The organism is Streptomyces inhibens (assembly GCF_022221585.1).
Taxonomy (GTDB): Bacteria; Actinomycetota; Actinomycetes; order Streptomycetales; family Streptomycetaceae; genus Streptomyces; species Streptomyces inhibens.
This window is the reverse complement of record NZ_CP084681.1, coordinates 9,292,161-9,405,622: the sequence shown is the minus strand read 5'-3', so window position 1 is coordinate 9,405,622 and position 113,462 is coordinate 9,292,161. Positions and strand designations below refer to the sequence as shown.

Sequence of the window (113,462 nt, the reverse complement as noted above, 5' to 3'; positions counted from 1 at the left end):
ATTCCGGGGCACGGCGGCGACTCCGCTCGCTCGCCCGGAGTCCCGGAGCGTCACGCGCGGGCATGGAGGCGCCGAGAGGAGGTGCAGAACCATGCGAGCACAGCACATGAGGCGCTCGCTCGCGGCAGCGGCGGCCGGTGCCCTTCTGGCCGGCGGGGCCGCCGTCGGAACGGCAGGCGCGGCGGCGGCAGCAGCCCCTTCCGCGTCGCCCACGGCCGCCGTGAGCCAGCAGATCCAGGCCAAGTGCACCTGGCACCCCGGCCACTGGACCAAGCAGTGGCACAAGGGGCACTGGGAGCACAAGTGGCACGCGGGGTGGCACGACAGCCACCACCGTTGGCACAAGGGGCACTGGACCAAGCACTGGCACCCTGGCCACTGGGAAAAGGTGTGGCACAAGGGGCACTACAGCTGTAAGCGGTGAGCCGGGCCTCGGCGGCCGCTGCCCGGGCGGGCCCGTTCATCGCGGTCCGGGCCCGCCTCGGCTGACCTGAGTGCGGACACTCACCGTCCGGGTACGTCGGCCGCACTCCGTGCCAGGGGCCGGCAGAGAAGGGCGTCGGGGCGGCCCCGGTGCCCGAGGCTGCTGGTGGACGCGATGCCTGCCGCGTATGCGTCGGACGGGCACTGGCCTTTGAAATGGCCGTGGGCGAAGTCGCCGCCCGGGTCGCCGGGCGGGCGGCTGTCGCCCCGATCGAACCATACGGTCCGGCCCGCGGTGCCGAGCGGCGTGCGGGCGGGGGCGCACAGCGCGGCGGAGACCGTCGTGCCGCGCAGGCTGTATCCGGTGAGGAAATAGCCTTCGGGGCACTGGAGTTTGCGGTATCCGGGCGCCCAGTCGCCGCCCGCGGGGACATGGCGCTCGTCGCGTACGACCTCGGGGCGGCTGCCCGGGCTGCGCAGATCGCCGGCGGTGGGGGCGTCGGTGCACAGACCGCGGCCCTGGGTGTGGCTGATGCCGATCAGCCGTTCGCCGTCGGGACAGGCCGCTTTGCGGGCGCCCTCGTCCCAGTCGCCGAGGGCCCGTGCGCTCAGGGACTGGACGAAGTCGCGGTGGTCGAGGGTGAGCATGTGCCAGGTCGGGGTGGGTGGCACGGGGCCCGTCCGCTGCGGGGCCGTCGTCAGCTTGTGCCAGGCCGTCGTGCGCCAGTCCCCGCCGTCCAGCACTCCGGTGCGGTGTCCCGAGTTGTCGTACCTCAGCAATGCCCAGCTGTCCCCTGCCGGGCGGCCCTGGGCGTCGGTGCTCCAGCCGACGAGCGGCCAGTAGGCGAAGTCCGTGTCGGTGGCGGCGAGATGGTCCGTCAGGTTGGCGAACCAGGCACGGCCGGCCGCGCCCGACTCGTCGGAACCGACGCCGAACTCGCTGATCCACAGGGGTGCGGTGAAGTGCTGTCCGGTCTCGGCGGAGACGAAGAAGGCCTGGTCGTACAGGGCGACGCGCAGTTGGTCGGCCGACAGGTCCTGGTAGCGGGGGTCGCTGGTCTCCCCGATCCCGGTGGCGCCGCTGTGGTGCGGCCCGGTGTAGCCGTAGAAGTGGGCCGAGTAGACGAGCTTCCCGGAGACGACGAGGGTGTGCGAGAGCGTACGGACCGGGGTGAGGGTGGGGCGGCCGTGCGGCAGGCCGTCCACCGGCACACCGGTCCAGTTGATGCCCTCGATGATGACGAGGAGACGGGGGTTGGCCTCGGTCAGGATGCGATCCGCGGCCTCCTGGGCGGCGGCCTGCCAGTCATGCCCGTCACCCAGGCCCCAGTTGGGGTCGTCCAGGATGTCGCGGCGTACTTCGTTGTAGAGGTCCGCTCCCACCACTCGACCGTTGTCCTTGTAGCGGCGGGCCATGAAGACCCAGTCGTCGGCCCACTGCCGGGTGGTCTGGGCGCTGTTCCAGCGCTCGTTGCCGTCGATGCCGCAGCACCATCGGGTGGTGTTCGTGTGGTTGTTGAGGATGACGGCGAAGCCGCCCGCCGTGAGCTCCGCCACCACGGCGTCGAAGATCTGCAGCGGTGTCATGCCGCGCAGCCGGGGGTTGGCGGCGACCGCGGCATCGGGCACCGGGGCCGTGGCGTGGATCATCTCGTTGGAGAACGGCAGCCGGATGCTGTTGAGGCCCAGGGCACGGAAGTCGGCCAGCAGCGTGGCGATCCCGACCCGGTCGAGGCCGATCGGGATGCCGTGGGAGTTCTGGCCGGCGTGATGACCGGCCGGGTCATTGATGTCGCCCGAGCCGTTCCAGGAGCCCTGAGCGCCGTCCCAGTTGCCGGACTTCAGCCGGAAGCGTCTGCCGTCGGCGTCGACGATATAGCGGCCCCTGGTGGACAGCGGAGCGGTCCATGCCGCTGTCGGGTGCACCCCGGCCACCGCAGGGTGCGCGGCCGGGGCCGCGGCGGCTCCGGGGACGAAGAGGCCGGCCATCACGAGGCACAGGGCCAGCGCACGGCACACCGCGCGCAATAAGGTCTTCACGTCATCCGCCTGCCGCATCGGGAGTGCTCGCCGGCTTTGTCCGGCGGACAGCCGCTCGGCAGGGTCACCGCCGAGCGGACAGAGCCAAGTTACCGGCGGTAAGGCGGATGGGCCATACCCGCGCCGGATGCGTGGGCCCGACACCCTCCGACCACATCGTGTGAAGAGCGCATCATGAATTTGTCTACGATGCAGCCATGTTGGCCTATGCCCCCGCGATCCTCTTCTCCGTCCTCTTCTGCCTCGGCGTGCTGCGCGACCGCCGCAGGTTCGGCAATGCCATCCATCTGGGGCTAGCCGTCGCCTTCGCGTTGCTCGCACTGATCAGCAAACTCGGCCGGTCACACGCCCTGTTGGGGGAGATCGCGGCCGTGGCGCTCCTGGCGCTGCCGACGCTGGGAACCGTCGTACTCGCCTGTTTCCTGATCGCCAACGGCGTGAAAATGGTGCGCAAGGAAGGCAGGCGCCCCGCCAACCTGCTGTCGCTGCTGGCCGGACTCGGCATTTTCGCGGTCATCGCGCTGCTGATCGCGGCCGTGGCCCTGCGCTCGCGCACCTTGCTGGTGATCGGGGCGACCGCCGTCGGGCTGGTCGGCTATGTCTCGTTCCTCTTTCTGTGCTTCGTTGGATACGCCTTCCTCTACGGGCGGTTGCCGGTCCGCCGGGACGCCGACTACGTGGTCGTGCTCGGCTCCGGGCTGATCGGCGGGTCCAAGGTGCCGCCACTGCTGGCCAGTCGACTGGAACGCGGACGCGCGGTGTACGAGCGGCTGGCCGCCCGCGGCACCGCGCCCGTGCTGCTGACCTCCGGCGGGCAGGGGCCGGACGAGCAGCTCCCGGAGTCCCATGCGATGGCGGACTACCTCATCGAGCGCGGGTTCCCCGCGGACCGGATCGTCCGGGAGGACCGCTCGCGCACCACCGAGGAGAATCTGCGCTTCAGCCGGGCGCTCATGGAAGCGGAGAAGCCGGAGTACCGGTGCGTCGTGGTCACCAACAACTACCACGCCTTCCGCGCCGCCTTGATGGCCCGGAAGACCGGCGTCAACGGTCAGGTCGTGGGCTCCCCCACTGCCGCGTACTTCTGGCCCAGCGCGACGATCCGCGAATTCGCCGCGGTGTTCCTGGAGCACAAGGTGGTCAACCTCGGTGTCTGCCTGCTGCTCATCCTCGGCGGTGTGCTCATCTGGTGGAACCGCTGAGCGGCCGGTCCCGAGGGAGCGGGCACCGGCGGCCAAAGGCGCCATCGCACGGCCCGCCGGTGCCCCCCTCGTGATGCTCCAGCGCTGACCGGCTCTCGAACGTCAGCATCAGGATGGCTTGGCCCGTCCCGGCCCCCGGGTGACCGATACGTCGAAGCGCGGGGGCATCTCGTGGTGCCACCACTCCCGCCCAGGACACATCTCCCATAGCCGAGCACGCTATCCCGCGCGGGGCACGTCCGGGGGCGGTGCGGGGCACCGAGTGCCGGCAGCGCGTTCACCTCACACGACTGGATTCGCCGGCAAGGAAGCTACGACGACGGGGTTCACCGTCAAACGCCTCGATTGGATGACGGCGGGCGCCCATGTCCCGTCGCAGATGGCCTGGTTCACGGTTGGCGCCGTGACCTGCGGCGACCAGAAACGGTGAGACGCCAGAGGCGGCGGTTTTCTCAATCGATCTGGTCCCGCAGGTAGGGATGCCGGCTGTCGTCTCAGTTGTTCTGGCCTGACTTTGGCGTGGCGGACGCCTGGGCGGCCAGCCGCGCCCAGGTCACGTTCCGGCCTCGGCTGTAACCGATGACGAGTCACTCCTGGAACCCGGCTCGCGGCTTCGATCCGGCGCTCGACCGCGCGGCGCTGCTGGTGGATCCGCCATTCAGCTGCCCCGTATTCAACGACAGCACCAAGCAAACAGCATGTTCACAATGATTCGTTGACAACAACCAGTGTGTCGGCCCATCCTGGCTGCATGACATCGACTCCCGATCAATCCGCCAGCCCCTTCACGCCCCCGCATCCGGACCAGGCGCGGGCGCACCGCGTATACGCGTCCCTGCTCCGCATCTCCGAGCGCCACGCGGCCACCGACGAGCAACGCCGACGACAGGTTCATCCCTCCGTCATCGGGCCGCATGAAGCCATCAGGCTTGTGTCGTTCCTGCTCAGCGGAGCCGCACAGCTCGATGACGGCGAGCCAGAGGTGGACCACACCGATATCACCGCTGCGTTGAGCCTCGTGCCACTGGCTCGCGGGGACATGGACGAACTGGAAGCCGGACTCCTCCAGATGGCGCGGGGCCGTGGCATGACCTGGCCGGAGATCGCCTTCAGTCTCGGACTCGGCACTCCTCAAGCCGCCAGACAGCGCTATGAACGACTGCTCGCCCGTACCACCACCGACGGGGAGCAAGGCCCGGAGTAGAAACAGGGCTGCCTCGCCTCGATGAACGAGCCGAGAGTGAGAGCGTCGATGGGCGACGGTCCGCCGCCTGGTCCACGACACGGGGCTGGAGACCACTGACCGTCCGCGGGACTGCTGTTGTTGCTGTACGCGCAGCCTGCCGCGCGCATCAGCCGACTCACCGCCGAGCACACCCTGACTGTTTCCCGGCGCTTACGCTGGACGGCCGCTGGAACCGCACAGTCTGGGCCGTCGCTGAAAGCACTCGGCATTCGGCCGCGCGTGGCCCGCAACGCCTCGCTGATGGACATCGCCTCCGAGCTGCCGGCCTACGCATTCGGTCGACTGCCGGGCTTCAGCCAGTCCACGGCCGGCAACTGGGACACCGAAGCCGGCGGCTTCAGCCCCGCCTACGGAGCCGAGATCACCCGACGCTGAGCGGCCCACGTGCCCAGATCACAGCACGATCGCCAAGCCGACGGCCCGGTGATCAGCTGATCGCCCACTCGGCACGCATCCGGGCGTCTGACACGCGGTGGTGATGTGCCACCCCGCGTCGCGCTGCCAGCTCCAGGCGGTGGACAGGCATGACGACACTCCGTCCTGGGGCGCTGGGCGCGCCGGGGCCACGTGAAACGGTCCGGCCGCCGCTGGGTGGCACAGCTCAGCGGGGGGACGTGCGGTGAGCGTCCTGGCCGCTGATCATCCCGAGCGCGTCGATCGCCGCGGGGGACAGTTCCGCTGTGGGCAGGCCGGTCAGTGGCCTCCATGCGGCGGTCCGCGTGCTCCCGCCCGTCTCGGTGACCACGAGCGGGCCGGGCCCCAGTTCGACCGCGTAGAAGAGTGCCACCAGGTGCCAGTTCACGCCGTTCCGGTGGGCCGCGTACGTGCGGGCGTCAACCAGACGGGCGTCCAGGAGGTCAAGGCCTGTCTCCTCGTACAGCTCACGCGCCAACGCCTGTACCGGCTGCTCGCCGGGATCGATCCCCCCTCCGGGAACGTGCCACAGCCCAGGGAGGAAAACCGGGGATGAGTCCGACAGTTGGGTCAGCAGCAACTGATCGTGCGCAGTGGCTATCGCATATGCCGAGACGCGCTTACGCGTATTCGTTTCCAAAGTGGTCCCTCCAGGCATCGGATTCCCGGCAATTCTTTGATCACGGACGACGGTTCGTGCGAACCGCGGGGCGCGGGTGCCGCTTGACCGGTCGACGGGTTTCCGGTCCGGGTGGAGCGGGCGAAGCCGGTCTATGGGGCGCGAGGGACCAGACCGGCCTCGTGCGCGGCGATGGCGGCCTCCACCCGGTTGCGCGCCCCCAGTTTGCCGAGGAGCGCGCTGACGTGTGCCTTCACGGTGCCTTCGACCAGATGCAGTCCGGTGGCGATCTCCGCGTTGGACAGCCCTGCCCCGAGCGCGGCCAGAACTTCGAGTTCCCGTCCGGTCAGGTGCTCAAGTGGGCGGTGGGGCCGTGCCGCCCGGTGTGCGCGCAGACCGGCGATGACTCGGGCGGCAACCCTCGGCGAGAGATAGGCCCCGCCGGCTCCCACCGCCTGTACTCCGTTCAGCAGTTCCCGGGGGTCGTCCGCTTTGAGTAGGAAGCCGCTGGCCCCGTCCTCGAGGGCGCGTGTGATGAAGCTGTCTTCCCCGAAGGTGGTCAGCATGATCACGCCGGCCGTCGGCAGCGTCTGGTGGATCCGCGCCGCTGCCGCCAGGCCGTCCAGTCCGGGCATCTGGATGTCCAGGAGGACCACGTCGGGGCGGTGACGGCGCGTCAGTGAGACGGCCTCATGGCCGTCGGCCGCCTCGGCGACCACTTCTGTGCGCGAGTCCCTGGCCAGGATGGCTCGTACCCCGGCCCGGACCATCGCCTCGTCGTCCGCCACGAGGACGCGGACCGGCCGACAGCCTGGTGATGTCTGTTCCACGAGCCGAGCGTACGGCCCCCGGCCGACCGTGGGGCCGGCGGCTGCGAGAAGTGCGACCAGCGGTGGAGCTGCACCCCTGACGAAAGGAATGAAGGTGCTGACGAACGACCCATGTGCCGCCTCGTCCAGCCCTTCTAGCGTCGCTGCCGTACGAGAGAGAAGTCCGGCAGACGCCTAAGGAACCGATGTGATCACCCTCAGAGGGCTTACCAAGCGATACGGCGAGACCGTCGCCGTGAACGACCTGACGCTGGACATCAAGGAAGGGAAGGTGACCGGCTTCCTCGGCCCCAACGGGGCAGGCAAATCAACCACGATGCGGATGATCCTGGGCCTGGACCACCCCTCGCAGGGCAGGGCACTCATTGACGGCAGGCCCTACTCCGCCCTGCGCCACCCGGTCCGCGAAGTGGGCGCGCTGCTGGACGCGAAGGCGCTGCACCCGGCGCGCTCGGCACGCAGCCACCTCATCGCGCAGGCACGCAGCAACGGCATCCCGGTGTGCCGCGTGGACGAAGTACTGGAGACGGTGGGCCTGGCCAAGGCGGCGCGACGCCCTGCCGGGGCGTATTCGCTGGGCATGGGCCAGCGTCTTGGTGTGGCCGGCGCGCTGCTCGGTGATCCGCCGACGCTGATCCTCGACGAACCGGTCAACGGCCTGGACCCCGACGGTGTGCGCTGGATGCGACGGCTCGTGCGTGACCAGGCCGCCCAGGGCCGTACGGTCTTCCTCTCCAGCCATCTGATGAGCGAGATGCAGCTCACGGCCGATCACCTCGTGATCATCGGCAAGGGCCGGCTGCTGGCCGACACATCCATGGCGGACTTCCTGGCCGGCAGCTCCCTGGCATCCGTGCGTGCCCGGGTGCCTGACCCCGAGGAGCTGTCGGTGCTGGTGAGTCGTCTTGTGGCAGACAGCGGCGTGAACGTCGAGGCATCGGACAAGGGCGAGATCGTCGTCGAAGGCCGGACCGCTGCCGAGGTCGGCGACCTCGCGCACGACTGCGGCGTCAGGCTGCATCAGCTGAGCGACGTACAGGTTTCCTTGGAGCAGGCCTATATGGAACTGACGGCGCGAAGTGTCGAGTACGCGACGGGCAAGGAGTGCCATGGGGGCCACGGGACCGGCCCCGAGCGCCACGCCGGACACCTGCGCGGTGCCGGACCACGACCACGGCACGACACGGGACTTGAAGCTGACATGGCAAGGGGGGTCGGAAGGTGGACACGATGACGGCTGACGTGTGCACGGATACGCCCGGACGCGGCACCCGGACACGATCGGCCAGCGGGTTCGTCGGCGCGGTCGCTGCCGAGTGGACCAAACTGTGGTCGGTTCGTGCGCCGTACCTGTGCCTCCTGGTGGGTCTGCCGGCGACGGGGGTGTTCTCCTTCTATTACGGCTCGATCGCCCGCATCAACGAGCATGCCGTCCAGCCGGTCGGCAACGCCGCGGTGTCCTCCACCGCCCTCGTCCAGTTCGCCGTGGTCGTCCTGGCCACGGTCACGGTCACGAGTGAGTACACGACCACCAGCATGAGTTCGTCGCTGCTGTGGGTGCCGGTCCGGCACCGGGTTCAACTGGCCAAGGCGCTGGTGGCCGCCGTGGTCGCCTTCGCCGCCGGCGCCCTGTTTGCCGCAGCGGGTATGGCGGTGGCTTGGGGGCCGTTCTCCGGCCATGCCTCCTTCGGCGCTGCCGCCGCGGTCGGCCAGGTCCTGGCCGTCGGGCTCTACTACGCCCTCGTCGCGGTACTGACCGTAGGAGTGTCCTTCGCCACGCGGCACGCGGCCGGAGCACTGACGGTGCTCTTCACGCTGCTGTGGGCGCTGCCGAGCATGCTTGTCGGGCTGGGCGGCCCGGTCCTGCTCGCCATCAACGACTGGCTGCCACACAGCGCGGGCGACCACTTCATGCGCAGCAGCGCCGCCACCCCCTACCCGCCGGCCGCAGCAGTCCTGATCCTGCTGGCATGGACACTGACCGCCCATCTGACCGGCCTGTACGTGCTGCGCCGGCGCGACACCTGACCAGCCTCGCCGTCTTACCCGCGGGCCGAGCCCTCACCCGGCCTACCCCTCATGCCACCGGACCGTGACGTAGCGTCGGGCGGATGACAGCACACACCGCAACCACAGGAGAGGAATCCCGACGGCCCATGTGGCGAGTTCGCACACCGCTGAGATCGGCGCTCGGCGACGCCGCCCTGTGGGCCGTCTTCTGTGCCGCAGGCGTCCTCTGGTTCAGGAACGCCTCGGCAACCTCGTTCACGCGGGACCTGTTGCTCCCCCTGATCGTGCTGGCGGTGGCGGTCCCTCTCGCTCGGCACCGGCCGGGGACGGCGGTCCTCCTGGTAAACGCCCTGTGCGCCCTGGGACTGGCCAATCCTGTGAGCCCCGCGAACGCCTACGTCATGGCTCTGGCCGGGCTGAGCTGCCTGCTGGGCGCACATACCGCCACGGCCCACACCCCGCTGCTGGTGCTCGCCGGCTGCCTGGTGATCGATCTCGCGCTGTGCGCCCTCCTGCAGGTGCCAGCGGTGTGGTGGTTCTACGCGCTGACGGTACTGCCCTCCGCGCTCCTCCTGCCGTGGCTCGCCGGCCGCTACTGGCGCGGCCGGAGGGAACTGGTACGGGGAGGGTGGCAGTTGGCCCACAGCCTCGAGGAGCAGCAGCATCTCGTCGCCGAGCGGGCCAGGCTCACCGAACGCGCTGACATCGCCGCCGACATGCACGACTCGCTGGGCCACTCACTGACCCTGGTCGCGCTGCGCGCCGGGGCACTGGAACTCTCCCCCACACTCATCCCTCAGGACCGCGACGACGTCGCCGAGCTGCGCAGGACGATATCCGACGCCGTCGAACAGCTGCGGGAGACCGTCGCCGTGCTGCGCGACGAGCCCCTGGCAAGGGCGAGTCCGGCCGCAACTGACACCGTCGAGGAACTCCTGGGCCGCGTGCTCGCCTCCGGGGTCCCGGTGCAGTGGCAGCGCAACGGCCCCCTCCCCGCACTGTCACCAGTGATCGAACGCGGCGTGTACCGGGTGGTGCAGGAAGCCCTCACCAACGCCACCAAACACGCCCCGGGCAGCACCGTGCGGGTGAGCATCACCCACGACAGCGAGCGCACCCACGTCCGGATCGTCAACTCTCCCCCGCCCGCAGGCCCGTTGCCCGGCACGGTGGCGGGCAACCGCGGCCTGGCAGGACTGCGGGAGCGGGTAACGGTCCTCGGCGGCACGCTGCAGACCGGGCCGTACGAGGGCGGCTTCCAGGTCAGCGCCATCCTGCCGCACCATGCGACGGAGAATCCGACGCCACGGGCCTTGCCCAAGGACATCACCCGCCCCCTCCCCACAGGCGGCACGCAGGACACCGGCCCCGAGGACACCGCCACCTGCGCCGTACCCGAATCGGCACGCCGACTGGCTCACCTACGGCGCGGGATCCGATGGCGTTTCGCCACCGTCTTCGCGGCTCCCGCCGTGGCAGCAGTGTTCTTCCTGCCCACCGCCGCGTATCTGGCCTACCAACTGGCCACCAGTGTGCTGCCGCCGTCGCGCTACGAGGAGCTGCGCAGCGGCCAGTCACGCACCGAAATCGCACACCTCCTTCCGCCACGCCCCTTCCCGTATCCCCCCGACCATGTGCGCTTCGCGCCCCGGCCGCCTGGAACCATCTGCGAGTTCTACCGCTCGAACGGCAACCTCCTGGACCAGGTCGATCTCTACCGCCTGTGCTACTCCGGCTCCAGGCTGGTCACCAAAGACACGCTCAAGGCGGGGGCGGAGTAGTCCCCTGCGGGTGTACAGGGCATGGATGGGAACGGATTCCGGGACGGTGCTGTCACTACGGGCCGAAGCTCTCACCTGCGATGAGCAGGCGGTACCCGTAGTCCACGCTTTCCTTGTCGAGCAGGTCGGCATGACGGCGCCGCCAGGCACCGGAGTCGAGGGCGGCGCGCAGTTTCGCCATCGCCGGTTCCACGACAGAGGGCGGAAGCTGCGCAAAGGCGGAGCAGGCCTGCCGGACGACCGGGTCGAGGTAGAACTCGGGCCTGCGCCAGTAGGCGATCCAAAAGCCGTCGCTGAAGTCATACGGGATGGGGAAGGGCAGCACGGTGTGCGCGTCGAGCGCGTCGACGACTTCGGACAGCGGTGTGAAGCGGGCGTACTCCAGCTCACGGATCTCCGGCAGGTACTGACCGCCATGGCCGCATCGAAGGAGCCGCCCGGGAACGCCAGGCACGCCGCGCCGGCCATCACCTTCCTGACCCCCGGGTGCTGGTCGAACATGACTTCCGAGGGGTCGACCGCAGTGACGTCGGCGCCCTCGGGCTCGTACGAACCGGCGCCGGCCCCGACGTTGACGACGGTACGCGCGCCTTCCAGCGCCTGGCCGATCGAGGAGTGCAGACGGGGATCGGGGCGGCGAATGAGACGGTAGCCGGTCCCGATACGGTCGTGGGCCATGCCCACCGGCGACGAGATCCGCCGCGTCCGGCGCCTGATCGACCGCGTCACCGCCGACCTCGACGGCCTCAACGCGACGCCACCCCGCTCACTGCCTCGTCCATCGCCCGCGCGGCCGGCGTCGACCGGACCTTCCTCTACCGCCGCGGCGATCTCCTCGACGCCCTCCACACCGCCGCACACGAAACCACCCCGGACCCGGCGAGCGGGCCCGCGGTCACCCAGGCCTCCCTCCGGCCGACCTCGCCAACGCCACCGCCCGCAGCGCCCGCCCGGCCGCCCTCGTCCGCCAACTCGAAGAACGCCTGTCGAAGGCCCTCAACCAGCGGGCTTGACCTCGCAATTCGGTGTCTTTGCCAAGTGGCGGCCCAGTGCACGGGGCAGGGGCCCTGCTGGCACGCAGAGGACCCCGGCCACCTGACAGCCGGGGTCCTCTGCGTAAGCCGGTGTCGGGTCAGCCGCAGCAATCGCAGCCAGGGTGGCATCCGCACGCGTCCGCTTCAGTGTCGGCGGACGGCACCGCCGCAGCCGCGGGGGCCGCGCAGCAGCCCTTGCCCTGCCAGGCGTCGCGGCCTTCCTTGACGGCGATGGCGGCAATGACCAGGGCTGCGATGGGGTCCGCCCAGGACCAGCCCAGGGTGGCGTTGAGCACCAGGCCGGCGAGGAGGACGGCGGACAGGTACGTGCACAGGAGCGTCTGCTTGGAGTCGGCGACGGCCGAGGCGGAACCGAGTTCGCGTCCGGCCTTGCGCTGGGCGGCGGACAGGAACGGCATCACCGCGAGCGAGAGGGCGGCGATGACGATGCCCGCAATGGAGCGGTCGGCCTCGCCGGTGCCAGCCAGCGCCCGGATGGCGTCGATGGTGACGTACGTGGCGAGGGCGAAGAAGGAGACGGCGATGATGCGGAGGGTGGTCTTCTCCCGTGCCTCACGTACCGCGTGGTCGTGGGCGGCGAACTGCCAGGCGACCGCTGCGGCGGAGGAGACCTCGATGACCGAGTCGAGGCCGAAGCCGATCAGCGCGGTGGAGGAGGCGATGGTTCCGGCAGTGATCGCGACGATCGCCTCAATGACGTTGTAGGTGATGGTGGCCGCGACCAGCCACCGTATGCGGCGGGCGAGCGCATCCCGGCGGGCCGGGGCGGGGCCTATGCCGATGGGTATCTCGGCGGTCATCAGCAGCACCCCTTCGCCTCGGCGTCCGGGCAGGTCTTGTCGGCCTCGACCGCGAGCACGGCGGTGCGCAGGTCGTCCAGCGCGTGACCGAGGCGTGCGTCGGCGAGTTCGTAGCGGCTGCGGCGGCCCTCGGGCACGGCCACGACCAGGCCGCAATCGCGCAGGCACGCCAGTTGGTTGGACAGCCGGGTCCGCGAGATCCCGAGTGCCTCGGCGAGGTCGGAGGGGTAGGCGGGGGCCTCGCGCAGCGCGAGCAGCAGACGGCAGCGGATCGGATCGGCCAGCGCCCGTCCGAACCGGGTGAGGGCGTCGAGGTCGGTGGCGAGGGTCAGCATGGACAAGACGATACACGGATACTTGAATCCACGGACCATGAACTATCGGCGGCCTGCTGTGCCTCGCCGTGCCGTCATGCCCGAACCGGTGCGTTCTGCGTTCATCGCCGAGATGGCCATCGCGTGTGCGCCGGGCCCAGCGTCGTAGCGGTGGCGGGCCGCCGAACGCGCCCACATCCTGTCCCAGCCCTGGCCGATGCCGCATACCCGCACCCACGCGGTGATGCTCCGCCTCGCGCGCGACCGTGACCTGCGCGAACTCCTCGCTCAGCTGCTGCGCCTGGTCGTGGGATCAGGAGGAGGTGTACCTGCGCTCAGCCCTTGGGCCGGTCCTGCTGGTCGGCGGGGTGCCACGGCGCATCGGGCCGGGTGGCCAGGGCCGCGGTCGTCAGCCGCAGCGCGTAGACGTCCCGGCCGGGGTCGGGCACGGGTCCGAGGTAGGTGTGGCCCGTCATGTGGCACCAGGCGGGCAGATCGAGCGGCGCGGCCGGGTCCGTGGCGATCACGTGGACGACCGTGCCCGGTGGCGCGTCGGCGATGCGGGCCCGCAGCTTCAGCAGCAGGGTCACGCACAGCAGTCCGGTGCCGTCGACGGTGAGGTCGGCGGCCGGTATCGGGGCGGCGCTCACCGGGGCAGGCTCTGGGTGACGCGCCACAGGCGGCGGGGCAGGTCACCCTCCTCGAAGGCGTGCACCTCGTTCAGCGCCCAGCCGTCCGCGAGGGCGTCGACCAGGCCACGGTCGAAGAAGTGGACGGCGAAGCCGCCGTGCTCGTAGATGTCGTCGCCGTGCGCGGTGCCGCCGCCGTAGTGGGCGTCGCCGGTGTGCCGGACGGTGTAGACGAACACGCCGCCCGGCCGCAGGACACGGCGGACATCGCCGACCAGTGCGTGGATCTCCTTGGTCGACAAGGCCATGCACAGCAGCATGTGCGCGAAGACCGCGTCGACCGAGGCATCAAGAAGCTCAAGCGGCTCGCGTACGTCGTGCACCGCGGTGGTCACCCGTGCGTCCACGCCCTGGGATCGGGCTGCTTCACACAGCTGCTCCAGGCCGGTGGAAGAGAAGTCGGTGGCCTTCACCGTAAAGCCCTGGCGGGCGAAGTACAGGGCGTCGCGGCCGTGCCCGGCGCCCAGCTCCAGCACGTCCCGGGCCCCGGCAGTACGGAACACGGCAGCGGCGTGGACGGCCGGGCCGGAGGGCTCCTCGCCGTACATGCCCGGGTGGGCGCTGTAGGTGCTCTGCCAGTGCCGGCGCTGTGCGTCCGCCAGGTCCTTCTCGTTGCCCGCCACGCTGTTTCCGTTTCCCTCGCTTCCCGGCCGGTGCCGAGTCACCGCCAGCCTAAACGCGGCATCACCGGCTTCTGTAGCTGGTCAGTGGGAGCGAGGGGCGTACATGAAGACGGCCATCCCGGCCAGGCATACCAGCGCCGATGGGCATCGCTCGATCCAGCGATGACGCCACACCTGTTGCACTCGATACGCTGGGCCGCACCGATGCTGAGCTGCAACGAGCCGTTCAACCACGCCTCACGCAACAGGCCCTACCCCAGAGAACCGCTGTGTGGAACCTGCTGGAGGAGGCCCGGAAGAAGCCGACGACAGGCGTCTGAACGATGTCGCCGTACAGGTGCGGCCCCGCCCTTATGCGTCCCGTCACGGGGGCCGGGGCCTGACCGGGCGCTCCACTCCGGCGCGGGCCGCACGGAGCCTAGCCGTGCTGTCCCGGCACGTTGGTGACAGGCCCGGCAGCGGATCGTTCCGCCCCATAGCAGGCACAACGAGTGGACAACGCGGCAGCCGAATGATCAGCCGGACAGGCCTTGGGCATTGTCGAGTTGGTCGGCCAGGTCGGTCAGGCCGTCGGCGTGTAGGTCGAACCGGTCCGAGGAGGTGGGCGGGTCGCCGACGGGGCGGGCGACGTAGGCGGAGCGCAGGCCGAGGCCCTGCGCTCCGCGCAGGTCCCAGGCGTGGGCGGCGACCATCAGGAGCCGCTCCGGCGGTCGTCCGGTGACGGTGACGGCCAGCTGGTAGACCGCTGGGTCCGGCTTGTAGGTCCGGGCGTCTTCGGCGGACAGGGCCTGGTGCCAGCGCAGTCCGGCGTGGGCGTTGAGTCCCAGCAGCGCCGTCCGGCTCGCGTTGGAGAGTCCGATCAGCGGGAACCGTTCGGCGAGTCGGGCGAGCCCTGCCACGGTGTCGGGCCACGGCGGGAGCCGGCGACCTGACAGGGCCAGCGCCGCTACGGCAGTCGGGTCGTCGACTCCAGCGGCGTCGGCGACGAGTTGGGCGGCTTCCCGATCGAGGACGTCGCTCGTGAGATAGGGCCGGACGCCGTCGAGGATGCGACGCTGCTCGCGCTCGATGTGCTGCTGCCACACCGACAAAAGCTGCTCGATCCTGAGATCGTCGAGCGACGGGTCGAGTTCACGAATGCCGGCGCGGATACCGGCGGGTTCGTCGACGAGCGTGCCGAGCACGTCGAACACCACGGCATCGATCTCTAGCTCTGACATGGGAGAGGTCTCCTGGACGAAGCAGGGGCGTGAAAGTGGCTGTTGGGCGAACGTAGCGGGAAGGCACCGTAATTCCCGACCCGCACACGAGAACCGCACGCTCTGGGCCGCCCCACTGGGCGACAGAGCACCCATCGCCGACGCCCTCTCGATGATCTGCAGCATTGGCAGCTTCGGGGTCGTGCACACCCTCGGCGGGCAGCGATTCCGCCCGTGCGGCGCGCCCACCTGCCGGGGAGTGTTCATCGACACCACCCTGCCCGGTCGCCGCCGCTACTGCATGCCCGGACTGCGCGGCAACCGCATCAACGTCGCCAACCACCGCGCCCGCCAAGCCACAACGCACGAGCGGCGTTCCACCTCCGAGCAGGCCCCTTGAGCGAGCGACCGGCAGCTCAGAGACGCGGCGCGGCTCCGCCCATGATCCGCCGGACAGGCCCCAGCGGCATCAGCCGCAACCCACCGGAACGGAATTCGCGTCCAGGAGGTGGGCAGATATAACCGGCGATCGATCAGTGTCCGGCCGCCGCCGGCCGCATAGGCGAGGAAGACGCCGACCGCAGTTCTCCGTCCGCCCGGCGGTGCCGGAGTGCTGCCGCTGCACCCCTGCCTTCAGGAAGCCGGTGTCGTCCACGGTCCTCAAGCACCGCCCGCTGGGCAACAGTTACCGACTACGGCGGAATCTTCGGTCCAAGCCGCGTCACACACGATCAACGACGAACCTCTGACTCATATCACTGGGGCCTGTCTGGTGAAGAGGCCTACGATGTGGCGTCTGCTTCGGCGAAGTCCACAGTGAGCGTGGTGCGTGGCACGCTGATCACCGCGTCGTACGCATCCAGAGCCGGCACGGGCAGGAAGCCGTTGTCCATGCGGATCCGGGCTGGCTCCGGCAGGCCATGTCGCCGGGCGTGCGTGCGCAGCGCGCGGGTGTCCACCAGCGCCGGCGCTTCGAGCACGCCTGCGAACAGCGACTCCACACTGTCGGGTGTCGCTTCGGGGGCGTCGGCCGCAGATTGGCGCATCCCGGCAGGGTGCGTCGGATCGGGGACGTTCGCCACGGTCCGGCCGCCACCGCTGGTCAGCGCCACGGACACATAGTCCGTCCCGAGCTCCTGGGCGAGGGGGTGTCCCATGGGCGTACGGGCGAGCGGGCCGCCCTCGGGGTTGGCGGTGCGCTGGATGTGGGCGTTGTGCGCGGAGACGACAATGCGGGTACCGGGTGTGGATCGGTCGAGCAGGTGCAGCAGGCTGTCTGCCAGGTAGCGGTCTCGGGCGCCAAGGTCGGCGGCGTCCGGTGCGCCGCCGAGCAGTTCGGACATCGCGCGCTGCATCTGGTCGGTGCGCCAGGCCGCCCAGACGTCCGAGAGGGCATTCTCGTATGCCTGGCGGCCGCCGTTCTCGACATAGACCTCACGCATGACGGTGACACGGTTGAGCAGCCGGCCGAGCGTGGCCGAGAGCCGGTCCTGGACTGCGGGGTCGAGGCGGAGGCGGGCGTGGGCGGGGACCAGACCCGAGCCGCCCGCAAGCGGCTCCGACAGCTCCAGAGCGGTACGCGCATAGTGCACCGCGCCCGAGTCGACATCGGCCAGATACCTGGCGACCGGCTCCAGTACGGGCGCCAGCGAGCCGCCGGCCGCCGGTACGTCGAGCCCGGCGAAGCGGACCGGATGCGGCGCGGTGGCATTGTGGGCGCGCAGCCACCGCAGGGTGTCGCGGCCCTCGGCGGACTGGCCCGGATAGCCGTCGGCGCGGGGCGTGATCAACGCGTCGAGATCGCCGTCATCGCCCCTGACCCAGGCGTCAACGGCCCGGCCGGAGGCGGCCCCGAACTCCACCGCGTAGACGGTGAATCCGCACTCCTGGACCAAAAAGCGCAGTATCCGATCGCGCATCAGCCCGAACTCGCGTATCTGGTGGGAGTTCTCGCCCAGCGCGACCACTCGCGCGTCACCGACGAGTCGGCGCAGCGGCTCCAGGTCGTCGAGCGGGGCGGCCAGGCCGGGAGCGGCAAGACGGAAGGCGTTGCGCATGGTCCACTCGGCAAGAGGGAGCGGGCGTGGCAGGCTCATGATCGTGACACTAACAGCCCCCGGGTATGCGGCTTGGCGAAGTGGCCCGGCTCCGGGGCGAGTTGGCGGAGTTCGTTGCTGATGTGTTCGGCTCGCTTCCGTGGTGGGATCAGCGCGGGTGGGGCGAGTGTCATCTGCGTGGTCTGATGCTGGAGGGGCGATGCAAGTCGATCCGGCCGATGGCGCCCGGCTGCCGGACGGGAACATGCAGGCCCTGCAGCAGTTCGTGAACCAGTCCAGTGGGATCCCGCCCCGGTGCGGCGGCAGATCGCTGAGCGGGCGAGTGGTTGAGCGCGGCAATCAGGCGGCAGGCGTGGGTGGTTGACGATGTCTGGTTTCCCAAGTGCGGCACCGTCTCGGTCGGGGTTGGTCCGGCAAGTACTGCGGCGCGCTGGGCAAGCAGGCAAAACTGCCAGGTCGCGGTGAGCGTGCACGCGGTCACCGATACCACCGCCTCGTGCCCGCTGGAGTGACGGCTGTTCTGCCGGCGGAGTGGACGCAGGACCGCCTCCGGTGCCGAGCGGCGGGGGTTCCGGATGCGGTCGGTCACGCGGCCAAATGCCATCTGGCACTGGATATCCTCGATGAGACGGCCTCCTGGCAGCTGACCGCCCCGGTAGTGGTGGCCGATGCCGGATACGGCCGTAGCGTCGCCTTCCGCTTCGCGCTGGAGGTACGGGGCCTGGGCCATGTGGTGGCGGTCGATCCGAAAGGGACCGCCCGGCCCGCGGGAGCTGTGCCGCACCTGCCCGCCTATGGCGGGCCGGGCCCCGCCGACCCTGCCGCGCCAGCGCAGCCGGCCCCGCCCGCTGCCCGAACTCCTCCAGGCGGGACTCACAGTTCGCCGAGGTGGCCTGGCGCGAGGGCAGCAAAGCTGCCTTGTCCTCGCGCTTCCCCGCCTTGGAGGTCCGACCGTGGGCAAGCCTGCCGCCCTCGCCTCCCAGGAGGCCGGCGGTGGCCGCAACCACTGGGACGGCGTGCTACCCACCCGCACGCTGCTGGGCGAATGGCCACCGGACACATCCGCACCCACCGGCTACTGGATCTCCAACCTGCCCGCCACCACACCCCTCGCAGACCTGGGGCGGTGGGCGAAGATGCGCTGGCGCATCGAACCTAGGGCGTGTATCGAAAGTGCCTGGTGAGGATGGCGGGGAGCCCATTTTGTGATCCAGAATGATTGGATGGTCACGCTTGAGACTCCCCGTTTGATCCTGCGTCGCTGGCGCGAGGAAGACGTTGCGCCCATGGCTGCCGTCAATGCCGACCCCGAGGTCATGCGGTGGATCCGTGACGGCAGCGTCCGTGACGAACAGCAGACTCGCAGCGGGATCCAGGCATGGGAGAGCGAGTGGGAGTCACAAGGCTTCGGCCTGTTCGCCGTGGAGATCCGGTCCACTGGCGAGCTGGCCGGGTTCACCGGCCTTTCGGTGCCCGACTTCTTGCCGGAGGTACTGCCGGCGGTTGAGGTCGGCTGGCGGCTGGGACGTTCCCACTGGGGGCAGGGCTTGGCCACCGAGGCCGCTGCAGCCGCTGTACGGTTCGGGTTCGAAGAGCGAGGGCTGGAGCGGATCGTCAGCATCGCTCAAATGGGCAACGACGCCTCCGAACGGATCATGACCAAACTGGGGATGCGTCCGGTCCGTGAGACCGTCAATCCCACCGGCGGTCGGCGAGTCCGGGTGTTCGAGTTGTCGTCGGACCAGTACGTCACAACCACTCGTTGATGGCGGCAACGAGGACGGTTGACTCGTAGCGGACCGCGAGTTTGTCGTACCTGGTGGCCACGGCTCGATGTCTCTTGAGGCGATTGATGCCGCACTCGACCGCGTGCCGGGCCTTGTAGTCCTCTGGGTCGAACTTCGGTGGCCGGCCGCTGCTGGACCCGCGCTTCTTGCGGTTGCGGGCCTGGTCGGCCTTGTCCGGAATGGTGCAGCGAATTCCCCGGCGGCGCAGGTGGGCGCGGTTCTTCCGGCAGGCGTACGCCTTGTCAGCCCGCACGCGGTCGGGGCAGACGCGCGGCCGACCGGGCCCTATGCGGGGCACACGGACCTTCTCCAGCACCCGTTCGAACTGCGGCGAGTCCCCCGCTGCCCTGCCGTCACCACGATCGACATGGGCTTCTGACCCTGCTCGACAGCCAAGTGCAGTTTGGTAGTGAACCCGCCGCGCGAACGCCCCAGCCCGTGATCACCGGGCTCGTCGAAGACACCGCCCGGTGGTTCCTTCTGCAGGTCACCCTGCTTGCGGGCCCCGGCCGCATGCTGATGGGCACGGCACACGGTGGAGTCGACGCTCAGGTCCCACACGATCGCGCCCTTCGCATCGGCCAGGGCCTGGAGCCGGCTGAGAACCTGGTGCCAGGTGCCGTCCCGCTGCCACCGGCGAAACAGGGCGTAGATCCGGCCCCACGGCCCGTACTCGACGGGCACGTCCCGCCATGGCACCCCGGTGCGGGCCCGGAACCGTATGCCGTCGATCAACTGCCGCCGGGACCAGACCGGCGGCCGCCCCACCTTCCTCCTCTTCGGCAACAACGGCTCCAGCACCGCCCACTGCTCATCCGTGAGATCTCCCCGCCCCATGAACCGAGATCATCCACGGCTCAAGATCCACTTTCGATACACGACCTAGGCCGCTACTCGTCACACGCCCTGCTCCCGCCTGGAACGGGGGCGTTGAAGGGCAGGAGCTGCGACCAAACTCCTCGGGTGGTTGTGTTTGGCGCATCCGGCTCGTATTTCGTGGGTAGCTGAGGCGTTGAGTATGGCGCGGAGACGAGCACGCTGAACCGAGAGGGTGCGGAGCCGTGGGGGGTACTGGGGCGCAACAGCGAAATGGGCGGCTGGATGGACTGCTGCGTGAGGTGAGGCGGCAGGCGTCACGTGGGGGCGATCCGGACATACGGAAGGTTCTCGACTGGCTGTACCGGCAGACCGGCGCCCACGCGGCGCTGATCGCGGACGGTGCGGGCAGGGTGGAGTCGTCCACGGAGGGCTTTCCCACGGAGGTGTTGCGTCCGCTCGCTCCGCTGCTCGCGCGATTATCCAGTGGGCAACTGGGCGCAGCCGCGACTGATGTTGGGGCGCTGCATGTGCGCTGTGAGGGCCTCGGGGCACACGAGCCGCGTCCGGTGCTGGTGGTGGCCGACTCCTTGGAGCCGACCCCGGAGGCGGTGGCGCTGACCTCGCACGTCGGCAGTGTACTGACACTGTTACGCCATGCCGAGGGCAGCGAGCGGACCTGGCGTGACTATCAGTACAAGGCACGCCAGCTGCGATTCGCCGTGCTACAGGCGCTGCTGGCGGGGGAGCCACTGCTGGCACGGCGAATGACGACCGGTGCCGTCCCACCGCTGCTTGACGCCGGCCGGCTGCGAGTCCATCTGCTGCACTGCCCGCCGCCCGACCGTGACCGGATCGCCCGCGCCCATCAGGATCCCTCCGGCTATCACGGTCCGAATCTGATGGTGCAGTGCCCTGTCTTCAAAGAACACTTGATCTGTCTCGTCGCTGATGACGAGGGCGAAGGGACAGGTGATCCCGGTGGCCAGGCGCACGGGCAGGGAGAGATCCTGCGCCGTCTGGTACGCGACAATCCGCACTACGCGCTGGGAGTCAGCGGCACGCACCCCCTCAGTGCGACGGCCGAAGCGTACAGCCAGGCCGCCCACGCCCTGGCTGCTGCCCGCACCGCTCCCAGCCGCGTTGCCTCCTACCACGGCCAGACCCCGCTGGATGGTGTCCTCCCCCGCCAGCCCGCCCTCGACTGGGCTCGCTCGCTTGTGCGCCCCCTGGACTCCATTCCGAAGACCAGCGTGGACATCACCCGCCTGGCATTGAGCATGCCCCGGTCCGCCGTGGCCAGCCTGCTCGACCTCAGTCGTAACACCGTCACCGCACACCTGCGACGGGCGGGACACGCCCTCGGCCAAGACCTCGCAGATGTCCGCTCCCGCGCCGCGGTCCACCTGGCCCTGGCCCTCAGGAGCTCTTGCGCAGGCCCCGAAGCCGAGGACCATCAACCGCCCCCCACCCTGGACGACTTGCTGCGCACCGAACGCGCCGCCGCCTGGGCCCAGACCATCCTCCGCCCCCTTCACACCCAGCATCGCCGCACCCTTCAGGCATGGATCGACGCCAACACCGACGCCCAGCGAGCCGCCCGCAGCATAGGCATCAGCCGCAACACGGTGCGCGCACACCTGCGCACCACCGAAGCCGTGCTCGGCCTCGACCTATTGACCACCGGTACCGGCATCCACGACGTCGTCCACGCCTTGCACATCAGCAACGCCCGCGCCGGGTGACCGCCGGGCGCTACCCGCATCCGGTAGTGGATCTGTGGTGTTGAGGAACGTGAGCCGTGACGGCTGCTGCCCCGGACCATGAGCGACCCGGGGCAGCAGCAAGAGGCGGCAGCGTCCTACTCGCGCCACCACTTCTTGGCGCTGCAGTCCACCTTGTGGCCGTTGTTGTACCCGCACACCTTGAAGTAGACCTTCTTGCCCTTCTTCACGTTCCCGACGTTCAGCGTCTTCGCTGCGCCGTCGTAGACGTGCTTGGTGTACGTCTTGCCGCCCTTGTAGACGGTCAGCCTGAAGGAGTAACCGTCCCCATTGGAGTCGTCGACGTAGAAGTCGTCCCGGTCCTCGCGAGTGCCGGAGGTCTCATGGTCGATCCAGGTAACGGTCCCGTAGCCCTGGAAGGAGTACTCGGTGCCGTTCGGCGTGCCCTTCGCGAGCGCCCCGCTCTCGGCCTGCGCCGTACCGGCCCGGCCGCCGCCCACACCACCCCCGTCGGCGTGGGCGGCGGCGACGACACCGCCGGTGAGAGCGAGCGCGGCTGCTGACGCGGCGATGAACGTTCGTGTACGCATGTGATGTCTCCCCGTTGTGTGCTGCTTGGTCCGTCGCACTAGACGTTAGAAGGCGCCGCCTCCTTCAACCAATGTGCACGCTGCTCAACGGCGGGCGAGGGTTGTGCACGATGCTCAAACGGTCCGGGAGGCCTGGGCCGGTTCGTTCGGGCATTTGCTCGTTGGCCCGGGTGTGCCGTTGACTGATGTGCAGACGGGCAGGCCGGGGACGCGCCCGCCTGCGAGCAGTCATGACCCGCTTGCGTGTCCCGCGCGCCACCGCGGACGGCTGCGCAGCAGACCGGGCATCGTCCTCGCGGACAAGGAAGCATCGCAGCATCGGCGGCGGGCCAGCAGCACACCGGGCGCGGGGCCGGCCCGTCACCAACCTGCCCGGACAACACGCCTAGCTGCGCCCCCACGTGGCGCATGCGTGGCGGAGCCGTCAGCGAGTCACGCCGATGCGTACCGAGAACGGCACATCCCGGTTTTGGCTGGTGCCTCACACCGGGATGCGCCGCGACAGGACCGGTTAGTCGACGAGGGCGAGCTCCGGCTCGTCCGATGACTTCTCCGCCGACTCGTCCGCCGGCTTGTCGATCTTGCGCCGTCCGAGCACTCCTGACAGTCCGATGAGCAGGCCGATGGCCGAGAGGATGGTGACCGTGAGCAGCGCCGGGGTGAAGCCGGCGAGCAGGGCGTCGGGGCCGGTCTTGCCTTCGCCTCCGGCGGTGAGGACCGCGGTGACGATGGCGAGTCCGATCGCGCCGCCGACCTGCGTCGAGGTGTTCAGCAGGCCGCCGGCCAGGCCCTGCTCATGGTCCGGGATGCCGGCGGTGGCCTGGATGTTGAAGGACGCGAAGGCCAGGGTGAATCCGATACCGAGCAGGATCATGCTGGGCAGCACACCGACGACGTACGGGGCGTCCCGGTCTATGACGAGGAAGAGCACGTAGCCGATGAGGTGTGCGATGACACCGCCCGCGATGGTGCGCGAGGTGCCGAGCCGTGCGATCAAGGGCTCCATCTGCGGCGAGCCGAAGGCGACGATCAGCGCGGCCGGAAGGAAGCCGAGCGCGGTCTGGATCGCCGACCACTGCAGCACCGACTGGAAGTAGAGCATGACCACGAACTGGAAGCCGATGTAGCCGCCGAAGAACACCGATATGCCCAGGTTGGCCCGTGCCAACGAGCCCGAGCGGAGGATGCCGAGACGGACCAGCGGATGCGTACTGCGGCGTTCGATCAGGATGAAGGCGAGCAGCAGCGCGGCGGCGACCGCGAACTGGATCAGCGTGTTCGGCGCGGCCCAGCCGGCCTCCGGCGCCTCCACGACGGTGTAGACGAGCAGCAGCATCGCGCCGACCGAGGTGATCGCGCCGGGGATGTCGTAGCCGCCGGAGGAGCGGGGGCCGTCCTTGGGCAGCAGACGGCCGGCCGCGATCCACGCGATCACCGCGACCGGCACCGGCAGGAAGAACGTCCATCGCCAGCCGACCTGGGTCAGCAGGCCGGAGAGCACCAAGCCGGCCGAGTAGCCACTGGCTCCGAAGACGGAGAAGATGCCCAGTGCCCGGTTGCGCGCGGGCCCTTCGGCGAACGTGGTGGTGACGATGGACAGCGCGGCAGGCGCGGTGAACGCCGCCGCCATGCCCTTGAGTATGCGGGTGGCGACCAGCAGAGCTCCGTCGTCGACCAGGCCGCCGAGCACGGAGGCGGCAGCGAACACGGCTACCGCGGTCAGGAACACCCGGCGGCGTCCGAGCAGGTCGGCGGCGCGTCCACCCAGCAGCAGCAGCCCGCCGTAGCTGAGGACATAGCCGCTGACGATCCACTGCAGCGCGCTGGTGGACAGGCCCAGGTCGGCCTGGATGGAGGGGAGTGCGACGCCCACCATCGAGACGTCGAGCGCGTCGAGGCCGATGACGAGGGAGACCGTGAGCAGAACTCCCCAGAGTTTTGCGTTCCACGTGGATGTGGTGGCGGACAGAGGTGCGGACGAAGTCATGCCGCGACTCTTACATGCACACGCATCGCATGCAAGCGCATTTAATCTCCACGCATCAAATGCTGGCGCATGTTATCCTGGCCCCATGATCGGTGGCACGGAGCAGGAATTGGTCGAGGAGTGGCATGGGCTTCTCGCCCGTCATGCCGCCGTGCACAACGCTCTTGAGCACGATTTGCAGGCACAGCACGACATCAGCGTCAGCGAGTTCGAGGCACTCGAACTCCTCGCCTCCTCCGTCCACGGCAAGTGCCGGGGCCAGGACCTCACCAACGCGGTGCACCTGAGCCAGAGCGCCGCGTCCCGGCTGGTCGCCAGGCTGGAACGAGGCGGCCTCGTCGAGCGCGTCATGTGTGATCTCGACCGCCGCGGCATCTTCGTCGTCCTCACCGACGAAGGCCACAAGCGTTACAGCGACGCGAAACCGACCCACCGCTCCGCACTCGCACGGACACTCCGCGGAGACGGCTGACCAGCCCCGCAGCAAGTCGATGACGGGTGAGAGGTCGTTCCTGCGCAGCCGGGTTTGTGCCGACGAGCAGATCGCCCGCCGAGCGGCCGGGAGCCTCCCGCCGACCCACACCCGTCGACCACATCCCGCACTGGTCACACTGGCGCCGAAAGCGACAACACCAGGCCCGCATCAGTCACTACACACGACGCGGACACAGCCCATAGAACTGCCCAGCCATCAGCACAAACACCGTTGCAGTACTGGACCGCCCCCACGCACACAGGGCACTTCAGTGGGAACACGCGCATGGACCGGGCCGACTGTCGGCCCGGTCCATGGGGCTGTCCAGCTGACAGCAGTCAGTGTCAGTACTGGATGGTGTGGTTGTAGAGGATGTTCCGGGCCGTCGAGCCGCTGTCCAGGCCGTAATCGGGCCTGTCGTTGACGAAGTACTCGCGGAAGCTGGACTGCCAGGTCCGGGACATCATGGTGTTGCTCTTCGTCCAGCCGCCGTCGACCTGGGACCACACGTCGACCAGCGCGGTGGCAACGCGGGCCTCGCAGGCGTCGCCCGCGTCGATGCCGTTCGTGGAGCGGTCATTGGCGAGGTTCATGGAGCTGCCGTTGCCCCAGTAGTACGTGGTGTCGTTGAAGGTGTGGAACGCCACCGCGTTGGCGAAGCCCTCGGTCCAGCCACAGCTGGTGGAGGAGGTGCGGTTGACGTAGTGGGGCGAGCAGTTGCTCACGTTCGGCCACCAGCCCTTGTAGAGCTTGCCCATGAGGGCGTGGCCCGCTTCGTGGACGGTGGTGTGCTCGGAGTCGGGGTCGTTGTCCGCGAGGTGGATCTTGTCCTCGTTGGTGGTCCAGTACGTGCCGTCGGTGGAGCCGGGGTACCACTGGACGGTGATCGGGGTGCACTGGCCGTCCTGCTGGCTGCTTGCCCAGCAGTTGGTCGTGGAACCGCGGTTCCACCACAGCTTGTTGAGGGTGTCGAGGGCGTGCCAGGCACGGCTCTGTCCGTCGTTGGCGTACACGTTGCCCAGGCTGGTGTTGCCCGAGATGTTGTTCAGCGAGTACGTGGCGGTGGAGTAGAGGCGGCCGCTGCCGTCGACCACCGACCACATCCGGCCGGCCTGCGTCTGGAACTCCACCCATGCCTGGGAGATGGCGGAGGCGCTCGGGGTGTAGCAGAGGTTGAACTTGCCGTCGCCGTTGCCGGTCATCCCCGTGGCGAGCTTCTGCGTACCGCTGTTGGCGGTCGGCTTGCCCCACAGGGTGATGTTGACGTTGCTGACCGGCTCGTCCCGGTTGGCCTTGCCGTTCCAACTGCCGCCCTCGGCGGACTGGAAGCGGTTGCGGAAGGTTCCGCTGACGCAGACCTGGGCGTTGGACGTGGCCGCGGCGGTGGCGCGCGGGGAGGCCGGGGCCGAGGCAGCCGAGGCACGGGCAGGGGCAGGGACCTTGGGGCTGACCGGGCGTACCTTGCGGGCGCCGGCCCCGGGACCGTGGACCGGGGCCGCGCCGGCCTTGGTGACCGAGACGCCCTTGTCGGAGGAGCCCTTGGATGTGCCGACGGTGAGTTCCACCGAGTCGTGCCCGGCGCGGCGCGGGTCGGGACGGTCGATGTCGCTGATGTCCGCCTGGATCTGGGCGGGTCCGGCGGCGACTGCCTTGACCTTGAGCTTGACGGTGTGGGTGCCAGGGGTGAGGGCGAGCGTCTGGCTGGTGCGCTGGCCGAAGGTGTCCGTTGTGGGTGCGGCGAGGCCGGATTCCTGGCCGGTCATCCGGAGCGCGGGCGGCAGTTGGACGGACAGTCCGGCGTGCTTGACGTCTGCCTGCGCCTGGACGTCCACGGTGAGGGTGGCCTGCTCGCCGACAGCAGGCAGATGGTCGAGAGAAGCGGTGACGCCGAGACAACTGAGCGGCGCCTCGGAGCTCTTCTCCGCGGGGCGGATCGTGCAGGTGCCGCCGGCCGGGGTGGTCGTGCCCGCGAACGCGGACGGCACGACGACGATTGCCAGACAGGCGCCTACGCCTGCCAGCGCGGTAAGAGCGGCGGGTCTCGTGACCCGTATCTGGGACATGGGCATGCCTTTCTGCGGCGCGCACGACCCCGGTCTGACACGACCGGGTCCGGTGCACGCGGGCAGAGCTGTGAGGGGGGTAGGGCACTGCGCCCCGGGCACTGCAGCTGTTGACCACCGGATCAACCGTTGGCCAGAGCAACACCCTAGGTAACAGTGGCCGAAACCATATACCTATGGCCTGCGCATGTCATCGCTCAATGCAGAAAATGTGGATCAGTTACGAACCAGACGCGGACAAGGCGCAGATTGACGGACACTCACCGGCGCCGAAGTCCAACAGCTACGGCCCAATGCAGCGACACCAACAAGCGAGCTGATCGAGCTGAGCCACCGCCCGCTGCCGGCCTTCCGTACGAACGACGAGGCAGGCCGGCTCGAAGCAACTGCCCGCCCTGACCCGCCCATCGGCAGGTGGCCCACCATCCTCTTGGACTGCGCGGCCGGCCCGGGGCACCAGCTCGCCACCACCGAAGACTTCACCAGACTTCACCACCGGCGGCAGGATCGGTCTCGACATCGACAACTTCGACCGGCTCCCCTACCCCAAACGCCACCACAGCCACCGACGGTCATGTGTCAACCTCAGCCCTGACTCTCGTCACTTCCTCATGGGAAATATCGACGGTCGACAGATCTGGCGCACGCTGCCCGGCGGACTGGCCGTCACGTACGGTCCGCGACATGACGGTTGAGAATTCGAAGGCCCCAGTACCACGGGTGCAGCTGGTCATTGGCATCATCCGCAGAGGCAACGAGATCCTGCTCGTGCGAGAGAGCCTCGGCGCCGGCGGTGAGATTCTCTGGTCCCTTCCCGGTGGCGGGATCGAGGACGGCGAACTCTTGCACGAAGCCCTCCGGCGTGAGCTACAGGAGGAGACGGGACTGCTGGTCGGCGACCCGGTGCGGACCGCGTTCCTCATTCACACCGACTCCGAGCAGTACCCCTCGGCGTTGGCCGCTGCCTTCGAGATCGACGAGTGGTCGGGAGACGTCACGCCGGAGGACGACGACATCAAGCAGGCCGCATTCTTCCCCCTGCCCGACGCCCTGAAGCTGCTGGGCGAGCTGGACAGCGCAACGCAGCGGGAGCCCATCGTCGGTTATCTGACGGGGGATGTCGCGCCGGGGACCACCTGGCTGTACCGCAACCGGGGCAAGGAGGAGACGCTCGTCGCCCGCTGGTGACGCCAGACAGCGGCCACCACGCGAAGAGCACAAACTACGGCTGGAGTACCAAGATCGGGGTTTCAGGCACTATGAGCCTGGGCGGTGACCGGGACAGAACACACACCACAAGAAACCGCAGATCAGCGGGCATTTTTCACTGATTCAAGGATGGTCGACGCACTCCACGTGACACGTCATCGAAAACGAGCCTCGCATCCAACTCGACGTATGCCCCGCCTCGCCGATGCGCTCAAGTCACCGGAAAATGGGCTCTCCTGCCGTATGCGTGGGTCAGGCTGTCGTGAGTTGGCGGCCGGGGAGGGCGGGGCCCGGCGCCGCGCACTGCCGCACCGCCATGAGGGCGCTGACGGAGTTCCGCGTCAGCCCCGGCCGAGGACGCAGAACTCGTTGCCCGCCGGGTCGGCCAGGACGACCCAGGAGACGTCACCCTGACCCACGTCGGCCCGTATCGCGCCGAGGCCTTCGAGCCGGGCGACCTCCCTCGCCTGATCCTCGACGGGGTCGGACATCACGTCGAGATGGACGCGGCTCCATACGACCTCGTCGTCGGGCGTGCGGCGGAACTCCAGGTACGGTCCGACGCCCTTGACGGAGCGCAGCAGGGCGCGGTCGTCGGTCAGCTCGTGGACGGTCCAGTCGATCGCCTCGCCCCAGAACCGGACCATGGCCCGTGGGTCGGCGCAGTCGACGACCACGGCGGCTATCGGCCCGGTGTCCCGGTAGAGCTCCCGGGGCTCCAGGACGCTGAACACGTTGCCTTCCGGGTCGGCCATCACCGTCCACGGCGCGTCGCCCCGGCCCACATCGGCGGGCGTCGCCCCGAGCTCCTTCAGACGTGCGACCAACTCCGCCTGATGGGCGTCGGAGGTGGTGGCGAGCTCGATGTGCACGCGGTACTTCACCGTCTCCGGGTCCGGGACGCGGACGAGATCGATGCAGATGGCGGACGGGTCCGGCCAGTCGAAGCCCACGGGTTCCAGGTTGGTGACGCCGGGCCCTTCGCTGGAAACACTCCAGCCGAGAACCTCCGCCCAGAACTGGCCGAGCGCCGAGTCGTCCCGGGCCTTGAAGTTCACCTGAACAAGTTGCAGCGTCATGCCGCATACCTTAGGTGATCCCCCATCGGGCAGTCGTGCGAATTCAGGCTCTCCTGCTGCATGTATGGCTCAGGCGATTGCGAGTTGGCGGCCGGGGAGGGTGGGTTTGCCTCCGGCGAGGGTGAGCATGACGAGGGCGATGATCGCGTCGGCGGAGCGGAAGCCGAAGCCTCGTCGGATGATCGGGCGGGTCTTGGTGTTCGTCGACTCGACCAGCCCGTTGGACATGCCAGTGGTCAGCGCGGTGCGGATGGCATCGTCGTGCCGCACGATCTTGCGCTGGAGGTCGACGAAGGCGTCGATCCGGCAGCGATGAAGTCGGCATTGGCGTCCAGCAGCGCGGTGATGTTCGGGTAGGACACGAGCTTGGAGTCCGCGACGAGCAGGAAGTCCTTGCGGTCGGCGATCTTGCGCAGGGACTTCATCGCGCCGACGACCTGGGCGACCTCGCCCGCCCCGCCGTCGTAGACGCGGTGGAACAGCGGGACGCCCCCGTCTCGGCCGACGGCCAGCCCGGTCTGGATCTGCTTCAAGTCCACCCGCCGGTCCTTGGGGTGGCCGTACTTGACCTGTGGGAACCCCTCTTCTTGGTTCTCATATGCGCCGAACAGTGACATCGAGGTCAGGTCCCAGTGGATCTGGGTGGTATCGATGCCGAACTCCGTAATCGCCTGCGCGCCGACCGAGCCGGTGATCTCCTCCAGACACGGGCGATCGCGTCCAGCGCCCGGGCGATCCGGTCGTCATTGAGCAGTTCCGGATCAACGCCGAACACCTCCGGCACAGCCCACCTGCGCGCCCAGTTCTCCACCCCGACCATCGAAGTCATCGAAGTCGGCGAGGAGAGCCGGTTAGCGATCAGCACTTCGATGACCTGCCCGTGCGTCAAGTGCGCCACATCCCGGACCGGGCACAGCTCGTCGATGATCCCGGCCACGTCCAGCCGACGCAGAAACTCGGCAGAGGCAGGCAGAGCGCCCGGACGTCTCTCCACCACGGAAGTCAACTCCACCGTCATCCGGGGACGCTGGACCCGTGAGCGACGTGTACGAGATATCGGCACGTCTCATTCAACGAGCGCACCCGGCCGGGTAGCGGGCACATCGCCGGATCATCCGAACCGGTCATGTGCGGAGGATGGGACTAGCTCGGCGGCCGTCCTTGTCACTTCCGAGGGCCCTTCCAGAAAGACGACCCCGAGGGCCTGATGCAGCGCTCCGAGGTCCGGGGTTTGTCCTGACGCTGGCAAGCGGTAAGCCGCCGCTGCCTGCTCCGCAGCCTGCAAAAGCTCGGCTGGATCCGGCGGGTGGGAGCGAGGCCGGTCCGGGGGGTGTCAGCCGGCGTGCCCGCCGGTCTGCACGACGTCCTCGTGGAGGTGGAGGATGCGCCAGCGCCCCGAGGCGCGGGTCAGTACGGCAGTGTTCCGCACCGTTTCCGGCACGAGCGACCGCCCTTGACTGTCGGGGCGGAACGTCACGACCAGCCAGTACCGGACGAGAGCGAGCTCACCGAAGACGTCGATGACCGGGCGGACGGCTTCCACCGACTCCTCCACCGGGCCGTCTCCTGGAGCCGGGCGGGCACGGCGGACCTCGTCCAGTTCCGCCTTCCCTCGGATCAGGTCCGGCCGGGCGGAGTCGAAAATGGTGGCATCGGGATCGAGGAACGTGTCGACGGCCTCAGGTTGTCCTGCCATGTAGGCGTCGTACATGCCGGTGAGGCAGGCCCAGGCCTCGTCGCGCTCGTGCGACGCCGCGGTCATCGGACCACCGCCAGGTCGCGCGGGCTGTGGTTCAGGCGTCGTGCGCCGTCCTCGGTGCAGACGACGATGTCCTCGATCCGTACTCCGAATCGGCCCGGCAGGTAGATCCCGGGTTCGATGGAGAAGCACATTCCCGGCTCCAACGGCTGCTTCTCACCTGCCACGAGGTACGGCGGTTCGTGCGTGGTGACGCCGATGCCGTGCCCGGTGCGGTGGATGAAGTACTGCCCCCAGCCGGCCTCCTCGATGACGGTGCGCGCCGCCCGGTCGACGGCCTCGCACGTCACACCGGGGTTCACCGCCTCGAATGCGGCCTGCTGCGCAGCCAGCACCACGGCGTGCACCTCCTTTTCGAGGGCGCCCGGTTCTCCCACGTGCACGGTGCGGCTGATGTCCGAGCCGTATCCGGCGACGAGCCCGCCGAAGTCGAGCACCACGGTGTCACCGGTCCGTATGAGACGCTCGCCCGCCTCGTGGTGGGGGTTCGCCCCGTTGGGTCCCGAGCCGACGAGGGTGAAGTCGACCTGGCCGTGTCCGTGCCCGGTCAGCAGCCGGGCGAGATCCTCCGCCACGTCCGACTCCCGTCGGCCGGCGAACCGCACCCGGAGGATGTCGGTGTAGGCGGCGTCGGCGGCGGCTCCGGCGGCCGCGAGCCGTCCCGTCTCGTGCTCCTCCTTGACCGCTCGGAGCATGGGAAGGACGTCACCCGTCGCCACGAGCCGGACGCCCGCCGCCGCGCCTTGGAGTCCCAGTACGTGCAGGGCCCAGGCCTCGTCGGACACGGCGTACCGCCCCGGCCTCAGCAGACCGGCTGCGGCCTCGTGGGGGTTCTCGCCGTCCCGCCAGGTCACCATGCGCACCGCGGCCGCCGCCGGGGCGGCCTCCGCGTCGGCCCGTTCCAGGAGGGGGACCAGCAGTCGGGGCGTCTCCCCGGTGCTCAGGGCGAGCATCGTCAGACGCTCGGTCGGCGGCGGGAGGTATCCCGTCAGCCAGGTGAGATCGGGGCCGGGCAGCACGACGAGCCCGGAGAGCCCCGCCGCCTCCGCCGCCGCGGTCGCCCTCGCCATGCGTGCCGCGTACACATCGCTGCCGAAGGCCGGTTCGTTGGGTTTGTTCATGTCTCGAATGATCGGCATGCGCCCGCGGAGCCGGCTGTGCGCCGTGCACTGCCGCACGCTCCGGGAGGGTGCGAGACGCACACGACGCGTCGACGCCGCGTGGCTAGCGTCCCTGCCAGTTCCTGTGAGAAGCCGGGAGGCTCAAATGACTTTTCGGGTGGCCATGGACATCGGTGGCACGTTCACCGATGTCGTCGCCTATGACGAAGACCGCGGCACTTTCCATGCTTCGAAGGCACCGACCACACCAGGTGATCTGGCAGAGGGCGTGTTCTCCGCGCTTTCGCTCGAGGTCGATTCCCCGCAGCACATCTCCTTCTTCGTGCACGGCACGACCCAGGGACTCAATGCGCTCCTTGAGCGCAAGGGTGCGAAGGTGCTGCTCCTGACGACCGCCGGCATGCGCGATGTCTTGCACATCGCCCGCGGCAACCGAAACGACATGTTCGAGTTGCACTACCGCAAGCCCACCCCGCTCGTGGACCGGTCCACGACCGTGGAAGCGGCAGGTCGCCTGGACTGGCGCGGCGCCGAGGTCGAGCCGCTGGACGAGGACGCCGTGCGGCAGGCCGCCCGGAAGGCGCGTGCCGAGGGCTACGACGTCGTCGCGGTCTGCTTCCTGTTCGCCCACGTCAACCCGGAACACGAACTGCGGTCGGGCGCCATCCTGGCCGAGGAGCTCGGAGAGAGCACCATGGTGGTCCTCTCCCACCAGGTCGCCCGGGAATGGCGCGAGTACGAGCGCACGTCCACCACGGTGCTGGAGGCGTACACCGGCCCGGTCGTACGCCGCTACCTGAGCCACATCGAGGAGCGGTTCGCCGAGCGGGGCCTGACCGTCCCCGTCCAGGTCATGCAATCGTCGGGCGGCATCGTCAACGCCGCCTTCGCCCGGCGCAGTCCCCTGCACACGCTGCTGTCGGGACCGGTCGGCGGCACGATGGGCGCGGCCGCCGTGGCCGCGACGCTGGGGCGTCGCAACGCGGTGTGCGTCGACATGGGCGGCACATCGTTCGACGTTTCCCTCGTCCTCGACGGACGCCCGGACATCTCCAGCGAAGGCACGGCCGACGGGTTCCCCGTCCTGATGCCCCTGGTCAACCTGCACACCATCGGCGCGGGCGGCGGCTCCATCGCCTACTCGGAGGCCGGCGGTCTTCGGGTCGGTCCCGAGTCGGCGGGCGCCACGCCCGGCCCGGCCTGCTACGGCCGCGGCGGTACGCAGCCGACCGTGACGGACGCCAACGCCGTCCTGGGGCGGGTCGACCCTGAGTGGTTCGCGGGCGGCCGTATGACGCTCGACGTCGACGCGGCGGGGCGCGCGGTGGGCAAGCTCGCTGACGAGCTGGCCATGAGCGCGACCGAACTCGCCGACGGGATCTGCGACGTCGCCAACGCCAAAATGGCGCAGGCGATCCGTACGCTCACCGTCGAGCACGGTCTCGAACCGCGTGAGTTCACCATGCTCGCCTTCGGTGGTGCCGGGCCCCTGCACGCCGTGGCCATCGCCCGCGAACTGGGGATCGGCGAAGTGGTCATTCCCCGTATGCCTGGTGCCTTCTCCGCCTGGGGGATGCTCGGCACCGACGTACGTCGCGATCTGTCGCGCCAGTTCTTCGTCTCCGACGCGGCGCTCGACGGTGCGGCGATGTCCGGTGCGCTGGCCGAGCTGGCGCGGGAGGCACTGGCGGAGCTCGCCGACCAGGGCGTTCCGGCCGCGGACTGCCGTGTCGAGCACAGCGTCGACATGCGCTACGAGGGCCAGGACTACACGCTGCCCGTGCCTCTGTCCGGATCGGACGAGCCGCTCGGCGAGGGTTTCACCGCCGAGATCGCCGAACGTTTCGCGCAGCTGCACGAGGCCCGCTACGGCCACGCCACTCCGCACGCGCCCGTGGAGTTCGTGACGCTGCGCACCACGGGGCTGGGTGGGCTGTCCCGGATCGAGCCCGGCCCGTACCCGACCGAGGCGGACCCCTCCCGGGACGCCTCAACCCGCCAGGTCGTCTTCGACGGCCAGGTGCATGAGACGGCCATCCTGCGCCGTGAGCACCTTCCCTCCGGCCACCGGCTCGCCGGGCCCGCCATCGTGGTGGAGGACACCTCCACCACGGTCCTGCCCCCCGGCTCCTCCGCGGTGGTGGACGCGAACGGATTCCTCGTCATCACGGTTGGAGCATCGGCATGAGCGCCATCGACCCGGTCACCACGGAAATCATCCGCTGCGCCCTGCTGCAGGCCGCCGAGGACATGAACACCACCCTGATCCGCTCGTCCTACACACCGACGATCTACGAGGCCAAGGACTGCGCGGTCGCCCTGCTCGACCACGAGCACAACGTCCTGGGTCAGTCCTCCGGCCTGCCGATCTTCCTGGGCAATCTGGAGGAGTGCACTCGGGCCACCGAGCGCGTCCACGGCCGCGACGTGTGGCAGCCGGGCGACGTATGGGTCCTCAACGACTCCTACATCGGCGGCACCCACCTCAACGACGTCACCGTGTACGCGCCGATCTTCTCCGAGCCCGCGGAGCCCGACGAGGCACCCGTGCTCATCGGGTTCGCCGCCTCCCGGGCGCACTGGATCGACATGGGCTCCAAGGACCCGGGCGGGTCGATGGACTCCACCTCCATCTACCAGGAGGGCCTGCGGCTGGGACCGATCAAGATCTACGAGGACGGTGAGCCCTGCGATCAGGTGCACTCGCTGATCGCGCGCAATGTGCGGTTCCCCGAACCGACGCTGGGCGACATGCGCGCCCAGGTCGCCTGCGCCCGTACCGGCGCACAGCGACTGACCGAGATCGTCGGACGCTGGGGCCTGGAGACCGTGCTGGCGGCACGGGACGCCGTGTTCGCCCAGACCGAGCAGATGGAGCGGCAACGGATCGCGGCCCTGCCGGACGGTGTCTACGAGGCGAGTGGCTGTCTCGACAACGACGGGATCGACCTGAGCACCCCGCTGCCGGTGACCGTGCGGGTGACCGTCTCCGGTGATCGCATAGCCGTCGACCTGACCGACTGCGCCGAACAGGCCACCGGCCCGGTCAACTGCGGCGCGGCGCAGACCGTGGCGGCCTGCCGCGTCGCGTACAAACTGCTGGTCAGCGGCGATATCCCGCTGAACGGCGGCTCGTTCAAGCCGCTGGAGGTCGTCACCAGGCCGGGAACCATGCTGGCTGCGGTCGAACCCGCTGCCTGCCAGTACTACTACTCCCATCTCGGGCTGATCATCGATCTCGTCGTCAAGGCCCTCGCTGCCGCGCTGCCTGACAAGGCGGCGGCCGCGAGCTACGGCGATTCCATGATCGTTCAGTTCACCGGGACAGACCCGCGAAGCGGCCGCCCGTTCGTCTCCCAGGAGGCCACGGTCGGCGGATGGGGGGCTTGGCGCACCGACGACGGCGAGAGCTGCCTGATCAACAACGTCAACGGATCGCTGCGGGACATGCCCGTCGAGGTCCTGGAGACGCTCTTCCCCGTCCGCGTCACCCACTACGCCATCCGGCCCGACTCCGGGGGCCCGGGCCGCACCCGAGGCGGCAACGGCGTCATCCGCGAATACCGCTTCGAGGCCGATCAGAAGCTCTCGCTGTGGTGGGAACGCTCGACCACCCCGGCCTGGGGTCTGTTCGGCGGCGCCGACGGCGCTCCTCCGCTCGTACGGCTCAACCCCGGAACGCCGCGCCAGCGCACCCTGCTGAAGGCCAACGCGGTCGACGTACGGGCAGGGGACATCCTGCGCTGCGAGAGCGGCGGGGGCGGCGGCTTTGGTCCCGCGGCCGAGCGTCCGCGCGCGGCGGTCGTCGAGGACGTCCGCGAGGGCCTGGTCAGCGACGACTGGGCGCGCACCGCGTACGGCCTCGTCTGACCTCGCCCGCAGGAGGCCGCTCCCCCGCCCCCACGGGGGAGCGGGCCGTGCGCTCAGTGCGGGGGCGTGCCGAGCACGTGGCAGGCCAGATGCAGTGCGAGGCGCTGCTGCGGATCGTCGATGTCGTAGCCCAGCGCGCGGATCCTGTCCATGCGGGCCGCGACCGTGTTGCGGTGCACGCCCAGACGCACCGCCGCGGCGGACGGCGCCGCTCCGGTGTCCAGAACGGCCGTGAGCGTCTGCCGCAGGCTCCCGTCGGGATCGACGGCGAGCAGCCGTGCCATGACCGCCTCGGCGGTGCCGCGCAGTTGCGCGGCCGGTACCGCGGCCAGCATCTGCGCCGGACCCAGCTGATCGGCCCGGACGACCGTGCCCGCGCCTGCCGCCGCCGCGACCTGCGCGGCGGCGTCCGCCGATTCCAGCAACGGCGTCAGCTCGGCGAGATCCCCTCCCGGACCGGCGACAGCCGCGGCCAGCGGCGCGTAGCCGGCCAGCGCCGTCACGACCTTCCGCACGTCGTTGACCGCCTGGCGCAGGCGTGCTTCCTCGTCCGCCCTGGTCTCCTCGTCCTCGGTCCCCTCGTCCCCGGGCTGCCGGGCCGGGGTACGGGGCCCCTGCCACGCCACCCACGTGTCGTCCAGGACAACGAGCGGCCCGTGGCCGCGCGACGGCCACACGGCGCGCAGTGCCGCGTCGATGTCGCTGCGGTCGGTGTCGGATTCACCCGCCTGCCGGATCGCGAAGGCGACGAGCGGACCGGAGACCGGCCACCCCAGGGCGACCGCTTCGGCGCGCACGTCGGGGTGCGGTGCGCCGTCGGCGAGAAAACGGCGCAGCAGTGCTCCGGCGAAGCGGCTGTCGCGGTCCGCCAACAGGCGTCGCTCGGCCGCCCAGGCGGTCAGAGGGGCCACGGCGAGTCTCAGGACGTCCTCGACGGTCCCGGGCCAGCCCGGTGCGTCCCCTCGCACGGTCGCCACCAGGCGTCCCAAGACACGGCGGTCCGGGCCGGGCACCTCGACGGTCACCATGGTTACCGGGGGCGGTGAGGAACGGTCCTTCAAGGCGTCGAGTGCCGCACGGCGGCCGGCGAGCAGGTTGCCCGCGCCGTCGGTCAGCGCCACGGTGGTGGCGGAGAGCACCGCGTGGAGCGTGGAGAGCACGGCGTCCGCGCGCGGGCCCGCGTCGGCCAGTTCCTGCGCGGCACGAGCCAGCAGCGCCGTACGGCCGGCTTCCGGGCGTGCGACGGCGGAAGCGATCCGTACGGCGGCGGCCAGCGTGTCCTCGGAGGTCAGGAGCAGAGGGACGGCCAGCCGTTCGGCGAGCGTTCCCACTGACTCCTCGTCGGTCGCGAGGTCAGGCACGACGACACAGGCGGCCGCGTGTTCCCACGCCTTGCGGAGCGCCATCTCCACCGTCCAGCCCGTACGGGCGACGGTCCCGGCGAGCACGACGGCGGTGTGCGGGCGCAAGGTGTCGAGGGCGTCGAGCTGGTCGACGATGCGGACGTCGTGGACCTCGCCGCCCGTGCCTGCGGCTCCGATGATGCGCACGCCGGGCAGCGGCCCGTGCGCCAGCTCGGCCACGGTCAGGGCGGCGGGAGCGGGGCGGTTCACCTTCGGGTACCTCTCGTGGGGCCGGCTGAACGGGCCGGACTCGTCGGTCCCGGCACTTCTCCCTCGGCCGCGAGAGCGAGGCCTTCCGGGGTGTGCCAGGCGGGGTGGGCGTCGATGGCGACGACCTCGACCTGAACGCCGGGGGCGAGATGCTCGACTCCCAGCACTCGCCGGTCGGCGGCCGACAGGGTGAGGATCTGGTCGGGAGACTCGGCGATGACGGCGCCGTCGGCCAGGACCAGCAGGATCTCGTTCTGGGCCTCCAGCCGGACATGACGGCGCAATCCTTCGGTCTCGGTGACGACGACGCTGGTCCGGCGTGAGGGCAGGGCGCCCTGGCGGCCGGTGAACCCGGCCGGGCCTCTGGCAAGCGCATGCTCGGGGTGTTCGACGGCGGCGATCCGTCCCCGGCACAGGGCGCGCGGCCGCCAGGGGGCGAAGCGGGCCGCTCCGGTGGCGCGTCCCGCGGTCAGCAATCGCGTGAACGAACCGGGCACCGCGCCCCGCGCCACCGCGTCACCCGGCATGGGGTAGCAGACCACCAGCGCCCACCCTCCGGCCGCCATGACGAGCGGCCGCACGAGATTCTCGATGCGGGTGCCCGCGTGCTCGATGACGACGACGTCACCGGTGGAGGTCGTCATGGCCAACGGCAGCGGCGCATGGCCGTCAAGCGTGAACGTGGTCTGCTCAAGCAGCGGAAACACCCGGCCACAGGCATCGCCGTCCACGAGGGAGGTACCCGAGTCGGCCGCCGCTGCCGCCGCGAGCATCGCGTTCTCGGCCGCACTGTTCAGAGCGACGAGGGCGTCGGGCCGTCGCCCGGTGCAGCGGGTAAAGGCCTCGAGGGCGCTCGCGGCCTCCCGTCCGGACGGAAGCTGTTCGGCCAGGGCAGCCGAGGACCCGACGAGCGTCACGGTGGCGCATGCCAGATCTGCCGGCAGCCGGGACGGTGCGAGGAGAGGGACGCGTCCCCGTTCCCGGACCGCTGCCCGGGCCCAGTCACGGGCGACGGCAAGGGCCGACTCCTCCGAGCCTTCGGCCAAGACGGTCGATCCTTCGGCCAGCGCGTCGACGTCTTCGGCGTCCAGGTATGCGTCGACCGGCGTCTGCGGTGTCATTCCGCCTCCTCGCCGGCGGTGCCGACCGCGCGGACACGGATGCGGTGGACGCCACCGGGCAGATACGACACCGGCGCGTGGGCGACGCTGCCGATACGGGCGCTGACGGGCTTCGCCCCGGCCGCGATCACGGCCGCCAGAGCTCTGCCGCTGACGGATTCCACAACGCGCTCCAGCTCTATCCTGCCTCCGGCCACGGCGACCTGCGCCGCCTCGGCGGCGATGTCGGAGGCCGCCGCCTCGTACGCCGCAGCGGTCTGCTGCTGCCAGGGTTCCAAGGTCGTCTCCGGCAGCATCCAGGCGGCACCGCCAGCGGCGATCACGGGGGCGCCGGGAGTCCGCTCCCTGACGCGAGCGACCAGGCGGCCGATGTCTTCACGTGCCTGTCGCAGCAGCTCTGCAGGAACCGCGGCTGCGGAGCCGCCGCGGCTGTCGAAGGACAGCGTCTCGATCTCCGGGGCGTCCACTCCCAGCCGGATGCCACCCGGTCCCGGACGGCTGTCGCGGACCGTGATCTCGGAGTCGTCGACGGTCCCGCACCTGACTTGTTCCGCCGCCATGTCGAGGACGACGGCGCGCTGCGTCGCGGCGTAGCGGGCGGCGCCGCGCAGGGCGGCGGCGGTCGTGGAGTGGCTCGCGATGACCGGGAAGCGGCGGAAGTACTCGGCCGACACCCGACCGCCGGTGTTACGGCCGAAGAACAGTGGGGCCGCGACCCCCACGGCGGCCAGGGAGCGGCGGGTCTCGTCCACGACGCGCGTGGCTTCGTCCCGAAGGGCCGCGTTGACGACCGTCGCGTTCTCGCGTTCCCGCAGCCCGATACGGCCGATGTCCCGGGAGAGACTGATACGGGCACCCGGGACCGTCTCGACGATGATCTCAGCCGCGGCCGCTTCGATCTCGGGACGGGTGACCGCCCCGGCCGCCGTCACCGCGAACGCGGTGACGCCCTGCTCAGCGGCTCGTGCGGCGAATCGAGCGACATCGTCACGTGCCAGGGGCTCCAGGTGCAGCCCGGTCAGCGAAGCACCTCCGTCGACGATCGCGACCACCGACCCCACGGCGCCGGCCAGGGCCTCGGGCCAGCCCGCCAAGGGCGCCAGCGCCGGATGGCACGGAGGGGAGATCCGCAGGGCCGCCACACCGGCCAGACCGGTCGGGCGCGCGGACAGCTCCGCCGTCGTCACGCCCACGGCGGCCACCGATCCCAGCAGCGGGCGCGGCAGGCTGCCGAGCACCGCGTCCAGGCTGCTGCCGTAGGCGGCCCTGGTGGCGACGACAGCATGATCCGCGATGGTGCCGTCGGATCGGACGAGGACTGCCACGGTCGTGCACCGGCCGACGTCGACTCCAAGCCTCACGCACCTCATGCTGGTCCCTCCGCCCACGCCGTGCCACCCCGCTCCGACAGCCCACCGCCGCCGTGCGGAGCCCCGGCGTCACCTGGCCCTCCCTGCTCGTGGGGCGGGAGATCGGGCCCATGCTAGGGATCCGACTTCCGGCGGGGTCGTGCGGAACGCACGGCCCGCCAGGACCCGGCAGTGCCGGCGGCACTGCGTCGCGCGGGGCGTCCGGAGCAGCTTCCTGACACACGGGGTCTCGGGAGGCCTGTGACGGCAACGGCACCGCACCCTGTCCGGGTTACCCTGCAATACCGACGAAGGCGGTGACGGTCTTCTCTTGGTGGCCCGGCTCGGACACCTGCAGCGGACAGAGGCACCGCCCGCCCCCGAGGTCGTCTGGCTCCCACGGCTGCTGACCTCGATACCGGGATACCGGGGCAGCCGTTCGAAGCGTTGGACGCCCTTGTCAGTGCCTGGTCTCTCCGCACGGTCACGACCGGGCCGACTGTGCGATCGGCACAGGTTGCCGACGAGCGGGTCTGTCTACTGTGCCGGGCAATCGCCGATCCGGTTCAGCGTGATCGCGCATTGGGAGACGAGGTATTCCATGGACGCAGTGTCCGCCAGAGCAGGTGGCCCGGGGGCGGAGACCGACGATGTCCGTCCGGTCGACGCTCCGCAGCAGGTCGGTGCGTTCTTCGAGCGGATGGCCTTCGGTCGTGTGCACGTCAGGATCATCGCAGCACTGTTCATCGCCTTCGTGATCGAGTCCTGGGAGCAGCTGGCTCTCGTCTACATCTCCGACGACCTCGGCACAGCGTTCCACGTCGACAGCGGCCGGATCGGCTGGGCGCTGTCGGCCGTCGCGCTCGGCATGATCCCCGGCGCACTGGTCTGGGGGCCGGTCTCAGACCGGGTGGGCCGCCGGGGAGTGTGCGTCTGGAGCCTGGCCAGCTACGGCGTGGCAGCCATGCTCACGGCGTTCGCGCCGAACTTCGCCGTGCTGATGGCCGGACGTGTCCTCTCCGGCCTGGCGCTCGCCGGGGTGTACACCATGACGTTCCCCTACTTCCTGGAGCTGATGCCGACGCGGCTGCGCGGCAAGGCCGCCGTCTATCTCTCGATCGGTTGGCCGATCGGTGTGCTCGCGGCTGTGGGTGCGACGCAGGCGCTGCACGGGCTCGGCTGGCGGGTCGTGGTGATCGCGAGCGGGCTCGCGTGCCTCTGGGTCCTCGCGATCCGCGCCTGGGTGCCCGAGTCCCCCTACTGGCTCGTGGCGCAGGGTCGGCACGACGACGCCCGTCGCGTGCTGCTGCGACTGGGGGCACAGGTGCCCGCCGGAACGACGTTCGCCCACTCCGAGCACGAGGAGAAGGCCGGCAAGCCGCTGGAGCTGTTCCGCGGTGGACTGGCCCGCATCACCGTGCTGATGCTGGTGCTGAACTTCGCGTTCAACTGGGGCTACTGGGGCCTGCAGACCTGGCTGCCGACGCTGCTGCAGGAGAAGGGCCTCAGCATGTCCAGCAGCCTGGGGTTCGTGGCGCTGAGCGCCCTGTTCATGATCCCCGGGTACGTGTCGGCCTCGCTGCTGACCGCGCGCTTCGGACGTAAGAAGGTTTTCCTGTCCTACGTCGCCGCTGCTGCCGTCGCGGGCGTCGCCTTCGCCTACTCGGGCACGCTGACCGAGCTCTACATCGCGAACTTCGCGCTCGCCTTCTTCAGCCTGGGCGCGTGGGGCGTCTGGAACACCTGGAACGGCGAGTTCTACCCGACCGCGCTGCGCGGCACCGGCTACTCGTGGGCGACCGCCGCCCAACTCGCCGCGACCACGTTCGCCCCCTCGGTTGTCGGCTTCCTCCTCGCGCGTGCCACCGGCTTCTCCAGCACGGTGCTCTTCATCACTGCTTTCCTGGTGGTGACGCTCCTGGTCGCGATGCCGCTGCCGGAGACGGAAGGGCGCGAGCTGGACTGAGCCCGGCCGAGTCGGGCGGCGCCGGGTTCGCGGCGCGAGAGTGGGGTGGGCGGACGCTTTGTCCGCCCACCTCTGCTGTCCTGTTGAAGGCCGGGGACCGGCCGCCACAACCACTGCCGACGTCGCTCAGCCCACGAAACCAGCGCCCGAACCCGGCGGCACGCGCGGGCGGTTGTCCACAGCTTCTACGAGGGCCCAGGCGGACGCCTCCGGTGACAACGACTGGCTGGTGCAGGTCGACTCCACCATCGTCCGCGCCCACCCGCACGCCGCCGCCACCGGCCGAAAAGGGGGCGGCACCGGCCGGACGAACCGGACGATCACGCCCTCGGCCGTTCCCGAGGAGGACTGACAACGAAAGTCCACCTCGTCTGCGACGGCAGAGGCCGCCCTGACGCCCTTCTGATCACACCGGGCCAGCGTCACGACAGCACCTGCGCACAAGCTCTGCTGGAAAGAATCCGTGTCCCTCGCACCGGCCCGGGCCGGCCACGCCGCCGACCTGACCACGTGATCGCGGACAAGGCTTACAGCTCGCGCGGCTTCCGCGGCTACCTGCGGCGACGCGGCATCGCGCACACGATCCCCGAGAAAACCGACCAACAGCGGCACCGGCACCATCGCGGGCGCCGCGGCGGCCGGCCACCAGGCTTCAACCGGGAGGTCTACCGCCGACGCAACCTCGTCGAACGCTGCTTCAACCAGCTCAAGAGCTTCCGCGGCATAGCCACCCGATACGAGAAGACCGCCACCTCCTACGAAGCAGCGGTCACACTCGCATCACTCCTGCTCTGGGCATGATCCGTTTGAAGACGGACCCTAGTATCTTCGCGTCCCACACGCGCCCGTGATTGTTGGTCAGTTGAGCCGTAGTCGGCCAGCCCCTTCGTTGGCCGACGGCCGTGGAGGCGTAAAGGAAGCGTGCATCACCGCCCCTGTACATACGCGTGCGAGGCGCCGCACCGGCGCAGCAGCGCAGTGCGGGGCATTGTGGGCATCCGGGGGCAGGTTCCCGGGGGGCTCCGGCGTCGCGGCCGCGGGGGCATGGGTCAGGTGGTGTGCTGGGCGATGGAGCGCATGGCGTCAATGGTTTCCTGTTCGTCCTCTTCGACGCCGTGGTCGCTCAGTTTGACGATGACGGTCTTGGTGACGGGGTCGATGTAGGTGTACTGGCCGTGCACGCCGATGGCCGAGTAGTCCTTGCCGTTGCCGCCGGAGGGGTGCCACCACTGGGCGGAGTAGCCCCAGCCGTCGATCCGGTTGGCTGCGGGCGTGGCGAGGCGGGTGACCCATTTCTCGGGGACGATCTGTTGGCCGTTGGCCTGTCCCTTGTCGAGGACGAGTTGGCCGATCTTGGCGTAGTCGAGGGTGGTCGCGTTGATGCCGGCGAATGCCTTTTCCATGCCGCCGTCGCGGTCGAGGTTCCAGGTCGCGGTGTGGGTTGCGCCCATGGGCTTCCAGACGCGTTCGCTGAGCACGTCGGCCAGCGGCTTGTTCTCGATGCGCGTCAGGATGAGGCCCAGCAGCCCGGTGTCGACACTGCGATAGGTCGCCTTGCTGCCGGGGGGGTAGGTCACCTTGCGGTGGTCCTTGAGGAAACCTGGCAGGTCGTGGGTGAGGTACATGCGGGTGCTGCCGGTGAAGATGGTGTCGTGGTCCTCGGCGACATCGACGCCGGAGGACATGTCCAGCAGGTGCTGGACGGTGACAGTGTCGTAGGCGCCCCCGGAGCGCAGCTCGGGCAGCAGATCGACCAGGCGGTCGCTCTCGCGGAGTTCGCCGCGTTCGATGGCCTGGCCGACCAGCAGTGAGACGATCGACTTGGCCATGGACCAGGACGACAGGCGCGTGTTGGCGTTGACACCGTCGTGGTACCACTCGTAGGTCAGCTTGCCCTCCCGCAGGATCGCGAAGGACTGCGTGTGGGTCTTGGCGAGGAACTCCTCGAAGGGGATCTGCTTGCCCTTCCACGGCACCTGCTTCGGCGTCGGCTGCGAGGACTTAGGCAGCTCGGTGGGCTTGCCTGCGGCGATGGTGCGCGCGGGGAAGACTTCGCCCCGCTTGGAGGGCGGCGTGTTCTCCAGCCGGATCAGCTCATGGGGCGAGGGAATGTCCATGATCCAGGTTGCGGCGTATGTTGCGCCGACGACCACGGCCAAGGCCGTCCCTGCACCGATCAGGGCCCGCCGGGCCCGGCGGCTGTTGGGCACAGGGCTGTACCGCCGGGATGCGGTGGCCGGTCCGGCAGCGGTGTCGGCCTGCGGGCGGCGTTCACGATCGTTGTGCTGTGCGGGCTGCATACTGTGGTTTCCTGCTCGTTTCGTGCGAGATGGGACGCGGGAAGGCCGGACTGGTTTGGACGCCGAAGGCCGTCCGTGCCGGGAGTTGTTCAGCGTGGCTCGTCACGCCGCACCGATGGCAGGCGCGTAATGCGGGGCACCTGACGCTGTGCGAGGACCCTCACCGACCGGAGTCCCGCGAGGAGACGGAACGTGAGTCCTGCGGGGAGGCGGCATCCGCGACGTCGAGCCGGAAAACCTCCAGCAGGGACGCGAGGACGTCGTCGTCCTTGTGCTGGGCCAACCAGAGTCGGCTGCAAACGCACAGCGCCGGGTCGAGTCGGCGGTCGTGGGTGCGCCCGGACCTCCATGTCGACGTGCGGGGCCGGGCGCACCGGAGGACAAAGCCGGTCAGTGCCCGTGGCAGCAGGAAGCGCCCGGCGTCTTGTCGCCGCCCAGAGCACCCATCTGCTGTGCTGCCGCGATGCGCTCACGTCCCGCCGCCGACGTCGCGTCGTGGACGACCTGGCCGGCGATCATGGTGAAACAGACGCTGCTGCCGCGGACTTCCTTCATCGGCACCTTGGTGATGTCCCGGTCCAGCACGATCAGATCGGCGCGCTGCCCGGCTCGGAGGGTTCCCGACTGGGCGTCGTGCAACTGGTAGGCCGTGCCTGCAGTGTGCATCGACAGGGTCTGGGCCCGGGTCAGTGCCTCGCCCGCGTTCAGCGGGGGCAGGTCTTCGTCGGGATTGCTGCGGTCGATGGCGGTGGCCAGCTGGTCGAAGGGCCGCAACGGGTCGACCGGCCAGTCCGAACCGCCGGCCAGCCGGGCGCCGGCGCGGAGCAGGCTGCGCGCCGGGTACAGGCGGGCGAACCGCTCCTCCCCGATGTAGGGCCGCAGCGCCTTGCTGGTGAACACGTTCTGCTTCGCCCACTGCATCTGCATGTTGGCCACCACACCGGCTCGCGCGAAACGCTTGTAGTCGTCCGGGTGCACGAACTCCAGGTGGGTGATGGTGTGCCTGCGGTGGTGGCGGCTGGTGTGGGCGGCGGCCTCGTAGGCGTTCAGGGCCACCCGCACGGCACGGTCGCCGATGGCGTGGGCATGCATCTGCCATCCGGCCTTGTCGAGGGCGAGGACGAGGGCACGGTAGTCGCGGTCGCTGACGTACAGATCGCCGCGGTGCGTGGTGGGCCGGCCCTCGGCGTCCAGGTAAGGCGCCAGCAGGGCGGCGCCCTGCGCCGGGAACTCAGGGACGCCGTCCAGGAACACCTTGGCCGTGGTGAGCCGCAGCCGGTCCGGTCCCGCGTACCGACTGCGCAGGTCGCGAAGGTACTCGGCGGCCTCTGCGGGCTTCTTGGCCGTGTCCTGGTCGACCAGCAGTGCGGGCGTGATCCGTTGGGGCAGCAGCCCCTTGGCCATGAGGGCGGTGTACGTCTTGAGGGTGTCCTCCCCGCACGCGGCGTCCATGAACGAGGTGATGCCGCAGGCCAGGAGGGTGGAGGCCATCTTCGTGTAGACGGCGTCGAGCTGCGCGGAGGTCGGCTGTGGGAGCACTTTGGTGACGAGAACCTGGGCATTGTCCTTCAGCAGCCCGGTCGGCTCCCGGGCGGCATCCCGGACGATGCTCCCGCCGGCCGGGGCGGGGGTGGTGCGGTTGATTCCGGCCAGGGTGAGCGCCCGGCTGTTGACGAGGGTGTTGTGGAGGTCCGAGCCCTGAAGGACGATCGGCCGCCTGGTGTCCAGCGAATCCAGCAGCTTGCGGTCGGCCACGGTGCCGGCCGGCAGCAGGCCGGCCGGGTTCCAGTTCGTCACCTGAAGCCAGCCGTCCGGTTCCTTTGCCGCGGTGGCGTCGAGCATCTCTTTCAATCGCGCCCGGAGTTCGGCCACGGTCAAGGTCGCGTTCCCCAGCGAAGGTTTCAACGACTCGGTGGCCGCGCCGAGCGGATGCATGTGCCCGTCCTGGATGCCCGGCATGACCGTGCCACCGTGGGCGTCGAGGACGACGGTACGCGGACCGATCTGGCGCCGTATCTCCGCCGTGGATCCGACGGCGACCACGGTGCCGTCGGTGCCGATGGCCACCGCCTCGGCCAGGGGCTCGCGGCGCGTGCCGGTGAACACCCGGCCGTTCACCACCACCGTGGCCACGCGCGCGGGATGCCCCCCTGTGGTGGCTCGGGCGACCGTACCGGAACCCGCGACGAGGGCAGCCGACCCGGTCGCAGCCAGGAACGTGCGCCGCTTGAGTGGACTGTGCTCGTTGGTGCCGAGAGTTTCTGACATGTACTCGCTCCTCACCGAGGCGGCCGCCCTCCGGCCGCCGTTGCCCGGTAGGCTGAGTGATTAAGTTCTTCACCACAAATCTCGTCGGAACGAGTCCGAAGACAGAGCGGAACAGGTCGGGGAAACAGATGACGAGCTCTCGCGCCTGGCAGCGCCCAACGCTCGGCGCCGTGGCCGCCGAGGCCGGTGTCTCCGCCGCCACGGTGTCCAACGCGCTCAACGGCACCGGCCGGCTGTCCGAGGCGACCAGACAACGTGTGCTGGCCGCCGCCCGGGAATTGGGCTACGCCCCGGCCAGCACCGCCCGGGCACTCGCCCGCGGCGGCACCGGAGTGCTCGGGCTGACCATGACCACGTACGGAGACCTCCCTGTCTCGTACACCGTGATCCCGTACTACGGACAGTTGGTCCTCGGCGCGATGGCGGCCGCCCACGAGCGCGGCTATCTGCTGCTTGCGATGCCGAGTTCGATGTCACCGTGGATGTGGCTCAACATGCCCATGGACGGGGTCATCCACTCGGGACCGCGCGCCGAGGATCAGGTGCGTGCCATCCTGCTGCAACGAGGCATACCGATGATCAGCGAGGACGCGCGGTGGCAACAGGCAAGGCAGGCAGGCAGGCCGATCAGAAGCAGAAGGGGATCAGGGCGGCCATAGCCTGCCGCATCCGGTCCGACGCTGACGTCTGATGGCGGCCCAGGTCCATCAGACGATGGATGAGCTGCCCAACCCGCCGATCCGGCCGAGCTCCTCCATCGGATGCGGGGTCTGCCTGCTCTCCAGTTGGAACTTGCGGTAGAAGTCCGTCATCACCACGGCGAGTGGGGCATGGCGGGCGAGGATCGCCGCGACCTGCGGCGGAATTCCCGTCGGGTGCTCCCCTTGGGCGCATGCGCGCACGAACGCGTTGCGCTCTTCCCGTTTGTGTCCATACAGAGCGGTGATGAGCCAGATCACCAGATGTGTGACGGTGTAGCAACGGTCATAGGTCTGGTGGTCGGCGAAGAAGTCGGCCTCTTCCTTGGACAGGTCGAACCGGGAGGAGATCGCGAGGCCGTAGTCCGCAAAGAACAGACGCTCACCGTCGGTCAGGATGTTCTGGAAGTGGGCATCGAAGTGCAGGAGACCGTGGGCGTTCATGAACGAGGTCCCAGCCTGCAGTTGCCTCACGACCATGGCGCAGGCCCTCTCGGCCGCCTCGTCGCCGACTGTGACCTGAGCGCCCAGCCAGTCGTGCAGGTTCTGCGGAATGTACTCCAGAAACAGCGCGATGCTCGCCGAGGACTCTCGCAGAGCCTCGATCCGGCGGCGCACCTCCGGTCCGCCTCCCCAGTAAGCGACAGCCTTCTCCACGTCGGCCAGTTCCTCGGGAAGCGACTGCCCGGGGTGCGGCAGCACCCGCCAGTGGTACATCAAGGGGAAGCCCTCATAGTCCTGTGCGAGCACCCAGTTCGTCGTCATGGTGTGCACGGCCAGCTCCCGCCAGGCCCCAAAGCCCGGCCCACCGATGACCCCGACGCCGTAATGGCAGAAGGCAGGTAGCCCGAAGAGGTTCCCCGTCGTCCGGACGTTCTCCGGCTGCCTTTCCAGATCGGTCAGCGGTACCCGCTTGACGAAGACCGGGGTCCCGCCGATGTCCAGCAGCGCCGATGTCCCGCCGATACCGGATCCCATTGGCTCAGCCGCATCCACGAGGTCGCGCAGTTCACGATCACTACACAGGGCCAGCGCTGTGGAGACGGCACTGTGAGCGGCCAGACGCGCGCCGCGCGACATGTCAACGCTCTCGACGAATGCCTCCACGCGGGCATCAACCTCTCTGAAACACCTGGGCGCCTCCGACGAGCACGTGCGCGCGACGCACAGCCCTGCGGTTCGACCCTTGGCGCGTGCAACGGGAATCCAGGATCCGTTTTACGAACACAGATCAGAACACCCTTTTGACTGCACTGTACGTGGAGATCGACAACAAGATCGGGCGAAGGCGATGCCTCGGCAAACCACCACTGCTCAGCGGCTCGGAACTGGGCTGTCTGCGGCGGTCGAGCTTCATCGCACTGCCCTTCGAAGCCGACCGGTGAACACACCCACCAGGCCCAGGGGTCAACCCCCGAAGGACTTCCGGAGCCGGCCACTTAGATAGTCCGAGAGGGCTCGCTCCATTGTGGTCTACGAGTTGCTCGGCATACCCGTCCCGACAGCACGCAACATCTCGATCGCGCCGATGCCGCCTTCCATCGCGACGTCAAGCAGATCCGGCCTTCGGGAGCATGGGTACAGCTGATATCGGCGCAATTGAACTGGGTCGTTGGGACAGTGTTGCCGTGCCGCGCGGGAGTTCGGCGAAAGGTCCTTGATCATTCGCGTAGTGGGCGCCGCTGGGGCCGAGGCCGAAGCGGTCGTATAGACCCGGTCGGAGCCAAATGTGGGGTTTCAGGCCATATAGCCGGTCGTGGCTCCTTGTACGCGCCGGGCGCCGGCCCTTGGACGATCGCGGAGGCCGCGCCGTCGGCGGGCCATGAAGGGAAGGCGGGCGCGCCCATGCCGGAGATCCGGACTGCCGCAGAACGGCTGGAACGGCACCAAGTCCGAGGCTGAGACGCTCAAGACGGAGATCGGTGAACTGCTGGCCCGCAAGCTGAAGATTCAGGCCACCGTCGACCGCCAACTGACGCCCGAACCGATGGACAAACGCTGCCACTTGAAGCGAACGAAGCCACATGGCTACCGGCGGGGGCTTTCTGACGGCGTGCGGGGACATCGCGCTCCCCGGCACCCAGCACTGCCAGCGACACGCGCCGCCCTACGAGTTGGAAGCCGATATCCGTCGGCTCCGCTTCGAGCTGTTCACAGCGCTGTGGGGAGACGACTGGCGGGGCCTGGAGATGGGCGTCGCCTACCTGCTCCAGCGGGAGGGCTGCGGACTCGTGCAACGAGCCGGCTCATCCGGCGACGGCGGAGTGGACGTGGCGGCCTTCACCCCGGGCGCCCTCCTGGTGGCCGTGCAATGCAAGGCGTACAAGAGTCCGGTGAAGCCCAACGCCATACAGGCGTTCCACTACGCCACCACCAACGGATGGGAGAGCACCCTGCCGTACCGCAGATGGCGGCACCCTCGTCCACAGCTGCGCACCATGGCGACCACGGGCGGCTTTGGTCCGGCGGCCAGGGGTGTCGCCGGTAACGAGGGCATCCACCTGGTCGACCTCGATGCGCTCGCCAACTGGGAGCACTACGGGATGCGCCTGCCTGCGGTTCTGGGACTGGAGGACTGGTAGACGGCGGCCCTCATACAGGGGTGACCGACAGTCTCCACTTCGATGCCGACTGAGCCGAGCCCCTTCCGAAATAGGGTGGTCCGGAAAATCTTCGAATCTACCAACGCGCTGACCTGCAGCAATTCTGACGACAGCTCAATTTCTGATGTGATACGCATCACAGGAATTCCGAAACCCTGTAATCGGCAGGGGATTTGGTGAGTGACCTTACCTGTAAGGGCACTCACCAAATCCCCTCGCTGACCCATCCGACCTACTAAAACAACGTTTGCGATCTTGCTCCCTCAATCGCCAGAGTTGTTGCCGTGCCGAGGCGCCCGGCCGGTCACGTCCGAACACCCGGAGTGGGAAACACCCTTGCTGTCCAAGATCGCCACACGCTCACCCTGATGACCCAGATCGTGCCCGCAGTGCTCGGCGTTTTCTGGCTCACCGCCCTCGCCTTGAAGGCCACCGCGCCGTGCGGGCCGGCCGCCAAGGGCCCGGCCACCACGATCCGCGAGCACCTGCGGGCCATGGCCAGCCATGCTCGTTCGATCGCCATCATCATCGCCCCCCGTACGGGCGCCAACGACGGCAAGCTCTAGCTCAGCACCCGGGCGGACAGGTGCCGTCCGCCCGGGGCCGCCACCGCCTCACCTTCCGCTGCTCCTGGCACAGGACTGTGGGGGGGACACTGGCACCTTCCCGGCCTTCTCCTACGACACGCTGCACCCGGCCGAGGATGGCGCCCGCTACTTCGCTGCGGCCATCATCGTGGCCAGCCTGGTGGCGGGCATAGGCCGCGGTCTTCACCAGCACGGCCCTCGTACAGGCGGTGCTCCTGCGGTACGGGCGGCTGGGCCACTCTGCTTTGCGATGCTGGCAGTCCGAGGGCCGAGAAGGCGGCTAGAGATCTTTAATGGTGCGGGTTACGTCGGGTCGTGACGGTTGGCGTGGGTCGCGTTATGCCGGAGGGATGAGGTATTCCGATGGCGGTGGGTTGACGGGCGAGGAACGGGCTCGGCGTGAGCGAGTCCGGCTCGCGGCCGCTGACCTGATCGAGGCCGGGGTCAGTGACCGGGAGGTGGCCCGACGGTTCAGGGTGACCCGGATGTCGGCGAACCGCTGGCGACGGGCGTTGGCTTCAGGCGGCCGACACGCCCTGGTCTCCAAGGGCCCCGCTGGCGCCCGCTGCAAGCTCGACCCGCAACAACTCCGCCAACTGGAGACGGTGTTAGATGCCGGCCCGGCCGCGTTCGGCTGGCCCGACCAGTGCTGGACGCTGGCGAGGATCGCCGAAGTCGTGCGCCGCCGGTTCGGCATCGAGTACACCCTGGCCGGGTTGGACCTGCTGCACCGCATCGGCTGGAGCGTGCAGGTCCCCTCCCGCAAGGCCACCGAGCGGGACGAGACGAAGATCGTCGCCTGGAAGGACGAGCAGTGGCCCGTCATAAAAAGAGGGCGGCGGACTTGGGCGCCTGGCTCTGCTTCGAGGACGAAGCCGGCCAGGGCCTGAGGCCGCCGAAGGGCCGCACCTGGGGCCGCCGTGGCCGCACCCCGGTAGTGAGGGTCACCGCCGCAGGCACCAAACGAGTCTCCATGGCGGCACTGATCTGCACCAAGGCCGGTCACCGGCCCCGGCTGATCTACCGCATCCACCTCAACCGAGGTCCTGCCAAGGGCCGCCGCAAGGGCTTCACCGAGACCGACTATGGACGCCTGTTGGACGCCGCGCACCAGCAGCTCGGCGGCCCCATCGTCTTGGTCTGGGACAACTTGAACACGCACGTCAGCCGCACCATGCGCGAGCTGATCGCCGCCCGATTATGGCTGACCGTCTACCAGCTGCCGCCGTACGCTCCCGAGCTCAACCCCGTCGAGGGCGTGTGGTCGCACCTGAAGAGATCACTGGCCAACCACACCAAACACAGCCTCGACCAGCTCACCGCGCTGGTGAAGACGCGACTGAAACGGATGCAGTACCGCCCCCGCCTCGTCGAGGGCCTTGTCGCCAAGACCGGGCTCGACCTCCAACCGCCGTAGCCTCAGCCGTCAGAGATCTCTGGCTGGAAAGGTAGCGTTTTCGTGTGAACAAGTGTGGTTCGCAGCAGCAGAGTTGAATCAATCGCCGAGAGCGGGAACGCCTCCCTCGGCCCTTACTCCGCGGAGGGGACAATGATCGAAACACCTGGTACGGACGCGCCATCGTCGACCGCCCAGGCTCAGGCGGACTGGCTTGTGGACGCCTCGGCACGGGTGCCGATGACGGACACCGAGATCCACGGCCACATAGCTGCGCCGCTCCTGGCTGCCAGCGGCGGTCCGAACGCTTTCAACGCAGTGCTGCACCAACTGGGCCCGCTCACCCTGAACAAGATCGTTGAGTCAGGTCCGGATCACGTACAGGCGGCGGTAAGCGGCCGTGACGGCGACTACCTTCTACGGGTGCGTGTGGCCCCCTCGGGACTGGTGAACGATGTGAGCCTCACTCCCGACGAGGCACCGCTCTCGTCGTGGACCCAAGTCGACGACATGCTGGCCGAGTTAGGAGCCCGCGTCTCGTTCGCCGCATCGCGGATCGGCGCGGATGGGCGTTGTGAGCTGGTACACGGCGTGCAGGCCGACGCCCAGCGGCCGATCGGCTCGGCGTTCAAGCTGTACGTGCTGGGCGCGCTCGCGCAGGCGGTCAGCGAACAACGAGCCTTCTGGGACGAACCGCTGGCCATCCGCGACGACTACAAGAGCCTGCCCTCGGGCCGACTGCAGGACCGCCCGGCCGGTACCACGGTCACGATGGCCGAGTTCGCCGACTGCATGATCTCCCTCAGCGACAACACCGCAACCGACCACCTCATCCACCGGCTTGGCCGGGACGCGGTCGTGCGCCAACTGGATCTGTTCGGCCACCAACAGTCCCGAGCGAACATCCCGTGCCTGACCACCAAGGCGTTCTTCCAACTCAAGACCAACCAGTACCCAGCCCGCGCGGACGAGTATCTGGCACTGCCCGAGCACCACCGCTCCGCCGCGCTGAGGGAGCTTGAACGACTCCCCCTACCCGATGTTCGCGAGACCTGGCCCCATCCCAGGAAGATCGACCAGATCGAATGGTTCGCCTCACCGATCGACATCTGCAACGCCTACGCGGCGCTGTGGCGGTTCGACCAGCCCGAGATCGACCACGCACTCACCCTTAACAATGACGGACTGAATCTGGCCCCATCCCGATTCCCGACCGTCTGGTACAAAGGTGGCAATGAACCCGGAGTCATCACGCTGAACTACCTGGCACGCACGAGCGACGACCGCACTCTGGTCACCAGCCTGATGGTCTCGGACGCCGATACGGCCCCCGACAAGGCCGGCATAGCACTCAAAGGCCAGACCATCATCCGAGGCGCATTCGACTTGCTGACCTCACAACACTGACCTCCGCCCTGCCCCCCGGGCGTTGAGGCCCTGCGCGAGCCACGATCGTTGCGGCACCGCCGAACCGTCACCCGGTCCCCGCTGAGGGCCTCACTTGGGGCACGCCTGCTGACCGGGACATTCGCCGTACCCCGGGCATGGGACTGCGGGGCGCCGCACTCGAACCGCTGTAACCACAGCCGTTAAAGATCTCTAGAGCAGCCGCAGGACCGGCCGGGTGTCCGGCATGCCCAGCAGCTCCCGCACCCGGGCGGGTTTCCAGGCCAGTTCCTGGGACAGTTCTCGGATCGTGAGCCCTGTGTCGGACGCTGCAAGTTCGCATGCTTGCTGCAGCATCACCGGCTGCTCGCCCGGAAACCCACGTACGGACTCCGGCGCGAAGCCGGGCTGTGTGCTCAGCGCCCGCAGCCGCTGGTAGGCGCGACTGATGGTCGCGTCGGAGACAAGTCCGAACTCGCGGTAGCGGTAGATCAGAGAGCTCACCGACACCCCCCACGTTGGGGAGATCACCGCGAGTCGTGAGAGGTCTACGCGTTGCGGGAGCAGCGGTCGCAGTGACCGTTGCGGGGTGAGGAACTCCGCGGCGAACGTGTCTGCCTCGCGCTCCTGCTGGCTGTCGCCGGTGGAGGATGAGTGCAGCACCAGATGCCCGAGTTCGTGTGCGGCACTGAACCGGTAGCGCAGCACATCGTCGGCCCGGCTGGGGGCCAGGACCACCATGGGGCGCAGGGGTGAGTGAACCTGTCAGGAGCTGAGGATGCCTATGCCGTCTCCGAGCAGTTTCAACCCGAGGACCAAGAACAGGACCGCCATGACGGCGATGTTGTGTCGCGCGGCCCAGTCTTTCCAGTTGCCGAGCGTGGTCTTGGCTCGCTCGCCCCCGAGGAGGAAGACTCCCAGTGGCGCCAGCAGGCCGAGGGTGGCGATGAGGACGAAGATCGCCAGCGATGCGATCTGCTGCCCGACCGGTATTCCGGCGGAGCCGATCGCGGCGCCCGCGGCGATGGTCAGCGGGGCGTTCTTGGCGTTGAGCGCGGCCAGGGCCAGTCCGAGTCCGAAGACCTTGAGCGGCGTGAGGCGGTCGATCGCGCCCATCCACTTCGGCAGCTGGGCTTGCGAGGGGTCCTTCGGGCGCCGGTGCCACTGCCGGGCGCCGAAGAAGACCAGGAGCACGCCCAGAGCGAGCTTGAGGGCTCCCACCCAGGTGGCCGGGTGATTGTGTGCGGAGGCGTCTGCGGGTGAAGCGATCGCCAGCATCACCGCACCCAGCGCCGAAAGTCCCAGGATCCAGCCGACGGCGAACAGCAGCCCGTTCAGACGTCCCCGAGGCGTGGCGAGAATGAGGATGACGGCGATGATCGGGAGCGGGCTGATCGCGACGCCGGCCGCAAGACCCAGCACGTCACCGAGAACTTTGCCCATGATTGCCTCCGTGTGGGGGTCAGGGTGGCGATCCAGTCGAGCAGGGCTTGGCGGAAGCAGTGCCACGGCCGCCGGGGCGGCGCAAAGGGTTGTGGTGCGATCGGCTGTGCCGCTGTCTTCTCGACTTCTCGGCTGTGCGGAAGTGGCTGCCCGAGAAGAGGGTGACGGCGACGTACTCGGCACGTCCCAGTTCCATCTTCCTGCGCCTGGCCGGATCTGTCCTCGGAGCCGCTCAGGACGCGAGGACCCCGGCATTGCCCTGCGGCGCCCGCGTTGCTGCCGTCTCGGAGCCGGACGGCAAGCCGGTACCGGAGTCTGCTTTCCCTTCTCGACACCGTGATGGATGCGGTACGGAACGTAATCGCCCTGATGGCGGAATCGTGAAGTGATCAGGATGGGCCCCGCAGTGCCGGATTTTCCCGGGAATCCGCCCGAGGTGAGCGCATCGCTCAGGGGTAAAGATGCGAGGCAGCACACCCGCAGTGAGGATTGATTTGTGAGGGCGAGGGCGCCTCATGTTCGGACGCTTGGCGACCCTCTCACCGATCCGTGGCAGGAGAGTCCCCCGATGACTGCGATGTCAGGTGCAGCCGCGTCAACCCACCCCGAGCGGCCAGGCAGGTCGGATGGGGTCTGCAGCGAGTTCACCGTCTTTACCAAGATCAAGCCGGGCGAGGCCGATGCGCTGCGCGAGGATCTCGCCGCGCTCGCCGACGCGACGAACGACGAGAGGGTCCATGCTGCGCTGCGCCAGATCGGCACCCTGCATGACGCACGGCACGTGATCTTCGACAACGACACCCGGTTCATGTTCGCCAGCGTCTTCGACGGCTCCTGGGACACCTACATCGACGACTTCGCCCAGACGGTGGTCGGGGACCGCTTCGACAAGGTCTTCTCGCACAGCGAAGGGTTCCCCGGCGTCAAAGATCCGGGAGTGAAGGACTGGTTCGTCGCTCACCAGGAGCCCGCGGGTGTCTTCGTCAGCGCCTATCCCGATCTGACCGTTCAGCAGATCTACAAGGACCAGCGCGTGGACGAGGCGTTCGAGAAGGTGCTGGACACCCCCGAGTTCCGGGCGGCGCTGGACAACCCGGCCAACGCGCAGTTGGTGGCCACGCCGGCCTTCCAGAAGCTGCTGGAGGAAGCCTCGGCCTAGAAGCCGGGCACAGCTGACGCTCAGAGCCGACCACCATCGGTGGACCACGCCGGCGGGCGCGCACCAGTCGCTGCGGGGGCTGCCCTGTCAGAGACCCATGCAAAGGCAAAAGCGAACATGAACACAGCGGACAGCAGCAGCGCATCCGGCGTACGCGTCGAGATCGACGACGTCCAAAGCGGGGCACTGCGTCCACGGCCGGTGCCGTACGAGGGAAGGTTCATCTTCCTGCGCGTCGATGACCGCCACGCCGGGCGCGCCCTGCTGCGGCGGCTGCTCCCGGTGACCTCGGGTGGTCTGCCCAGCACGGACCGGAGCCGGGACGCTTGGGTGGCCGTGGCGTTCACCTACCAGGGACTGAGGGCCCTGGGGGTGCCCCAGGAGTCACTGGACAGCTTTCCGCAGGCGTTCCGTGAGGGCATGGCCGCTCGCGCGGAGCTGATCGGCGACGTGGGCGAAAGCGCCCCGGCCCACTGGGAGACACCGTTCGGAACAGGCGATGTCCATATCGCGCTGAGCGCCCTCTCCTCCGATACTGCGCAGCTGGCCACGGAGCTGGAGCGGGCCCGCGTCGCCTACCAGGACACCCCCGGTGTCCAGGTGATCTGGCAGCAGGAGGTCCGCCAGCTCCCCACCGGGCGCACCACCTTCGGCTTCCGCGACGGCATCAGTCACCCGAACATCGAGGGCGTCGGACTGCCCGGCTCCAACCCGCAGGAAGCCCCCATCAAGGCCGGCGAGTTCATCCTCGGCTACCCCGACGAAACCGGCAGCCTGCCGCCCATGCCCAGCCCCGATGTACTGGGGCGCAACGGAACCTACGTGGCCGTGCGCAAGGTCCACACCAACGTGGCGGCCTGGCGCCGCTACCTGCGCGCGAACACCTCCAGCGCCCAGGAGGAGGCACTCCTGGCAGCGAAGATGGTCGGGCGCTGGCCCAGCGGAGCGCCACTGGCCCTGACCCCGGAACACGATGACCCGGAGCTGGCGGCCGATCCGCACCGCGTCAACAACTTCCTGTACCGGGAGAACGACGATCGCGGCTTCCGGTGCCCCGCCGGTGCGCACATCCGGCGCACCAACCCCCGCGACGCCACCATCATCGGAGACGCACGGATGCACCGACTCATCCGCCGCGGCACCACCTACGGCCCACCTCTGCCGGAGGGCGTGCTGGAGGACGACGGCGCCGACCGGGGCCTCGTCGGCGTCTTCATCGGAGCCCATCTGGAACGACAGTTCGAATTCATCAAGGCCGAATGGGTCAACGACGGCAACTTCATCGGCCACCCCGGCGAGAAGGACCCGGTAGCCGGACACCACGACGGAACCGGCAGCGCCACCATCCCGGAGAAACCGGTCCGGCGCCGCCTCCAGAACCTGCCCAGCTTTGTGGCCACCCGCGGCGGCGAGTACTGCTTCCTGCCGGGTCTGCGCGCCCTGCGCTGGCTCGCCGAACTGGAGGGCTGACAGCAATTCCCACCCCCGAGGCCCCACCACGGTCCTCGAAAAGAGGTCGAAGCCATGGCAGCACAGTTCGTCCCCTACACGCCTGACGTCGAAGACGACGACCCGCACTTCGACCAGAACCTTCAGACGGTGATCGAAAAGACCGAGCGCTACATCACCGAGTCGGTCAAGGCCGGTGGCACCGGCCGGGCCCTCCGCGACGCCCATGCCAAGGGCTACGGGTTGGTCCGAGGACAGGTCGAGATCCTGGACGGGCTTCCCCTCGAGTACGCCCAGGGCATCTATGCGACACCGGGAACCCACGATGCGCTCATCCGCTTCTCCAATGGCTCGCCCCACGCCGGAGCCGACGCGCGACTGGGCAGCGCCACCGGACTGGCACTGAAGATCTTCGGCATCAACGGCCCGAGCCTGCTGGAAGACGAACCGGACACAGGCACATTCGACTACGCCAACATCAACGCACCGATCTTCTTCTGCAATACGGTCGAGCACTACTTGTTCGTCCAGGAACTGTTCCTGAACGCGCCGTCCTACTTCTCCCAGGGCCGACCCGGCGTGCATCGTTTCTTCACCGAGTTCGTGACCGGAAAGGGAACGCTGGACCAGGACGACTGGGCGTGGGATGAGTTCCTGGCCTTTCTTCGCCTGTCCAAGATCCCCCCGGTCAACGTACTGCTGTCGAGCTACTGGACGATGGGCGCGGTCAGGCACGGGGACTACATCGCCAAGGTGCGCATCACTCCCGACCCGCGCTCCGCCGCCGCGGTGGTCCAGCGCGCCATCGACCCGACCTCCGCGCCGGAAGTCTTCCGGCCGGCCCTGCAAGCCGAGCTGCAGGAGCGCCCCTACGCCTTCGACATCCAGGTCCAGCTCTGCACCGACCTGGAACGCATGCCGGTGGAGGACACCACCGTGGAGTGGCCCGAGCACCTCTCGCCGTCCGTCACCGTGGCCAAGCTGCGGCTGCCACAGCAGGACATCTCCGGCCCGGAAAACCTGGAGAAGATGGACTCACTGTCCTTCACACCCTGGCGGGTCACCGCCGAGCACGCACCCCTGGGCAACATCATGCGGGCCCGCAAGGAGGTCTACCGGCGCTCCTCCATCGCGCGCCACAAGCTCAACCAGCAGCCGCGCACAGAGCCGCACAGCGCCGACGAGGTACTTGGTACTTGACCCGGCCTGACCACCGGCCCGGCACGCATCAGACAGAAGGGCCAACTGGCTAAGACCGTGTCCACGTGGTCTCAAATTGCCCCTCCCTCCGGAGGGGCCGCGCCCAGTGGCCACGATGTTGGATCAGGGTTGTCGGTGTTCAACCCTGTGGGCCTTGCCAGACTTCCACGATGGGCAGCATGGTGAGGGTGGCGGGGAGGCCGAGCTCCCGTGGTGTGGGGCCTGCGGGTGTGGGGATGTCGGTGAGCCGGTTCAGGAGCGAGTCGATGGCGGTTTGACCGTCGTCGACCGCGGCACGTTCGTCTTCGGTCAGGGGGATGGAGGCGAGCATGTGCTGCAAGTTCTGCTTGGCTTCGAGGAGTTGGGCCTTGCTGGAGCCCTTGGGAGTGTAGAAGTCGCAGCGGGCGCAGGCCATCCGGTGCTGACACTGCTCGAAAAAGGAATAGGTGCACCAGCCGTGGCCCAGGTCGTAGTACTGCCAGGGCTTGCCGGTGGCCGTCGCCTCGGAGGCGAAATGGATGTGCTCCATCCCGCGCGTGAACTTCTCGGCCAGGTCCCGGCCCGAGAGGTGGATGTAGCGCATGGTGGAGTCGGTGCGCCGGTGTCCGGCGAACGTGGCGATCGCGTGCACTTCCCAGCCCATCCGCGCCAAGTCGGTCAGGCACAGGTGCCGCGTGGTGTGCGTGGAGAAGCGCTCCACCCCGGCCTCCACGGCGATCCGGCGCACCACCTTCGACCACGTCCACAGGCTCAGCGGCTGGGCGAAGTTGCGCCGTGACTCGAACAGGAACAGCCCACCGCGCGCCCGGCTGACCGTGGCCCGGTGCACCACGTACTCCGACAGCAGGACCCCGGTCGCCGCCGAGTAGGGCACGACTCGTTCCTGCCAGCTCTTGGTGGTCTCCGCGCGTACCCGCACCAGCCGCCGCCCCGGGTCCAGGTCATCGGTCCGCAGCGAGCACAACTCCTCCCGGCACAGGGCCGCATCGTAAGCCAAGGCCAGCGTCAGCCGGGTGCGTACCGGCTCGGCGGCTGCTATCGCCAGCACCGCCAGTGGCGGGCTGACCTGGCAGGAAGGTGTGTCACCGAGATTGCGGGGCGAGCGGGGCTTCTCGCCTGAGGCGGCAACGGGTGGCGCCGGCAGGGACTCAGGGTTCGATGACGAGGCGTTCGATGAGGCCGTCGCGGAGGGTGAACCGGTAACGCAGATCGATGGTCCCGCCGGGGAAGTTGCCCTCGAGGTGGTGGGTGGCGATGTAGTGGGTTGCGTCGGTCTGCTGGGCGCCGGTGAGGTGGATGGTGTAGGTGAATTCGGTGGCCGATCGGTCGAGCCACTCCCTGATCGCCTCGGTGCCCTCGTAGGTGTTGCCGTCGTCGATCACTGTGGCTTCGCGGGTGAACGCCGTGATTGCGCTGGCGGTGTCGTGGGCGCGGTGCGCTGTCAGGTAGCGGGTGATCACCTCGGGCAGGGTGTCCGGGGTGCTGGTTCGGGGCTGGTTGTCGTGCATGACGCTCCTTGGGGTGGTGGCGGGTTCAGACGGTGGGGGTGGTGCCGCCGTCGATGACGTGTTCGGCGCCGACGATGGCCGAGGCGCGGTCGGAGACGAGGAAGGCGACGAGCTCGGCGACTTCCTCGGGCCGGTTGGGACGGCCCAGCGGGATGCCGCCCAGGGAGTCCATGAGCCGGCCCAGCGCCGCTTCCTGCGTGATGTCTGCGTCGTGTGCGATCCGGGCGACGAGGTTGTCGGCGGCCGAGGTCTGCACGAAACCGGGCGAGACGGTGTTGACGCGGACACCGTGCGGGGCGACCTCGTTGGCCAGGCCCTTGCTGTAGGTGGTCAGGGCGGCCTTGGCGGCTGCGTAGGCCAGGGTTCCGTTCCACAGCGGCATGCGGCGCTGGATAGAGGTGACATGCACGATCACGCCCTTACCTGTGGCGATCATGTGCGGCAGGAGTGCGCGGTCCAGGCGGACGGCGGCCAGCAGGTTCGTGTTCAGCTCCCTGGCCCAGTCGTCCTCGCCGAGCGCGGCGAACCCTCCGGCCGGCGCCTGGGACCCGCCGAGGGTGTTGACCAGGATGTCGACGCCTCCCACGCGGGCGTCCACCTCGGCGGCCACGTGAGAGGCGCCCTGGGCGCTGGACAGGTCGGCGGTGATGAACGCCTTCTCCTCGACGTCGTCGGGGCGGCTGCGGGCCGTGACCAGCACGGTCGCGCCGGCCTGGGCGAGACGTCGGGCGATGGCGGCTCCGGTGCCCTTGGTGCCGCCGGTGACCAGAGCGCGTCTGCCTTCGAGGGATTCGCTGATGGTTGTGGTCACGGTGTGCTCCGTTCCCGGGTGCGGGCGCAGAAGGCACCGCTCCCGTCATTACTGCTAAAATAGAAGCCACTAACTTCGACTTTAGCAGTAACCGAGGGGATGGCTGCCATGGCAAGCCGGATCAGGCTGGAGGACCGGGAGTGCCCACTGTCCACGACGGTGGAACACGTAGGCGAGTGGTGGACGCTGCTGATCCTCCACGACGCTTTCGACGGCTACACGCGCTTCGACCAGTTCCAGGAGAGTCTGGGCATCTCCTCCAGCATGCTCACCACCCGGCTGAAAACCCTCGTCGCCGACGGACTACTGGAGCGCCGGCCCTACCAGACCAACCCCGTACGCCACGAGTACGTCCTCACCGAACTCGGGCGCTCCCTCCGACCGGTGGTCGTCGCCCTGGCCGCGTGGGGTAACTCCCGCCTCACACCGGCCGAACGCAGCATGATCCTCATCGACGCGCACAGCGGCGAGGAAGTCGAGCCCGTCGTCGTTGACGCCAAGACGGGCCGCCGGCTCGACGACAGCGACACCTACGTCTTCACCGCAGGTCCTGCAGCCAGCGACGCCATGCGCCACCGATATGCGACACGACCGACCACCCCCGCGGAGGCGTAGGGCTGCCGCAAGCCAGCACCGAACAGCCGTGAGCAGGGCCGGGACACACCCTCGTACCTGATCGACCAGGCAACATCGGATCGCCGTCAGCATCACGCATGCCAATCGTCCCGAGCCGTTGATAACCAGATCAAGTGAGGCGAGGGGCAACGTCGTTCGTTTTTCCAAGAATCGCCATCATGGGCTGCGCCCCCGGATCCCATCTGAGCCGGAGGGAGTCATCAGCGCGGCCCAACCTGGTGAACCTTCCCGGTCGCAGCACTAGGAGCTGTCCGGCCGATCATGTGACTGCCGCCTGGCCGGATCGTTGTCCCGTGTGTGGGGTGGGGAAAGCGCGGTGATTTGTCGGACGCAGAGTGGGAACGGCTGCAGCCGTTTCTGCCGGTGAGCAACGGTCGGTGCGGGCGGTGGCGTGATCACCGGCAGGTGATCGACGGGATTCTGCACCGGGTCCGGACGGGGGTGCACTGGCGCGATCTGCCGGAGCGGTTCGGGCCGTGGAAGACGGTCTATGAGCGTCATCGGCTGTGGTCGGCCGACGGCACCTGGGAACGGCTGTTGCAGCAGGTCCAGGCTGAGGCCGATGCGGTGGGCGAGATCGACTGGGATGTCTCGGTGGATTCCACCATCGTGCGGGCGCACCAGCACGCGGCTGGCGCCCGCACCGACCCGCCGCCGGCCTTGGCCGCCCCAAAAGGGGGCGAGCCGCTGGAACACCAGGACGAAACCTCGTGGCGAAGCCTCGTCGACCGGCTGGTGGAGGTGGTGCAGGAGGCGAGGGCCTGGGGCGTTCGCGCGGCGGCTTCACCAGCAAGATCCACCTGAGCGCGGACGGCCGCTGCCGTCCGTTGCCCCTGATCGTCACGCCGGGGCAGCGGGCCGACTGCACCCAGTTCACGCCGGTGCTGGAGAAGATTCGGGTCCCCCGGTCCGGTTCGGGCAGGCCCCGCAAGAAGCCGGACAGTGTCGCGGCAGACAAGGGCTACAGCAATGGCCCCTGCCGTCAACACCTGCGCCGGCGCGGCATCCGGCACACCATTCCGGAGAAGACCGACAGTCGGGCCGCCCGCATACGCAAGGGATCACAAGGCGGACGGCCGCCGGGGTTCGACGAGGAACGGTACAAGAAACGCAACACCGTCGAACGGGCCGTGAACAGGCTCAAGAACTTCCGCGCAGTGGCTACGCGGTATGACAAGCGCGGCTATGTGTTCCTCGGCACCGTCTCAGCTGCAGCTGTCATCGTGTGGCTCCGCTCATGACCGGCCACTCGTGCTCAAGTCGAGTGCGGAAGCTCTGCCGACCGCGGCAAACAGGATGAGTGGCAACTCCTTATCGGCCTGGCCGATCGCCAGCGCGAGCCAACGACCGCTGTCGGGGAGCGGCCACACCTGCATTCTCACGACTTGTTGGCTGAGGTAGTCGAGTGGCTCGGGCACCGGCTCGCCCTCGCAACTGGCGCTGAGATACGGTCCGAGGTCCACGACGAACGCATTGCCCCACCGAGTCGTCAGGCGTGCGGCCAGGTCGTCGAGGCAGGTCTGCAGTTCAGCTTCGGCCCCGACCCAGGCCTGCCCGTCGTCGTCATCCCAGAAGTCCCGACTGACCATCAGTACGCGCACATGATGCTCTGGCCCGCCTTCCCCGGAGGTGTCGGCATAAGTCGCCTCCGGGAACGGCTGCACGGCCAACTCGTCAATTGTCGCGAAGTACTCCTCGGTGGTCATGGGCGCAGCCTATGAGACCGCGCAGACACCTACCGCCGACCGCGCGCGCCAACCCATGATCGCCCAGACAGTTCCTAGCCGCCGTCGCGGCCACAGCACCGCTTCGTGCGGTACCACCAGCACTGGGGCCACCGTGGGCAGGTCGGGTGGAGGGGCTGGCCGAGCTCTTCTCGCAGGCCGTACGAGAAGCGCAGCGCGCCGCCCTCCTCCCGGTAGAGATCGCGGCCTCGCGCGCTGAAGGGATTGAGGAGCATCGCCACCCGGAGCCGGGAGGGTTCCAGCACCGACGTGACCATGAGGATCCGCCAGCGGTCACTGCCGGCGTTCCGCTGGGCCGCCCGGACTTCGCTCTCGCACGTTCAATCTGGCTTCCCTCGCCCTGACTGGCTTTGACTTCGAACAGCAAGGGCTGGCGGCCGCTGCCGACACGGAAGTCGTACCCGAGCCCGTCGTCCCCGGGGAGTCCGGGGAGTCCGGGGAGTCCGGGGAAGAACTTCCTGCGGTTCGTCGAGACCCAGCTGGTTTCGTTCGCAGCCCGGTATTTGCGGCGCAGCCACTGGTAGGCGAACCACTCTCCGGCGTAGCCGATCGCTTCTCGTTGCGCGGCCGACAGCCTTCGGGCCTCTCCTCTGCCGGCGTCACCACGGCTGCCCGGCGAGGCTCCCCGTCTCCCCGGGGCCACGGGAGTCAGCGAGGCAAAGACGTTGCGGTTGCCGAGGAGCTGCGGATCAGCGTCGAGCGCTCGCTGAAGCTCGGCGGTGAGTTCGCCGAAGTCACCGGTGTGCACATCGAGCTCCTTCCCACCGATGGTGACGATCCCCTGGCGGTGCTCGCGCTGTGCCCATGCCGAGTTGGCGGCCATGCGGCCGTTTTCGAGTTCGGCGGCTGTCACACCTGGGACGGCGGGGTCCGCGCTGGCAGGCATGCCAGCCGGCCAGTGCCCGAGCGCCGAGAGCCAGGCGGCGATCTCCTCCGGTCCGAGAAGGCGGAAGTCCAGCGCGCCGGCCTCGTCGAGGAGTTCGGTCACCGCCTCCGCCGGATCGCTGTGGTCCAGTGTGGCGGGCAGCGGACGGCGGCAGGCGCGGATCAAGGCGACCAGATCGGGTACGACCGTCCTGATGGCCGCTCGGTTCTTAGGAAGCAGGGCCGCATAGGCGGGAAGGTCCGCGCCCTCCGCCGGAAGCTGCGCGCCCAGCTGCTCCGCGAGTGCCTCCTCCACACGAGCGCGTACCTGCTGCGGTGTCGCAGTCTCCAGCGTGGTGTTCCACTCTGCGGGGGGGTCGATTCCCTCCAGCGTGCGCAACTGCCGCCAGTCCGTCTGGGCCTCGCGGGGGTCGAATCGCCCGAGTCGAGCCCGTCGGAGACGGTCGAGAAGCGCTCCCCGGTGCAGCTGCAGATGCTTCTGGATCGCCTCCCGGTGGGCGTCGGCGTGGCTGAGCACGGTGTGCGGAGGAGCCAGACCGGCAAGGGTGGCATTGAACTCCGCGAACCCGACGCCGAGCGCCTCCCGCCGTTCGTCGATGTCGTGTGACCGGCGTGGCTCGGTCAGGAGCGTGCCGGCCTCCACCGGCAGTTCCGCCGCGTGAACCTCAAGGGCAGGACCGAGCATCGGCACGATCGGTGTGTCGGCGAGTTCTCGCCCCTGGGTGCGCCGCGACGCAGCGGCCAACCGCCCGGCCCACTTCGGCTGCCAGCTCACCAGGTCCACCGCCAACCGGGCGGCATCCGGTAGGCCGCTGTCCCGCAGCGCCGCGGCGGCGGTGAGACAGGTCTCCGCCGCAGCATCGAGAAGCATGGTGTTGAGCGGGTGTTCCCCGTCGTAACCCGTGCGGTCGGTCTTGGTGTAGAACGGCGCGCGTTGAGATGGCCTGCCAGCGGAGCGGTCACATCGTCGCCGAGCGGCAGGAAGGTGTAAACGCGCCCGGGTGAAGCCGACACGACCGGCAGGGCGATCTCGATGACGGCAGGCGTGGACCACTGGGTCCAGGAGTCATCCAGCCCCTCATCGTCGACGGCCTCAGCGACCGTGGCCCGCAGTCTGGCAGCGGGTACCGAGCCGCGTACGAGCACGAATCGGCCGGCCGGTCCGAGATCGACCTGGGCCAGCGACACGGCCGGTGCACCGCCTGCGGCCGGAACGTCCGGCACCGCCACCAACCGTCTCTCGCGGCACGTCAGTTCGGTCCGCTCCTCCACCTCACCCGCACGCCGTTCCAGCACCAAACGCTCAAGGCGCTCCAGGAACAGCATGGCGGGAGCCCCCGGCCAGCTCATCGATCCGCCGACGCACCTCACCGCGGGCCGTCTCGCTGCGCAAGGCCAGCCGGATCACGGTGACATGGCCGGCCAAAGCCAGCTTCGCGCAGGTCTCGGGGACCGCGGAGACCGGAAACGGGAGCTGGAACGGCGGGAACTCCTCGGTCGCCCGGTGCACCAACTCGGCGTCGGCAAGCAGCAGGCTCAGGTCGTCGGGCGTGGCGAAGCGGAAACAGTAACTGTCCAGCACGGCCGGGGTGCCGCCGTCGGGCCTGGCGCTGTAGGTCTCGGGTGCGGCACTGATCTGCAACACGCTGCGGAACCCGACGCCCTTGTTGCCGATCCCCTCGCCCACCACCTTGTCGCTACAGGAGAGCTTGGACACCGAATCCACACGGTCCCAGGTGAAGGGGTTGCCGGCGTTGGCGACATAGAGGGTTCCGTGCTCGCCTTCCTCCTCGTCGAGCAGGACGTGCCCCCGTCGTTCCGGTCACCGGGGTGCGCGTCATGAGCGTTCTGCAGCAGTTCCAGGAGGAAGCGGCCCCTGTAGTCGCGAGCGGTGTTCCGGGAGAGGCCGCGCAGCTGCTTGCCCGGCTGCCACCTACGCGTGTGCTGCCACTCGTCCAGACTTCTCGGGTGTAGGTCATCAGTTCTGCGGTGAACTCGCTGCCGTAGCCAACTGAGCCATCAGTCCCCCGCAGCCCCTACGCCTCCCCAAGCTGACCCAAGTCGACAGCAGCCACGCATTCCCCCCTCTGCCCCGTCTATACACGACTCTAGCGAGGACCCCAGGCAAGACGGACGGCCTTACGAGAAGTATGAGCGGGTCGACTCTCGACAAGTAGCAGGGCGGTTCCTGCTCATAATGGGCAGTCGGTTGGAGAGAAAAACTGCTGTCGCAGCACCAGGGGTACGGGCCGACATGAGGAACTGACACACCATCAGAATGGCGTCACGAGCGTCATTTCAGCGTCAGGATATCGCCCGTAACGCCCACAACGCACAGAGCGCACACGACCCAAAACCACAGGTCAGACACCCTGCGCCGCAGGCTTGAGGATCGCCGCGCACTCCACATGATGCGTCATCGCAAACACGTCACCCAGGTCGAGACTAGGGAAAACCACAGGTCAGATGCATTTGCCGACCCCATCTGGGGGTAATCAGGCGCGCAGAGCGTCAAATGAGCGTCACGGCGGAGAGCAGACGGGCGCGGCGGATCCCAGCGCGGCATCACACCGACTGCCCTCGGCCATGGGCAGGATCGCTCTAAGGAACTCGTACGAGGGACCATAGGCCCTCGATCGCTGCCTGTCCGCTCTCTGCAGGCCATCCCGTCCGCACGCCGTCGAGTGGAGCCGGAGTGGTGAAGTGCACGTTGACGGAGCCACAGTTCGGCCTGCTCCGCGAGATCGCGACTGCTTCCAATGCCGTACGCATCCCACCCGCACGTACACAGACCTCCTGGCCCCTGGAGCAACGCGGGCTACTCAAGAGGACCTGGCATGGCAGCGGGCACGTCGCCGTGGTGCCTGCGGACGGCCGCTACTACCTCAAGCACGGCAAGCACCCACGGCAGATCCAGTCCCCCTCAAGCCAACTGGTGCGAGTTCACGATCCCACTGTGCGAGCACTGTGTGCGGACAATCCGTCCGCAAGCATTTCCGTGGAACTGCTTGACAGAAGGGCCACGGACCTCGGCGACGCCGCGCAGGAACTGCACGGGGCGGATTGTGCGTTTTCCCCAACCCTCACGTTGCTCTCGGTGACGATCGGGGGCCTGCTCCCGACTCCCTCCCGCTCTGAGCCACTGCCGGTCAGCTGTCTGATCAGGCCGAAGCCACGGGTGCGGCGTGATCAGCCGAACAGCTGGGAACCGAGCGGGTGTTGCCTGTCGAAGCCGGGGAGGATCAGGAATGTCGCGCTGGCGGTTGTGGTGGTGAACTGCAGCAGTGCGTCGGAGGTGTCCATGTGGGTGAGGGTGGCGGTGAAGGTCCGCACGTCGTTCTGGAAGCTGATGAAGAGCAGGCCGGGGGCGGGCTCGTCGGTGCTGTAGGAGCGACGGAGCATGAGCCCGACCCCGACCACGGTGGCGTGCGCTCTGCGCACATGGGCGTCCGCGGGGACGAGATAGCGCCCGTCCGGTGTCTTGGCGCCGAGTTCCGGGCCCGAGGCTGCGGTGCCGCCGGAGAGGGGGACGCCGCTGGCCCGGCGCCGCCCGAAGACCGCTTCCTGCTCGGCTACGGACAGGGCGGCGAACCGCGGCAGGTCGAGTTCCATACGCCGCAGTACGGCAAGGGTGCCGCCGGCGACCGCGGGGGGCCCCGCCAGCCACAGGTCGCGTTGTTGTTCGGCGGTCGTGTGCGGGCCCACGATGCCATCGAGGAAACCGAGCGGGTTGCGTGGAGCGGTAAGGCCGTTGCCGACGGACACGTTCGTACCGCGGCGTCCGGACTGCCGCCAGCGTTCGCGGATGCGGTCACCGGCCTGGTCCAGGAGCGCGGCGGCGACGACCGGTAAGAGCAGCGCGTCGCTGGCGCAGATCTGTATCAGCAGGTCTCCGCCGCGTGCCGGTGGGGCGATCCGCTCGCGGGAGAATCGCGGGAGGTCGGTCGCGCCGGGCAGCGAGGTACCTGCCGTGCGCACCAGCCGGGGACCCACGCCGACGGTCACAGTGAGGTCGCCCGGCGGCAGGCCCAGCAGCCGCGGGTCGGTCCCCGTGGTGAGTGTGCGGATGGCCTGGCCGAGTTCGGCCAGTAACGGGCCGGGAGCCACGGTGGCGCAGAGGTCGGCCACCACGGCCAGCAGGTTGCCCTGGGCCGGCTGGGGAAGCGTGATGCCTGCCTGATACCGGCCCATCGCCGCAACCGGCGTCGGCGTGGCCGCTGGGGTAAGGGCGTGCCGGCCTGACTGGGCGGAGTCCGATGTGCACCCGGCGGCCAGACCGGCGGCCACCACGGCGCCGGTGACATCGAGGAACCTGCGGCGCGACGGATGGTGATCGGCTCGGTGCATGGTGTGCAGAGTGCCACAGCCGCATCGTACGTGCCGGTCAACCTCCCGATTCTGGCTTGGACTTGGGCGCTTCATGCCAGACTGGGATCATGCCTCGATTAGCTCTTCGCGTGGTGGCGGCGGTACTGGGCACGCTGACGCTTGTGGTCGGCTGCAGCGGCGGCGATGACGGATCGGGCAAAGGCCGGCGGCCGGCCGGTGCGGAGGTGACGATCCGAGTGCCTGCCGATGCCCCGACGATCTCGGATGCGGTGTCGTTGGCTCGGCCCGGCGACCTGGTGCTGGTCGCGCCGGGCGTGTACCACGAGTCGGTGAAGATCGACACGGCGCGCATCACTCTTCGCGGTGCGTCCCGGGACAAGGTCGTCATCGACGGGCGGTTGCAGCAGCCGAACGGTGTCGTCGTCGCGGCGCCCGGGGTGGCCGTGGAGAACCTGACCGTGGAGAACAACACGCAGAACGGCGTGCTGGTCACCGGTTCGGCGAAGGCGGCCGCCGGGCTGCCGGGGGGAAGCGGCGGCTACGACACCGGCGATGAGCCCGTCACCTTCCTGAAGTCGTTCCTGGTCTCGTATGTGACCGCGACCCGCAACGGTCTGTACGGCATCTACGCATTCTCCGCCCAGAACGGCGTCATCGAGCACTCGTACGCGTCGGGCGGCGCCGACTCGGGCATCTATGTCGGCCAGTGCAAGCCCTGCAACATCGTGGTGCGGGACAACGTCGCCGAACTCAACGCGGTCGGTTACGAAGGCACCAACGCCAGCGAGGACATGTACGTGGTCGGCAACCGCCTGGTCGGCAACCGGGTCGGACTCACCACCAACTCCGACCACCAGGAGAAACTGCTCCCGCAGAAGGGCTCCGTCATCGGGGGCAATCTGATCGCCGCCAACCAGCAGACGGCCACCCCGGAGCAGGCCGACGGCGGGTGGGGCACCGGCGTCGGCATCGACGGCGGCAGCGACAACCAGTTCATCCGCAACCGCATCGCCGACAACAGCAACGCCGGGCTGGTGATCACCGCGACCGCCGACATGCCTCCGGTCGGCAACCAGATCGTGGACAACACGTTCACCGGCAACGGCGTCGACGTCGGCTGGACGTTCCCCACCGCCACGCGGGGGCGCGGCAACTGCCTGCGCGGCAACGATCTGCGCACCACCGTGCCCGCCCGGCTCGCGACGACTGCGGCCTGCCCGCTTCCGGCCGGGTCGTCCTCGCCGGCCGGCACGTGGGCGGCGCCGACGGCACCCGGTGGCATCCCGTTCACCGAGGTCGCGGCGCCTGCTCCGCAGCCGCAGTTCACCGACGCCGCCACCGCGGGCGCCACTGCTGTCCCGCCCGTCCCGGCCCTGCCGAAGACGGAGGGCATCCGGCTGCCGCCGGCGTCCCTGCTCGCCGCGAACGCGCGGGTGCAGACGTCCTGAACAGCGGCTACCGGGTCGGGGTGGTTCCGGGTACCGGCTTGACCGGAACGTACTTGTGGGTGTCGAAATCGATGACTACCGGCTCCGGCTGCGAACCCACGCTGACGCGGACCCGGTACATGGTGCCGTCGGAGCCGATCCAGTAGCGCACGTTGCCCGCCGTACCGGAGCGGTCAGGGGAGGACGGTCCGGTCATGACGTCCACCCAGCGCCCGTCCACCTGCTCCCGCCCCCACCAAGCGGCGCCGTTCTGCGGCAGCAGTTCGGCGTTGTCCGGCCGGTCGCCGCCGAGACCGAGCGCGATGGACAGGGAGGTGTCCAGCGCGCTGCCGGACGACAGCAGCGGACGGTCGTACCAGCCCGAACGGGGAGGCGAGGCGGGTGCGTGCGCCGGGGCGTCCGTCATCGGGCGGACGTGCACCGAGGTGGGCGTCCACTGGATCAGCCCGTCGCTGGACTTGTCGCGCCCGGTGCCGTGCACCACGCCGTAACCGACCTTGCGCCGATAGTCGACGGACCCGGTGACGGTCAGCCCGCCGGCAGTGCCCGGCACGGTGATCGTCACCGCGCGGCCCTGCGCCTGGTAGTTACGGAATCGCGTGATCGCCAGCCGGCTCGCCTCATCCGTCGTCAGCGGGCGCGGACCGCCGGCGCCGGAGCCGCCGTCGGCGACCAGGAACGCGGCCACCGCGGCCACCGCTACGGCCGCGATGCCGATGACGGCCGCGGCCCGGCGCGACCGCGGCCATCGGCGCCGGTCAGCCGGACGACCTGGTGGGGCTTGCCGGATTCTCACGCTCCGCACGCGGTTCGACGCTGACACTCTCCGATTCATCCTTTCGATCACCACACCGTCCGGCCGCCGCGGGCTCGCGGCGGCACTCGGCAGTCCGGTGGCAGACCACGCCAAGGCCGGCCCTCGTGGACCGGCCGAGACGTGATCTGCCCGTCCGCGCCGTCCGGATCGCGGACGGGCAGATCACCGTTGTGCGGTTCGTTCAGTGTTGCCGGGCGCGACGATTCCGGGTCACGAACGCGATGACCAGGCCCGCACCCACCAGCAGACCGACGATGCCGATCATCTCCGCCAGCCCGGGCGTACCGGTGTTCGCCAGCGAACCGCCGCCTCCACCGGCCGGGGCCGGGTGGTTGGCAGGCGGCGCGGGTGACGGCGGCGTGGAGGCCGCGGGCGGCGTCGGAGTCGGTGTCGGTGTCGGTGTGGGAGTCGGCGTCGGGGTCGGCGTTTCCTTCGGGATGTACACCCCGGCGTCGATCGTGTGATCGACCCCGCCCGGCTTGTCCGGCGCCGTGACAGGCGCGTAGCCGTTGCACAACGGTCCGGTGGTCGGCGGGGTCACATTGGAGTCGTGCGCACGGTTGGCACCGGCCCGCGGGAGCGTGAACCTCAGCTCGCTCGCCGGGGGCTGCTCGGGCACCTGGCTGGTGTCCGCGGTGCACACGTCGAACTGCACCGTGTACTTCGCGCCCGGCGTGAGCTCGTACGCGGCGCCGACACCACCGAAGTAGTACTCGCCGGCGGCATTGGTCCTGGTCGTGGCGACCTGTTTGCCGTCCGCGTCCAGCAGGTTGATCGTCGCCCCCGGCAGCAGCACGTGCCCCGGGTCCTGGATCCCGTTGTGGTCGCCGTCGAACCACACGACGTTGCCGATCTGGATCGGCGCGTTCGCCGCCGCGTACGCGATGTCACCGAGCCCGCCGGCCTTGCCGAACCCGCCTTGTGCCTGGCTGACGAACTGGAACCCGTTGGCGGTCGGGTTGTTGCCCGGGCCCTGACCGGTCGTGATGTCGTGGTAACCGGTCCCTGAGGTCGCGACGTTGACGACCGGGTCGAACTCCGTGCTGACGACCCACTGCTGCTGCGGGATATAGGCCACCGACCCCAGCGCGGTCTCCTGGTGCGCGTTGGCGTAAAAGTCGCCCGGGAAGTATTCGACGACATCGGCGGCCTGGCCGCCATTGTTGGCGGGGGTGGCGTGGTTGGGGCAGCTCCCGGTGCCTTCCCACTGGTATTCACCGGTGGGAGTGGCGCAGACCATGGTGATGTCACCACCGGACATGCCGTTTTCCGCCGTGTTGTTCCCCGGGCGGGGGTCCAGCCCTCCCCAACTGAGCACGTCCATGAACCGGTCGCGGAAGCCCAGGATCATCGAGCCGTCGCGGGCGAAGGCGAGGGAGGCCAGCTCCGGCTGCGGATCGATGAAGACGCTGCCCGCCTTCCGGTCGTCCCACGTGTCCAGGCTGGTGTTCCACGGGTTCCAGTGGGTGGCCTTGTCGCCGGAACCGAAGACGCTGCCGCGTTTGTCCGTGAGCGGGTGGCTCAGCACCGTGGTGAACCGCTTGCCGTCGTAGGTGGAGACGAAGGCTTTCAGGTCCGCGCGCTGCCGCGTGCTCTCCGCGCTGCACACGCCGCCGACGTACAGCGTGTTGTTGTGGACCTGGAGACCGAACGGCCGCCAGTCGTCGGGGCTCGCGCACCCCGGGTCCGGGATCGGGACCGTCGACTTGGGCGCCGCGGCGGTGGCCCCTGTCGCGTCGAAGCTCACCAGGCTGCGGGTCCGCAGGTTCACCGCGTACAGCGTGGAGCCGTCCTCCGACAGAGCCAGGCCACCGATGCTCTCCTTGCCCGGCGCGTCGGTGAACCCGGGATCCTTGATCATGTTGGCGGTGTCGTGCCGCGTCACCGCGGCGTCCGGCACCCGCGCGAACAGCTCCGGCGCACCCGAGCCGTTGACCGGCACCGTGTAGATCGCGCCCCCGCCCTGCGGCCCGTACGGGGCGTACCGGCGGGCGAACGCGCTCTGGAACAGCCGGGTCCGGTACTTGTCGTACGCCAACCCGAACGTCGTGCCCACCTGGTCCTGCGTGGCCAGCGTGGTCGGGCACGCCACATCGGTGGGACACGTGCCCCGGGTCTTCGTCCCGAACGCCACCAACGCCCGGTTGTCGGTCCCGTTGGCGCCGTTGTGGATCGGCACGAAGTACCGCGAGTCCGGCAGCGTGTAGTCGGCCGGATCCCACACCCCCGTCACCACCGAGGCGTTCTTTCCGCCCGACACATCCACGAACGACGTGAAGCTGTCGAAGTGGTTCCCCGCCGTCGACGCAGGCGCCGCCCGCAGATAGTCGCTGTACGGCGCCGGGATGCTGACATCGACGCGGTATTGGCCACCGCTCAGCACGGTCGACCGCGACACCACGACCTTCCCAGTGGCATCCGTGACGCCGGTGACAGCGTGCCCAGCAGGGTCGGAGATCTCCACTTTCATGCCCCGCTGCGGCACATCCATCGTCGCGTTGATCACGCCGGTGCCGAAGAAGTCGCGCAGCACCTCAACCGTCAGCGTGCCGTCGGCGGTCGAAGCGGCGGCCGGTCCAGCCGTCGCTCCCATGGCGCCGCCTGCCAGCAAAAGAACAGATAACGCTATGCGCGCCGGCGGCTCCACAAGCCTCCAGGCTAACCGGCGCGAGTCTCTGCCGAGTCGGTTCATGGCATCACACTCCACACTTCTCTTGTCGTGAAAACGAAGCGACCGCTTCTCGCTGACGTCCGCTTCCTGGCCCCAGGAGCGGAAGCCCGTCGCGAACGCCACGGAAAAGGAAAAGGGCGGCCCACTACTGCTGCGTGGACCGCCTTTTCATGATCTTTTAGCGATATTGTGGACGAGTCGTAAGTGCCGCAGGCCAGGAAAAGCGAACGCGCGTTCAGAGCTCCGGGCAGCGCCGCCCTGCAGTGAGTGTTTTTGCAGATCAATCACGGTATCCCCGCCCCCACCGCCGACCTCGCCGACCTCGCCGACCGCCATCGCGAGCAGCGCGCGATATTCTATGCGCTGGAGTCTCGCCGCCACCAGCAGAACCCTGGCATCCATTGGGATCCGTTGATAATCCCCAGGCGCCCAGAGAATGGCGACCGGAAGAATATGCGAATAGCGACGTGATGGCTGAATCCGGTCCCGTTGAGTGCGTGACGCCCCGATGACGCGTCTGGGACATCACGCAAGGGCCTTGTGCCAGGAGGTAGATCCAGTCCCCTGGTGACACGGTGGTGCGGCCGTGTTGAGTGTTCACCAGATGGCTGGGCATTGCGGGCCCCTGAGATGTGGTCAGAGCGGGCGTCGAGATCGTGCCTGCGCGATCCGCACCTGGCTGCCTGGGTACGGCAAAGGCAAGAATGCACCGCGCCAGAAGCCGAGCGCGGTCATCCGGATGAACGTCGCCGCGGACGAGGTACCCCAGTACGTGCCCGTCCCCGGCGAGAGTGACCCGGACACTGAGAAGGAGTCCATCCTGTTCGGATCGGCCAAACTGCACCGCGCCGACGTGGACTTCGGAGCCCCCTTCGGGGTCCTCTTCAACATTGGGCCTTCACGGCGACCGAGATAACCGGGAGGGAGCAGAACTCCTCGAAGCCGAGAGGCGACGCCGGTGGTACGCGGCCATCGCTCAGGCTCGTGAGCAGCAGATCGAGCAGCACCGCGCGAAGATCCTCATCGAGCTAGTGCCGGATCAGGCAACGTTTGCCCTGTTGACGGTTTGTCGTAGCGGTTGGGCGGGGGTGATACCGCTCCGACGTCGGCGGTGTGGGAGGCTGATCCGATGCCTGTAACCCTCCGCCACTTGGATGCCCGACTCTTCCCTGCCTGGCTTGAGCGCAGTCGGGCCGAGTACGCCAAAGATCTCGTCGCTGCGGGGCAAACGCCCGAGGATGCCCACCGGAATGCGGACGAGAGCATGGCCCGCTCTTTTCCCTCCGGCACACCGGGCTCGGGGCACGTGGTCTTCGACGTGGTCGATGACGCCGGGGAAACCGTCGGTTACCTCTGGATTGGACCAGACACGAGCGACGACGCCGGCGCCTGGTGGATCTGGGACATCGTGATCGACGCTGACAAGCGGGGTCGGGGTTTCGGGCGAAGGGCCATGGTCCTCGGCGAGGAATACGCCCGGGCACAAGGCGCTCATACCCTTGGTCTCAGCGTCTTTGGCTTCAACACGGGTGCGCGCGGCCTTTACGAGTCGCTTGGCTACGAGACGACCTCGGTCAAGATGCTCAAGAAACTCGGCTGAGGTTCAGGCAACGTTCGCTCTGTCGACGACGGCGCGCAGGCGCCGGTCGTCGGCGTGGCGGTTCCGCCAGATGATGTAGCGGCGGATCATGCTGCCCTGCTCCTTGTGATCGGCGTGGTCGGTGCCGTCGAGGGTGAAGTAGCGCAGGGCGGTGAACTGGGCCTCGATCCGGTTCAGCCAAGAGGAGTTCGTCGGGGTGCAGGTGATCTCGACGTTGTTGGTCGCCGCCCAGGTGCCGACGCGTTGGCACTTCTTCGTAGTCAGGTGGGGGGAGAAGTTGTCGCAGACAATCGCGATGCGGACCTCGGGCAGGTAGAGGCTGCGCAGGTAGCGGCAGAACTCCAGGAACTGCGTCCGTCTCTTGACCGGTTTGATATGGCCGTAGACCTTGTCCTTGGCCAGGTCCAGAGCGGCGAACAGGTGCCGCACCCCGCCGTAGCGGTTGTAGGTCGCCCGGCTCCGCCGACGCGGCTCACGATCGGGGTCCTTGTGCTTGCCCCCGCGCTCGGCCCACTGCTTCCCGGGATGGGGCGTGAGGTTGAGCGGGCCGAACTCATCCATGCAGAAGACAACTTCGGGCTCGCCTTCCTCGGGTATGACCTCGCCGTCGGCGATCGCATAGAGGTGCTCGACCCGGGCCTTCTTGGCCGCGTAGTCCGGGTCGCGGGAGGTCTTCCAGGTCTTCAGGCGTTGAAAAGAGACGCCCTCCTCGCGGAGCAGAAGGCGCAGGCCCTCGTGGCTGATGTCGTCGACCATCCCCTCGGCGACCAGGAAGTCCGCCAGCTTGGTCAGACTCCAGGTCGAGAACGGCAGATCGTGCTCGGTCGGCTTGGACTTGGCGATCTTCTTGACCTCGCGGGGCTCGGGCAGCGTGAACGTCCTCGGCCGGCCGCCGGAGTACTTCGGATACAGCGAGTCGAAGCCGTCGGTGTTGAAGTTATGGATCACGTCTCGGACCCTGTCGGCGCTGGTGAACGACACCTCGGTAATCCTCGCCACCGGCATGCCCTGCGCGGAGAGCAGCACCATCTGCGCTCGCCGCCAGGTCACCACCGACCCGGTGCCCCTGCGGATGATCCGCAGCAGCCGCCGACCCTCGTCATCATCGATCTCACGTACCCGTACGCGCTCAGCCACCCGCACAGCGTGACCGCCTTGCGCCGCCCGGAACAGCACCCGGACGGCGCGTCACATCACGACAGGGCAAACGTTGCCTGATCCGGCACTAGGTAGCAACAGGCAGCTGAAATCCGCGCCTTCTGCCAGGCAGCTCGCGCCCGAACCGACGGCACACCGGTTGCGGCCGAGGAGGCGAAGTGGCTGGAGTGGGCCGCGGCATATGCGGCACAACTCGACCCGCTGCCCGCCGACTGAGTACTCCGCCAAATCTCCCGGCAAGACGGGAGGCGTTACGTGAAATGTCGAAGGTCGATGCCTGCTCCTATCGTGGCCGTTCGACGCCGACGACCGCTGAACGCTTACGCAGGGGACCAGCCGGCCGACGAGCCCCGATGAGCCGGGATCGTCCGTCACACAAATGCCTTCGCCCCGCCCGCACGGGGCAGGGCGAAGGAACGTTTGTGCCACGATAGCGAGCGGAGCTTCCATGCGCTCCCAGGCACCGAGCACGGCATTGTACGCGTCCGGCTGCAGGTGTGCGTAGCGCTGGGTGGTCTGGAAGCTCTCGTGGCCGAGGAGGTGCTGGACCTCGTAGAGCGAGACGCCTTTCTGGACCAGCCACGATGCGCAGGTGTGGCGCATCGAGTGTGGCGGGTGGTGCGGGACGAGTTGCTGCTAGCGGGTGCCGCTGCCCGCCGCGTGGGAGCTGTCCGCTTACCGGATCACGCAGGAGGCGCTGACCAACGCGCGCAAGCACGCGCCCGGGGCCCGTACGGTGGTGGAGATCGACTACGGCGCCGACCAGCTGCTCACGCTGCGCATCCACGACGACGGACCGGGTCCGGGCTCCGCCGGTACGGGCCACGGCCTGACCGGGATGCGGGAGCGGGCGGCTCTGGTCGGGGGCCGGCTCAGCGCGGGCGCGGGTCCGGACGGCGGGTTCCTGGTGAAGGCGGAACATCCCTGGGGAGCCAGGTGATTCCCATGAATGCGAAGGTGGCGAGGAAGACGGAGTTGCGTGTCATCAGGGCACTGGTCGCCGACGACCAGGCGGTTGTCCGTACCGGCTTTGTGAACCTCCTGGGCACCCAGGAGGACATCGAGGTCGTGGGTGAGGCGGAGGACGGTGTGCAGGCGGTACAGATCGCCGCTGAGACTCGGCCCGATCTCGCGCTCCTCGACATCCGGATGCCGCACAAGAACGGCATCGAGGCGGCCCGCGAGATCCTGGCCGCGTCCGGCGGCGCGACGAAGGTGCTCATGCTGACGACCTTCGGCCTCGACGAGTACGTGTACGACGCGCTCGCGGCCGGGGCGGGTGGCTTTCTGCTCAAGGACGCCACGTTCCCCGAACTGCTGCACGCGGTCCGGGTAGTGGCCGACGGCAACGCCCTGCTCTCGCCCGAGATCACCAAGCGGCTGATCGGCGAGTTCGTGCACGCGCGGGCGTCACGACTGCCCGCGCACTCCGTCGGTGAGCTCACCACCCGAGAAGCGGAGGTGCTGACGCTGATCGCCCGTGGTCTGTCCAACGCGGAGATCGCGGGACGTCTGACCATCACCGACCACACCGTGAAGACCCATATCAACCGGCTGTTCGCGAAGCTGGAACTGCGGGACCGGGCGCAGGCCGTGATCGTGGCCTACGGGCTGGGGCTGGTTCGGGTGGGTGAGTAACGGTTCTTCCCGTTATGTTCTCCGTGATCCTGCAAGAGGGCGCTGGCCTCCGAGCCCTGCGGGATATCTGCGCAGAGATCGTCAAAGTGGCGAAGGAACAGACCGCTCGCACGGCTCCCGCGGACGGCACATCGGCAGGGCCGTGTGCATGAGTTGTTCACCGCGAGTGGTGATGGCCTCGAAGTTGGGCTGGCTCATGGGACCTTGAGGGGTCGCGGGCGGCACGTGAGGCCCCGGTGACGTGTACGCGCCGCCCGGACACCATTAGCCCCAACTGCACACAGGAAAACAAGAGTTAATGGAGTGTCGACATTGCGATCCTCGGCCCCTCCAGACAGTGGCCGCCGCTTCCTTGCGCCTTAGATGAAGTACAGGCCCTCCATCGAGGAGACGGACAGATCGCTGTGTTGTACGCGGAAGGCGGTGGTCTGCATCTCCTCCCATCCCCAGGGGCTGGAGTGACCCAGTGCCAGGCCGGCCAGGGAGGCCCATTCGATCTCGTGGAGGGGCTGGTCCATGTCGATGTCGGCGGCGGTGAGCATCCAACTGCTCAGGCCGAGGGAGGCGATGACGGCGTGGGGGGCGCCCAGGACGACGAACGGTTCGTCGTCGGGCCAGCCGGAGGCGTGGAACATGGCGCCGTCGGGGAGCATCACGACGGTTTCGGTGTGCTCCATTCCGCCGTAGTAGGTGACGTGGCCCACGATCCGCGCTGCGGGGAAGCGCTCCCGCATCCGTTGGGATTCGGCCAACAGCGGGTTTCCGTTGCCGTCGTCGGCGAAGACAGGGGTGGAGATGGCCCGCATGCCGCCCCACACGGCGGCATGAACGATGTCCAGATCGGAACGCACCGACGAGGGCAGCGGCGTCTGCACGGAGCGCGGCCCGAGATCCTCCAGGACCTCCTCGATGCCGTCGAACAACTCGACGAACAGGCGGGCCTGATCGGAGTCGTTGGCCGGGAGGCTGCGGGCGTCGATGTTGAACGGCGGCTGAGCCACGGTGAGATGACACAGGCCCATCGAGCCGCGAACTACCCGGTCCGGGGCAGAAGTCCAGTACTTGGTATCGGTCATGCGGGCCACCGTAGCGGCCGGCGGTGACATCCCTCCCCCGGGACTGCACGCATCAGTTGCGGAAGCCTGCGGCGGCAGTGGGGGCGGCCCCTGCATCAGCGCCTCGGGCGGCACCGGCAGCCGGCGGCGGCAGACGCGTCGGGTGAGGATGCGGGGCTCGCGCGGCGCGATCCGGGAACGGTACGGGCCCTGCTGTGCGCGCACGTGGGCGATCTCCTTCCACGCCGCCAGGCGCTCCGCCCACATCATGCGGCCGACCGCAAGCAGGTCGCCTGCCTCGGCGGGCACACCAGCAGAACCTGGAGCGACCGGCTCTCCCAGCAAGGACTGCCGGTGATCCGGGTGCAGTTCTCCGTGACCGACTGCCGTCCCTGCCCCGCCCGGACCGAATGCATCAACTCGCCCACCGCCCAGCGGCGCGAATTGCGCTTGCGACAGCACGACGAACACCACGCCCTCCGAGCGGCCAGGGCCGAGCAGCAGACCGATGAGTGGAAGGACCGTTACAAGGTCCGCGCCGGAGTCGAGGGCACCATTTTCCAGGGCGTCCAACGCTGTGACCTGTGCAGATCCCGCTACAGGGCCTCGCCAAGACCAGCCTCCAGCATCAGCTGACCGGCGCTGCCATCAACCTCGCCCGCATCGACGCCCACCTCACCGACATACCCCGGGCCCGCACCCGCACCAGCCACTTCGCACGACCTCGCCCCGCCGGATAGACCCGGCGGGGCGAAGCAACAGAGCCCGAATCAACCAACAGCGTCCCCTGAATCGGGGAGGCCGGGCTTCGTGCGTCGTATGGGGGCGGACCCGGCGCTCAGCCGGCCGGGGCGCGCAGGAGCCGGTCCTTGGTGCTCTCGGGCAGCACTCGACGCAGGACCGGCGCGGTGGAGCTGAGAGAGTTGGCGAACACGGCGACCAGGTCGTACGGCACGCTGGCGCCGAAGGACGCGGCCCACAGGCACGGTGCACCAAGCACCGGCTCGGCCCATGCCTGCCCCCCGCCCGGACCCGCCTCGTCTGCCTCGGCCACCAGGGCGCGCAGGTCAGCGTCCTGAATGGGGGCGGCACCTCGCCCAGGCTGTCGTGCGAGGTGAAGGTCGGGTCCATCGCCCCCGCGCCGGGCTGGTCGATGGCGCGGAGCCAACCGTGCACGGTGACGGCGACGAGGACCAACTCGGCCCCGCCGAGCGGCACGGTGGGCTGATCGTGGGCGTCGAGCACGACGAGGAAGTCGACGAGGACCTCCCCGGGGACGTCGGGTGTGAAATAGGCGGACCACTGGGCGAGCGGGCTGCTCGTGTCCGCGCGGGCGGAGACCTGCCAGGCGATCGGCAGCTCCCCCAGGTGGAACGGCTCGTCCGGCAGGACCCATTGGGCCCGGCGGAGGGTGTCGGGGCTGATGTGGAGGACAGTGTTGCGCAGGACCTGTCGGTCCTCCGGCGCATCGTCCGGCTCCTGTCGTCCGCGGACGATCGTCAGGCTCGTCCAGCCGAGGCCGGCGAGCGTGCCGGCGACGGCGTCGTAGAGGCGTCCGTCGTCCCCTGCCAGGTGCCGGGGACCGACCCCGGACGCGGCCTGGGCGCTGGTCGGGGTGGACGGGTCGAGCGGGAAGTCGGGGTGCAGGGGCGCCTCCAAGGGGCTGGTGCGGATCTACGTGCCACCGGCGGTGCGGCGGGGTCGGCGCGGGGGCGTCTGGACCGCAATACCCGGGGGAAGTTCGGTGCACCGGGAACCTTTTCCGGACAAATCAGGGTGCGGGCCGTTGCGGCGTCGCGGGGAGGGCACCGCAACGGCCCGCGACCTCGCTCAGCCTCCGGTCCAGCAAAGCGGGACCGATGGCAGCGTGTGCGACCTGAGCATCATGTTGAGCTGCAGGTCACTTGGTTCGCCCCGCATTAACGACACCCCGACCTCAGCGACAGTCGGAGCCGGACCAAGCCGTCACGCACCGAACCCGGAGTGATCGAGCCCGGCTTGCGGCGTCGGTGAGACGAACGCGTATTGGTCAGGACTCGTTGCAGGAGTTCTGGCGGGTGTCCGGTCAGGAGCGCGAGTCGTTCGAGGCGGGGTTTGCCGAACCAGTTCGGCGAGCCGGTGAGGAAGCCGTGCAGGTAGCTGGGTTTGAGGTGGTTGGCGCGGGCCGGGCGCCGCGAAGAGCCCGAGGAAACCCCCAGCGAAGGCCTCGAGGAAACCCCCGGCGATGACGCCGGGGAAGCCCTTGAAGAAGGAAGCCCCGCCAACTCCCGTGAAGCCCTGGGAACTTGACCCACCCGCCAGTAGCATCCGCCCGGCCAGTAGCACGCCGCCCAAGCAGCCATCCTCGAAAGGGTCTCCTGCATGCGCTTGACCTCCCGCGTCGCCCCCGCCGCCCTCGCCGTGGCCGCCCTCCTGCTCGGCGTTCTCCCCGCGCAGGCCCAGGCCCACCCCGACCGCTTCCCCGACCGGGTCACGGTCGGTGACCGCACCTTCATCGCCGACGGCCAAGGCCGCGCGCTCCAGTGGCGCGGCTTCAACCTCGCCGACAAGAACAGCCGAGGCACCAACGCGTTCGCCGACATCCACGAGAGCGACCTCAAAGACATGGCCGCCCGGGGCTTCAACCTCGCGCGCCTCGCGTTCTTCTGGGACGACCTCGAACCCACCCCCGGGCACTACGACCGCGGCTACCTCACCAAGATGCGCCGCATCCTCGACTGGGCCAACCGCTACCACATCAAGGTCATCCTCGACGCCCACCAGGACGTATACGGCCCCCACTTCGGCTCCCGCGGCGTCCCCGACTGGGCCACCCGCGACGAGGGGTTGCCGTTCTCGCCGATACCCGACGACTGGTTCTCCGAGTACTTCGAGCCATCCGTACAGACCGCCTTTGACCACCTGTACAAGGACGCCGACCTCCGCGCCGCGCACGCTCGCATGTGGATGACGGTCGCCTCCGCCCTGGGCAGGCACCCGGCGCTGCTCGGCTACGACCTGATGAATGAGCCGTTCGCGAAGTTCCTCGAAGGCGAAGACCTCCCCACCGCCGCGGCCCGCTTCGAGGCCACCGAGCTCACCGAGCTGTGGAACCGCCTTGCCCAGGCGATCCGCCTGGTCGACCACAGGTCGTGGGTATTCGTCGAACCAACCGTCATCGTCGGTGTCGGCGTCCCAACCCAGATGGGCCACATCGACGACCCGCACGCCGGCTACGCGCCGCACTTCTACGAGTCCGCGATGGAAACCGGCGCCGACTACGACCCCAACGGCACCTTCATCCCCGCCTACGAGGCCGCGATCAGCGACTACCCGACCCGTAACCGCATGCCGGTGATCGTGGGCGAGTGGGGCGGCAACCCCTACGTTCCGCACGCAAGCCAGTTCGTCACCGACATGACGGCCTCCCTGGACCGCTTCTCCAGTGGCTGGACGTGGTGGCAGTGGTGCCGGGGCGGCGGCTACTGCTTCCTCGACCAGACGGGCGCCGCGAAGCCCAACGCCCAGCTGCTCGTCCAGCCGTACGCGCGGGCCGTCGCGGGCGACCCGCTCAAGTTCGCGTACGACCCGGCCACACGCACCTACACGCTCACCTTCCGCACCCGCGACAACGCAGAGGGGCCCACCCGGATCACCGTGCCCAGGGACACGTACCCAGGCGGCTACCGCGTCGACATCCAAGGCAGCAAGGCCAGTTGGGACGACCACGGCCAGACCGTCACCGTGAGCACCCACGGCAGGGCCGGAGCCACTTACAGGGTCACGATCAGCCCGAGGTAACCCACCCGATTCGCTCGGGGGCTGCGGCCCGCGGCCCCCGCATCAACTGAAGAAACGCCTTCTCCGCATCTCTGCGGGCAAGCACCTGCCTCCGGAGCCGGTGACACCACCTCCCCCAAGCCATGCGATCGACGTTCACCTCACACGACTAGGTTCGCTGGCAAGGAAGCCCGAACAACTGTCCCTCCCCTCGTAGCGTGAAGACCGTGACTGCAGGGGAAGTTGGGAGTCATGGCGGAGAAGCGACGGAAGTTCGAGCCGGAGTTCCGTGAGGGGGCGGTACGGATCGTGACGGAGACCGGGAAATCGATCGGCGAGGTCGCGATGGATCTGGGGATCAACGAGACGACGCTGGCCACGTGGGTGTCCCGGGCCCGCCGGGCCGGGAGCACGTCGGCTGGCGGGAGTGACGAGCTGGAGCGGCTGCGGCGGGAGAACGCCCAGCTGAAGCGGGACAACAAGGAACTGGTCATGGAGCGTGATGTCCTCAAACGCTGCATGGTCCTGTGGGTGAAGTAGCCGTGGCGGACCCGGCCCAAGTGGTCGGGGTTATCGGCGACTTCAGGACCGAGCACGGCATTTCGCACCGCGTCTCGTGCCGAGCTTTGGGCGTAAGCGAGTCGTGGTTCTACAAGCACCGCACCCGCAAACCCACCCGGCGGGAAGTACGCCGTCGGCACCTGGCCGAGGCGGTGACCGAGGAGTTCGCTGCCTCCGGCGGCACCTATGGCTCGCCGAAGATCTGGATCCAGCTGGTGCGGCAGGGCTGGCGCATCTCGGTGAACACCATTGCGAAGCTCATGGCCGAGCTCGGCCTGGTCGCCCGCAAGGTGCGTCACCGGCGCGGGCTGACCCGGCCCGGGAAACGGCTGGCTGCCCCGGACTTCGTGCGCCGCGACTTCACCACCGAGGACCCCGACCTCGTGTGGTGCGGCGACATGACGGAGACCGAAACCGGCGAGGGGAAGCTGTATCTGGCCACGGTCATCGACTTGTTCTCCCGTCGCCTGCTCGGTTACGCGATGGGCCGGCGGCACGACGCCGACCTGGTGGTCGCCGCGCTGAATATGGCCGCGGCCACCCGCGGCGGCGATGTCCGCGGGGTGATCTTTCACAGCGATCGCGGGAGCGAGTACGCCTCACGGAGGTTCCGCCGGGCCTGCCGCAAGCTGGGCGTCTTCCAGTCCATGGGCCGCGTTGGATCTTGCTTCGACAACGCCGTCAGCGAGGCGTTCAACAGCATCCTCAAGGTCGAATACGTCCACCGGCATACCTTCGCCACCCGCACCGAGGCCCGGATCCGGATCGCGACCTGGATCACCGACTTCTACAACACACGACGGCTACACAGCGTGTGCAGTTTCAAGAGCCCGATCGACTGCGAACACGACCTACTGGGCCGCCCTCAGCGAGGGGCTGGCTGCATAGAAAGGTCTCCACGATTCAAGGGGATTGACATTCTGTCTCAGTGAACTTGGTCGTGCTGGGTGACCGCACTGGGGGCGCTGGGTGGCCGTACCGGCGGCGGCGGATCTTGCGGTGTCCACGTACGTTGAGCTGTCGTACGTGGACACCGCACGCGAAGGACGGCGGTGTACGGGAGTGCGTGACGGCCCGCTTCGTTCACCATCGCGCCTTTGGTGCATTACTGCCCGGGCGGCGGCTCCGGGCACGCTGTCTCCGGCTACGAGCCGTCGGGCGGTCGGACGAAGTCGATGCGCTCCTCGCTGACCGGGTAACCCGCTGTCGCGAAATGCGCCGCCATCGGGAAGTTCCCCTGGTCGGTGGCGGCCGCGATACGCGTCGCGCCCCGCGCCACCAGGTCTTGTGTGCACTCGACCAGTAGGTCGTAGGCGTAGCCGTGGCCGCGCTGCTCGGGGAGGACGCCGATGAAGCCGATGCAGGGGCCTGACGGGTTGCGGGCGGGGACGTGGAAGCCCGCCATTTCGCCGGCCGGGGTGTAGGCCACGCGCCACCAGTCCCGTGGGGAAGGCATCCAGGTGAGGATGTTAAGGAGTTCCTCGACGGCGCCGTCCCTGCCGTACTCCGCGATGTCGTGCAGGTCATGGGCGTCCAAGGAGCCTTCCTGGATACGGCGCACCACGCTCCGGATGACGTTGTCGTCCGGCTCCGGCCGGTACTCCAGGCGTCCGGTGCGCTCGGGGAGCGGGCAGTCGGAGGTCCAGGTGTAGCGGTAGCGCTCGACCAGCTTCCGGAGTCCGGCCGCCTCGGCTGCGGACATCCGAGCCTCGGCTGCGGCCCGCACATCTGCCTTCTCGCGCCAGCCCGGCGGCAGCAGCAGGCTGTACTCGGCGTGAAAAGGTGCGGCGCGCAGCAGTTGGACAGCGGCCTCGGCGTCGGTGAAGTCGAACCAATCGAGGGCGATGGGTCTTTCGTCCCCGGGCTTGGCCCACCAGGCCGCGCGGGCGACAACGATGCCGTCGCGCAGAGCGACCCAGGTCCATTCGGGCCGGTACTGGCCGCCGTCGGCAATCATGCCGTAGGTGTCGCCGAGGACGGCGCGGCCGACGATGCCCGGGTCGGGCAGGGAGACGAAGAGGGGAGTCTCGCCCGCGGTGAGCGGACGGATGACCAGTTCAGTCATGGGTGAAGCGATCCTTCGGGAGAGTGACGCGCTCCCGGATCAGACCTGGGACGCCCGGTGGACGGGGCGGGAGCGCAAAGCTGTCGTGGTGGGCATCGCTCTCGCCTCCTTCTCTGTGATCACGGGCGTGCGCTTACCCTAGGCGCGGTCGCTCGCAGACGTCCAGGCATTATCCGCGCACGACTCACGGCGTCGGGTGAAAGCTCACCGCCGCCCCGTAACCCGCCCCACACGGCGCGCCCTTCACCCGGCACGACCGGCTGACGGAACCACCCAACACAGAACAGAACGAGATGCAGGCTTGAGCTCACCAGTACACACCTCACCGCTACCGGAAAACTCAAGGACCCCGGGCCCCACCCGCAGAATCCGTCTCAACCAATCCAGTCCACGCTGGTCACGGACTCCTGGCCGACTATCTCCACTGAGACAGGACAACTGAGATCCGCCGCCAATGAAGTGCAGGATCCCCAACTCGTCAGCAGTAAATGCGGTTCGCCAGTGCTCTGACCGCATAGGTTCGCCGGGTTGGCGGTGGCACGGTCCGGACCGGTTGGATGTGGGCAGGCATCCGAGGTTCGGGGAGGCATGGTGGCAGAGCCGGTCAGGGTTCGGAGACCGACGGACCAGGAAGGTCAGCAGTTACAGCGGATCGTGCGGCGGGGCAGCACGAACACGGTGCGCTACCGGCAGGCGAGGATGCTGCCGGCCTCGGCCGGCGGCAACCGGGTACCGGTGATCGCCCAGCTGGTCCAGGCCGACGAGGACACCGTGCGGGACGTGATCCACCGGTTCAACGAGATCGGCCTGGCCTGCCTGGACCCTCGATGGGCGGGAGGCCGTCCCCGCCTGCTCAGTCCTGATGACGAGGACTTCGTCGTCCAGACGGCCACCACTCGACCGGCCAAGCTCGGTCAGCCCTTCACCCGCTGGTCCATCCGCAAACTCACCGCCTACCTACGCCGCATCCACGGCCAGGTGATCCGGATCGGCCGCGAAGCCTGCGCTGCCTGCTAGCCCGACGGGGCGTCACCTTCCAGCGGACCAAGACGTGGAAGGAGTCCACCGATCCGGAGCGGGACGCCAAGCTCGACCGGATCGAGCACGTCCTGGAGCACTTCCCCGCTCGCACGTTCGCGTTCGACGAGTTCGGGCCGCTGGGCATCCGTCCCACTGGCGGCAACTGCTGGGCCCAGCACGGCCGGCCCGACCGGCTGCCGGCGACCTACCACCGCACCCACGGCGTCACCTACTACGCCAGATTCCGCACAGCATCCCGGAGAAGAAGGACCAGATCCGCCACCGCCTGGCCCGCGGCTCCGCCGGTGGTCGTCCACCCGGCTTTGACCGCACCGCGTACAAACGCAGGAACGAAGGCGAGCGAACGATCAACCGGCTCAAAAACTTCCGGGCCGTCGCCACCCGCTACGACAAACGGGTCTATGTCTTCCATGGCACCGTCACTGTCGCAGCGATCCGATTGTGGCTTCGGGTGTGATCCGTCCGCGCCTGGGGAGGCGAGTTGAGCTAAGAGGCTGGCTGGAAGATGTCGGCGGTCACCTGGGAAGTGGGCGCAGCAGCAGCCTCGACGAACCACTCCCGGCCGAGCAGCAACCCGAAGACAGGGGACGGGAGTCTGACCAGTGCCCTGAAGACCGGGGAGCTCCGGCCGGGTCCGGTTAGCTGGGAGCGGTGGGCGGCAAGGGCCGCTTGCTTTTGTGCGGCAAACCGTCGCACATCAACCGTGTGCGTGATGGCTTCGCGCGGGCTGTACACGATGCGAAGCACCTCGGGGTCGTAGCGGAAGGGGAGCCTCAGCAGACGTACCAACCTCACCAGGCGGCTGACGACTTCGCGCGGCATCGTCGCTTCCAGCACCCGGGGCACGCCGGCCAGTTCGGCGGCACGCTTGCCCACACGATGCGCCTTGACGTGGTCGCGGTGGCCGTAACCGCCGTTGGCGTCGTGGATGAGTAGCACGTCTGCATTCTCCTCGCGCAGGATCGCCGCGAGTCGTTCGGCGGCCTCCTCCGTTTCCGCCCTCACGAAGCGCGCCCGGTCCGGCGGATCCGGGTAGAGGTCCTTGCCGTGGCCGCTGTTGGCGTACCCCAGGTGCGCGACACGGGCCACGCCGAGCACGGTCGCACTCGTCCTCAGTTCCACCAGACGCGGCGCCTCGCCGTCCTTGGGGACGGCATCCATCAGGCCGTCAGTGGCGACCACTATCACCGTGCGATGGCCGTGGGCGGCGGCGAGCGCAAGCGTGCCCCCGGTATGCAATACCTCGTCGTCGGGGTGCGCGGGGAAAGCCACAATGGTTGCCATGGGTACATCCTGAACCACTCGCCATCCGTCAGAGGCCTCACCCACAGATGATTCGCCGGACAGGCCCTAAAGGTCGCCCTGGATGAGGGCGTGCAGGTGCTGGTCGTGCCATCCGTCTGCGTGCAACAGCGCGCTGCGCATGGTGCCTTCGAGGGAGTATCCGGCCTTGGCTGCTACTCGGCAGGATGCCGGGTTGGCCACCGAGTGGCACAGCCGCAGGCGATGCAAGCCGACGTCCTCCAGGGCCCACTGGCTGACGCGTTTCACAGCCTCGACCACAACACCGCCACCGCGTGCTGCGGGCAGGATCCAGTAGACGATTTCGGCGCTGCCGTCCTTGAGGTCGATATCGCCCCACCCAATGAGGCCCATGGCCTCGCCGCCGCCCGGTCGTGCGATGGCCCAGAGTGCGCTCAGCTCGGCCTGCCAGCGCCCGTGCATGCGCTCGATCCTCTTGCGCGCGTCTCCCAGTGACTCCACAAGCAGAAGGTTCCATTGGCGAATTGCCGGATCCTGGCTGGCGGCCACCAAGACGTCGGCGTCGCTGAGGTGCCAGGGACGCAGTTCCAGGCCACTGGGAAGGTTGAGCACTGGCTGTGGGTTCCGGTCCATCTGGCCTGCGGGAACGACAGGAGATATGGGCGAGTTGGAGATCACCGCGGCATCGTGCCACAGCCTTCAGGCACGCGAAATCCGTTATCCAGTGCCGCGACCGCATCGGTGGATCACGTCCCGCACGACATCCTCGCCGGCCCGCACCAGCCAGGACCATCAACCGGGCGAACCTATGCGGTCACAGCACTAGGGCCTGTGTGATGTTGTGATCAACCAGTTGGCTTCAGGAGGTCGTTGATCCAGATCATCGAGGCGCGGAGGTGGAGGCCAGCGAGGTAGCTCTCGGGCGTCTTGTCGTATCGAGTCGCGATGCCCCGCCAGGCCTTCAGCTTGTTGATCAGGCGCTCGACGGTATTCCGTTCCTTGTAGAGATCGGCGTTGTGGCGTGTGGGCCGGCCGCCCCGGCTACCTTTCTTCTTCCGGTTGGCGGCTTGGTCCTTCTTCTCCGGGATGACTGCCTTGATGTTACGTTTCCGCAGATAGGAGCGGTTGGCGCGGGATGAGTAGGCTTTGTCCGCGGCGACAGCGGCAGGCCGGGTCCGGGGACGGCCGACAGGCAGACGGACCCTCACCTTTTGCAGCACGGGGACGAACTGGGGGCTGTCGGCGACCTGTCCTGCGGTCAGGACGAGTGACAACGGACGGCACTTGCAGTCTGCGGCAAGATGAATCTTGCTCGTCAGCCCACCACGGGATCTGCCGAGCTGGGCTTCCTTCAAGCGGAGCTTGCGCCGTCGCCTGATGCGCCGCCGCTCTTCCTGCTCGGGGTCGTCATTGCCGTCCTGCCCGTTCTGTTCTGGCCGGCGGCCCCCTTTTGCCGGGCCCGCTCCTGCTCGGCGGCGGCTTCCTCAAGGGCGTCCATGACCTCCTTGCCGATGCGCATCCCGGCGGCGTCGTGGTGGGCGCGGGCGGCAGTGGAGTCCACACTGACCAGGGACAAGTCCGCCTTCCCCTGGCGGGCGGCCTCGGCGATCACGCCTTCCAGCAGTGCGGTGAAGACACCGGCGTCCCTCCACACCCGAAAGCGGCCGTAGACCGTCGGCCACGGGCCGAACTCATGCGGCATCTCCCGCCACTGACTGCTGGTGCGGAACCGCCAGATCACCCCCTCGAACTGCTCCCGCAGCCGCCCGGGGTACGGGCCGTACTCGCCTATCGGCAGGAACGGCTCGATCAACTTCCACTGCTCGTCGGTGAGTTGGCTACGCGTCACGACCGTCTTCCTACCGGATCCGCCTTCCGGGCGGATCCGGATCGCAAGATTGATCACGACATCACACAGGCCCTAGCAGTGGATTGACAAATCCGCGACTTCCTCAGCAACAGTTACGGTCGGTAGTGGCATGTCGTGGCCTCTTCTGGTCCTCGTCCATCTTTGTCACCCCGGGAAACTCCATCACTTCACCCGCCCGTTCGGAGTCGTGTGGTTGAGATGACGCCGGTTCCGGGAGAAGGTCACCACAGGGGACCGAGCGAGGAACATGACATGACCGATGACATCCAGGAAGTAGGGAATCCAGCCGACCTCCCCTTCGCAGACGTGGTGCGGACACGATGAGGTTCAGCCCGCGCCACAGCACGCAGGCGGAGAATGACCCCGATCCTTAATGTTGTGGCCCTTGCTGGACCGGTCAACGTGGTGCTGACGGGGCGTGGTTGAGAGCCCACAGCTGCCTCTGGAAGCCCCAGCTTGCTGCGCCCACTCGTCGACGTGAGTACGTCTGATCACCCATAACTCAGCGGCGTCCAGCCAGAGTTGTCATCCCGTACCGACCACAGACCGATCACGCCTCATCCTGTCGTCAGGATCAGCGGCACCGGTTCGCCCGGCTGTCACGCGGACGGTACGGCGGCGAGCGCATCGGCGAGGGCCGCGCCGTGCAGGAATGCGGACCCGTGACCACCGAGGGCACGCGCGGTGACATCGCCCAGGTCACCAGGACCAGGGGGGTGCGCCCCAGGGCGGTGCGGACGTCTCCGGCCAGCGGGATGCGGGGCAGGGCAGACAGCGGGCGTACGGTGAAGCCGGCCAGGAGCAGGGTGAGCAGCGTGTGGGCTCCGGTCAGCGCCGCGTAGGGATTGCCGGGCAGGCCCACGATCCAGCGGTGGTCGGGGAGTTGGGCGAGCAGTTGCGGATGTCCGGGGCGGACTGCGACCGCGGCCACCACCCACCGGGCACCGAACCAGTGCGGGCTCGTCAGCGACCCCGGGCCGCTGTCCGGTACGGCGCCACGGCCTGCTTCGCCGCGTAGATGAGCGCGGGCTTCAGCTTCGGCCAGAAGTAGCTGTCCTGGCACGAGAACGCCGGGGTGAACCCGGAACAGCCGCGTCCGTCACTGTCGCCTATCTCGATGGTGAGACTGGCCAGTCCCAGCTTGTCGTACGTCCAGTCGTCGGTGCCGCCGGACGCGTCGTAGAGGATCTCGCCGGCCTGCCCGGACTGGTAACCGGTGAGCGAACCGAGCTTTCCGGCGAGTGCGCGCAGCGCGGCGTCGTTGCCGGTGTGGATGGTGTGGTCGGCCTCCCAGGGAAGCAGGACCATGCTCGCATCGCTGTGCAGGCTGATCATCAGGCCCTTGGCAGTGGCCGGCGCCGGGTCGCCGTCGCCGGTTCCGGTGCGCACGGCCGGGTACAGCTGGCGGAACAGGCCCTCCAGCGCGGTGTTCTCCGGTTCGGAGTCGGCGGCGGGGCCGAGGTAGGTCTCGCTGCACGGCTCGGTGGAGGTGCCCGCGCCGCCCCAGTGGGTGCCCGCGTTGCGGTTGAGGTCCACGCCGGTCTGGCCGTTCACGCCGCAACCGCCGCCTTGGGAGTCATCGGCGTTCTTGCGCTGGAGGATGGGGTTGTCGCCGCCCTGAGCGACGATGTCGACGCCGTCCGGGTTGGCGATCGGGACGACCCACATCTCGGTGGAGTCCATCAGCGCGGTGATGTCGGGGTCCTTGCCGTAGTCGTTGGTGAGGTTGTCGATCCAGCGCCAGGAGACCTCGCCCGTGGTGAGCTCCCGTGCGTGGATCTGACTCATCAGGAAGAACCGCGGCTTGACCGAGTTGGGGTCGAGCCGGCAGTCGCCCTGCTTCATCTTGGTGATGCAGACGGCCTTGAGATCGCGACCGCCGCGCCCGTTCTGCTTGAGCCAGGACTGCCCGTAGGTGACGGCCTTGGCCATGTCCGGGTGTTGGGCGGCGACTTGGTCGAGGTGGGCGTAGTGCGCGTCAACGGTGTGGTAACCGCCGTCGTAGGTGTCATCGACGCCACCGGTCGAGCGGGGCGTGCGCGGCTGGTGGGGAAGCGGCTTCTGCATCGTCTCGACGGCTGAGGGGGCGAAGCCGAGCCGGCGCAGCCCGTTCGCCGTCGACGGGTCGCCCATGACGAACAGGTCGTCGCCCTGGCGCCGCTCGATCAGGTCGTATCCGGAGGAGATCAGCTTCTGCACGTCCCGCCGGTCGTGCGTGGGGACGCGGTAGACGACCACGGTGCGCTCGCCGGACGCGTCGGTTCTTTGCGGCGCCCGGGCGAGGGCTGACGGGGACATCGGGGACAGGGCCGTGAGCGCCAGGACCATCGCTGCCGCAGCCGTGGTCACGAGGGTTTTCCGGGGCATGACATGGCCTTCCGTGGGGGGTGGGGGCATCGGCATGCGGGCGGGACGCGGCCTTCGCGCACGCCTCGACCGCGGCGGCTCCCGGAAAGCCGGACCTTTCGGCGCTCCGGGCGCCTTGGCTGATGCCATTGGCCAATCGGAGGCATGATGCCCTGCACATGCGCTATCGAGAAGGGGAATTCCCGGACATCCTTGGGGCCGAAGTCGCCAGACCTGTCCGGGAGTTCGGCAGCGGCGAGACGCGATGCGGGGATGCGCGCGATGCGGCGCCGGCCCCGCGCCCCGGGCATCGGTAAGGGCACAGCCGTCCGCTCACACGGGTTCGCCCGCGTCGAACGACCGCCCGTTGTCCGGCGGGCCGTTCACTCCCCCGGCCGGGGTCCGCCCTGGTCCGCCCGCATGGCGTCGATGCCCTCGTGGGATCGCCGTCACGCCGCTGGCCGGCAACTGTCCACCGACCCGTTCTTCATCGACAAGGTCCGCGACGTCGTCGGCTGGCATCGCCATCCGGCAGATCGATCGCCCAGGTGACCTCGTCCCCAGCCCCAGGACGTTCGCGATGAGGCTCAGCGCCTGTCCGACGGGGCAGGTGGCGGGCCCGTCGGCGAATCGTTCCGTTCAGCGTGGGGCGCGGCGACCTTACGGAAGTGGAGTGGGTTCGGCTGGAGCCGTACCTACCAAAGAACGTGGGACGAGGCGGGCGCTGGAAGGATCACCGCTCAAGCATCAACGGCATTCTCTTCCGCCAGCGGACTGGCATCCCGTGGCGAGACCTGCCCACACGGTTCGGGAAGTGGAAGACGGTGCATCACCGCCGGCGGCGTTGGTCGGCGGACGGCACGTGGGATCGGGTCCTTCAGGCTGTCCGGGCTGACGCCGATGCGGAGGGGCGGATCGACTGGAGTGTTGTGAGCGTGGATTCAACGGCGTGCCGTGCCCACCAGCACGCCGCCGGGACCCGCCACCGGTCGGCATGGGTACGTGGACGCCGCAGGCGGGCACTCCAGCATCGGCCTGACGAGGCGGTGGGCCGCTCACACAGCGGCCCTACCACATGGAGCCCTCCGGACTCGGAAACCCGGTACCGCACCCCGCGGCGGCCTCCTGAGGCGCAGCGGGCATTCGCGCCATGCTGCATCGTCCGCCGCCGGGAATCTTTCCGGGGCCGGGCGTAGCGTGAAATGGCGGATTCAAAATCTGAACCAGAGTAGTGCGCTGCGGCGACCTGTCCTGATCACGGACCTCAGTGGGCCGCCCGAACCGGGCGCGCTTACATGATCATACTGAGCGTGCCGGTAAAGGCATAGAGGGGGCCCGACGCCGATGACGCTTTGCGCACGGGCGGTTCCATTGAGAAGGGAGGGTCCGGAGCCTGGACGCCGACGAGGATGCCGGCACCAGCATCGTCTTTGTCCAAAACACTCCACGGATCCGTGCCCTGGCTGCCGCGGTTCGCGGTTCGCGGTTCGCGGTTCGCGGTTCGCGGTTCGCGGTTCGCGGTTCGCGGTTCGCGGTTCGCGGTTCGCGGTTCGCGGTTCGCGGTTCGCGGGTGAGGCTCATCAGCTTGCGGCGAGACTGACAGACCCGCTGCCGCCTGGTCTCCATGGCCGTGAATGTCCTGACCGGGACATGAACGAACGCACCGTTGTACGATCGCACGCACTGAGCTGGCCTAGGCTGACGCTCCCAGTTGACGGCCGCAAGGAGGGACGAATGGCGGGCGCACGCGAACTGCCCCCGGACGAGGTCCTGGTTCAGCGGCTCCGTGACGGTGACGAGGAGACGTTCGCCCTGGTGCTGGACGCCTGGTCGGGCAGCATGCTCAGGCTGGCCATGTCGTTCGTGTCGACCAAGGACTCCGCGGAGGAGACCGTCCAGGACACATGGCTGGCGGTCATCAAGGGGATCAGCGGCTTCGAAGGCCGTTCATCCTTGAAGACTTGGGTGTACCGGATCCTGGTCAACACCGCCAAGGCGCGCGGCACAAAGGAGAGCAGGACCGTTCCCTTCGCCAGCCTGCTGCCGGAGGAGGAAGGGCCGACGGTGGACGCCTCACGGTTCCGCGCCCCCGGCGAGCAATACGCCGGACACTGGGCCGTCGGGCAGGAACCGCGTCCCTGGCACATTCCCGAGGACCACGTGCTGCGCGGCGAAGTCCGCGAGGTGATCGCGGAGGCGATCGACGAGCTCCCACCACGCCTCCGCACCGTGATCACCCTTCGCGATGTCGCAGGGTACGGCTCGGAGGAAGTGTGCTCCCTGCTGGAGATCTCGCCTGGAAACCAACGCGTCCTTCTCCATCGGGCCAGGGCCTTGTTGCGCCGCAAGTTGGAGGAGTACTTGCCCGGTGCCCATGACGTCGCAGGCAGGAGGGGACGAGCGTGAACTGCAATGACTTCGTGGAGCTGGTGACCGATTTCCTCGAGGGCGCCTTGCCCGAAGAGGACGAGCGGCGCTTCATCGAGCACCTGTCGGAATGCTCCGGGTGCGAGCGTTACCTCGATCAATTCCGTCAGACAATCGCCACAACGGGCGAACTGACCTCGGACGGCATCTCACCGGACGCCAAGCAGCAGCTGCTCACCGCTTTCCGGGACTGGCAGCGGCAGTGAGCCTTTCCCCACCTCGGCTTGCTCACCGAGCGCCCGGATCCCCGCGCGGGAGACGTTGACAGCTTGCCGCCTCCGGACAGCTTCTCCCGGCGGCCGCGATAGAGCACGCATATGGTGCCGCCGGCTCCCTGTGGCCGGTCGGCGGCAATCCGGTCGACGGGCAGCAATGTGCCGTCGAGGATGGCGCACGCCCTCTGGGCTCCTGCGCGGACAGCAGCGATCTTGGTCGACAACCTGGCCCTCTCAGGTGACGGAAGCCCACATTCAGCCTCAGGCCGAAGGCAGCGGAAGCGATACCCGTCGCCCCGGCCCGAATTCCCCGGCCTCGTCGTCACTGACGACCGCGAACGCCCCGCTGGACTCCAGGCAGCGTGGCGCCGCCCATTCTGGGCGATGCGGGTCGCGACAAGCGGCCGTGTTCGGGCTGACAGCCTGTCAGCGGGCGGCCCGGCAGTCGGGATCCACGCCGTGTGCGGACGACCCTCATCCTCGCCGTCGCGCCTTCGCCCGGGGAACTTGTCACGCTCGTGTGGCGCGCCCGCTCTGAACGTCTGACAGTGGGCGCTCAAGCCCCCGATCTCGCATGGCTTTCGCCCTCGTCCCCCTGGGCGGAGGCCATGCGACTACCGGAGACATCCATGACTCTGCTCAGACGACTCTTGTTCGGCATCATCGCCGGACTGCCCGGTGGCGCGATCGTGGCGGTCGTGACGAAACCGCCGTGGATCCCATGGGCCGCGCACACGGTGGTGCTGGGAGCCGTGCTCGGCCTCCTCTTCGGCGAACACCGGCAGAGCAACTGCTCGGCCTTCTCCCTCGGCCTGCTCATCGGCCTGCTCGACTGGGTGACCTGGACACTCACCCTCGCTCCCGTGCTGGAGGGGAAGACGCCGTCATGGACGATCGCGGTGGCCGTGTCGCGCTTCCCCGAGCTCGTCGGCGCCGCCCTGTTCGGCGCGATCGCCGGGCTCGCCTGCCACGCCCTTTCGACCTGGCGCCCGCCTCGCCCGGCGCCCCAGCGGGCCAAACCCACGTAGTGATAGTCGGTGGTGGTTTCGGCGGGGTGGGGGCCGCCCGCGAACTGGACCGACGGGTCGCCCGTGGGCTCGACGCCCATGTGACGCTGATCAGCGACTCGAACTTCCTGCTGTTCACCCCGCTGCTGGTCGGCGTCGCGTCGAGAACGGTGGAGGCCCGTTGACGCTGCTGCCGCTTCTGCTGGGAAAGCCGGCCGCCTGGGACCTGGCAACGGCGCAGACGCTGATCCCCAGCCTGCTCGGCCACCTGGCCTACGGAGCGGTTACGGTCGCCGTCCTCGCCCTGTTGTCACGCAGGGAGCGCCAGATCGGGCCCGGTCTCCTGGTGCGCGCGTCGGCCGCCGGGCTGTTCACCGCCGCGGTGCTCGGGCTCGGCCGGCACGGGCTGATCGTCGGGGCGCTGGTCGGCGCCTCCTACGCGGTGATCTTCGGCGACCCCGCGAGGGTGGCGGCCCTGCCCAGATTCGCGGCGCCTCCTTCGGCTTCGCGTGGTGGGTGCTCGCGGCGGTGACGATCTCGCCGCTGCTGGGCTGCCACGGGCTGGAGTGGGCGCCGGTCGCGGTGCGCACCGCCGTGGCGTCGCTGCCCGGCTATGTGTTGCTCGGTGCCGGTACGGCCCTGCTCACCTGCTGGCTGGGCGGCCTGTCGCGGGCGGTGTTCTCCGATGATGTACGGCACGCCCTGGAGGGACGCCTCGCCGGTGGGCGGGTGATCTCGATCTGGCACGGCGTCATCGCCGGGCTGGCCGGCGGCGTGATCTTCACCGGTGTCATGGTCGCCGTAAGTCTCCTGCCGCTCGTCGCCACCCTGGTCGGCTCCGAGTCCGCGGTGGTGGGCCTCGCCATCCACTTGTTGGTCTCCCAGGTCGTCGGCGTCACCTACGCGGTCTTCTTCCGCCGTCGCAGCTTCGACCCGGCCTCGGGGATCGGCTGGGGCGTGTCCTACGGCTTCCTCTGGTGGATCCTGGGCAACCTGACGCTGCTTCCCGTGCTGCTCGGCGCGGCGCCCCGCTGGAGCGCCGCAGCCCTGGCCGTGTCCTTCCCCTCCCTCGTCGGCCACCTCGCCTACGGCGCCGTACTCGGCCTGGTGTACCAGCGGTTGGAGGCGCGGGTCAGTCCGTGGCACCTGTCCCGCAGCGGACGGGATCCGGAAAGCCGTGGAGCGGGTGGCGATGCCACCCGCTCCACGGCTTTCCCCGCGACCCGGTTCCGTCAGACGCGCGGCTTCAGCTCGGCAGCACCGAACGACACGCTGAAGCGCTCACACCAGATCGTCACCGTGGAGAACCTGTTCAGGTCGGTGCCTGCCGGGATCGCGTAGTTCTGGTTGCCCTTGTTCCCCTTGAGGTCGCCGAGGTCGACGTGCTTGCCGTCGTCGAGGTTGCTGCCGCCCTCCTCCTTGACCGGCTGGTCGCTGAGCCACACGTGCAGGGCCGGGCCGTCGGAGGTGCGCAGGTTCGTCAGGCGCAGCGTCGCCTTCCCGTCTGCGAGCTGCTGGATCTCCACTGAGCCGTTGGTCTCGTGCTCGTGGGAGATGAACGCACCGGTCGCCAACTGCTTGGCCGCGGAACCCTGCTGGCCGGCGGCCGCGGGAGGCGCCTCATCCACGCGGACCGTGGTGAACGCCCGCCAGGGCTGGAAGAGGTAGAGCCCGACGGCTGCCGCGACGACGACCACCGCGGTGGTGATCCAGAGGACGGGGCGCTTGGTTCGGCACATGAGGATTTCCGTTTCTGTTTGGTGTTCACACCGGACCGGTGGCCGGGCGTGGGCGCCGAGGCAGTGTCGGCGGTGGCCTCGACGTCGTGGCCACATCGCATTCAGAGACGGAAAGAGCGGCGAACGTTACACGTGAACGCCCGCCGCTCTTCATCGCGTCCTGAACTTCACTTACCGCGAGCTTCAGTTGACGGCGCCATAGGTTCTCCGGGTGGTGACGCCGATGCCCCGCCCGTCGTCGTAGCTCAACCCGGCGAAGACGTAGCTGCGGGGGCCGTGCCACCGCCCCTGGACCGCGGTCGGCCGGCGACCGTCAGCAGTTCTGAGCGGGGCGCGGCCGCTCGGGTTCGCCGGAGTGCGTGGCCCTCGCGCGGCGCAGCTCATCGGCCTCGTCGCGGACAGCGTCGAGCCTGACTTCGAGCGTGCCGACACGTTCGCGGTAGCGCTCCAGCTCGGCCCGGACGAATTCGGCGTCCGCCACCTGGCGGGCCGTCTCTTCGCGGATCGCGGCGGTCTCCTCAGCGAACTTCTGCTGCGCGGCGTCGAGCGCGGTGACGGCCATGTCGGCCGCCTCCTCAGCGAGCGTGGCGCGCTCCTCGGCGGCCAGGATGCGCTGCGCAGAGGCGCGGGTGACCGTCTCGATCCGGGCCTCGGCCGCCGCGGAGTCGGTGATGATCGCCAACTCCTCGATGTAGGAGGGCAGATCGGTGGTGAGCTGCTTGATGAGCGCGACGAGGGCGTCGCGTGACTGGGCGGCATGGTCGCTGTCGACCATCGACATGACGGCCATTGCCTCCATGTCACTGTTCACGGCTTCCGCCGGCGCCTGCTCGGCCTGCTCGGCCTGCTCGGACGCATCGGCGACGGGGGCCGGTCCGAGCTCCTGGGGCACCACTTCAGCGCCGGGGACCTGCCCGGACGCCTGGGGCACCGCTTCCGTGGCGGGCGTGTGCCCGGGTGCACCGTGCGCCGTGTCGGCACCGGATGCCTGTCCGGAGGCGGCGGGCCAGCACTGCTGGGCGGCCGGCGCCTGGGCCCCCTTCGCATCCTCCGTGGCCGCCTTCTTGGCCTCGGCTGCCACGCGCTTGTCCTCCTTGCGCTGCTGCCGCTTGGCGCGGAACTTCCTGAACGCGCCGAGCGCGTTGTGCTCGGGGTGCCCGCAATAGCGGGGCGCCGGCCCCTGCGCGTCGGGGGCGGGCAGCTCGGGCGGATGGGTGCAGCCCGGGTAGGCGCAGGTGGGGACAGTCTCGACGGTCATTTCTTTCGGCCTTTCGTTGCTGAGTTAGCGATATTTCGGATTCTCGGAGTCGAACCGACACCCGGCGTCCCACCGCGACCGCTGGTTCCCGTGCACCGGAATGACACCCGCGTCCTTGAGCAGCCGGGCCAGATGCAACAGGTTCCACGTCATGAACGTGGTGCTCCTGTTGGTGAAGTCGTTGGTGGGACCGCCGGGGCCCGGATCGAGAGAGGAGGGACCTGGACCGGCCTCTCCCATCCAGCCCGCGTCCGCCTGCGGCGGGATGGTGTATCCCAAGTGCTGCGGGCTGTACAGGACGTTCATGGCCCTGTGCTTGGCGACCGAGCTGTTGTCACCCAGCCAGATCGGCCGGCCATGACGAGGATGTCTGCGGCCATCACCTGCTGGTAGATCCACGGCCACGCGTCGCGCTTCCAGCCGTGCTCGGTCATGTCCGGCCACACCCCGGTGGCGATCTCATGGTCGATCGGCCGCAGGTGCTCGACCTGAACGCCCTGCTTCTCCATGATCCGCGAGCTGAGGTCGATCAGGCCCTGCGTGTTGCTGCGCTCCGGGCTCTTCTTCAGCGTGCAGTTGAGGAACAGCGCACGCAGGTCGTCATGGCTCATACTGCTCAGTGCGTCCGACCCGCCGAACGTTACAAGCCCAGCAGCCCGCTCGCCGCTCCAGCACCGTCTCCGTCCGAAAATCCCCGGCCCGCTTGGGCGCCTGCCCGTCAGCTCTGCTCGATGTGCAGATGGATGGGACCTCGCAGGATGGGGCTGGGCCGGTACGGCGGCGGGTCGGCGACCAGCCTGGGTCGGTCCAGGCGACGTACCAGCGCGTTCAGCGCGATCTGGGTCTCCAGTCGGGCCAGTGGTCCGCCGAAGCACACATGGATGCCGCTGCCGAACCCCAGGTGCTGGTTGTCCTGCCGGTCGGGGTCGAAGCGGTCGGGATCGTCGAAGCGGTCCGGATCCCGGCTGCCCGAGGCGAGCATGAGCAGGATCCGCGAGCCCTTGGGGATGGTGGTGTCGGCGACGGTGATGTCGCTGTACGCCGCCCGCCACGGAATGATGTGCACGGGGGGCTCGTAGCGGAGCAGTTCCTCGACCAGCCGCACGATCAGGTCCGGTTCGTCGCGCAGCCGCTGCAGCACCTGCGGGTGGCGTAGCAGCGTCAGCATGCCGTTGGTGATGAGGTTGACGGTGGTCTCGTGACCGGCGATGAGCAGCAGGTTGGCGGTGCTGACGATTTCGTCGTCGGTCATCCGCCCGTCGGGCCCGTCATCGTTGGCCAGCCGTGTCAGCAGGTCGTCGCCGGGCCGGCCGTGGCGTTGTTCCAGCAGCCCGCCGAGGTACTGGTGCAGGTTTTTGGTGGCCTGCAGGCCGTTGTCCAGTTTCTCCTTCGGGTCGGTCTTGGGGTCGTAGTCCAGCGAGTTGACGATGGCGTTCACCCACACGTGGAACCGCGGTTCGTCCTCGCGTGGCACACCGAGCAGGTGGCAAATCATGGTGACGGGGAACGGGTAGGCGAAGTCGTCGACGATGTCGATGCGCTCTTTGCCCGCGAAGTCGTCGATCAGGCCGCTGACGATGGCGGTCAGGTCGGATTCCATTCCGGTCACCAGCCCCGGGGTGTGCGGGGGGCCGAAGTGGCGCATCGCCAGGCGCCGCAAGCGGTCGTGCTCGGGCGGGTCGAGGTTGATGAACGACGGAGTGCTACGCGCGGCCTCGGCTCCCGGCCGCGACAGGTTGCGGGCGTCGGAGCTCAGATGCGGGTTGTGCAGGAGGTCCATGAGCTCGCGGTAGGTGCTGACGACGTAGCTGCCGTCCTCCTGCAGAGCCACCGGGGTTTTGCGCAGCTCGGCGTAGAGCGGGTACGGGTCGGCGCGGGCGGAGTAGTCGAGGATCCGGTGCAGGATGTCGGGCGTCTCGGTCGTGGGCATGGAGCTTCCCTCCTACCGGTGCTGCCACGCGGCGGTGACGCGCCGCTCTCCGGGGTCGTGGCCGGTGACGACCACCGTGGCGCCCGCGCTGAGCAGGGTGGGGCCGGGGAAGTCGACGGGCACCGGTTTCGCGTCGGCGGGCTGGTCGGGCGTGGGGCAGGGCGGCGGGAAGGGCGCGGCCGTCTCGATCAGCTGCCGGTAGTGGTCCAGCCACTTCGCGTTGTTGAAGCTGACCGCCGCGGTCACACGGCCCTGGTAGCCGTATGCGGCGACGAAGCGGTGGTCGGACACCGATCCCTGCGTGACGACGACCTCGTCGGCGAAGGTCGGCACACCAACGGACTTGATATTGACGCCGAATTGGATCGACCAGAACACCGGGATGGACAGGTGCGGCCAACGGTCCGCCTGGGCACTGACCATGTTGTGCGCCGCGACCTCCGCCTGCTCCACGGCGTTGGCCCAGTGTTCCAGCGAGATGAGCCGGTACTCATAGATCGGGTTCGGGCAGCGTGCCACGTCTCCGGCGACGAAGATGTCGTCGGTGACCAGGCCGTTGAGGTCGAGGGCGCGGCAACCCGTATCGCAGGCGATTCCCCATACGCCTGCCGCCAGTCCCGAGTCCCGCAGCCAGTCGGTGTTGCGGATGCCGCCGAGCGCCACCACCGCCACGTCGGCGTCGATGGTGCTGCCGTCGGAGAAGTGAGCGCGGCGAAGGCGCCCCTGCGCATCGCCCTCCAGCTGGGTGACCTTGACACCGCAACGCAGGTCGACGCCGTGGGCGCGCTGCATGTCCGCCGCAACCTCACCGATCATGGCGCCGAGCGCCCCGACCAGCGGGGCCGGCGCGAGCTCGGCGACGGTCACCGGGATGTCCCGTTCGCGGCAGATGGAGGCGATCTCGGAGCCGGTGAAGCCCGCGCCGATGACCAGTACGCGGGAGGGCCCGGCGGCGAGGGCTCGCTGCAGGCCGTCGGCGTGCTCACGGGTGCGGACGATGAACACTCCGTCCAGGGCCGCCTCGGTCTCGACAAACCAAGGCCGTGCCCGTACCCCGGTAGAGATCAGCACTCGGTCGAAGGGAACCTCGCGGCCGTCGGCGAGATGCACGTGGTTGGTCGCCAGGTCCAGCCCGTCGGCGGGCACGCCCAGCAGCCACTCCGCGTCGATGTCACGACGTCGCGGCAGCGTGGTGTTCCCGGCCGGTACCCACCCGGTCAGCACCTGCTTGGACAGCGGGGGCCGGTCATAAGGCTCACCCACCTCGTCACCGATCATGGTCAACGACCCGGTGAATCCCTCGTCGCGCAGAGCTTCCGCGGCCCGCAGTCCCGCCAGTGACGCCCCGACGATCACAATGCGGCCGTCGCGCTTGAACGCTTGCAGGGTGTCAGCGCTGCTCATGACGGCGACGCATCCACCGGTGCGTCCCGCTCCTCCGACAGGTCGACCAGAATGGCCTGGAGCGGGCAGGCCGCCGCGGCGCGCAGCACCTGTTCGCGCTGGGCGTCGTCCGGCTTCGGGTTGTACATCAGCGCTTCCTCGCCGTGCATCCGGAAAGCGTCCGGAGCCAGGAACGCGCACTGCGCATACCCCTGACATCGGGAAAGATCAACGACGACTTTCATCCCGAACTCCATTTCAGGGACTGCAAAGCTGCGGGCCCTGAGGCGGCACTATTACGGCACCCGAAGCGCGAGGCACGCCTTAGAGGAAGGGATTCGGCAGTTGCTCACCCCTGCAGTTGGAAGGGGTGCGTCACGCTCGTCAAAGATCTCCGCAGGAACAGTTGATGGTCACGAATGTAGTCGCGGCGTCTGCAAAACCGCCTGGAGAACCTGACCTGCTGTCACGAGCGTATCCCGCGCGCACGTCGTCCGCACCCTGGGAAAGGACCGTGCAGGCGTCGGTCACCCCAACGTCCGCGGATTCACCGAATTGGGGAAACGTGCCTGTGAACTGAGCGGATGGGGGCTTGTCGAAGGGCTGTCCACCGATGACGACGAGGTGGAGTCGGCCAGGCGATGGCCCGAGGCGTTCTCGACGTCCACGTGATCCCCAAGTGGGGCTCCACCCCCTGGGACCGCATTCGCTTCGAGCATGTCTCCAAGTGGCTCGCCGAGATGTTGTCCGGCGGGCAGCGTCGTCGTCCAGCGGTCCGCCGACGTGATCGAGGAGATCACGACGGAGTCGGTGCAGGAAGGGGTCGGGATGGTGTTCGGACCAGGCTTGCCCCCGCTGGGCGAGCGGATGGAAGGCGCCGGTGGAATTGCGAGCCTCGATGACGCCGTCGGTGTAGCGGAGCAGGAGGTCTCCGACGCCGAAGGTGAACGTGTCGACGTGGTAGCGCGCGTGCATCAGGTCGCCGAGGCCCAGAGGTGGCGCAGGCGTCGATCTTTGAGACGCGGCCGTCTCGCACCACGATCGGCGGTGGGTGCCCGCAGTCGATCATGTTCACCTCGCTGCCCTCGTCGGGGATGTCGAGGATCGCGGCGGTGATGAAGGTCTCCCCGGCCTGCTCTTTTTTCACCCGGCTCCGTCAGGTTCCAGCAGAAGCTTCCGTCGAGAAACGCCGCCGGTTCGGGGAGGTTCGCCTGGCGGTGAGCGGCGGCGCGGAAGGCGCCGAGCAGCAGGGCGGCGTCACCCACGGAGGTCATGCCCTTGCCGCGCACGTCACCGACGTGCAGCCGGGTACCGGAGTCAGTGCGCACGGCCGCATACAGATCACCACCGATCTTGGCCTCGGCCTCGGCAGCGAGAGAGAGGTAGGCGACGCGCAGCGGTCCGACGTGCTTGGGCAGCGGCCGCAGAACGACCCGCTGGGCGGTCTCCGACACGTACCGGACCTGGTCCAGCTCCCGGGCGCGGCGCTCTCTCAGCATGCTGAAGATCACGACGCTCAGGCCGACGCTGACGAGGGCGCCGATCTGCGCCCAGTGGTTCGCCGAGATCAGCTCGTCGCGGTCGCGCAGCACCGCGACGATCACCTGGGCCGAAACGGCGACGGCGGCAACGAGTCCGGTCAGCCAGGGGCCGCCGAACGCAACGGTGATCGCGGGGGCAGCGACCAGCAACGGACCGAGGTGGATGTCCGGCGGCGCAAGGACGTCGATGACGACGACCGCCGCAATCCACGCGAGCGGGACAGCCACCATCGCATCACGCGCACGCAGTGACCGGCGAAGATCAACGATGCGCCGCCCGACGTACCTAGCTCCTCTCTACACCTCCCACAGCCGCACAGCACGGCGGTGGCTGGTTGACCCCGCCCAGCCGGATCGACCCCCGGCCGTGGGGCCTGGGGCGGCGATCACAAGGTGGTGGGAGCGAGTAGCGGCGGACTTCGTACAGAGACCGCAGGATCATCGCAGGGCCGGCCCGCCCTAATACTCCAGCAGCGGTTCGTGTCCTGAGCTGGTTCTTCTTCGGTAGTGGCAGTGTTGGGCTGTGGCTTGGTGGTGTCTGCGCCAGGCAGACCAGCTCAGTGCGTGATCTCGAGGCTTGCGGTGCGGTCGGTGGTGGGGCAGGAGGTGTTCCAGGAGTCGGCGGATCTCTGCCACGGTGAGGCGGACGAGTGTGCCGGCGGGGTCGTTTCTGCAGCCCCCTTTGCTTCCTCAGCGGCGAGACCGGCAAGGAAGGCGTGGGCGAGCATGGACAGGGTGACGTGCCGGTACCAGCCGATGTAGCGGCGGACTTCGTACTCGTCCAGACCGCACTCGTTCTTCGCAGCCTGGAAGCATTCCTCGATCGCCCAGCGCGTGCCGGCCACCTTCACCAAGTCCGCAACCATGCAGGTGGTGGGTGCGTAGGCGAAGTAGTAGGCGATCTCCTCAGGCCGGGTAAGACTCCGTCGGGCCAAGACCCACCGGTGATGAGTGGGCTCATCCCCGTCGAAGAAACTGATGGCCGGCAGCCTCGCGCTGGCCCAGTCATAAACGCGTGGGCCTTTGGGGCCATCGCCGCACGAGAGTCGCTGCCAGGCATCCTCCGGTGGCTGGGCGATGAGCTCGTCGATCCGCCACATGCCGGCCAGACTTTTGACCTGCTGAGACTTGGGCACCGCGACCACGTAGCCGACGCCGAGTTCCTCGAGCAGTCGCCGCAACTTCCACTCCTGACCGTAGGCCTCGTCCGCCGTCACCCACTGCGCGGGCAAGCCCGCCGCCAGACATCGAGTGACGATCGCCTTCGCGAGCTCGCCCTTGGTCGCAAACCCCCTCTCCCCAGGAATCTTCGCTGCCCGACAGCGCTCTCGATCCGCCGTCCAGCACTTGGGCAGATACAACTCCCGGTCTACCAAAGCTCATCCGTGATCGGTGGCGTAAGCGGCGAACACTCCGATCTGACAGTTGCCGATCTTCCCGGAGGTGCCTGTGTACTGTCGGCCCACCCCCGCAGACGTGCTGCCCTTCTTGATGAACCCGGTGTCGTCGATGATCAGCACACCACCAATACCGAGCTTCTCAGCGACGTAGTCCCGCACATCGTCACGGACGTCATCCGCGTCCCAGACACTCGAGTTCAGCAGCCGCTGAAAGCCATCGGGGGTGCGGTGACCTGCATACTCAGCCAGCTGCCAGCCGTTCTTCCGGGCCACCGGAGCCAGCAGCCCCCGCAGGTAATCCCGCATCCGCCACCGCAGATCCGCCCGGGCGAACCGACCTGCAACCCGCGCGAACACCGACTCCAACTCCGCAGCCCACCCCTGAGCCTCAACACTCCCCACCACGACCAGCTCAACGACACAACGCAGCTCAGGACACGAACCGCTGCTGGAGCACTAAGCCTTGATTGGTGCGGCCGACCTGGCGGCCTGCTCGATCTTCGCGCAGTAGGCTGCACGGGCTTCCTCGTCGATCTGCTTCTCAAGTTCGGCGCGCAACCCGGTCCGGCCGTCGAGGCCCTCGCGCAGAATATCGGCGTGCCCGGCATGCCGGATGGACTCGCCGAGGACATGGACCATGACGGCGAACAGGTTGGTGTCGGCATAAGGCTCCGGCCACCACGGCACGTGGCCGGGGGCGTCGAGGGGAAGCTCGTTGATCGTCGCGTCCGAGTGTTCCCACGTGCGCCGGTAGAACCCGATGATCTGATCGCGGGTCTCGTCCTCGGTCGCCCACAGATCGCTGCCGTTGGAGTCCTGCCACCGGGGCAGCGGTTCCGGGGAAGGGCGGTCGAAGACCTCGCCGAAGTACCTGGCCTCGACGGTGGCCACGTGTTTGACCAGGCCGAGGAGGTTGCTCCCGGTCGCTGTCAAAGGTCGGCGGGCGTCGTATTCGGACAAGCCGTCGAGTTTCCAGAGCAGCGCCTTGCGGTCCCGCCGCAGTCTCCCGTGCAGGTTGTCTTTCGCGAATTCATCGATCATGCGGCATGAGCCTGCCATGGGCTGCTCGCGGTCTCAAGATCCCGTACGTGGTCCGCAACGACAGGCAGAGCCGAGGCCTGGCCATGGCCGCCGCCCTGACCTGCTACAAGAAACTCGCGAAACTTGCCACGTGAGACAACCTCTTAACCGGCCGACAGGAACCACGGAAGCTATCACGTTCATCATCAGTCCGTCGTGCCGACCTGCACTGCTGCGTCAGTGCCGGCCCAGCATCGTCTCCCTCATCGTGGAACGTGGTCAGGAAGCAGAACCGCGCGTCATTGTGATCGCGTCACCATGGGCATGGCGAACATCTCGATACAGCCCGCAGGCTTAAGCGACCTGGACGCGATCGTCGACGTGCATAGCCAGGCCCGCACCGCTTACTACCGAGCCGGCAGGCTGCTCCAGGCGGAAATTGACGATCCGGGCGGGCTGGTACATCGGCGGGAAGCGTGGGCACGTGCCATTGAGTCGGGTGAAAAAACGGTGCTGTGTGCTCTACAGGCAGACAAGGTCGTGGGCGCCGTGGCAATGGGCCCGCCTCTGCGCCACGGCGCGGATGCGGCAACTGTGGGCGAGCTCTACCAGATCCACGTCCTGCCGAGCCACTGGGGCCAGGGAGTCGGCGGCCAACTGCACGCCGCTTTCGTACAGTTCCTGCGCGAAGGTCAACTGCCTACGGGCCAAGTCGAGGCGTGGGAGCAGAACCACAGCGCACAGGCCTTCTACACCAGGTACGGGTGGAAACCGGACGGGCATCGACGGCCAGGGCCAGGTCACTCCAGCTACATCCGCATGCGACTCGACGTAACCGCAGCTTGACCCAAGGCGGAAGAGGGGATGCAGCGGGCCATATCGGCTCCAAGGCGAAGCGGGCCCCGCGGTGGCTTATCCGGACTGCACGCGCTTCACCACGGTATTCGTCACCCAGAGCGCGGGCTCCACGGATGGCGAGCCAGAGCCTCACCGGGTCGCAGATCGTGCGCCGGGGCAGCGCCGGCGCGGTGCACATCCGACGAGCCGTGATGCTGCCGCCCTCGGCCAGCGGATCTCGCTTGTCCCGAGGACGACATCAGCTTGATGGCTCAGGTCGGGTCGCCGCCCTGCTCGGCGAAGACCATGCGAGCGCCACGGGCCGCATCCATGTACTCACGCACCCGGTAAATCAGCCCGTTGTGAAGCTCGAAGACGAAGCAGTAGTCGTTGGTGTAGCTGTTCCCGTTGGACAGCGTCGCCTCCATGGTCTCTTCCACGACGACGACGTCGCCATCGGCGTGGAAGCCCCGGAAGGTGACCGCGACGTCCTCGGCGAAGAGCCGGGGGAAGTCGATGGTCAGGAAGCGCACGATCCCTTCCCTGCCGACCATGTGGTCGGTCACGTCGAGTGCGACCGCTGTCGCGTTCCCCGCCGGGGCCAGCCATTGCGCGTCCTCGTCGAAGAATGCCGAAATCCGCTCCGCGTCACGGGTTGCGAACGCCTGCCATGCACGCTGGACGATCTCACGGCTCTGCTGCGAAGTCATGGCCGGGAGCCTAGACACGCCTACCCGGGCAAGGCTGGCGGTTTTCCGTCGTGATCACTCGCACACCGCCTCCGCCTTTCGCCGACATGACTTCTGCCGGGCGCCGACAGACGGCGGCACCTCTGAACTGGCCCGCTCACCGAATCCATCTCACGCCCCCGAACTGCCGGGCGCGCGGAATGCATAGAGCTCCCAGGTCAGGTGAGATGGAGTCAGCTTCATGGGTCTGAATGGATCGCGGCGGACCGCGCCGACGATTTGCCCAGCATGCACACCTTCGTCAACGGCCTTGAACGTGATCTCGACGCTGTCATCGCGGGCCACACCCTGCCCTGGAACTTGGGAATCGTCGAAGGCCATGTCAGCCGGATCAAAATGATCAAGCGTCAAATGCACGGCAGAGCTGACTTCTCACGCCTCCGGAAACGGGTCCTCTTGGCGTGAAGCGTGCACGAAGCGTGGTCGACAACAGAAATTGATCCAGAACCGCTCAACTTCTTGCTCAACTTCTGTGGGTCAGTCACTGAGTGGCACGGCAGTTGGCATGTTTGCGGAAGACGTCGCATTGGGGGTGGCCGATCTTCTGGCGCTTGCGGTCTCAGCCTTGAACTGCCTGGCTCCCACTAACCTGTGTTGTATGCAGCCGAATCCGCCCTCGCAGCCGGTTCCCCCAGGCCCGTCCCTACCTCCAACGTCCGTACCGCGCCGCCGCACGAGGTCCCTGGCAGTGGCGCTGGCGATCGGGCTGGTGATCGGCGGTGGGGGCGTCGGCGCGGTCTGGGCCCTTAACGGAGACGATGGTGGAGCAGGCTCAGCCGTCGACGCGCGGGCGGCATGCGGCGCCCTCGATCGTTTCCACGAGTCGGATTATGAAGCCGGCGAGAGACCGACCAGCGAGATAGCCCTCAACCGCTGGAGCGCGGCGTTCGCCCTGTCCGAGTCGGCGGCAGCCCGCGATGCGGCATACAAGCCACTCGCCGATGCCCTCCGTAGTTCAAAGGGACGCTATGTCGCGGACGCTGAGTTCAGCGCAAAGGTGAAGGAAGACCTGGCCCAAGCACGCCGGATCTGCTCACACATCTGAGCTCTGTCCCCAACCCCGCTCACCCAATGTCGACTCTGCCCTCACTGGGCGCCCGTGATTCACCGATAGCCGCGAAGCCGCCCATCACATCACGTGACTGCCTCACAGAAATTGAGCCAGAACCCCAGTATTGAAGGCATCGCGGTTCTTGCCAGAGGGTGGTATCGGCATGCCCTGGTGAAAGGAGCTGGTCACGCCGTGGATGTTGAAGGTCGAGCTGTACGCGGCGATCCGACGTGATCAGCTCGGCTGCCACAACACGCTCATCAGGCAGGTCGGCTCCTCGTACCGGACTGCGCGAGGAGGCGTCGGAGCCAGCGAGTACGGGCGTTGCGTGCGTCCTGGCTGAGGGCTGCCCGCGGTGCCAAACTGTCGAAGCCGTGGTAGGCACCGGGCCATACATGCAGTTCGGCCTGGCCGCCGGCCTGCCAGATCGCGTTCGCGTAGGCCACGTCCTCGTCCCGGAACATCTCGGCCGACCCGACCTCGATATAGGCCGGGGGGAGTCCGGAAAGGGCCGTGGCGCGGGCGGGGGCCGCGTAGGGCGGCAGGTCCGCACCGCCGTAGCGGTCACCCAGCAGTGCCTTCCACGCGGTCGCGTTGGAGGTGAGGTCCCACATGCCGAGGCCCGTCATCTGATGGCTGGAGAAGGTGCTGTCGCGGTCGTCGAGCATCGGGCACAGCAGCAGTTGCCCCAGTGGCCCGGGACCGCCGCGGTCACGGGTCAGCAGGGCGAGGGCCGCGGCGAGCCCGCCGCCGGCGCTCTTCCCTCCGATGATGATGCGGTCCGCGTCGATGTCCAGTTCGGCCGCGTGCCTGGCCGCCCAGACGAGTCCGGCGTAGCAGTCCTCCAGCGGTCCCGGGTACTGAGCCCTCGGTGCCAACCTGTACTCGACCGAGATGACAGCCAATTCCAGCGGGAGGGCCCACTCACGGAGAATCCGCGGAAGCACGGACCATGCGTTGCCCGTGATCATTGCGCCTCCGTGCATGTAGTACAGCAGCGGCAGCGGCCCGACGAGCCCGGAGGGCCGCGCGCTCACGAGCGTGACGTCCGGTCCGTCCGGCGGTCCCGGCACACAAAGCTCCGTCACCTCGAAACGGCCGTCGGCGCGAAGGTCCTCGGCCGTCGGCCTGGGCCGGGTCGCGGCATCCCGCTCTTGCCAAGCCCCAAGATTCTCCGGGGTAACCGACTCCCTCGACTCCTTGCCCATGGCCGCCAGCACGACGCTCAGTTCAGGGTCGAAAGGGGGCACCGCCTCTGGTGTCGGGACACGGCCGGACTCCGACGGCGCACGACGGACACTCATGCCCTACCCCCGGTCGGACGGGGACGCCGGCCGGCATCCCGGCCGAAACAGCTCGGCTGTACATACGTGCATCCGGGGAACGCTCGCGTGAGATCCATACGGCGTAGCCAATCACCCCGCCAGGCGGCACCGCTGCTCAAACCCGGACCGCAGGCCAAGACCATGGCCCGGACCGCCGTTGCGGGTCGCGGCGCGCAGGTGCCGTCGCTTGCGCGCACGAACATCCACAGGAGGTCGTTGTGGGTGGTCAGTGCGGGGGCGTCGTTGCTCCTCCAGGTTTCGTTGGTGGCCTGGGGATCGAAGATGTGGAAGTTGACGACAAATCCCGTGTGGGTGGCGGGCGGGCATTGCCCCGTTGTGGCCGACGGCCATCATCCAGAGTTCGTCTTTGTGGGGGCCGGCGCGACGCTTTCGTCCGTCTGCCATGGCAGGTTGGCGAGGGACCCTTGCTCCAGGCCGTGCCGTTGTGGGTGTTGATGTAGAGCTTCTCGTCGCCGCTTCCCACGTCGACCATCCACACCGTGTCGGCGAGGAAAGCGTGCCCCGGAGGCACGTTCACACATCGCGGTGCCTCACGGCGACCACTGCGAGTGTGACTGCGATCAGCGGCCAGAGCGCGTACACGATCCATGAGCCGGGGACCGTGGCGGTGAACATGTGGGCTTCGGGCGACGGCCCCCAGTTCTGGACCAGGCGCTTCCAGGCGGCCACTACCATCGTGTGGTTGATGTCGGCGGACCAGCGCTCGCTCTGCGAGAAGAGCGTGGGCAGCATCAGCAGTGTGAAGACGCTGGTGACCATGGTCGCGGCGCTGTGCCGGATCCAGACGCCGAGGCCCAGGCCGACCAGTGCGCAGACCGGGGCCAGCAGCGCGGATGCCACCAGCGCCCGGAGCACCCCGGGGTGGGTGAAGGGGACCCCGGCGTGCTGTCCGTTCAGGATGGCCTGGGAGACCAGGAAGGAACCGGTGGAGATGGCCGTTCCGACCGCGGTCCAAAGCGCGGCGGTCACGACCGCCTTGGCCAGCACCACCGCACCGCGGGCAGGGACGGCCACCATGGTGGTGCGGATCAGGCCGCTGCTGTACTCGCTCACGACGGTGATGGCGCCGATGCTGCAGGCGACGAGCATCAGCGTCATGTAGCCGGCCGGCGGATAGGCGTCGAAGGGCAGGAAATCGTGGGGCTGCCGCGTGGCCGTGCCGGCTTTGGCGATGTGCTTGTAGTCCGCCAGCGCCGCCACGGCGGAGGACCCGATGACGAACAGGGTGGTGAGTGCGATCGTCCACGGCGTGGAGCGCAGCGACCGCACCTTGATCCACTCGGAGGCGAGCAGGTCGCGGAAGCGGGCGGGCGGCTCGGCGACGGGCGCGGCTGAGGTGGTCGGGGCAACGGAGGCGAGTGTGGTCATCGGGGCTGTCCTGCCAGGTATTCGACGCTGTCGGCGGTGAGTTCCATGAAGGCCTCCTCCAGTGAGGCGGTTCGGGTGGTCAGCTCGTGCAGCGTGATCCGGTTCTCGAAGGCGAGCGCTCCGATCCGGTCCGCGGGCAGCCCCGTCACGGCGAGCTTCTCGGCGCCCGCCGAGCCCTCCGCCTCGACCGACGCGCCGGCGGCGGTCAGCACCGCTGCCAGCTCGGCGGCCTGCGGTGTGCCCACCACGACGCTGAGGCGGGTGCTCCGGGCCGCGAAGTCCGGTACCGATTCGGCGGCGATGAGCCGGCCCCGGCCGATGACGACGAGCTGATCGGCGGTGCTCTCCATCTCCGACATCAGATGGCTGGAGAGGAAAACCGTGCGACCTTCGGCGGCCAGGCGCCGGAAGAGGCGGCGCACCCAGAGCACGCCCTCCGGGTCCATGCCATTGACCGGCTCGTCGAACATCAGCACGGGCGGGTCGCCGAGCAGGGAGGTGGCGATCCCGAGCCGCTGTTTCATGCCGAGCGAGAACCCGCCGATGCGGCGGGTCGCCGCGTCGGCCAGCCCCACCTCCCGCAGCACCTCATCCACCCGGTGCAGCGGGATGCCGTTGCTGCGGGCCAGGGCGGACAGGTGGGCCGCGGCACTGCGTCCGCCGTGGACCTGGTTGGCGTCGAGGAGGGCGCCGACGTGCCGCAGCCCGCGCGGGTGGCCGCGGAAGGGGACGCCGCTGACGGTGGTGGCGCCGCCGGTGGGCGCGTCCAGGCCGAGGATCATCCGCAGGGTGGTGGTCTTGCCGGCTCCGTTGGGGCCGAGGAATCCGGTGACCTGGCCCGGCCGCACGGTGAAGGACAGATGGTCGACGGCGGTCTTGTTGCCGTAGCGCTTGGTGAGTTGGTCGACTTCGATCACAGAGGTAACACTGCCGCGAGGGTCTCCGTCCGGTCATGGGGCCGTGGGCGGCAATCGCATGGCCGGGTTAGCCCACGGGCGTACGTCCGCGGGCCGATGCCGCGCGGGCAGCGGCTGGTTAGTCTCGCGGCATGGACGCCATACCGAACACGCCGTTGCCTGCGCGCGTTTCGCCTCGCAACCTCCCTCTCGGAAGGGCACACCGCCGATGACGAGAACGAAGGTCATGGCCTGGGTGGGAGGTGTCCTGTACCTCTTCATGCCGGCTCTGCTGGTGGGGGGCGCGACGCGGGCTTCGGGCACGGTCCATGCGGTCGGGTCACTGCTGGCTGTGAGCCTGCTCGTCGGGGTGCTGCGACGGATGCCGCTGCTGGCTCTGGCCATGACGCTCTTCGGGGCCACTGCCGTGGTGGTGGGCGCTCCCGGCTCCGTCCATGCGGACCTGGCGGTGTCGTATCAGGGCCAGTTTCTGTCGTATCTGGCGGTGGACCTCGTCCTGGGCTTCATTGTCGCCACCTGCACGCGGCGAGCTTCGATCGTCGCCGTGGCCGTATCCTTCACCGTTCAGCTCTTGGTTATCGGCGGCTTCTTGCACGGGGACAACCTGACCGTCAACGGCGCGATCGCCCTCTTGGCGATGGCCGCGTCCTGCATGGTCGGTCTGCTGAGTCGCGAGCGCCGCGAGCACGCGGTGGCGCTGCGTTCGCAGGAGGTGGCCGAGGCCGTGACCGCCGAACGACTGAGGATCGCACGGGAGCTGCACGACATGGTCGCGCACAGTATCGGCATCATTGCCATTCAGGCAGGGGTGGGCAGCCGGGTCATCCAGACGCAGCCCGCGGAAGCCCGCGAGGCACTGCGAGCCATCGAGGCCACCAGCAGGGAGACTCTGTCGGGCCTTCGGCGCACGCTGGTGGCGCTTCGTCAGGCCGACCTGGGCGCGGCGGCCTCGGAGCAGGCACCTCTCGCGCCCTCGCCGGGTCTGGCGGACATCGAACGGCTGGCGGCGGCGACTGCGGACGCGGGGGTACGGGTCGACGTGCGCCGCAGTGGGGAGCAGCGTTCTTTGCCGGCCGACATCGACCTGTCTGTCTACCGTATCGTGCAGGAGGCGCTGACCAACGTGGTCCGCCACGCGGGCACCGGGCGTTGCCGGGTGGCCATCGACTACGGGGACGAGGAGCTGTCCGTGGAGGTCGTCGACGACGGGCGCGGCGCCACTGAGAACGGCTCGGCCCACGGCTTCGGCATCGTGGGCATGCGGGAGCGGGTCGGCCTGCTGCACGGTCACCTCAGCGCCGGGCCGCGTCCCGAGGGCGGCTTCCGGGTGGCGGCGCGGCTGCCGCTGCCCGAACCCGTCGGAGTTCCGGTGGAGGCCCGATGACCGTCCGGGTCGTGCTCGCCGACGACCAGCCGTTGGTGCGGTCCGGTCTACGCGTGATCATGACCGATCACCCCGACCTGGTGGTCGTCGGTGAGGCCGCCACCGGCGCCGAGGCAGTCCAACTGGTCAAGGATCTCAGTCCCGACGTCGTGGTGATGGATGTCCGGATGCCCGGTATGGACGGGATCGAGGCCACCCGCCTGATCACCGCTGGCCCGGCAACGACCCGCGTCCTCGTCCTGACCACCTTCGACGAGGACGACCACGTCTACGGCGCGCTCCGGGCCGGCGCGAGCGGCTTTGTGGTCAAGGACATGGCGCTGGACGACATCCTCGCGGCGATCCGCGTGGTCGCCGCCGGAGA

At 68.6% G+C, this 113,462-nt stretch carries 99 protein-coding genes and 18 pseudogenes (1 of these 117 only partly in view); 53 read left to right on the top strand and 64 right to left on the bottom strand.

Translation table 11 applies throughout. From position 1 onward, the window contains the following. The first annotated feature begins 91 nt into the window (after positions 1 to 91). Positions 92 to 424, top strand: coding sequence for a hypothetical protein (locus KI385_RS42325; protein WP_238577306.1), 333 nt, complete (start codon positions 92 to 94; stop codon positions 422 to 424). An 80-nt stretch (positions 425 to 504) separates the two neighbouring features. Here the strand turns inward: KI385_RS42325 and KI385_RS42320 are convergent, their stop codons facing one another. After that, positions 505 to 2,412, bottom strand: a complete 1,908-nt coding sequence (locus tag KI385_RS42320; RefSeq protein WP_238578069.1) for a glycoside hydrolase family 5 protein — start codon at positions 2,410 to 2,412, stop codon at positions 505 to 507. A gap of 248 nt (positions 2,413 to 2,660) precedes the next feature. On the opposite strand from KI385_RS42320, the gene KI385_RS42315 reads away from it, so the two are divergent. The 3 genes from KI385_RS42315 (at position 2,661) to KI385_RS42305 (ending at position 5,286) form a co-directional block, all read left to right on the top strand. Then, on the top strand, positions 2,661 to 3,665 hold the full coding sequence (locus tag KI385_RS42315; protein WP_238577305.1) for a YdcF family protein: 1,005 nt from the start codon (positions 2,661 to 2,663) through the stop codon (positions 3,663 to 3,665). A 751-nt stretch (positions 3,666 to 4,416) separates the two neighbouring features. Next, positions 4,417 to 4,869: a DNA-binding protein gene (locus tag KI385_RS42310; protein WP_238577304.1), complete on the top strand. Its 453-nt coding sequence runs from the start codon at positions 4,417 to 4,419 to the stop codon at positions 4,867 to 4,869. A 261-nt stretch (positions 4,870 to 5,130) separates the two neighbouring features. Next, on the top strand, positions 5,131 to 5,286 hold the full coding sequence (locus tag KI385_RS42305; RefSeq protein WP_238577303.1) for a hypothetical protein: 156 nt from the start codon (positions 5,131 to 5,133) through the stop codon (positions 5,284 to 5,286). 226 nt (positions 5,287 to 5,512) lie between these two features. On the opposite strand, the gene KI385_RS42300 is transcribed toward KI385_RS42305, so the two are convergent. Both KI385_RS42300 and KI385_RS42295 read right to left on the bottom strand, forming a co-directional pair. Further along, a complete protein-coding gene (locus KI385_RS42300; protein WP_238577302.1) occupies positions 5,513 to 5,965 on the bottom strand; it encodes an NUDIX hydrolase in 453 nt (150 codons plus the stop codon). Positions 5,966 to 6,096: 131 nt separating this feature from the next. Continuing rightward, positions 6,097 to 6,774, bottom strand: a complete 678-nt coding sequence (locus KI385_RS42295) for a response regulator (RefSeq protein ID WP_281066964.1) — start codon at positions 6,772 to 6,774, stop codon at positions 6,097 to 6,099. 187 nt (positions 6,775 to 6,961) lie between these two features. Between KI385_RS42295 and KI385_RS42290 the strand changes: the two genes are divergently transcribed. The 3 genes from KI385_RS42290 (at position 6,962) to KI385_RS42280 (ending at position 10,565) form a co-directional block, all read left to right on the top strand. Beyond that, positions 6,962 to 8,008 carry an ABC transporter ATP-binding protein gene (locus KI385_RS42290; protein WP_238577301.1) on the top strand — a complete coding sequence of 349 codons (1,047 nt, stop codon included), beginning with the start codon at positions 6,962 to 6,964 and terminating at the stop codon, positions 8,006 to 8,008. After that, the gene (locus KI385_RS42285) at positions 8,005 to 8,802 is read left to right on the top strand and encodes an ABC transporter permease (RefSeq protein WP_238577300.1); all 798 of its coding nucleotides are present in this window, start codon (positions 8,005 to 8,007) and stop codon (positions 8,800 to 8,802) included. The genes KI385_RS42290 and KI385_RS42285 overlap by 4 nt, the downstream gene beginning before the upstream one ends. An 83-nt stretch (positions 8,803 to 8,885) precedes the next feature. After that, a complete protein-coding gene (locus tag KI385_RS42280; RefSeq protein ID WP_238577299.1) occupies positions 8,886 to 10,565 on the top strand; it encodes a sensor histidine kinase in 1,680 nt (559 codons plus the stop codon). 55 nt (positions 10,566 to 10,620) lie between these two features. Here KI385_RS42280 and KI385_RS42275 read toward each other — a convergent pair whose 3' ends face one another. The 3 genes from KI385_RS42275 to KI385_RS42265 form a co-directional block, all read right to left on the bottom strand. Further along, on the bottom strand, positions 10,621 to 11,019 hold the full coding sequence (locus KI385_RS42275; protein ID WP_238577298.1) for a hypothetical protein: 399 nt from the start codon (positions 11,017 to 11,019) through the stop codon (positions 10,621 to 10,623). A gap of 678 nt (positions 11,020 to 11,697) precedes the next feature. Further along, entirely contained in the window at positions 11,698 to 12,420 is a 723-nt protein-coding gene (locus tag KI385_RS42270) for a cation efflux transmembrane domain-containing protein (protein WP_238577297.1), read from the bottom strand. Continuing rightward, on the bottom strand, positions 12,420 to 12,755 hold the full coding sequence (locus KI385_RS42265; RefSeq protein ID WP_238577296.1) for an ArsR/SmtB family transcription factor: 336 nt from the start codon (positions 12,753 to 12,755) through the stop codon (positions 12,420 to 12,422). Before KI385_RS42265 ends, KI385_RS42270 begins: the two co-directional genes overlap by 1 nt. Positions 12,756 to 12,951: 196 nt before the next feature. Here KI385_RS42265 and KI385_RS44830 point away from each other — a divergent pair. Then, positions 12,952 to 13,017 (top strand): annotated as a pseudogene (locus KI385_RS44830) (DUF3703 domain-containing protein); the annotation flags it as partial. Between the two features lie 52 nt (positions 13,018 to 13,069). Here KI385_RS44830 and KI385_RS42260 read toward each other — a convergent pair. The 3 genes from KI385_RS42260 to KI385_RS42250 form a co-directional block, all read right to left on the bottom strand. Beyond that, the gene (locus tag KI385_RS42260; RefSeq protein ID WP_238577295.1) at positions 13,070 to 13,384 is read right to left on the bottom strand and encodes a sulfurtransferase TusA family protein; all 315 of its coding nucleotides are present in this window, start codon (positions 13,382 to 13,384) and stop codon (positions 13,070 to 13,072) included. Continuing rightward, positions 13,381 to 14,046, bottom strand: coding sequence for a class I SAM-dependent methyltransferase (locus tag KI385_RS42255; RefSeq protein ID WP_238577294.1), 666 nt, complete (start codon positions 14,044 to 14,046; stop codon positions 13,381 to 13,383). The genes KI385_RS42260 and KI385_RS42255 overlap by 4 nt, the downstream gene beginning before the upstream one ends. 515 nt (positions 14,047 to 14,561) lie before the next feature. Next, complete coding sequence (locus KI385_RS42250; RefSeq protein ID WP_238577293.1) at positions 14,562 to 15,266, bottom strand: haloacid dehalogenase type II; 705 nt, start codon at positions 15,264 to 15,266, stop codon at positions 14,562 to 14,564. A 151-nt stretch (positions 15,267 to 15,417) separates the two neighbouring features. Here KI385_RS42250 and KI385_RS42245 point away from each other — a divergent pair, with 151 nt between their 5' ends. Further along, on the top strand, positions 15,418 to 15,645 hold the full coding sequence (locus tag KI385_RS42245) for a CGNR zinc finger domain-containing protein (protein WP_238577292.1): 228 nt from the start codon (positions 15,418 to 15,420) through the stop codon (positions 15,643 to 15,645). Positions 15,646 to 15,707: 62 nt separating this feature from the next. Here the strand turns inward: KI385_RS42245 and KI385_RS42240 are convergent. Together KI385_RS42240 and KI385_RS42235 are read right to left on the bottom strand one after the other, a co-directional pair. After that, positions 15,708 to 15,900 (bottom strand): annotated as a pseudogene (locus KI385_RS42240) (transposase); the annotation flags it as partial. Between the two features lie 127 nt (positions 15,901 to 16,027). Further along, positions 16,028 to 17,341, bottom strand: a complete 1,314-nt coding sequence (locus KI385_RS42235; protein WP_238577291.1) for an erythromycin esterase family protein — start codon at positions 17,339 to 17,341, stop codon at positions 16,028 to 16,030. A gap of 343 nt (positions 17,342 to 17,684) precedes the next feature. On the opposite strand from KI385_RS42235, the pseudogene KI385_RS44825 reads away from it, so the two are divergent. The 3 genes and pseudogenes from KI385_RS44825 to KI385_RS42220 form a co-directional block, all read left to right on the top strand. Then, positions 17,685 to 18,089: pseudogene (locus tag KI385_RS44825) on the top strand (transposase); the annotation flags it as partial. A gap of 166 nt (positions 18,090 to 18,255) precedes the next feature. After that, positions 18,256 to 18,486, top strand: coding sequence for a hypothetical protein (locus tag KI385_RS42225; protein ID WP_238577289.1), 231 nt, complete (start codon positions 18,256 to 18,258; stop codon positions 18,484 to 18,486). A 39-nt stretch (positions 18,487 to 18,525) separates the two neighbouring features. Then, positions 18,526 to 19,068, top strand: a complete 543-nt coding sequence (locus KI385_RS42220) for a GNAT family N-acetyltransferase (RefSeq protein WP_281066963.1) — start codon at positions 18,526 to 18,528, stop codon at positions 19,066 to 19,068. On the opposite strand, the gene KI385_RS42215 is transcribed toward KI385_RS42220, so the two are convergent. Next, a protein-coding gene (locus KI385_RS42215) for an IS5 family transposase (protein ID WP_238577288.1) occupies positions 19,052 to 19,926 on the bottom strand; the annotation gives its coding sequence in 2 pieces (ribosomal slippage) (positions 19,052 to 19,431 and positions 19,431 to 19,926; 876 coding nt in all). The genes KI385_RS42220 and KI385_RS42215 overlap by 17 nt on opposite strands. A gap of 281 nt (positions 19,927 to 20,207) precedes the next feature. Here KI385_RS42215 and KI385_RS42210 point away from each other — a divergent pair. Beyond that, positions 20,208 to 21,650, top strand: a complete 1,443-nt coding sequence (locus tag KI385_RS42210; RefSeq protein WP_238577287.1) for a helix-turn-helix domain-containing protein — start codon at positions 20,208 to 20,210, stop codon at positions 21,648 to 21,650. 116 nt (positions 21,651 to 21,766) lie between these two features. On the opposite strand, the gene KI385_RS42205 is transcribed toward KI385_RS42210, so the two are convergent. Together KI385_RS42205 and KI385_RS42200 are read right to left on the bottom strand one after the other, a co-directional pair. Next, positions 21,767 to 22,219, bottom strand: a complete 453-nt coding sequence (locus tag KI385_RS42205; RefSeq protein ID WP_238577286.1) for a hypothetical protein — start codon at positions 22,217 to 22,219, stop codon at positions 21,767 to 21,769. Between the two features lie 511 nt (positions 22,220 to 22,730). After that, positions 22,731 to 24,206, bottom strand: a complete 1,476-nt coding sequence (locus KI385_RS42200) for an MFS transporter (protein WP_238577285.1) — start codon at positions 24,204 to 24,206, stop codon at positions 22,731 to 22,733. Positions 24,207 to 24,291: 85 nt separating this feature from the next. Between KI385_RS42200 and KI385_RS42195 the strand changes: the two genes are divergently transcribed. Further along, a complete protein-coding gene (locus KI385_RS42195; RefSeq protein ID WP_238577284.1) occupies positions 24,292 to 24,678 on the top strand; it encodes a MarR family winged helix-turn-helix transcriptional regulator in 387 nt (128 codons plus the stop codon). Positions 24,679 to 25,025: 347 nt separating this feature from the next. Here KI385_RS42195 and KI385_RS42190 read toward each other — a convergent pair whose 3' ends face one another. Further along, a complete protein-coding gene (locus KI385_RS42190) occupies positions 25,026 to 26,744 on the bottom strand; it encodes a mycolysin (protein ID WP_238577283.1) in 1,719 nt (572 codons plus the stop codon). A 684-nt stretch (positions 26,745 to 27,428) separates the two neighbouring features. On the opposite strand from KI385_RS42190, the gene KI385_RS42185 reads away from it, so the two are divergent. Continuing rightward, positions 27,429 to 27,932 carry an NUDIX hydrolase gene (locus KI385_RS42185; protein ID WP_238577282.1) on the top strand — a complete coding sequence of 168 codons (504 nt, stop codon included), beginning with the start codon at positions 27,429 to 27,431 and terminating at the stop codon, positions 27,930 to 27,932. Between the two features lie 362 nt (positions 27,933 to 28,294). On the opposite strand, the gene KI385_RS42180 is transcribed toward KI385_RS42185, so the two are convergent. The 6 genes and pseudogenes from KI385_RS42180 to KI385_RS42155 all read right to left on the bottom strand — a co-directional run bounded on the left by KI385_RS42180 (position 28,295) and on the right by KI385_RS42155 (position 31,912). Continuing rightward, complete coding sequence (locus tag KI385_RS42180) at positions 28,295 to 29,032, bottom strand: VOC family protein (protein ID WP_238577281.1); 738 nt, start codon at positions 29,030 to 29,032, stop codon at positions 28,295 to 28,297. Positions 29,033 to 29,101: 69 nt separating this feature from the next. Beyond that, positions 29,102 to 29,347, bottom strand: a pseudogene (locus tag KI385_RS42175) (transposase); the annotation flags it as partial. Continuing rightward, positions 29,269 to 29,685: a hypothetical protein gene (locus tag KI385_RS42170; protein WP_425357121.1), complete on the bottom strand. Its 417-nt coding sequence runs from the start codon at positions 29,683 to 29,685 to the stop codon at positions 29,269 to 29,271. The pseudogene KI385_RS42175 and the gene KI385_RS42170, both read right to left, overlap by 79 nt. Continuing rightward, positions 29,655 to 30,050: a DUF4277 domain-containing protein gene (locus tag KI385_RS42165; protein WP_238577279.1), complete on the bottom strand. Its 396-nt coding sequence runs from the start codon at positions 30,048 to 30,050 to the stop codon at positions 29,655 to 29,657. The genes KI385_RS42170 and KI385_RS42165 overlap by 31 nt, the downstream gene beginning before the upstream one ends. 315 nt (positions 30,051 to 30,365) lie before the next feature. Next, a complete protein-coding gene (locus KI385_RS42160; protein ID WP_238577278.1) occupies positions 30,366 to 30,794 on the bottom strand; it encodes a YybH family protein in 429 nt (142 codons plus the stop codon). After that, complete coding sequence (locus tag KI385_RS42155) at positions 30,791 to 31,912, bottom strand: M24 family metallopeptidase (protein ID WP_238577277.1); 1,122 nt, start codon at positions 31,910 to 31,912, stop codon at positions 30,791 to 30,793. The genes KI385_RS42160 and KI385_RS42155 overlap by 4 nt, the downstream gene beginning before the upstream one ends. Positions 31,913 to 32,057: 145 nt before the next feature. Here KI385_RS42155 and KI385_RS42150 point away from each other — a divergent pair, with 145 nt between their 5' ends. Together KI385_RS42150 and KI385_RS42145 are read left to right on the top strand one after the other, a co-directional pair. Then, on the top strand, positions 32,058 to 34,100 hold the full coding sequence (locus tag KI385_RS42150) for a hydantoinase/oxoprolinase family protein (protein WP_238577276.1): 2,043 nt from the start codon (positions 32,058 to 32,060) through the stop codon (positions 34,098 to 34,100). After that, complete coding sequence (locus tag KI385_RS42145) at positions 34,097 to 35,782, top strand: hydantoinase B/oxoprolinase family protein (protein ID WP_238577275.1); 1,686 nt, start codon at positions 34,097 to 34,099, stop codon at positions 35,780 to 35,782. Before KI385_RS42150 ends, KI385_RS42145 begins: the two co-directional genes overlap by 4 nt. A 53-nt stretch (positions 35,783 to 35,835) precedes the next feature. On the opposite strand, the gene KI385_RS42140 is transcribed toward KI385_RS42145, so the two are convergent. Genes KI385_RS42140 through KI385_RS42130 form a run of 3 tightly spaced genes read right to left on the bottom strand, consistent with a single transcriptional unit; the run spans position 35,836 to position 39,877 of the window. Beyond that, positions 35,836 to 37,395 (bottom strand): PucR family transcriptional regulator, encoded by a 1,560-nt coding sequence (locus KI385_RS42140; RefSeq protein ID WP_238577274.1) that lies wholly within the window; start codon positions 37,393 to 37,395, stop codon positions 35,836 to 35,838. Then, positions 37,392 to 38,516, bottom strand: a complete 1,125-nt coding sequence (locus tag KI385_RS42135) for a DUF917 domain-containing protein (protein WP_238577273.1) — start codon at positions 38,514 to 38,516, stop codon at positions 37,392 to 37,394. Before KI385_RS42135 ends, KI385_RS42140 begins: the two co-directional genes overlap by 4 nt. Then, complete coding sequence (locus tag KI385_RS42130) at positions 38,513 to 39,877, bottom strand: hydantoinase/oxoprolinase family protein (RefSeq protein ID WP_238577272.1); 1,365 nt, start codon at positions 39,875 to 39,877, stop codon at positions 38,513 to 38,515. Before KI385_RS42130 ends, KI385_RS42135 begins: the two co-directional genes overlap by 4 nt. Before the next feature lie 598 nt (positions 39,878 to 40,475). Here KI385_RS42130 and KI385_RS42125 point away from each other — a divergent pair. Next, a complete protein-coding gene (locus KI385_RS42125) occupies positions 40,476 to 41,831 on the top strand; it encodes an MFS transporter (protein WP_238577271.1) in 1,356 nt (451 codons plus the stop codon). Positions 41,832 to 42,015: 184 nt separating this feature from the next. Continuing rightward, positions 42,016 to 42,632, top strand: a pseudogene (locus tag KI385_RS42120) (IS5 family transposase); the annotation flags it as partial. 248 nt (positions 42,633 to 42,880) lie between these two features. Here KI385_RS42120 and KI385_RS42115 read toward each other — a convergent pair. The 3 genes from KI385_RS42115 to KI385_RS42110 form a co-directional block, all read right to left on the bottom strand. After that, complete coding sequence (locus tag KI385_RS42115; RefSeq protein ID WP_238577270.1) at positions 42,881 to 44,131, bottom strand: serine hydrolase domain-containing protein; 1,251 nt, start codon at positions 44,129 to 44,131, stop codon at positions 42,881 to 42,883. 160 nt (positions 44,132 to 44,291) lie between these two features. Further along, positions 44,292 to 44,414, bottom strand: a complete 123-nt coding sequence (locus tag KI385_RS44105; RefSeq protein ID WP_281066962.1) for a hypothetical protein — start codon at positions 44,412 to 44,414, stop codon at positions 44,292 to 44,294. 107 nt (positions 44,415 to 44,521) lie between these two features. Next, positions 44,522 to 46,399 carry an amidohydrolase gene (locus tag KI385_RS42110; protein WP_238577269.1) on the bottom strand — a complete coding sequence of 626 codons (1,878 nt, stop codon included), beginning with the start codon at positions 46,397 to 46,399 and terminating at the stop codon, positions 44,522 to 44,524. Between the two features lie 128 nt (positions 46,400 to 46,527). Between KI385_RS42110 and KI385_RS42105 the strand changes: the two genes are divergently transcribed. After that, complete coding sequence (locus tag KI385_RS42105; protein ID WP_238577268.1) at positions 46,528 to 47,058, top strand: LacI family DNA-binding transcriptional regulator; 531 nt, start codon at positions 46,528 to 46,530, stop codon at positions 47,056 to 47,058. Positions 47,059 to 47,106: 48 nt separating this feature from the next. Here KI385_RS42105 and KI385_RS42100 read toward each other — a convergent pair whose 3' ends face one another. Then, positions 47,107 to 48,177: a protein kinase family protein gene (locus KI385_RS42100; protein WP_238578065.1), complete on the bottom strand. Its 1,071-nt coding sequence runs from the start codon at positions 48,175 to 48,177 to the stop codon at positions 47,107 to 47,109. A gap of 131 nt (positions 48,178 to 48,308) precedes the next feature. On the opposite strand from KI385_RS42100, the pseudogene KI385_RS42095 reads away from it, so the two are divergent. From KI385_RS42095 to KI385_RS42070, 5 genes and pseudogenes are all read left to right on the top strand, one after another. Beyond that, a pseudogene (locus KI385_RS42095) lies at positions 48,309 to 48,437 on the top strand (IS982 family transposase); the annotation flags it as partial. Between the two features lie 684 nt (positions 48,438 to 49,121). Further along, a complete protein-coding gene (locus KI385_RS42090) occupies positions 49,122 to 49,679 on the top strand; it encodes a restriction endonuclease (RefSeq protein WP_238577266.1) in 558 nt (185 codons plus the stop codon). 389 nt (positions 49,680 to 50,068) lie between these two features. Then, the gene (locus KI385_RS42085; RefSeq protein ID WP_238577265.1) at positions 50,069 to 50,266 is read left to right on the top strand and encodes a hypothetical protein; all 198 of its coding nucleotides are present in this window, start codon (positions 50,069 to 50,071) and stop codon (positions 50,264 to 50,266) included. A gap of 371 nt (positions 50,267 to 50,637) precedes the next feature. Beyond that, positions 50,638 to 51,704 (top strand): IS630 family transposase gene (locus KI385_RS44820; RefSeq protein WP_425357043.1). Its coding sequence is split into 2 segments (ribosomal slippage): positions 50,638 to 51,121 and positions 51,121 to 51,704, totalling 1,068 coding nucleotides; the frame shifts between segments, so codons are not numbered across the junction. A gap of 132 nt (positions 51,705 to 51,836) precedes the next feature. Beyond that, the gene (locus KI385_RS42070) at positions 51,837 to 53,090 is read left to right on the top strand and encodes a serine hydrolase (protein WP_238577264.1); all 1,254 of its coding nucleotides are present in this window, start codon (positions 51,837 to 51,839) and stop codon (positions 53,088 to 53,090) included. Between the two features lie 192 nt (positions 53,091 to 53,282). Here KI385_RS42070 and KI385_RS42065 read toward each other — a convergent pair whose 3' ends face one another. Then, positions 53,283 to 53,810 (bottom strand): ImmA/IrrE family metallo-endopeptidase, encoded by a 528-nt coding sequence (locus tag KI385_RS42065; protein WP_238577263.1) that lies wholly within the window; start codon positions 53,808 to 53,810, stop codon positions 53,283 to 53,285. 24 nt (positions 53,811 to 53,834) lie between these two features. Continuing rightward, a complete protein-coding gene (locus KI385_RS42060) occupies positions 53,835 to 54,512 on the bottom strand; it encodes a GAP family protein (RefSeq protein ID WP_238577262.1) in 678 nt (225 codons plus the stop codon). Between the two features lie 568 nt (positions 54,513 to 55,080). On the opposite strand from KI385_RS42060, the gene KI385_RS42055 reads away from it, so the two are divergent. The 3 genes from KI385_RS42055 (at position 55,081) to KI385_RS42045 (ending at position 58,320) form a co-directional block, all read left to right on the top strand. Then, entirely contained in the window at positions 55,081 to 55,671 is a 591-nt protein-coding gene (locus tag KI385_RS42055; RefSeq protein ID WP_238577261.1) for a hypothetical protein, read from the top strand. A gap of 117 nt (positions 55,672 to 55,788) precedes the next feature. Continuing rightward, positions 55,789 to 57,141 (top strand): Dyp-type peroxidase, encoded by a 1,353-nt coding sequence (locus KI385_RS42050; protein ID WP_238577260.1) that lies wholly within the window; start codon positions 55,789 to 55,791, stop codon positions 57,139 to 57,141. 54 nt (positions 57,142 to 57,195) lie between these two features. Next, entirely contained in the window at positions 57,196 to 58,320 is a 1,125-nt protein-coding gene (locus tag KI385_RS42045) for a catalase family protein (protein WP_238577259.1), read from the top strand. 139 nt (positions 58,321 to 58,459) lie between these two features. On the opposite strand, the gene KI385_RS42040 is transcribed toward KI385_RS42045, so the two are convergent. The 3 genes from KI385_RS42040 to KI385_RS42030 all read right to left on the bottom strand — a co-directional run bounded on the left by KI385_RS42040 (position 58,460) and on the right by KI385_RS42030 (position 60,639). Further along, on the bottom strand, positions 58,460 to 59,368 hold the full coding sequence (locus KI385_RS42040) for a tyrosine-type recombinase/integrase (protein WP_238577258.1): 909 nt from the start codon (positions 59,366 to 59,368) through the stop codon (positions 58,460 to 58,462). Between the two features lie 100 nt (positions 59,369 to 59,468). After that, positions 59,469 to 59,828, bottom strand: coding sequence for a nuclear transport factor 2 family protein (locus KI385_RS42035; protein ID WP_238577257.1), 360 nt, complete (start codon positions 59,826 to 59,828; stop codon positions 59,469 to 59,471). A gap of 25 nt (positions 59,829 to 59,853) precedes the next feature. Continuing rightward, positions 59,854 to 60,639 carry an SDR family oxidoreductase gene (locus KI385_RS42030; protein WP_238577256.1) on the bottom strand — a complete coding sequence of 262 codons (786 nt, stop codon included), beginning with the start codon at positions 60,637 to 60,639 and terminating at the stop codon, positions 59,854 to 59,856. 108 nt (positions 60,640 to 60,747) lie between these two features. On the opposite strand from KI385_RS42030, the gene KI385_RS42025 reads away from it, so the two are divergent. After that, positions 60,748 to 61,254, top strand: a complete 507-nt coding sequence (locus KI385_RS42025) for a winged helix-turn-helix transcriptional regulator (protein ID WP_238577255.1) — start codon at positions 60,748 to 60,750, stop codon at positions 61,252 to 61,254. Between the two features lie 318 nt (positions 61,255 to 61,572). After that, positions 61,573 to 62,516, top strand: a protein-coding gene (locus tag KI385_RS42020; protein WP_425357042.1) for an IS5 family transposase whose coding sequence is annotated in 2 segments (ribosomal slippage) — positions 61,573 to 61,915 and positions 61,915 to 62,516 — 945 coding nt in all. Because the reading frame shifts where the segments join, the coding sequence is not laid out codon by codon here. Here the strand turns inward: KI385_RS42020 and KI385_RS42015 are convergent. The 4 genes from KI385_RS42015 to KI385_RS42000 form a co-directional block, all read right to left on the bottom strand. Further along, positions 62,511 to 62,981 (bottom strand): hypothetical protein, encoded by a 471-nt coding sequence (locus KI385_RS42015; protein WP_238577254.1) that lies wholly within the window; start codon positions 62,979 to 62,981, stop codon positions 62,511 to 62,513. The genes KI385_RS42020 and KI385_RS42015 overlap by 6 nt on opposite strands. Next, a complete protein-coding gene (locus KI385_RS42010) occupies positions 62,950 to 64,959 on the bottom strand; it encodes a response regulator (RefSeq protein ID WP_238577253.1) in 2,010 nt (669 codons plus the stop codon). Before KI385_RS42010 ends, KI385_RS42015 begins: the two co-directional genes overlap by 32 nt. Positions 64,960 to 65,208: 249 nt before the next feature. Continuing rightward, entirely contained in the window at positions 65,209 to 65,622 is a 414-nt protein-coding gene (locus tag KI385_RS42005; protein ID WP_238577252.1) for a hypothetical protein, read from the bottom strand. Between the two features lie 1,472 nt (positions 65,623 to 67,094). Further along, a complete protein-coding gene (locus KI385_RS42000; protein WP_238577251.1) occupies positions 67,095 to 68,252 on the bottom strand; it encodes a Dyp-type peroxidase in 1,158 nt (385 codons plus the stop codon). Between the two features lie 89 nt (positions 68,253 to 68,341). Here KI385_RS42000 and KI385_RS41995 point away from each other — a divergent pair, with 89 nt between their 5' ends. Continuing rightward, positions 68,342 to 69,682 (top strand): right-handed parallel beta-helix repeat-containing protein, encoded by a 1,341-nt coding sequence (locus KI385_RS41995; RefSeq protein ID WP_238577250.1) that lies wholly within the window; start codon positions 68,342 to 68,344, stop codon positions 69,680 to 69,682. 7 nt (positions 69,683 to 69,689) lie between these two features. On the opposite strand, the gene KI385_RS41990 is transcribed toward KI385_RS41995, so the two are convergent. Next, the gene (locus KI385_RS41990; RefSeq protein ID WP_238578062.1) at positions 69,690 to 70,370 is read right to left on the bottom strand and encodes a hypothetical protein; all 681 of its coding nucleotides are present in this window, start codon (positions 70,368 to 70,370) and stop codon (positions 69,690 to 69,692) included. Positions 70,371 to 70,680: 310 nt separating this feature from the next. Continuing rightward, complete coding sequence (locus KI385_RS41985; RefSeq protein WP_238578061.1) at positions 70,681 to 73,092, bottom strand: SdrD B-like domain-containing protein; 2,412 nt, start codon at positions 73,090 to 73,092, stop codon at positions 70,681 to 70,683. Between the two features lie 1,207 nt (positions 73,093 to 74,299). Here KI385_RS41985 and KI385_RS41980 point away from each other — a divergent pair. After that, a complete protein-coding gene (locus KI385_RS41980; RefSeq protein ID WP_238577249.1) occupies positions 74,300 to 74,770 on the top strand; it encodes a GNAT family N-acetyltransferase in 471 nt (156 codons plus the stop codon). 3 nt (positions 74,771 to 74,773) lie between these two features. On the opposite strand, the gene KI385_RS41975 is transcribed toward KI385_RS41980, so the two are convergent. After that, complete coding sequence (locus tag KI385_RS41975) at positions 74,774 to 75,907, bottom strand: IS630 family transposase (protein ID WP_238577248.1); 1,134 nt, start codon at positions 75,905 to 75,907, stop codon at positions 74,774 to 74,776. 51 nt (positions 75,908 to 75,958) lie between these two features. Beyond that, positions 75,959 to 76,540 (bottom strand): annotated as a pseudogene (locus KI385_RS41970) (tyrosine-type recombinase/integrase); the annotation flags it as partial. 28 nt (positions 76,541 to 76,568) lie between these two features. On the opposite strand from KI385_RS41970, the pseudogene KI385_RS41965 reads away from it, so the two are divergent. Together KI385_RS41965 and KI385_RS41960 are read left to right on the top strand one after the other, a co-directional pair. After that, positions 76,569 to 76,868 (top strand): annotated as a pseudogene (locus tag KI385_RS41965) (ATP-binding protein); the annotation flags it as partial. Positions 76,869 to 76,873: 5 nt separating this feature from the next. After that, entirely contained in the window at positions 76,874 to 77,566 is a 693-nt protein-coding gene (locus KI385_RS41960; protein ID WP_238577246.1) for a response regulator, read from the top strand. A 359-nt stretch (positions 77,567 to 77,925) separates the two neighbouring features. Here KI385_RS41960 and KI385_RS41955 read toward each other — a convergent pair whose 3' ends face one another. Beyond that, positions 77,926 to 78,642 carry a DUF6333 family protein gene (locus tag KI385_RS41955; protein WP_238577245.1) on the bottom strand — a complete coding sequence of 239 codons (717 nt, stop codon included), beginning with the start codon at positions 78,640 to 78,642 and terminating at the stop codon, positions 77,926 to 77,928. 255 nt (positions 78,643 to 78,897) lie between these two features. Between KI385_RS41955 and KI385_RS41950 the strand changes: the two are divergent. Continuing rightward, positions 78,898 to 79,361: pseudogene (locus tag KI385_RS41950) on the top strand (transposase); the annotation flags it as partial. A gap of 98 nt (positions 79,362 to 79,459) precedes the next feature. Here the strand turns inward: KI385_RS41950 and KI385_RS41945 are convergent. Then, a pseudogene (locus tag KI385_RS41945) lies at positions 79,460 to 80,280 on the bottom strand (SPDY domain-containing protein). A gap of 702 nt (positions 80,281 to 80,982) precedes the next feature. On the opposite strand from KI385_RS41945, the gene KI385_RS41940 reads away from it, so the two are divergent. The 3 genes from KI385_RS41940 to KI385_RS41930 all read left to right on the top strand — a co-directional run bounded on the left by KI385_RS41940 (position 80,983) and on the right by KI385_RS41930 (position 83,873). Then, a complete protein-coding gene (locus KI385_RS41940) occupies positions 80,983 to 82,401 on the top strand; it encodes a cellulase family glycosylhydrolase (RefSeq protein WP_238577244.1) in 1,419 nt (472 codons plus the stop codon). A 231-nt stretch (positions 82,402 to 82,632) separates the two neighbouring features. Then, positions 82,633 to 82,920 (top strand): transposase, encoded by a 288-nt coding sequence (locus KI385_RS41935; protein ID WP_238577243.1) that lies wholly within the window; start codon positions 82,633 to 82,635, stop codon positions 82,918 to 82,920. 2 nt (positions 82,921 to 82,922) lie between these two features. After that, a complete protein-coding gene (locus KI385_RS41930; RefSeq protein ID WP_238577242.1) occupies positions 82,923 to 83,873 on the top strand; it encodes an IS3 family transposase in 951 nt (316 codons plus the stop codon). 212 nt (positions 83,874 to 84,085) lie between these two features. Here KI385_RS41930 and KI385_RS41925 read toward each other — a convergent pair whose 3' ends face one another. After that, complete coding sequence (locus KI385_RS41925; RefSeq protein ID WP_238577241.1) at positions 84,086 to 85,006, bottom strand: GNAT family N-acetyltransferase; 921 nt, start codon at positions 85,004 to 85,006, stop codon at positions 84,086 to 84,088. Positions 85,007 to 85,597: 591 nt separating this feature from the next. Between KI385_RS41925 and KI385_RS41920 the strand changes: the two are divergent. After that, positions 85,598 to 86,262, top strand: a pseudogene (locus tag KI385_RS41920) (helix-turn-helix domain-containing protein); the annotation flags it as partial. Next, positions 86,247 to 86,504 (top strand): annotated as a pseudogene (locus tag KI385_RS41915) (IS5/IS1182 family transposase); the annotation flags it as partial. The pseudogenes KI385_RS41920 and KI385_RS41915, both read left to right, overlap by 16 nt. Before the next feature lie 29 nt (positions 86,505 to 86,533). Here the strand turns inward: KI385_RS41915 and KI385_RS41910 are convergent. From KI385_RS41910 to KI385_RS41890, 5 genes and pseudogenes are all read right to left on the bottom strand, one after another. Then, positions 86,534 to 87,331 (bottom strand): PIG-L deacetylase family protein, encoded by a 798-nt coding sequence (locus KI385_RS41910; RefSeq protein ID WP_238577240.1) that lies wholly within the window; start codon positions 87,329 to 87,331, stop codon positions 86,534 to 86,536. Between the two features lie 66 nt (positions 87,332 to 87,397). Continuing rightward, positions 87,398 to 87,988 carry a GNAT family N-acetyltransferase gene (locus KI385_RS41905; RefSeq protein ID WP_238577239.1) on the bottom strand — a complete coding sequence of 197 codons (591 nt, stop codon included), beginning with the start codon at positions 87,986 to 87,988 and terminating at the stop codon, positions 87,398 to 87,400. 167 nt (positions 87,989 to 88,155) lie between these two features. After that, a pseudogene (locus KI385_RS41900) lies at positions 88,156 to 89,159 on the bottom strand (IS5 family transposase). Positions 89,160 to 89,754: 595 nt separating this feature from the next. Then, positions 89,755 to 90,111, bottom strand: coding sequence for a hypothetical protein (locus KI385_RS41895; RefSeq protein ID WP_238577238.1), 357 nt, complete (start codon positions 90,109 to 90,111; stop codon positions 89,755 to 89,757). Between the two features lie 32 nt (positions 90,112 to 90,143). Then, entirely contained in the window at positions 90,144 to 91,529 is a 1,386-nt protein-coding gene (locus KI385_RS41890; RefSeq protein ID WP_238577237.1) for a M14 family zinc carboxypeptidase, read from the bottom strand. A gap of 641 nt (positions 91,530 to 92,170) precedes the next feature. Between KI385_RS41890 and KI385_RS41885 the strand changes: the two are divergent. From KI385_RS41885 to KI385_RS41875, 3 genes and pseudogenes are all read left to right on the top strand, one after another. After that, a pseudogene (locus tag KI385_RS41885) lies at positions 92,171 to 92,602 on the top strand (IS5 family transposase); the annotation flags it as partial. Between the two features lie 658 nt (positions 92,603 to 93,260). Beyond that, on the top strand, positions 93,261 to 93,932 hold the full coding sequence (locus KI385_RS41880; RefSeq protein ID WP_238577236.1) for an RNA polymerase sigma factor: 672 nt from the start codon (positions 93,261 to 93,263) through the stop codon (positions 93,930 to 93,932). Next, positions 93,929 to 94,159 carry an anti-sigma factor family protein gene (locus KI385_RS41875; protein ID WP_238577235.1) on the top strand — a complete coding sequence of 77 codons (231 nt, stop codon included), beginning with the start codon at positions 93,929 to 93,931 and terminating at the stop codon, positions 94,157 to 94,159. The genes KI385_RS41880 and KI385_RS41875 overlap by 4 nt, the downstream gene beginning before the upstream one ends. 15 nt (positions 94,160 to 94,174) lie before the next feature. Here the strand turns inward: KI385_RS41875 and KI385_RS41870 are convergent. After that, a pseudogene (locus tag KI385_RS41870) lies at positions 94,175 to 94,386 on the bottom strand (hypothetical protein); the annotation flags it as partial. Positions 94,387 to 94,797: 411 nt separating this feature from the next. Between KI385_RS41870 and KI385_RS41865 the strand changes: the two are divergent. Genes KI385_RS41865 through KI385_RS41850 form a run of 4 tightly spaced genes read left to right on the top strand, consistent with a single transcriptional unit; the run spans position 94,798 to position 96,516 of the window. Beyond that, positions 94,798 to 95,196: a hypothetical protein gene (locus KI385_RS41865; protein ID WP_238577234.1), complete on the top strand. Its 399-nt coding sequence runs from the start codon at positions 94,798 to 94,800 to the stop codon at positions 95,194 to 95,196. Between the two features lie 26 nt (positions 95,197 to 95,222). Then, the gene (locus KI385_RS41860) at positions 95,223 to 95,360 is read left to right on the top strand and encodes a hypothetical protein (RefSeq protein ID WP_238577233.1); all 138 of its coding nucleotides are present in this window, start codon (positions 95,223 to 95,225) and stop codon (positions 95,358 to 95,360) included. Continuing rightward, positions 95,357 to 95,707 (top strand): hypothetical protein, encoded by a 351-nt coding sequence (locus KI385_RS41855; protein ID WP_238577232.1) that lies wholly within the window; start codon positions 95,357 to 95,359, stop codon positions 95,705 to 95,707. The genes KI385_RS41860 and KI385_RS41855 overlap by 4 nt, the downstream gene beginning before the upstream one ends. Next, on the top strand, positions 95,704 to 96,516 hold the full coding sequence (locus KI385_RS41850; protein WP_238577231.1) for a DUF1440 domain-containing protein: 813 nt from the start codon (positions 95,704 to 95,706) through the stop codon (positions 96,514 to 96,516). The genes KI385_RS41855 and KI385_RS41850 overlap by 4 nt, the downstream gene beginning before the upstream one ends. Here the strand turns inward: KI385_RS41850 and KI385_RS41845 are convergent. From KI385_RS41845 to KI385_RS44815, 7 genes and pseudogenes are all read right to left on the bottom strand, one after another. Continuing rightward, positions 96,408 to 96,914, bottom strand: a complete 507-nt coding sequence (locus tag KI385_RS41845) for a DM13 domain-containing protein (protein WP_238577230.1) — start codon at positions 96,912 to 96,914, stop codon at positions 96,408 to 96,410. The two genes, KI385_RS41850 and KI385_RS41845, sit on opposite strands and share 109 nt — an antisense overlap. Before the next feature lie 313 nt (positions 96,915 to 97,227). Beyond that, positions 97,228 to 98,172 carry a hypothetical protein gene (locus tag KI385_RS41840; RefSeq protein WP_238577229.1) on the bottom strand — a complete coding sequence of 315 codons (945 nt, stop codon included), beginning with the start codon at positions 98,170 to 98,172 and terminating at the stop codon, positions 97,228 to 97,230. Positions 98,173 to 98,196: 24 nt separating this feature from the next. After that, a pseudogene (locus KI385_RS41835) lies at positions 98,197 to 98,783 on the bottom strand (flavodoxin family protein). A gap of 107 nt (positions 98,784 to 98,890) precedes the next feature. Then, positions 98,891 to 100,102 carry a cytochrome P450 gene (locus tag KI385_RS41830; RefSeq protein WP_238577228.1) on the bottom strand — a complete coding sequence of 404 codons (1,212 nt, stop codon included), beginning with the start codon at positions 100,100 to 100,102 and terminating at the stop codon, positions 98,891 to 98,893. Positions 100,103 to 100,114: 12 nt separating this feature from the next. Next, on the bottom strand, positions 100,115 to 101,506 hold the full coding sequence (locus KI385_RS41825) for an NAD(P)/FAD-dependent oxidoreductase (protein WP_238577227.1): 1,392 nt from the start codon (positions 101,504 to 101,506) through the stop codon (positions 100,115 to 100,117). Next, positions 101,503 to 101,730, bottom strand: a complete 228-nt coding sequence (locus KI385_RS41820; protein WP_238578060.1) for a ferredoxin — start codon at positions 101,728 to 101,730, stop codon at positions 101,503 to 101,505. Before KI385_RS41820 ends, KI385_RS41825 begins: the two co-directional genes overlap by 4 nt. A 139-nt stretch (positions 101,731 to 101,869) precedes the next feature. Then, positions 101,870 to 102,632 (bottom strand): annotated as a pseudogene (locus KI385_RS44815) (PP2C family protein-serine/threonine phosphatase). Here KI385_RS44815 and KI385_RS44810 point away from each other — a divergent pair. Then, complete coding sequence (locus tag KI385_RS44810; protein ID WP_425357041.1) at positions 102,598 to 103,278, top strand: hypothetical protein; 681 nt, start codon at positions 102,598 to 102,600, stop codon at positions 103,276 to 103,278. The pseudogene KI385_RS44815 and the gene KI385_RS44810 sit on opposite strands and share 35 nt — an antisense overlap. 305 nt (positions 103,279 to 103,583) lie before the next feature. Here the strand turns inward: KI385_RS44810 and KI385_RS41810 are convergent. Both KI385_RS41810 and KI385_RS41805 read right to left on the bottom strand, forming a co-directional pair. Further along, positions 103,584 to 104,831: pseudogene (locus tag KI385_RS41810) on the bottom strand (IS701 family transposase). A gap of 51 nt (positions 104,832 to 104,882) precedes the next feature. Beyond that, positions 104,883 to 105,467, bottom strand: coding sequence for a DinB family protein (locus tag KI385_RS41805; RefSeq protein WP_238577226.1), 585 nt, complete (start codon positions 105,465 to 105,467; stop codon positions 104,883 to 104,885). A 5-nt stretch (positions 105,468 to 105,472) separates the two neighbouring features. Between KI385_RS41805 and KI385_RS44095 the strand changes: the two genes are divergently transcribed. Both KI385_RS44095 and KI385_RS41800 read left to right on the top strand, forming a co-directional pair. After that, the gene (locus KI385_RS44095; protein ID WP_281066960.1) at positions 105,473 to 105,601 is read left to right on the top strand and encodes a hypothetical protein; all 129 of its coding nucleotides are present in this window, start codon (positions 105,473 to 105,475) and stop codon (positions 105,599 to 105,601) included. Between the two features lie 163 nt (positions 105,602 to 105,764). After that, positions 105,765 to 106,292 carry a GNAT family N-acetyltransferase gene (locus KI385_RS41800; protein WP_238577225.1) on the top strand — a complete coding sequence of 176 codons (528 nt, stop codon included), beginning with the start codon at positions 105,765 to 105,767 and terminating at the stop codon, positions 106,290 to 106,292. Positions 106,293 to 106,555: 263 nt separating this feature from the next. Here KI385_RS41800 and KI385_RS41795 read toward each other — a convergent pair whose 3' ends face one another. Together KI385_RS41795 and KI385_RS44805 are read right to left on the bottom strand one after the other, a co-directional pair. Further along, positions 106,556 to 106,993 carry a nuclear transport factor 2 family protein gene (locus KI385_RS41795; RefSeq protein ID WP_238577224.1) on the bottom strand — a complete coding sequence of 146 codons (438 nt, stop codon included), beginning with the start codon at positions 106,991 to 106,993 and terminating at the stop codon, positions 106,556 to 106,558. 150 nt (positions 106,994 to 107,143) lie between these two features. Next, positions 107,144 to 107,389 (bottom strand): hypothetical protein, encoded by a 246-nt coding sequence (locus tag KI385_RS44805; protein WP_425357040.1) that lies wholly within the window; start codon positions 107,387 to 107,389, stop codon positions 107,144 to 107,146. Between the two features lie 331 nt (positions 107,390 to 107,720). Between KI385_RS44805 and KI385_RS41785 the strand changes: the two genes are divergently transcribed. Then, positions 107,721 to 108,077, top strand: a complete 357-nt coding sequence (locus tag KI385_RS41785) for a hypothetical protein (protein ID WP_238577223.1) — start codon at positions 107,721 to 107,723, stop codon at positions 108,075 to 108,077. Between the two features lie 266 nt (positions 108,078 to 108,343). Here the strand turns inward: KI385_RS41785 and KI385_RS41780 are convergent, their stop codons facing one another. The 3 genes from KI385_RS41780 to KI385_RS41770 all read right to left on the bottom strand — a co-directional run bounded on the left by KI385_RS41780 (position 108,344) and on the right by KI385_RS41770 (position 111,714). Further along, positions 108,344 to 109,387 (bottom strand): alpha/beta hydrolase, encoded by a 1,044-nt coding sequence (locus KI385_RS41780; protein ID WP_425357039.1) that lies wholly within the window; start codon positions 109,385 to 109,387, stop codon positions 108,344 to 108,346. Positions 109,388 to 109,942: 555 nt separating this feature from the next. After that, positions 109,943 to 110,797, bottom strand: coding sequence for an ABC transporter permease (locus KI385_RS41775; protein ID WP_238577221.1), 855 nt, complete (start codon positions 110,795 to 110,797; stop codon positions 109,943 to 109,945). Beyond that, positions 110,794 to 111,714 carry an ATP-binding cassette domain-containing protein gene (locus KI385_RS41770; RefSeq protein WP_238577220.1) on the bottom strand — a complete coding sequence of 307 codons (921 nt, stop codon included), beginning with the start codon at positions 111,712 to 111,714 and terminating at the stop codon, positions 110,794 to 110,796. Before KI385_RS41770 ends, KI385_RS41775 begins: the two co-directional genes overlap by 4 nt. A gap of 259 nt (positions 111,715 to 111,973) precedes the next feature. Between KI385_RS41770 and KI385_RS41765 the strand changes: the two genes are divergently transcribed. Then, positions 111,974 to 113,098: a sensor histidine kinase gene (locus KI385_RS41765; RefSeq protein WP_238577219.1), complete on the top strand. Its 1,125-nt coding sequence runs from the start codon at positions 111,974 to 111,976 to the stop codon at positions 113,096 to 113,098. Next, positions 113,095 to 113,462, top strand: partial view of a response regulator gene (locus KI385_RS41760; protein WP_238577218.1) — the 5' portion only. It continues 295 nt past the right edge of the window; the window shows 368 of its 663 coding nt (coding positions 1–368); the start codon lies at positions 113,095 to 113,097; the stop codon falls past the right edge of the window. The genes KI385_RS41765 and KI385_RS41760 overlap by 4 nt, the downstream gene beginning before the upstream one ends.

Coding starts and splice junctions, on each gene's coding strand:
- KI385_RS42320 (WP_238578069.1), bottom strand. CDS start 2,412: ATGGCCGGCCTCTTCGTCCCCGGAGCCGCCGCGGCCCCGGCCGCGCAC.
- KI385_RS42060 (WP_238577262.1), bottom strand. CDS start 54,512: ATGGGCAAAGTTCTCGGTGACGTGCTGGGTCTTGCGGCCGGCGTCGCG.
- KI385_RS42115 (WP_238577270.1), bottom strand. CDS start 44,131: ATGCAGCCCGCACAGCACAACGATCGTGAACGCCGCCCGCAGGCCGAC.
- KI385_RS42050 (WP_238577260.1), top strand. CDS start 55,789: ATGAACACAGCGGACAGCAGCAGCGCATCCGGCGTACGCGTCGAGATC.
- KI385_RS42015 (WP_238577254.1), bottom strand. CDS start 62,981: ATGACCACCGAGGAGTACTTCGCGACAATTGACGAGTTGGCCGTGCAG.
- KI385_RS42250 (WP_238577293.1), bottom strand. CDS start 15,266: ATGTCAGAGCTAGAGATCGATGCCGTGGTGTTCGACGTGCTCGGCACG.
- KI385_RS42285 (WP_238577300.1), top strand. CDS start 8,005: ATGACGGCTGACGTGTGCACGGATACGCCCGGACGCGGCACCCGGACA.
- KI385_RS42325 (WP_238577306.1), top strand. CDS start 92: ATGCGAGCACAGCACATGAGGCGCTCGCTCGCGGCAGCGGCGGCCGGT.
- KI385_RS41830 (WP_238577228.1), bottom strand. CDS start 100,102: ATGCCCACGACCGAGACGCCCGACATCCTGCACCGGATCCTCGACTAC.
- KI385_RS41805 (WP_238577226.1), bottom strand. CDS start 105,467: ATGATCGATGAATTCGCGAAAGACAACCTGCACGGGAGACTGCGGCGG.
- KI385_RS41880 (WP_238577236.1), top strand. CDS start 93,261: ATGGCGGGCGCACGCGAACTGCCCCCGGACGAGGTCCTGGTTCAGCGG.
- KI385_RS42315 (WP_238577305.1), top strand. CDS start 2,661: ATGTTGGCCTATGCCCCCGCGATCCTCTTCTCCGTCCTCTTCTGCCTC.
- KI385_RS42190 (WP_238577283.1), bottom strand. CDS start 26,744: ATGTCCCAGATACGGGTCACGAGACCCGCCGCTCTTACCGCGCTGGCA.
- KI385_RS42270 (WP_238577297.1), bottom strand. CDS start 12,420: ATGACCGCCGAGATACCCATCGGCATAGGCCCCGCCCCGGCCCGCCGG.
- KI385_RS41840 (WP_238577229.1), bottom strand. CDS start 98,172: ATGACCGTCGAGACTGTCCCCACCTGCGCCTACCCGGGCTGCACCCAT.
- KI385_RS42035 (WP_238577257.1), bottom strand. CDS start 59,828: ATGCACGACAACCAGCCCCGAACCAGCACCCCGGACACCCTGCCCGAG.
- KI385_RS41795 (WP_238577224.1), bottom strand. CDS start 106,993: ATGACTTCGCAGCAGAGCCGTGAGATCGTCCAGCGTGCATGGCAGGCG.
- KI385_RS42025 (WP_238577255.1), top strand. CDS start 60,748: ATGGCAAGCCGGATCAGGCTGGAGGACCGGGAGTGCCCACTGTCCACG.
- KI385_RS41825 (WP_238577227.1), bottom strand. CDS start 101,506: ATGAGCAGCGCTGACACCCTGCAAGCGTTCAAGCGCGACGGCCGCATT.
- KI385_RS41940 (WP_238577244.1), top strand. CDS start 80,983: ATGCGCTTGACCTCCCGCGTCGCCCCCGCCGCCCTCGCCGTGGCCGCC.
- KI385_RS41985 (WP_238578061.1), bottom strand. CDS start 73,092: ATGGGAGCGACGGCTGGACCGGCCGCCGCTTCGACCGCCGACGGCACG.
- KI385_RS41955 (WP_238577245.1), bottom strand. CDS start 78,642: ATGACCGATACCAAGTACTGGACTTCTGCCCCGGACCGGGTAGTTCGC.
- KI385_RS42070 (WP_238577264.1), top strand. CDS start 51,837: ATGATCGAAACACCTGGTACGGACGCGCCATCGTCGACCGCCCAGGCT.
- KI385_RS42105 (WP_238577268.1), top strand. CDS start 46,528: ATGACGAGCTCTCGCGCCTGGCAGCGCCCAACGCTCGGCGCCGTGGCC.
- KI385_RS41980 (WP_238577249.1), top strand. CDS start 74,300: ATGCCTGTAACCCTCCGCCACTTGGATGCCCGACTCTTCCCTGCCTGG.
- KI385_RS42085 (WP_238577265.1), top strand. CDS start 50,069: ATGACCCAGATCGTGCCCGCAGTGCTCGGCGTTTTCTGGCTCACCGCC.
- KI385_RS42100 (WP_238578065.1), bottom strand. CDS start 48,177: ATGTCGCGCGGCGCGCGTCTGGCCGCTCACAGTGCCGTCTCCACAGCG.
- KI385_RS42220 (WP_281066963.1), top strand. CDS start 18,526: ATGGTCACGCTTGAGACTCCCCGTTTGATCCTGCGTCGCTGGCGCGAG.
- KI385_RS42065 (WP_238577263.1), bottom strand. CDS start 53,810: ATGGTGGTCCTGGCCCCCAGCCGGGCCGACGATGTGCTGCGCTACCGG.
- KI385_RS44095 (WP_281066960.1), top strand. CDS start 105,473: ATGAGCCTGCCATGGGCTGCTCGCGGTCTCAAGATCCCGTACGTGGTC.
- KI385_RS42055 (WP_238577261.1), top strand. CDS start 55,081: ATGACTGCGATGTCAGGTGCAGCCGCGTCAACCCACCCCGAGCGGCCA.
- KI385_RS41780 (WP_425357039.1), bottom strand. CDS start 109,387: ATGAGTGTCCGTCGTGCGCCGTCGGAGTCCGGCCGTGTCCCGACACCA.
- KI385_RS42195 (WP_238577284.1), top strand. CDS start 24,292: ATGATCGGTGGCACGGAGCAGGAATTGGTCGAGGAGTGGCATGGGCTT.
- KI385_RS42200 (WP_238577285.1), bottom strand. CDS start 24,206: ATGACTTCGTCCGCACCTCTGTCCGCCACCACATCCACGTGGAACGCA.
- KI385_RS41845 (WP_238577230.1), bottom strand. CDS start 96,914: ATGTGCCGAACCAAGCGCCCCGTCCTCTGGATCACCACCGCGGTGGTC.
- KI385_RS42000 (WP_238577251.1), bottom strand. CDS start 68,252: ATGCACCGAGCCGATCACCATCCGTCGCGCCGCAGGTTCCTCGATGTC.
- KI385_RS42090 (WP_238577266.1), top strand. CDS start 49,122: ATGGCTACCGGCGGGGGCTTTCTGACGGCGTGCGGGGACATCGCGCTC.
- KI385_RS41775 (WP_238577221.1), bottom strand. CDS start 110,797: ATGACCACACTCGCCTCCGTTGCCCCGACCACCTCAGCCGCGCCCGTC.
- KI385_RS42235 (WP_238577291.1), bottom strand. CDS start 17,341: ATGAGCCTGCCACGCCCGCTCCCTCTTGCCGAGTGGACCATGCGCAAC.
- KI385_RS42155 (WP_238577277.1), bottom strand. CDS start 31,912: ATGAACAAACCCAACGAACCGGCCTTCGGCAGCGATGTGTACGCGGCA.
- KI385_RS42045 (WP_238577259.1), top strand. CDS start 57,196: ATGGCAGCACAGTTCGTCCCCTACACGCCTGACGTCGAAGACGACGAC.
- KI385_RS41995 (WP_238577250.1), top strand. CDS start 68,342: ATGCCTCGATTAGCTCTTCGCGTGGTGGCGGCGGTACTGGGCACGCTG.
- KI385_RS42165 (WP_238577279.1), bottom strand. CDS start 30,050: ATGACGGTGGAGTTGACTTCCGTGGTGGAGAGACGTCCGGGCGCTCTG.
- KI385_RS42160 (WP_238577278.1), bottom strand. CDS start 30,794: ATGACCGCGGCGTCGCACGAGCGCGACGAGGCCTGGGCCTGCCTCACC.
- KI385_RS42110 (WP_238577269.1), bottom strand. CDS start 46,399: ATGTCAGAAACTCTCGGCACCAACGAGCACAGTCCACTCAAGCGGCGC.
- KI385_RS41865 (WP_238577234.1), top strand. CDS start 94,798: ATGACTCTGCTCAGACGACTCTTGTTCGGCATCATCGCCGGACTGCCC.
- KI385_RS41765 (WP_238577219.1), top strand. CDS start 111,974: ATGCCGGCTCTGCTGGTGGGGGGCGCGACGCGGGCTTCGGGCACGGTC.
- KI385_RS42280 (WP_238577299.1), top strand. CDS start 8,886: ATGACAGCACACACCGCAACCACAGGAGAGGAATCCCGACGGCCCATG.
- KI385_RS42185 (WP_238577282.1), top strand. CDS start 27,429: ATGACGGTTGAGAATTCGAAGGCCCCAGTACCACGGGTGCAGCTGGTC.
- KI385_RS42145 (WP_238577275.1), top strand. CDS start 34,097: ATGAGCGCCATCGACCCGGTCACCACGGAAATCATCCGCTGCGCCCTG.
- KI385_RS42205 (WP_238577286.1), bottom strand. CDS start 22,219: ATGCGTACACGAACGTTCATCGCCGCGTCAGCAGCCGCGCTCGCTCTC.
- KI385_RS42245 (WP_238577292.1), top strand. CDS start 15,418: ATGATCTGCAGCATTGGCAGCTTCGGGGTCGTGCACACCCTCGGCGGG.
- KI385_RS42150 (WP_238577276.1), top strand. CDS start 32,058: ATGACTTTTCGGGTGGCCATGGACATCGGTGGCACGTTCACCGATGTC.
- KI385_RS41960 (WP_238577246.1), top strand. CDS start 76,874: ATGAATGCGAAGGTGGCGAGGAAGACGGAGTTGCGTGTCATCAGGGCA.
- KI385_RS42135 (WP_238577273.1), bottom strand. CDS start 38,516: ATGACACCGCAGACGCCGGTCGACGCATACCTGGACGCCGAAGACGTC.
- KI385_RS41820 (WP_238578060.1), bottom strand. CDS start 101,730: ATGAAAGTCGTCGTTGATCTTTCCCGATGTCAGGGGTATGCGCAGTGC.
- KI385_RS41925 (WP_238577241.1), bottom strand. CDS start 85,006: ATGACTGAACTGGTCATCCGTCCGCTCACCGCGGGCGAGACTCCCCTC.
- KI385_RS42310 (WP_238577304.1), top strand. CDS start 4,417: ATGACATCGACTCCCGATCAATCCGCCAGCCCCTTCACGCCCCCGCAT.
- KI385_RS41935 (WP_238577243.1), top strand. CDS start 82,633: ATGGCGGAGAAGCGACGGAAGTTCGAGCCGGAGTTCCGTGAGGGGGCG.
- KI385_RS41800 (WP_238577225.1), top strand. CDS start 105,765: ATGGGCATGGCGAACATCTCGATACAGCCCGCAGGCTTAAGCGACCTG.
- KI385_RS42265 (WP_238577296.1), bottom strand. CDS start 12,755: ATGCTGACCCTCGCCACCGACCTCGACGCCCTCACCCGGTTCGGACGG.
- KI385_RS41910 (WP_238577240.1), bottom strand. CDS start 87,331: ATGGCAACCATTGTGGCTTTCCCCGCGCACCCCGACGACGAGGTATTG.
- KI385_RS42180 (WP_238577281.1), bottom strand. CDS start 29,032: ATGACGCTGCAACTTGTTCAGGTGAACTTCAAGGCCCGGGACGACTCG.